The 115,343-nt window shown below is 69.0% G+C and carries 76 protein-coding genes (1 of these 76 running past the window's edge); 45 read left to right on the top strand and 31 right to left on the bottom strand.

Features of this window, described 5'->3' with window-relative positions; genetic code table 11:
* The 9 genes from L324_RS39940 to L324_RS39900 form a co-directional block, all read left to right on the top strand.
* Positions 1–49, top strand: the end of a protein-coding gene (locus tag L324_RS39940; protein ID WP_037321398.1) for a VOC family protein. Its footprint begins 1,076 nt before the window's first position; 49 of the gene's 1,125 nt are visible here — the last part of the coding sequence; its start codon lies beyond the left edge, outside the window; its stop codon occupies positions 47–49.
* Positions 46–981, top strand: a complete 936-nt coding sequence (locus L324_RS39935) for a fumarylacetoacetate hydrolase family protein (RefSeq protein ID WP_037321395.1) — start codon at positions 46–48, stop codon at positions 979–981. Before L324_RS39940 ends, L324_RS39935 begins: the two co-directional genes overlap by 4 nt.
* The gene (locus L324_RS39930; protein WP_037321393.1) at positions 978–2,855 is read left to right on the top strand and encodes an acyl-CoA synthetase; all 1,878 of its coding nucleotides are present in this window, start codon (positions 978–980) and stop codon (positions 2,853–2,855) included. Before L324_RS39935 ends, L324_RS39930 begins: the two co-directional genes overlap by 4 nt.
* Entirely contained in the window at positions 2,852–3,202 is a 351-nt protein-coding gene (locus L324_RS39925) for a DoxX family protein (RefSeq protein ID WP_037321391.1), read from the top strand. Before L324_RS39930 ends, L324_RS39925 begins: the two co-directional genes overlap by 4 nt.
* Positions 3,199–4,668 (top strand): bifunctional 3-(3-hydroxy-phenyl)propionate/3-hydroxycinnamic acid hydroxylase MhpA, encoded by a 1,470-nt coding sequence (gene mhpA, locus L324_RS39920; RefSeq protein ID WP_328286167.1) that lies wholly within the window; start codon positions 3,199–3,201, stop codon positions 4,666–4,668. Before L324_RS39925 ends, mhpA begins: the two co-directional genes overlap by 4 nt.
* Before the next feature lie 12 nt (positions 4,669–4,680).
* On the top strand, positions 4,681–5,865 hold the full coding sequence (locus L324_RS39915; RefSeq protein WP_037321389.1) for a cytochrome P450: 1,185 nt from the start codon (positions 4,681–4,683) through the stop codon (positions 5,863–5,865).
* 13 nt (positions 5,866–5,878) lie between these two features.
* Positions 5,879–6,076 carry a ferredoxin gene (locus L324_RS39910; RefSeq protein WP_037321387.1) on the top strand — a complete coding sequence of 66 codons (198 nt, stop codon included), beginning with the start codon at positions 5,879–5,881 and terminating at the stop codon, positions 6,074–6,076.
* Entirely contained in the window at positions 6,073–7,200 is a 1,128-nt protein-coding gene (locus L324_RS39905) for an NAD(P)/FAD-dependent oxidoreductase (RefSeq protein WP_037321385.1), read from the top strand. The genes L324_RS39910 and L324_RS39905 overlap by 4 nt, the downstream gene beginning before the upstream one ends.
* Positions 7,201–7,345: 145 nt before the next feature.
* Positions 7,346–7,627, top strand: a complete 282-nt coding sequence (locus L324_RS39900; RefSeq protein WP_037321383.1) for a hypothetical protein — start codon at positions 7,346–7,348, stop codon at positions 7,625–7,627.
* Positions 7,628–7,775: 148 nt separating this feature from the next.
* Here the strand turns inward: L324_RS39900 and L324_RS39895 are convergent, their stop codons facing one another.
* Positions 7,776–8,864, bottom strand: coding sequence for a hypothetical protein (locus tag L324_RS39895; RefSeq protein WP_152547147.1), 1,089 nt, complete (start codon positions 8,862–8,864; stop codon positions 7,776–7,778).
* A 189-nt stretch (positions 8,865–9,053) separates the two neighbouring features.
* Here L324_RS39895 and L324_RS39890 point away from each other — a divergent pair, with 189 nt between their 5' ends.
* Together L324_RS39890 and L324_RS39885 are read left to right on the top strand one after the other, a co-directional pair.
* On the top strand, positions 9,054–9,251 hold the full coding sequence (locus L324_RS39890) for a hypothetical protein (RefSeq protein ID WP_037321379.1): 198 nt from the start codon (positions 9,054–9,056) through the stop codon (positions 9,249–9,251).
* Between the two features lie 223 nt (positions 9,252–9,474).
* The gene (locus L324_RS39885) at positions 9,475–9,978 is read left to right on the top strand and encodes a hypothetical protein (protein ID WP_037321377.1); all 504 of its coding nucleotides are present in this window, start codon (positions 9,475–9,477) and stop codon (positions 9,976–9,978) included.
* Positions 9,979–10,297: 319 nt separating this feature from the next.
* Here L324_RS39885 and L324_RS39880 read toward each other — a convergent pair whose 3' ends face one another.
* Positions 10,298–11,029 (bottom strand): DUF2637 domain-containing protein, encoded by a 732-nt coding sequence (locus tag L324_RS39880; protein WP_051174430.1) that lies wholly within the window; start codon positions 11,027–11,029, stop codon positions 10,298–10,300.
* A gap of 380 nt (positions 11,030–11,409) precedes the next feature.
* Here L324_RS39880 and L324_RS43940 point away from each other — a divergent pair, with 380 nt between their 5' ends.
* From L324_RS43940 to L324_RS44185, 3 genes are all read left to right on the top strand, one after another.
* The gene (locus L324_RS43940) at positions 11,410–11,541 is read left to right on the top strand and encodes a hypothetical protein (protein WP_268871977.1); all 132 of its coding nucleotides are present in this window, start codon (positions 11,410–11,412) and stop codon (positions 11,539–11,541) included.
* Positions 11,542–11,799: 258 nt separating this feature from the next.
* A complete protein-coding gene (locus tag L324_RS41980) occupies positions 11,800–12,249 on the top strand; it encodes a hypothetical protein (protein ID WP_081736626.1) in 450 nt (149 codons plus the stop codon).
* A 1,062-nt stretch (positions 12,250–13,311) separates the two neighbouring features.
* Entirely contained in the window at positions 13,312–13,965 is a 654-nt protein-coding gene (locus tag L324_RS44185) for a DUF4279 domain-containing protein (protein WP_081736625.1), read from the top strand.
* Here the strand turns inward: L324_RS44185 and L324_RS39875 are convergent.
* Positions 13,916–14,449, bottom strand: coding sequence for a TetR/AcrR family transcriptional regulator (locus L324_RS39875; protein ID WP_037321375.1), 534 nt, complete (start codon positions 14,447–14,449; stop codon positions 13,916–13,918). The genes L324_RS44185 and L324_RS39875 overlap by 50 nt on opposite strands.
* A 118-nt stretch (positions 14,450–14,567) precedes the next feature.
* Here L324_RS39875 and L324_RS39870 point away from each other — a divergent pair, with 118 nt between their 5' ends.
* Positions 14,568–15,923, top strand: a complete 1,356-nt coding sequence (locus L324_RS39870) for a carotenoid oxygenase family protein (protein WP_037321374.1) — start codon at positions 14,568–14,570, stop codon at positions 15,921–15,923.
* A gap of 459 nt (positions 15,924–16,382) precedes the next feature.
* Complete coding sequence (locus L324_RS39865; protein WP_037321372.1) at positions 16,383–16,838, top strand: SUKH-3 domain-containing protein; 456 nt, start codon at positions 16,383–16,385, stop codon at positions 16,836–16,838.
* A gap of 141 nt (positions 16,839–16,979) precedes the next feature.
* On the opposite strand, the gene L324_RS44180 is transcribed toward L324_RS39865, so the two are convergent.
* From L324_RS44180 to L324_RS39850, 3 genes are all read right to left on the bottom strand, one after another.
* Positions 16,980–17,186 (bottom strand): DUF5984 family protein, encoded by a 207-nt coding sequence (locus L324_RS44180; protein ID WP_499698323.1) that lies wholly within the window; start codon positions 17,184–17,186, stop codon positions 16,980–16,982.
* A 763-nt stretch (positions 17,187–17,949) separates the two neighbouring features.
* On the bottom strand, positions 17,950–18,303 hold the full coding sequence (locus L324_RS39855; RefSeq protein ID WP_037321367.1) for a sporulation protein: 354 nt from the start codon (positions 18,301–18,303) through the stop codon (positions 17,950–17,952).
* Positions 18,300–19,355, bottom strand: a complete 1,056-nt coding sequence (locus L324_RS39850; protein ID WP_063624636.1) for an Acg family FMN-binding oxidoreductase — start codon at positions 19,353–19,355, stop codon at positions 18,300–18,302. Before L324_RS39850 ends, L324_RS39855 begins: the two co-directional genes overlap by 4 nt.
* Before the next feature lie 261 nt (positions 19,356–19,616).
* On the opposite strand from L324_RS39850, the gene ppk2 reads away from it, so the two are divergent.
* Together ppk2 and L324_RS41125 are read left to right on the top strand one after the other, a co-directional pair.
* On the top strand, positions 19,617–20,435 hold the full coding sequence (ppk2, locus tag L324_RS39845; protein WP_037321776.1) for a polyphosphate kinase 2: 819 nt from the start codon (positions 19,617–19,619) through the stop codon (positions 20,433–20,435).
* Positions 20,432–21,565, top strand: a complete 1,134-nt coding sequence (locus L324_RS41125) for a CHAD domain-containing protein (protein WP_051174394.1) — start codon at positions 20,432–20,434, stop codon at positions 21,563–21,565. Before ppk2 ends, L324_RS41125 begins: the two co-directional genes overlap by 4 nt.
* A 77-nt stretch (positions 21,566–21,642) precedes the next feature.
* Here L324_RS41125 and L324_RS39835 read toward each other — a convergent pair whose 3' ends face one another.
* Both L324_RS39835 and L324_RS39830 read right to left on the bottom strand, forming a co-directional pair.
* Positions 21,643–22,293 (bottom strand): LiaF transmembrane domain-containing protein, encoded by a 651-nt coding sequence (locus L324_RS39835; protein WP_037321364.1) that lies wholly within the window; start codon positions 22,291–22,293, stop codon positions 21,643–21,645.
* A complete protein-coding gene (locus tag L324_RS39830) occupies positions 22,290–22,583 on the bottom strand; it encodes a DUF4342 domain-containing protein (protein ID WP_037321361.1) in 294 nt (97 codons plus the stop codon). The genes L324_RS39835 and L324_RS39830 overlap by 4 nt, the downstream gene beginning before the upstream one ends.
* A gap of 134 nt (positions 22,584–22,717) precedes the next feature.
* Between L324_RS39830 and L324_RS39825 the strand changes: the two genes are divergently transcribed.
* Positions 22,718–23,719: a zinc-binding alcohol dehydrogenase family protein gene (locus L324_RS39825; RefSeq protein WP_037321772.1), complete on the top strand. Its 1,002-nt coding sequence runs from the start codon at positions 22,718–22,720 to the stop codon at positions 23,717–23,719.
* A gap of 40 nt (positions 23,720–23,759) precedes the next feature.
* Here the strand turns inward: L324_RS39825 and L324_RS39820 are convergent, their stop codons facing one another.
* Positions 23,760–25,142: an SdrD B-like domain-containing protein gene (locus L324_RS39820; protein WP_037321359.1), complete on the bottom strand. Its 1,383-nt coding sequence runs from the start codon at positions 25,140–25,142 to the stop codon at positions 23,760–23,762.
* Here L324_RS39820 and L324_RS39815 point away from each other — a divergent pair.
* Positions 25,126–25,647, top strand: coding sequence for a hypothetical protein (locus L324_RS39815; RefSeq protein ID WP_037321356.1), 522 nt, complete (start codon positions 25,126–25,128; stop codon positions 25,645–25,647). The genes L324_RS39820 and L324_RS39815 overlap by 17 nt on opposite strands.
* 216 nt (positions 25,648–25,863) lie before the next feature.
* Here L324_RS39815 and L324_RS39810 read toward each other — a convergent pair whose 3' ends face one another.
* From L324_RS39810 to L324_RS39790, 5 genes are all read right to left on the bottom strand, one after another.
* The gene (locus L324_RS39810; protein WP_051174392.1) at positions 25,864–26,289 is read right to left on the bottom strand and encodes a hypothetical protein; all 426 of its coding nucleotides are present in this window, start codon (positions 26,287–26,289) and stop codon (positions 25,864–25,866) included.
* A gap of 183 nt (positions 26,290–26,472) precedes the next feature.
* Entirely contained in the window at positions 26,473–27,420 is a 948-nt protein-coding gene (locus tag L324_RS39805) for a carbamate kinase (protein ID WP_037321350.1), read from the bottom strand.
* A 2-nt stretch (positions 27,421–27,422) separates the two neighbouring features.
* The gene (gene argF / locus L324_RS39800) at positions 27,423–28,424 is read right to left on the bottom strand and encodes an ornithine carbamoyltransferase (RefSeq protein WP_037321348.1); all 1,002 of its coding nucleotides are present in this window, start codon (positions 28,422–28,424) and stop codon (positions 27,423–27,425) included.
* Positions 28,425–28,435: 11 nt separating this feature from the next.
* Positions 28,436–29,656: an arginine deiminase gene (locus L324_RS39795; RefSeq protein WP_037321345.1), complete on the bottom strand. Its 1,221-nt coding sequence runs from the start codon at positions 29,654–29,656 to the stop codon at positions 28,436–28,438.
* Positions 29,653–31,152 carry an APC family permease gene (locus L324_RS39790; RefSeq protein WP_235783789.1) on the bottom strand — a complete coding sequence of 500 codons (1,500 nt, stop codon included), beginning with the start codon at positions 31,150–31,152 and terminating at the stop codon, positions 29,653–29,655. The genes L324_RS39795 and L324_RS39790 overlap by 4 nt, the downstream gene beginning before the upstream one ends.
* A 289-nt stretch (positions 31,153–31,441) precedes the next feature.
* Here L324_RS39790 and L324_RS39785 point away from each other — a divergent pair, with 289 nt between their 5' ends.
* From L324_RS39785 to L324_RS39755, 7 genes are all read left to right on the top strand, one after another.
* On the top strand, positions 31,442–32,041 hold the full coding sequence (locus L324_RS39785) for an Rv1733c family protein (protein WP_051174391.1): 600 nt from the start codon (positions 31,442–31,444) through the stop codon (positions 32,039–32,041).
* 320 nt (positions 32,042–32,361) lie between these two features.
* Positions 32,362–32,679 carry an Hsp20/alpha crystallin family protein gene (locus tag L324_RS39780; protein ID WP_235783788.1) on the top strand — a complete coding sequence of 106 codons (318 nt, stop codon included), beginning with the start codon at positions 32,362–32,364 and terminating at the stop codon, positions 32,677–32,679.
* Between the two features lie 422 nt (positions 32,680–33,101).
* Positions 33,102–33,866 carry a ribosome hibernation promotion factor gene (locus L324_RS39775; protein ID WP_328286166.1) on the top strand — a complete coding sequence of 255 codons (765 nt, stop codon included), beginning with the start codon at positions 33,102–33,104 and terminating at the stop codon, positions 33,864–33,866.
* Positions 33,867–34,841: an ABC transporter ATP-binding protein gene (locus L324_RS39770; RefSeq protein ID WP_081736623.1), complete on the top strand. Its 975-nt coding sequence runs from the start codon at positions 33,867–33,869 to the stop codon at positions 34,839–34,841. It abuts the gene before it with no gap.
* A gap of 10 nt (positions 34,842–34,851) precedes the next feature.
* Entirely contained in the window at positions 34,852–36,006 is a 1,155-nt protein-coding gene (locus L324_RS39765; RefSeq protein WP_037321340.1) for an ABC transporter permease, read from the top strand.
* Positions 36,003–37,160 (top strand): ABC transporter permease, encoded by a 1,158-nt coding sequence (locus L324_RS39760; protein ID WP_037321338.1) that lies wholly within the window; start codon positions 36,003–36,005, stop codon positions 37,158–37,160. The genes L324_RS39765 and L324_RS39760 overlap by 4 nt, the downstream gene beginning before the upstream one ends.
* A gap of 85 nt (positions 37,161–37,245) precedes the next feature.
* Positions 37,246–37,509, top strand: coding sequence for a metal-sensitive transcriptional regulator (locus L324_RS39755; RefSeq protein ID WP_037321335.1), 264 nt, complete (start codon positions 37,246–37,248; stop codon positions 37,507–37,509).
* A gap of 48 nt (positions 37,510–37,557) precedes the next feature.
* Here the strand turns inward: L324_RS39755 and L324_RS43185 are convergent, their stop codons facing one another.
* Positions 37,558–37,719 (bottom strand): DUF8730 family Cys-rich protein, encoded by a 162-nt coding sequence (locus tag L324_RS43185; RefSeq protein WP_162835897.1) that lies wholly within the window; start codon positions 37,717–37,719, stop codon positions 37,558–37,560.
* 253 nt (positions 37,720–37,972) lie between these two features.
* Between L324_RS43185 and L324_RS39750 the strand changes: the two genes are divergently transcribed.
* Genes L324_RS39750 through L324_RS39740 form a run of 3 tightly spaced genes read left to right on the top strand, consistent with a single transcriptional unit; the run spans position 37,973 to position 40,564 of the window.
* Positions 37,973–39,331 (top strand): MBL fold metallo-hydrolase, encoded by a 1,359-nt coding sequence (locus L324_RS39750; RefSeq protein WP_037321332.1) that lies wholly within the window; start codon positions 37,973–37,975, stop codon positions 39,329–39,331.
* 10 nt (positions 39,332–39,341) lie between these two features.
* A complete protein-coding gene (locus tag L324_RS39745) occupies positions 39,342–40,130 on the top strand; it encodes a sulfite exporter TauE/SafE family protein (protein WP_081736622.1) in 789 nt (262 codons plus the stop codon).
* A gap of 38 nt (positions 40,131–40,168) precedes the next feature.
* A complete protein-coding gene (locus L324_RS39740) occupies positions 40,169–40,564 on the top strand; it encodes a DUF302 domain-containing protein (protein ID WP_037321329.1) in 396 nt (131 codons plus the stop codon).
* Positions 40,565–40,732: 168 nt separating this feature from the next.
* Here the strand turns inward: L324_RS39740 and L324_RS39735 are convergent, their stop codons facing one another.
* Positions 40,733–41,593 carry a slipin family protein gene (locus L324_RS39735; RefSeq protein ID WP_037321327.1) on the bottom strand — a complete coding sequence of 287 codons (861 nt, stop codon included), beginning with the start codon at positions 41,591–41,593 and terminating at the stop codon, positions 40,733–40,735.
* A gap of 516 nt (positions 41,594–42,109) precedes the next feature.
* On the opposite strand from L324_RS39735, the gene L324_RS43810 reads away from it, so the two are divergent.
* Positions 42,110–43,255, top strand: coding sequence for a hypothetical protein (locus L324_RS43810; protein WP_235783787.1), 1,146 nt, complete (start codon positions 42,110–42,112; stop codon positions 43,253–43,255).
* 653 nt (positions 43,256–43,908) lie between these two features.
* Here the strand turns inward: L324_RS43810 and L324_RS39720 are convergent.
* From L324_RS39720 to L324_RS39705, 5 genes are all read right to left on the bottom strand, one after another.
* Entirely contained in the window at positions 43,909–44,166 is a 258-nt protein-coding gene (locus L324_RS39720; protein WP_037321323.1) for a hypothetical protein, read from the bottom strand.
* 150 nt (positions 44,167–44,316) lie between these two features.
* A complete protein-coding gene (locus L324_RS43180) occupies positions 44,317–44,475 on the bottom strand; it encodes a hypothetical protein (protein ID WP_037321322.1) in 159 nt (52 codons plus the stop codon).
* Between the two features lie 56 nt (positions 44,476–44,531).
* Positions 44,532–44,690 (bottom strand): DUF6307 family protein, encoded by a 159-nt coding sequence (locus tag L324_RS43175; RefSeq protein ID WP_162835896.1) that lies wholly within the window; start codon positions 44,688–44,690, stop codon positions 44,532–44,534.
* 117 nt (positions 44,691–44,807) lie between these two features.
* A complete protein-coding gene (locus tag L324_RS39710; RefSeq protein ID WP_037321319.1) occupies positions 44,808–46,259 on the bottom strand; it encodes a multicopper oxidase family protein in 1,452 nt (483 codons plus the stop codon).
* Positions 46,256–49,411 carry a heavy metal translocating P-type ATPase gene (locus L324_RS39705; protein WP_161780911.1) on the bottom strand — a complete coding sequence of 1,052 codons (3,156 nt, stop codon included), beginning with the start codon at positions 49,409–49,411 and terminating at the stop codon, positions 46,256–46,258. Before L324_RS39705 ends, L324_RS39710 begins: the two co-directional genes overlap by 4 nt.
* Positions 49,412–49,502: 91 nt before the next feature.
* Here L324_RS39705 and L324_RS42940 point away from each other — a divergent pair, with 91 nt between their 5' ends.
* The 4 genes from L324_RS42940 (at position 49,503) to L324_RS39685 (ending at position 53,993) form a co-directional block, all read left to right on the top strand.
* Entirely contained in the window at positions 49,503–49,748 is a 246-nt protein-coding gene (locus tag L324_RS42940) for a hypothetical protein (protein ID WP_037321315.1), read from the top strand.
* Positions 49,748–52,306 carry a cation-translocating P-type ATPase gene (locus L324_RS39695; RefSeq protein ID WP_037321312.1) on the top strand — a complete coding sequence of 853 codons (2,559 nt, stop codon included), beginning with the start codon at positions 49,748–49,750 and terminating at the stop codon, positions 52,304–52,306. Before L324_RS42940 ends, L324_RS39695 begins: the two co-directional genes overlap by 1 nt.
* A 17-nt stretch (positions 52,307–52,323) precedes the next feature.
* A complete protein-coding gene (locus L324_RS43230) occupies positions 52,324–52,584 on the top strand; it encodes an LLM class flavin-dependent oxidoreductase (protein WP_037321310.1) in 261 nt (86 codons plus the stop codon).
* A 557-nt stretch (positions 52,585–53,141) separates the two neighbouring features.
* Positions 53,142–53,993 (top strand): hypothetical protein, encoded by an 852-nt coding sequence (locus L324_RS39685; RefSeq protein ID WP_037321308.1) that lies wholly within the window; start codon positions 53,142–53,144, stop codon positions 53,991–53,993.
* Positions 53,994–54,043: 50 nt separating this feature from the next.
* Here the strand turns inward: L324_RS39685 and L324_RS39680 are convergent, their stop codons facing one another.
* From L324_RS39680 to ccrA, 6 genes are all read right to left on the bottom strand, one after another.
* A complete protein-coding gene (locus tag L324_RS39680; protein WP_051174390.1) occupies positions 54,044–55,153 on the bottom strand; it encodes a serine hydrolase domain-containing protein in 1,110 nt (369 codons plus the stop codon).
* Between the two features lie 142 nt (positions 55,154–55,295).
* Positions 55,296–55,562 (bottom strand): YkvA family protein, encoded by a 267-nt coding sequence (locus L324_RS39675; protein WP_235783786.1) that lies wholly within the window; start codon positions 55,560–55,562, stop codon positions 55,296–55,298.
* 123 nt (positions 55,563–55,685) lie between these two features.
* Positions 55,686–55,973, bottom strand: coding sequence for a hypothetical protein (locus L324_RS39670; RefSeq protein ID WP_037321302.1), 288 nt, complete (start codon positions 55,971–55,973; stop codon positions 55,686–55,688).
* Positions 55,974–56,049: 76 nt separating this feature from the next.
* On the bottom strand, positions 56,050–57,840 hold the full coding sequence (locus L324_RS39665) for a feruloyl-CoA synthase (protein WP_037321300.1): 1,791 nt from the start codon (positions 57,838–57,840) through the stop codon (positions 56,050–56,052).
* Positions 57,837–59,429, bottom strand: a complete 1,593-nt coding sequence (locus L324_RS39660; protein ID WP_037321297.1) for an HAL/PAL/TAL family ammonia-lyase — start codon at positions 59,427–59,429, stop codon at positions 57,837–57,839. The genes L324_RS39665 and L324_RS39660 overlap by 4 nt, the downstream gene beginning before the upstream one ends.
* Before the next feature lie 34 nt (positions 59,430–59,463).
* Positions 59,464–60,687: a crotonyl-CoA carboxylase/reductase gene (ccrA, locus tag L324_RS39655; RefSeq protein ID WP_037321295.1), complete on the bottom strand. Its 1,224-nt coding sequence runs from the start codon at positions 60,685–60,687 to the stop codon at positions 59,464–59,466.
* Between the two features lie 812 nt (positions 60,688–61,499).
* Between ccrA and L324_RS39650 the strand changes: the two genes are divergently transcribed.
* Positions 61,500–63,749, top strand: coding sequence for a penicillin acylase family protein (locus tag L324_RS39650; RefSeq protein WP_235783785.1), 2,250 nt, complete (start codon positions 61,500–61,502; stop codon positions 63,747–63,749).
* A gap of 77 nt (positions 63,750–63,826) precedes the next feature.
* Here L324_RS39650 and L324_RS39645 read toward each other — a convergent pair whose 3' ends face one another.
* From L324_RS39645 to L324_RS39635, 3 genes are all read right to left on the bottom strand, one after another.
* A complete protein-coding gene (locus tag L324_RS39645) occupies positions 63,827–66,574 on the bottom strand; it encodes a helix-turn-helix transcriptional regulator (RefSeq protein WP_235783784.1) in 2,748 nt (915 codons plus the stop codon).
* A 388-nt stretch (positions 66,575–66,962) separates the two neighbouring features.
* Positions 66,963–68,108, bottom strand: coding sequence for a DUF418 domain-containing protein (locus tag L324_RS39640; protein ID WP_235783783.1), 1,146 nt, complete (start codon positions 68,106–68,108; stop codon positions 66,963–66,965).
* 41 nt (positions 68,109–68,149) lie between these two features.
* On the bottom strand, positions 68,150–68,530 hold the full coding sequence (locus L324_RS39635) for a DUF8711 family protein (protein WP_037321288.1): 381 nt from the start codon (positions 68,528–68,530) through the stop codon (positions 68,150–68,152).
* Between the two features lie 211 nt (positions 68,531–68,741).
* On the opposite strand from L324_RS39635, the gene L324_RS39630 reads away from it, so the two are divergent.
* Together L324_RS39630 and L324_RS39625 are read left to right on the top strand one after the other, a co-directional pair.
* Entirely contained in the window at positions 68,742–69,515 is a 774-nt protein-coding gene (locus L324_RS39630) for an ABC transporter ATP-binding protein (protein ID WP_037321286.1), read from the top strand.
* Positions 69,500–71,056: a hypothetical protein gene (locus L324_RS39625; RefSeq protein WP_152547142.1), complete on the top strand. Its 1,557-nt coding sequence runs from the start codon at positions 69,500–69,502 to the stop codon at positions 71,054–71,056. Before L324_RS39630 ends, L324_RS39625 begins: the two co-directional genes overlap by 16 nt.
* Positions 71,057–71,203: 147 nt before the next feature.
* Here L324_RS39625 and L324_RS39620 read toward each other — a convergent pair whose 3' ends face one another.
* Positions 71,204–72,469 (bottom strand): cytochrome P450, encoded by a 1,266-nt coding sequence (locus L324_RS39620; RefSeq protein WP_037321284.1) that lies wholly within the window; start codon positions 72,467–72,469, stop codon positions 71,204–71,206.
* A 202-nt stretch (positions 72,470–72,671) separates the two neighbouring features.
* On the opposite strand from L324_RS39620, the gene L324_RS39615 reads away from it, so the two are divergent.
* The 7 genes from L324_RS39615 to L324_RS39585 all read left to right on the top strand — a co-directional run.
* The gene (locus L324_RS39615; RefSeq protein ID WP_037321282.1) at positions 72,672–74,177 is read left to right on the top strand and encodes an ArnT family glycosyltransferase; all 1,506 of its coding nucleotides are present in this window, start codon (positions 72,672–72,674) and stop codon (positions 74,175–74,177) included.
* Positions 74,178–74,350: 173 nt separating this feature from the next.
* The gene (locus L324_RS39610) at positions 74,351–75,763 is read left to right on the top strand and encodes a class I adenylate-forming enzyme family protein (RefSeq protein WP_037321280.1); all 1,413 of its coding nucleotides are present in this window, start codon (positions 74,351–74,353) and stop codon (positions 75,761–75,763) included.
* Positions 75,760–76,683: an ACP S-malonyltransferase gene (locus L324_RS39605; protein ID WP_037321278.1), complete on the top strand. Its 924-nt coding sequence runs from the start codon at positions 75,760–75,762 to the stop codon at positions 76,681–76,683. Before L324_RS39610 ends, L324_RS39605 begins: the two co-directional genes overlap by 4 nt.
* Positions 76,684–76,739: 56 nt before the next feature.
* Complete coding sequence (locus L324_RS43805) at positions 76,740–92,048, top strand: type I polyketide synthase (protein WP_235783782.1); 15,309 nt, start codon at positions 76,740–76,742, stop codon at positions 92,046–92,048.
* Positions 92,049–92,109: 61 nt separating this feature from the next.
* Entirely contained in the window at positions 92,110–94,458 is a 2,349-nt protein-coding gene (locus tag L324_RS39595) for a PQQ-dependent sugar dehydrogenase (RefSeq protein ID WP_235783781.1), read from the top strand.
* A 571-nt stretch (positions 94,459–95,029) separates the two neighbouring features.
* Entirely contained in the window at positions 95,030–111,823 is a 16,794-nt protein-coding gene (locus tag L324_RS39590; protein ID WP_051174388.1) for a type I polyketide synthase, read from the top strand.
* A 25-nt stretch (positions 111,824–111,848) separates the two neighbouring features.
* Positions 111,849–115,343 (top strand): type I polyketide synthase (locus tag L324_RS39585; RefSeq protein ID WP_037321742.1); only part of this gene is annotated, 3,495 nt, incomplete at its 3' end.

Here is a 115,343-nt window from a genome sequence, read left to right as displayed (position 1 = left end):
ATTCGACGCCCAGCGCTTCCTGGGCCTGCTGAAAGTGGCCCGCTCATGAGTCTGACCGTCCTGCGAACCGCCGACGCCTGGTACCTCGACACCCCGTCCGGCGCGGCGAAGATCGACACGGCGGCGGAGACCACCGCCGAACTGCTCGGTGACCGCGCGGCGGTCACGGCCGCGGCCGGCTCCGAGGACACCGTGCCGGTCTCCTCGCTCGACCTGGTCTCCCCGGTCACCGCGCCCTGCCGTGTGGTCGCCCAGATGACCAACTTCACCTCGCACGTCACGGACGCCGGGATGGACCCGAAAACGGTGCCCCTGACGTTCTTCCGCAAGGCGTCCGGCTCGATCAGCGGTCCGTTCGACGACGTCGTCAAACCGGCGCACGTGCGGCTGCTCGACTACGAGGTGGAGATCGGGCTGGTCATCGGCCGGGAGATCCCTGTCGGCAGCGAGATCACCGCTCCGCAGGACTGCGTCGCGGGTCTGGTGGTGACCGACGACGTGTCCGCCCGCGACATCCAGCTGCCGCAAACCCAGTTCTACGAAGCCAAGTCCTACCCGACGTTCACCCCGGTCGGGCCCGCCCTCGTGCTCTTGGACGCCGGTGAGTTCGGGCGGTTCGCCGACCTGCGGCTGCGGCTGTCGGTCAACGGCACGGTGCGCCAGAACGCGGTCGTCGGCGCCGACATGATCCACCGCCCGCTCGAGGCCCTGCATGCCTTGGCCCGGTTCCAGCGGCTGGATCCCGGCGATCTGGTGCTCACCGGGACTCCCGCCGGCACCGCGTTGTCCGCACCGCCGAAGGCTGTCGAGAAGCTCGCCGCGCTGCTGCCGCCGGCACTGAAATGGAAGCTGTTCTTCAAGGGCCAGGCGAAGAACTCGAAGTATCTGGCTGACGGCGACGTCGTCGAGGCGTCGATCGCAACCGACGACGGCGCCCTCGACCTGGGCACCCAGCGCACGGTCGTGAGGTGCCAGCGATGACCGGCGCTTCCCTGTGGCCCCGCTACGCGGAGCCCGCCGATCTGGCCGCGATCGAGGCCGTCCCGCTCGCCGAACGAGGCTTGCCGGAGTCGACCTACGCCCTGCTCTCCCGCGCCGCCGGGTGGTGGCCGGATCACCCGGCGACCACCGTGTTGCCCGAGGCGGCGCGGTGGCGAGAACCGGTCCGGCGCACCTTCGCCGAGCTGCTCGCCGACGTCCACCGCTACGCGAACCTGTTGTGGGAGCTGGGAATCCGGCGCGGCGACGCCGTGGCCCTGATGGCCCCCAACTGCGCCGACCTGATCCCGGCGACCCTCGCCGCGCAGCTCGCCGGGATCGCGGCCCCGCTGAACGGCGGCCTGTCCCGCGACCACCTCGGCGAACTGCTCCGCCGGTCCGGCGCGCGCGTGCTGATCACCGCCGGGCCGGAACTCGCCCCGGAAATCTGGGACACCGCTCGGACCCTGGCCGCCGAGCTGGACGTCGTCCTCGTGCTGCGCCCGACCGGCGCGGCCGGCGAACCGGCCGCACTGCCCGCCATCAAAGGGGTGCGTGTCGGCTACCTCGCCGACCTCGCGGCTGGCCACGACGCCACCGACTTCGACGGTGAACCCCCGGTGGCGTCGGACCTGGCCGCGTTGTTCCACACGGGAGGCACTACCGGGGCGCCGAAGCTCGCCGCGCACACGCACGCCAACGAGGTCACCGACGCGTGGATGATCGCGGCCAACTCGCTGCTCGACCCCGGCTCGGCCGTCTTCGCGGCGCTGCCGCTGTTCCACGTCAACGCGCTGGTGGTCACGCTGCTCGCGCCGCTGTTCAAGGGCCAGCACGCGGTGTGGGCCGGCCCGCTCGGCTACCGCGAACCGGCGTTGTACGGGCAGTTCTGGAAGATCGTCGAGCACCACCGGATCGCCGCGATGAGCGCGGTGCCGACCGTGTACGCGGTGCTCGCGCAGTGCCCGGTGGACGCCGACATCGCCAGCCTGCGATTCGCCATGGTCGGCGCTTCGCCGCTGCCCGCGGCGGTGCGGGCGGGCTTCCAGACACACACCGGCGTCACCCTGGTCGAGGGCTACGGGCTCACCGAAGCCACCTGCGCCAGCGCACGCAGCTTTCCCGACGCACCGCGTCCCGGCAGTGTCGGCCAACGCATGCCGTACCAGCGAATGAAGGTCGTCCACCCGGAAACGGGGGAGGAGCTGCCCGGCGGCGAGACCGGGGTGCTGGCCATCGGCGGTCCCACCGTGTTCCCCGGCTATGTCGTAGGACGTGCCGGAAACGCGTACGTCCTGGACGGCCTCGGCAAACTCCGTGACGGCTGGCTGGACACCGGTGACCTGGCCCGGCTGGACGCCGACGGATTCGTGCGGCTGGCCGGCCGGGTCAAAGACCTCATCATCCGCGGCGGCCACAACATCGACCCGGCGATGATCGAGGACGCCCTCCTGAGCCACCCGGACGTGACCGCGGCCGGCGCGGTCGGTCGTCCGGACGAGCATTCCGGAGAGGTCCCCGTCGCGTACGTGACCCTCGTTCCCGGTGCCACCGTCACCGAGGACGAACTGCGGGCGTGGGCCGCCGGCCGCGTGCCCGAGCGGGCCGCCGCACCGAAGGAGGTCACAGTGCTCGACGCGCTGCCGGTGACCGATGTCGGCAAGCCCTACAAGCTCGCGCTGCGTGCCGACGCCAATCGCCGCGCGATCACCGAGGCGCTGGTGGCGTTCGACGGGGCGACCGTCGACGCGGTGATCGAGGACGGAACCGTGGTCGCCACCGTCACCCTTCCGTCCGAAGTGGACGAGTCAAAGGTGGCGGCGACTCTCGCCCGCTACACCGTTTCCACCCGCTTGACCTGCCAAGGAAAATCATGACCGTCCTGATCGTACTGTCCGTCCTCGGGGCGGCCGTCTTCTTCCTTTTCGGTGCGGCCAAGGTGTTCGCGCTCGCGCCCATGCGGGAACGCGCCGCGCATGCCGGGTTCTCCGTCGGCGCCTACCGCGGCATCGGTGCGCTGGAGATCGCCGGCGCCGCCGGACTCCTGTTCGGCTTGGCCGTGCCGGTGCTCGGCATCTTGGCCGCCGTCGGCCTGCTTCTCCTGCTCGCGGGCGCCCTCGTCACCCACGTGCGCAACCACGACCGAAGCCGCGACCTGGTACCGGCGCTGGTCAGCGCGGCGCTCGTCGCCGGCTACCTCGTCGCCCTCGGAGTGTCGCCGTGAAGGTGCCCGTCGTCATCCTCGGGGCAGGCCCGACCGGATTGACCACCGCGGCCCTACTCGGCCGGTACGGCGTCGAGTGCCTGGTGATCGAGCGGTGGGACTCGGTCTACGCGCAGCCTCGCGCGGTGCACCTGGACGACGAGGTCCTCCGCATTCTCGGGCGGCTTGGGCTGGCCGGGGAGTTCGCCGCCATCTCCCGGCCCTGCCACGGGCTGCGGCTGCTCGACCCGGACCTGCGGGTGCTGGCCGAGTTCCGCCGTTCCCCGGGCGCCGGTCGCCACGGTTACCCGGAGGCGAACATGTTCGACCAACCCGATCTGGAGTACCTGCTCCGCACCCACTTGGAGACGATCGGCGCGGTCACCCTGCGCGGCGGTACCGAGGTCACCGGCATCTCACAGGACGAGGCCGGCGCGCGGGTCGCGGTGACCGACCGCGGCACCGGTGCGCGGGAAACGATCCACGCGGACTACGTCCTCGGCTGCGACGGCGCCAACAGCCTCACCCGGACGGCGATCGGCGCGACGATGACCGACCTGAAGTTCGACCAGCGCTGGCTCGTGGCCGACATCGCCACCCCCGCCGACCTCGGCGCCTGGGAAGGGGTGCACCAGGTCTGCGACCCGCGCCGCGCCGCGACCTACATGCGCATCGGGAAAACCCGCTACCGCTGGGAATTCCGGCTGCTGCCGGGGGAGACCGCCGATGACTTCGGCCACCTCGACCGGCTGCACCCGCTGGTCGCGCCGTGGACCGGGGACATCCCGGCCGGCGACCTGGAGATCGTCCGCGTCGCCGAGTACACCTTCCGCGCGCGGGTCGCGGACCGGTGGCGCGACCGCAGAGTGTTCCTGCTCGGTGACGCCGCCCACCTCACCCCGCCGTTCATCGGCCAGGGCATGGGCGCAGGGCTGCGCGATGCCGTCAATTTGGCCTGGAAACTCGCCGGCGTCCTCGACGGGACCCTGCCCCAGAGCACGCTCGACACCTACGAGGCCGAACGCAAGCCGCACGCCCGCGCCATGATCCAGCGAGCCGTGCTGATCGGCAAGGCCATGACCGAAGGCGGCCGGTTCGGCGTCCTCATTCGCCGGGTGGTCGCGCCGCGCCTGAACGGCCGCGTCCTCGACAGCGCGACACCCGCACTGCACCGCTCGGACTTGGTCACGCGGCCTCGCTTCCGGCGGTCCCTGGCGGGACGGCTGTGCCCCAACGCCCTTCTCGACGACGGAACCCGCTTCGACGACGTGGCCGGCGGCCGCTTCGCCGTCGTCACCACGATCACGCCGTCGGAGACCGAGCGAGCCGCCATCCGGAAGTCCGGCGCGGTCCTCGTCACCACCCGGCGGTCCGGACGGCTGCACCGCTGGCTGCGTACCGGCGCGGCCGTCGTCCGCCCGGACGGCACGGTGCTGAGCGCCGGTAACCGCCTCTCCCGGTCCCTGCCGCGGTTCACCGCCCCCTGACAAGGAGCAACGATGCCCCGACGCAACGAAGTGCCGGTGTACCGGCCGGACATCTATTCGCCGCAGGCGATCCTGGACCCGTACCCGCACTACGCGAAGCTGCGTGAACTCGGGCCGGTGGTGTGGCTGCCCCGGCACAGGGCCTACGCGCTGCCCCGCTACGCCGAATGCAAGGCCGTGCTGCTGGACGACAAGACCTTCGTCTCCGGCGACGGCGTGGCCCTGAACCCCATCGCCAACCGGCTCTCCCGGGGCACGACCCTCAACAGCGACGGCGAAGACCACGCCCGCCGCCGGGCCCTGGTCGCCCACCGGCTCACCCCCCGGGCCCTGCGCGCCATGAGGGACGTGGTGGACCGCCAGGCGGCCGAGATCGTCGACGCCGCACTCGCCCGGCGCACCGTCGACGGCGTCGAGGTCGCGGCCGCACTGCCCGCCGCGGTGGTCCCAGATCTCGTCGGGTGGCCGGTGGAGGGGCGGGAGAACCTGCTGCGGTGGGGCGCGGCCACCTTCGACATCCTGGGTCCCTTGAACGGCCAGGCGGTGCGGGCGGTACCGGACAGTCTGGGAATGGCGCGGTTCGCGCACACCGTCGCGAAGCAGCGGAAGGTCCTGCCGGGCAGCATGGGTGACGACCTGCTGCGCGCGGCCGACGCGGGCGAACTCGCCCACGCCGAGTGCCCGGCGCTGATGATCGACTACCTGGCGCCGTCCCTGGACACCACCCTCAGCGCGATCGCGAGCGCCCTGCACCTGTTCGCCACCCACCCCGGCCAGTGGCAGCTCCTCAAGGACGATCCGGGCCTCATCCCCAACGCGGTCAACGAGATCGTCCGCTACGAATCCCCGTTGCGCGCCTTCAGCCGCAAGGTCGCGCGCGACGCCGAGGTGGCGGGCACCGCGCTGTCCGCGGGTTCCCGTGTCCTCGTCCTCTACGCCTCCGCCAACCGTGACGCACTGGAGTGGGACGACCCCGACACCTTCGACATCCGCCGGGACGCCGCCCGCCAGCTCGGCTTCGGCCACGGCACGCACGGCTGCGCCGGGCAAGGCCTCGCCCGCCTGGAAACCCAGGCGATGCTTCGCGCCCTCATCGCCCGCGTCGACCGGATCGAGCCGGCCGGGCCGCCTGAGTGGGCGCGCAACAACATCATCCACCGCCTCGGGCGGCTTCCGCTCGAACTCATCCCGGCCTGAAAGGGGACACCCGGTGAAGATCTCCGCCGACTACGACCGCTGCGAAGGACATGGCCTTTGCACCGAACAGGCCCCCGCGATCTTCGAACTCGACGACGACGCCGAACTCGTCCACCACTTCGAAGGCACTGACATCCCGCCGGAGCAGCTCGCCGCCGCGCGGGCGGCTGTCACCTCATGCCCGGTCGCCGCGTTGCGAGAGCTCTCGTGACACCACCGTGCTCGATCGTCGTCGCCGGCGAGTCCATCGCCGGCATCACCGCGGCGAGGGAGCTCCGAGAACTGGGCCACACGGGTCCGATCACCTTGATCGGCGCAGAAGACCGCGGCGCCTACGCCCGGCCTCCGCTCTCCAAGGCCGTGCTCAAGGACGACAGTTCCGACAGCACGCTCGGCTACCGGCTCGACGGGTTCGACATCGACCTCGTCCGCTCGCCCGCGGTGACCGCCGACGTCGACCGGCGGGTGGTGGCTACCGCGAACGGCCAAGAGATCGGCTACGACGCGCTCATCATCACCACCGGCGCTCGCGCCCGGCGGATCGCCGCTCCCGGGCAACGCGGCGAAACGGTGCTGCGGACCCTGGACGACGCACGCCGGCTGCGCACGCGGCTCGACGCCGCCCGTTCCGCTGTGGTCGTCGGCGCCGGTTTCCTCGGCATGGAGATCGTCAGCGCCTGTGTGGCCCGGGGCATCCCGGTCACCGTGGTCGACGTCGACCCGCCGTTGCGCCGCATCCTCGGCCCGTTCGTGTCCGAGGCGATCACCACGCGGGCCGAAGAACACGGCGTCCGCGTCGTCGTCACTCCAGGACCGGCGACGTTGGCCGGCGATCCGGTCGACGGCGTACGGCTGGCCGACGGCACCGTCCTCACCGCCGACCTGGTTGTCACCTGCTGTGGCGAGGTGCCGAACACGGACTGGCTGGCGGGGACCGGACTGGCTGATTCCCTCGGCGTCGGGATCGACCCGGCCTGCGCCACCGCGGTGCCGGGCGTGTTCGCCGCCGGGGATGTCACGTGCCTCCGCGCCGGCCGTGGCTCGCGCACGCCGTTCTGGTCCACCGCCGTCGCGCAGGGCAAGGCAGCCGCCGCGTCGGCACTGATGCTCGACCCGGCGGGACCGCCGCTGGACGACTACTTCTGGACCGAGATCCTCGGCCTGTCCATCAAGGTCGTGGGCCCGTTGCCGCCACCCGGCGAGCCGGATCTCGTCGAGGGAAGCGTGCCCGGCGGATCGGCGCTGCTGACCTGGCTCCGCGAAAACGGGCAGTGCACCGTCATCGCCTACGGCAAGCGCATTCCAGTGCCGAAGCTGCGTGCGCTGGCCGTCTGACGGGGCACGCCTACGCCCGGTTGCGGCCGACGATGCGCGCAGCTACCCTCTGACCTCGCACCGCTTCACGGCTCATCTGTGTGGACCGGCGACCGGCGCATCGCTCAGCCCGCTGTCCAGCAAGGGACTGGAACGACCAGCGAGCGTGGTGTTCGACTACGACGAAGCCATGTGGGACATGCGCTGCGGCTTCCCGGATCTCAGTCCTGCTGAGTGTCTGGTCAGCACTTTTATCGCTGCCGACGTCGCTGAGCTTCTCCCGTCGGCGACGACGATCATTCTCTGGCCTACACATTCGATTCGGATGTTGCTCGACCAGTTGTCCTGGCGTCGCCCCGGACGCGATGTGACGGTGGTCGAGCTGCACGTGACTCAACCGCTTGACGTTGTGCCTACAGAGATGAACCTGCCCTCAGGCGAAGTCTGACATAGGCCGCGCCACGAAGTAGCCAGGGCAGAAGGATGAGCAGAGGTGGACTTGCGTTCACCGGGAACTGGGGCGGCCGTGCACACGCGGGAGGACGACCGCCTCGAGAGCGCCCATTTCATAATCGCTTCTCTGGAGGGTTGTCTGGCTAGCTGGCGGTCTTCGGTGTGGTCCTGCGGTCGATGGCGTCGCTAAGCAGTGCAAAATCGGAGTCGAGACCCTGCGCGAACCGGGTGAGCGAGGTGATCACACGAGGGATCGCAGGTTGGGTCAGCGTGCTGTCATCCAGCTTGAATCGGTGGATTTGGCCGGCGCCGATCTCCTCGAAGTTGTCCATGGTGCCGTCGGCGTTACGTCGCCGGTCTCGGATGGTGTCGATCAAGCCATACCGAGAGAGCATCCGGTGGGCCTCGAAACCGCGATCAAGGTTGAATGTGTCCTGCCGGGCTGCCTGGGCAAGGAACACGCCGCCTTCCGCATGTCGGTCCGGGAACGCCTGCGCCATCAGGCGCAGCGTGAGGTAGGTGATGATCTCGTTGTCCGACAACGCGTCTAACCAGCCGTTGAGGAAGAATTCGACCGGGATGGTGACGACCAGCCGCCTGGTCTTTCCTCTGCCGGGCTTCGGCCGCGCGTAGTAGGTGGTGCCGTTCCCTGGGGCGTTGTTCGTGCCCTCGTCGAGCAGCGCGAATCGCTCGTAGCGGCCGTGAACACGTTCAGGCTCGATTTCTACCCGGCCGCAGTCGGCGAGGCGATCGAGCGCGCGCTTGATCTGCCTCTCCCGATTGGCCTTCGCGGTGCGGGGGTGGGTGCGCCTCTTCGTCGAGTCGACGGTCGGCAAGGCCGTGAACTCCACCCAGGTCGATAAGAGCGGGTTGTCGTTATAGCTGATGGGGAGACGGGTGCGGGAGTCTTTGGTTTGCGGTGAGCGCACCTGCTGCTCGAACAGTGCGAGCAGAAGCACTTGCAGTGCGGCGCTCTTGGAGGCGCTGACACGCTGAATCCGGGTCATGCCTGGGTGATCCTCGGTGACCCGCAACAGCCGGGACCTGACGGCAATCTGCGACACCGCCTCGGTTCTCGGGGACGGTTGCCAGACTCGCCGGCGCGCGTTCTGGGCGGTTTCGGCCACCCGTGAGTCGAGCAGCTCTTGCAGGCGCGCGATTCGTCTGTCGATCCTGGCCTTGGCAGGTCGGCCGGGGGTGCTACTGGGCGATGCCGGTGTTTCCATGGTCATCCAGAAAATTTTTGACGTGTAGACAGATACCTATTGACTGCGCCCGAGAGTAGCTTAACTATCGACAATGGCTCTACGGCGCAGTCTATCCGTAAAAGGAGGTGAGATGACAGACGGCAGATCTGCGCCGCATCGTGGACGGCGCAGGCGCACGTGCCTGCGAGGCACGAAGCGTGTGAGGACCAGAAAATGTTGATCTTATTGATCGTGTGGGTTGTGTTCGTTATCGCCACAGCCGTGACCTCGGCCGGTGTCGCGCTGTTCCAGTCAGACCGGGACCGGCGCAAGGATGCGCTCCAGGTCCTCCGCACCGTGCTCGGCACCGGCACGGCCCTGGGCGGTGTTGCCGCGGTCCTGATCAAGCTGCATCAGGCTGGCCTTGCATGAGCCAGCTGAGATCCCGTCGGCGACCTGGGCTTTACCCCAACTCTCTGGACTGGGACGACGGCGACGAGTGACTCCCTGATTCGGGACGGGCCAGCGCTTGGGAGTACAAGAAAGAACACGCGCACCGCCCGGATTCAGGCAGGTCGCCTCGATCAGGTGAATCTGAGGCGCAGAGAGCCAGCAGGACGGGTTTCTGTCGGTGCCGCCTGCTCGGATCCGCCTCATGAAGATCACGGGCTTCTCCGTTGTGCTTGCCGCAGTGCGCGCCGTCGCCACCGATTCCCTAGCCGAGCAGGCAGAGCAGATCAGCCAGTCCGCGCGTGAGCAGGGCCTGCAAGTGCTCCAGGTCCGAGTCGACGCCAACATCCTCGTCGAACTCGACCCGAGGGCATTGACCGCTGACCAGGTCGTTGACGCCGCCACTGCCGCGGGCGCACACTTGCTTTACCTGCGCCGGGTTGTGCTGGACCAGGACGCGGTGAACATCGCACAGGACTGCCTGGACGTCGGTATAGCACGGACCCGGGCGAGCAAGGCCCTGTCCCGCTCACCGGCTGGACCGGCCGTGTCGAGGTCGGCTTCGCCACCACGGCGTCCTGCGCCTGTGGGAGATGCCGCGCCGTTGCGCGACGCCATCGGGGAGTTCACGACCCAGCCCAGGCCCCCCTTTCGGTGGACGTGTCACCGGTTCGACCGCCGCAGCCGGCACACCGCAGGTGAGCCCTGAGGTGGGATTTCCGCCCGACCCTCGTCTGTCTTTTGTCAAAGTGGACTGGTGTCAGCCGTATGGTCTCCTGCCCGCATGCCGTCTCCGATTGGGCTCCGTTGCCGAAGTAGAGCTCGACACGGCCCGATACGGCCTGACACTCCGATGGGACGCCAGACCCGTGTTGACCTGCACAGATGGTCAAAATTCGACACTTCCCGGCAGTGGCTGACACGGCGGCGGAGGGGACTTGTAATCCGAGGGAATCCGCAGCTCGTCGAAGTGGTGATCTGCCCGCTGAGCGGTCCTCGGTTCTTTTCGACCCTGCGCCATACGGCCGTCACGCGGAGTTCGAGGAGATCTGGCGTTTTCCTTCGGAGGGCTGGGAGGTGTGAGTGTTCTGGAAAAGTCCTTCGTTGCGCCATTTTCTCAGGATGCGGCGGCCGTAGTTGTGGGTGCCTGCGACCCGGTCGAGGTCGGCGCCGGTCGGTGTGCGTCCTTGTTCTTGCTCGCCTAGGTAGTGCGCCCACATACGTTCTTCTGCGGTCATCTCGCTGGCGGGAGTCGGGCTGGTTGTGGAGTACTTCTGGACTGGGCCGTCGGCGTCGGCGGAGCAAGGTATCGCTGGTTCGGTCAGGTGCTCGGTGGCTGCGGTCCGGTGTCGTTTGAGTGCTCGGTTGAGTAGTTCGACGGCGAGGAGGAGGGCCAGTGGAGGGCAGGCGGCGACGGTGATTCCGAGGATGCTGAGGTCGGGGGTAGAGCCGATGTTGGCGCAGAGCGACAGGGAGATGCCGAAGACGAAGGCGAGCCACGCGGTCCAGCGGCCTCTTGTTCGGTCAGTGTCGGCAGGTTTCCAGAGTTCGACGGTGGCGATCATGAGGAGGCCGTCGACGATGAGGGGCCAGATGGCGGCGGTGGTGTGGTCGGCGCCGAAGTGGAGAGCGAAGTCTCGTCCGTGGCGGTAGGAGGCGTAGGCGGCACCGAGGGCGACGAGGGCGGTGCAGCCACACTGGACCGCTAGGGCCGGGTCACGTCGAAGCCAGGAGGCAGTTGCGCCGTCCGGGTTAATCATGGCGGTCACCGGGCCTTGCGGCGGTGCCGCTGGATCACGGTCGTCGCGGAGATCCGCAGCTCACGGGGCATTTTGGTTCGTGAGGTACCTGTTGGAACCGCGCCGGGGGCACCAACAGGAACATCACAAGCCGATCCGGCGCGCTGCGCCGGAAGGTCTTGTGGATTCATGGCTTCGGTGATCCTTTCCGCTGAGGTGGCGACTTCAGGCAGCTGGTCGGCGGGCATCCCGGATGGGGCAGGGCGTCCAGCAGATCGAGGTCTGTTTCGCGGAGTGGACGTTGCTCGGCTTTGTCGGCTTCGGCGAGTTCCGCGATCGACGCCAACGCCTCGGTCTTGCCTCCTTCCGGTTCTGTAGCTTCCGCGGAGAGCCTTGGTGAAGTGGTCTTCCAGCACACCTTGTTGGGCTTGCGTCAGAAGGGACTTTTGACGCTGAGCGATGTCGTCGAGTTGTCGCTGGAGTCTTTCCCGTTCTCGCAGGCGATCTTGCGTGGCGCGGTCATCCACCTTTGAGAGGTCTTCGGACAGGATCGTGCGGCGGTCCTGTCCGAAGACGCGATCGGCGAAGAATCTGGTCACTGCGTCCAGTGCAAAGAGGTTCGCCCCAGCCAGACCGCCGTTGTGGCGGCTCAGTCGATCAGGTCTTCGAGTACTCGGCCTCTTGACGAGTCGGTGATCACCTGCCAAGCTCGTGTGACAGATGAACAAAAGATGTCACATCGCGTTCTTGCTTATCTTCGAACGAGCTCATTCAACGACAGGACTTCTTTCATGCGACTGACTCGCATCACGGCCGCACTCGCAGCCACCGCGGCAGCCATGCTGCTTTCCGTCACCAATGCCAACGCCACCGCCGTTGCCTGCGGTGGCTCCGTCTCCAGCGGACCCATCGGCGCCAACGGCTGCATCAGCGCCGAAAGGAAAGAGGTAAAACCAGCCCCTCTCCGCGATATCATCGCCCATGTTGTGCTGAGGAACACCAGCCCTCACGCTGTCCAGGTCGAATATGAAGCATTTCTCAACGACGGTTCCGGTGACTGGAAGAAGATCGGCAACGGGCGCAAGCAGGTTCCCGCCCGTAAAACCATTGGCCCCGTCGAAATCGGCAGTCAAACCCGTATCTGTGCTCCCCACAGGGTCGAGATCCGCGTCCACGTCAAGCCCTCGGGAGGCGCCTGGAGCAACTGGACCAACGCTGCGACTTCCCAGTGCCAGACCTGATCGCCGCGGCGCACAGTCGGTGTTCCGCGGCGTGGCGTGGGATGTCCACCAGCGGAGTGACGACTGGAGTGCTCACGGGCAACGCGATAAGTCGGTTCCGATCCACGTCTCACCGCTGTGATCGGGTTAAGACGGGCTGAGTCAGACCTCGTTGCCGAGGTCGATCTCGGGCGCGACCGGAAAGGCGGTCAAGGTGGCCTTGTCCACGCACCCCGGCGTCCGCCGCGCCGACCAACACTGTCCACTCAGGAGGCCGGCCGGGTGATCCCTACTGTCCACAGCGGACGGTCGCTGCTCGGAGAGCTTGTCCTCGTTGTCCTTGGGGCCGGCGCCGACGGCCGGTTTCGATCTCGAAGAATAGCGCCTTGGCCCGGATGCGATCGCCGGACTTTACCTTCTTGAGGATCGGGTGGGCGACGAACAGATGCTGAAGCTCGCGGTCATGTGGAAGCCGCAGGCGGGCGTCAAGGAGTCCATGACGACCCGAACCCTTCGCCGATAAACATGTGCCCTATTTATAGAGGGGTAAGCCAAACGTGGCGTGTCCGGGTGAGCGTGGCACCACACTCGCGTGCTCAGGGCCGGAACTCACGTGCTTGACGCCGGAACTCGCGTGCTTGAAGCCGCGACACCGAGTGCCTGATCCAGGCACGCGAGTTACGCCTCTGAGCACGCGAGTCACGTGTCCGAGCACGCGAGTTACGCCTTCACCCTGCCCGTCACCCCGGCGAACAGACCGCCCACAACCCCGACACGTTCGCCTTGTCCGCTCTAGCGGCGGCGCCGCCAGCGGTTATGCGACTTTGCCGGGGCCCGACTTTCAAGGCAGGGAAGGAGGCCTTCACGGACCTCCAGCCCCCAGTCCTCAACGGGGTGTTGCGAAAGCCACTTTCGCAACCTTCAACGTTGCGAAAGTGGCTTTCGCAACACGGAGCCAGCCCACAGGGCCCGCTACGTTTGCCTTACCTCTCAAAATAACTCACGGTCGGATTATGGGCTACGACATCGAACGTCCGCTCATGCCGAGGACAGCGTGCTTGGCCCGCGGGTATATGCCTCGCGGTGCGGCGTCTGCTGCGTGATGATGCGCCGGTGCGGACAGGTGCGACGTTTCAGCTCTCAGATGATCATGGTGGAAGCGCTTCGTTCGTAACTGGACTACTTGGTCTGAAGCCACCCCATGCATTCGAGGTCGGGGATCAAGTAGGGCGTCGTTCTGGAGTCATCCGTCGGGTGTCGCTGTGGCTGCTGTCGTCGGACTTGCCGCTGGGTGGCGAACTTGCCGATCATCTTCACTGGCTTCTCGACCGGCTTGAGTCAAAGGCCGACACGTTGTGGCAGCTGGCAAATTACTCGTCGATTTCCGTGCACACCCGACCCGACCGGCGCGCAACCGCTGTCGGCGTGGCTTCGCCATGGCCGAAGGACTCGCAGCGCGGCCAAGCTATTGCGTGCGCCGCACCTGCCGGTGGACCAGGTCGCGACCTGGGGCGAGTGGGGTGTCGCCAAGCCTTCATCCGAAGTTCTTCGCCCGCGTCGCAGAGATGGTGCCCCGACGGGCCAGGCGAGACGATGTACGTGGGTGACCACCGGGACAACGACGTAGCGATCACGGCTGGACACGAGCGATGGTCCAAACCGGATCGGCACTCGGCGTGGGAACGGGTCATTCCGGCGAGGTGGGGTCACCGGCGAGGGCCTTCAGTCCGCGAATGACCGTTTCGGCGCTGGGAGCCCGCTCGGGGGCGACGAGGTGCTGCATCATCACGCCGGCGATGAGGGCGAACTGGACTGCGCCGGCCGCGTCGGCGTCCGTGCGGGACAGGCGTTCGCCGAAGACCTTCCGGGCTTCGTCCTGGGCATCCGCGAGCCGTTCGCGGATGTCCGGGACCCGGATGGCCTGGGTCGCGCTTTCGAGGACGGCGGTCCACAGGTCGCGCTGCTCGGTGAAGGAGTCGATGAGGCCTGTCCAGGTGGCGGTCAGCGACGTTCCGGCCGGTTCACGGAGCCGCTCGACCGCCTCGGTCGAGAGTTCGATCATGGCCTCGTTCATGAGGGCCTCTTTGGAGCCGAAGTGGTACCCGATGGAGCCGAGGTTCGCACCTGAGGCGGCGGTGATGTCGCGCGCGGTGGTGTGCGCGTAGCCGCGTTCGACCAGGCAGCGCTTGGCTCCGTCGAGGAGGTCCTCTCGTTGTCCCATGCGCCGATCCTAGCGGGTACTGTGACAAGCGTCTTATACAAGCGTCTTATACAAATGTACAAGACGCCTGTATGGTCGTGAAACCGGAACGAGCCGGCCTCGCACAAAGGGAACGACGATGAACCCCAACCGCTACGTCCTCGGCAACTTCGCCCCGGTCGCCGAGGAGATCACTGCCTTCGACCTGCCCATCACCGGGAAAATCCCGGACGACCTCAATGGCCGTTACCTGCGCATCGGCCCGAACCCGCTTGGTCTGGAAGACGCGGCGGCGCACATTTGGACCCTCGGGGAAGGCATGGTCCACGGCGTGCGTCTGCGGGACGGTCGCGCCGAGTGGTACCGCAACCGCTGGGTCCGGTCGGCTTCCGTGTCCGACCGGCTCGGCGAACCCCGCCGCGGACAGGTCGCCGACGAGCGCCTGGACTTCGCGCCGAACGTCCAGGTCGCGGACCACGGTGGCCGCCTCTACGCGCTCATCGAGGGAGGTCTGGCCCCGTACGAGCTGACCGACGAACTCGACACCGTCGGACCCGCCTCCCTCGGTGCCACGGCACAGGGTTTCTCGGCCAACGCGCACAGCAAGTACGACCACGCGACCGGCGAACTGCACTCGCTGGCCTTCCGTTACGGCGCGGATTTCGTGCAGCACATCGTGATCGGTCCCGACGGGCACAACCGGAGCGTCACCGACATCAAAGCGCCCACCCTGCCGTACATGCACGACTTCGCGCTCACCGAGCATTACGTGGTGCTCTACGAGTCCCCGATGGTCTTCGCGCCCGAGCGCCTGACGACCGGGGTGCCGTTCCGCTGGGACGGGGACCTGCCGTCACGGCTGGGTCTGCTGCCGAGAGCGGGCGGGACGGTGCGCTGGTTCGAGACCGAGCCCGTCATGGTCGGCCACACCCTGAACGCCTTCGAGGACAACGGAAAGGTGGTGGTGGACGTGGTCGTGCATCCCCGGCCGGTGGACTTCGCCGACGTCGGCGCCTCCAAGCCCGTGCTGGAACGCTGGACCGCCGACCTCGCGCTCGACCGGGTCGCGCGAACGCTGCTACACGAACGCCCGCAGGACTTCCCTCGTCTGAACGGCCGTTTCAGCGGCAAGTCCTACCGCTTCGGCTACTCGGCGGCGGCCGAGCTCTACGCCACACCGAGCACCACTGAACCGGACCGTCCTGACGAAGGCTTCAGCAGCGCTCTCCTCAAACACGACCTCCTGACCGGTACCACCGAAACCCACGAGTTCGGCCGTGACGCGAGCGCGGGCGAGACAGTGTTCGTCCCGGCGGACGGGGCAGACGCGGAAGATGACGGCTACAACCTGGTTTACGTCCACAACCCCGATCGGGGTGCGGCGGACCTGGTGATACTGGCCGCTCAAGACTTCGCGGGCGAACCCCTCGCCAGGGTCCATCTGCCCGCACGCGTCCCACTGGGGTTGCACGGCAGCTGGATTCCCGTCGCGTGATTCGGTCACCGAATGTGAGAGATATCTGCCACCAGGGCTCACTCTCGTCCCGTCAAGGACGGTCTGTCGTCCGTGCTGTCGCCATCTGGAGGCGTCGATGCGCGCGAGAAGGCCGGGGTTCCACCGATGGCAGCGGACGCTCTGCTCTCCGATGCTCCGGCCGAATGGTGGCCCAGGCGTCTGCGCGGCGGCGGGCACCAACCCTCAGCCTGCCGCGGGAGTCCTGGACGAGGTCGAGAAGAGAGGCGACGGATACGGCAGGTGCGGCCTCATCGCGTGCACCTCGGATGCGAAGCTGGAGGGACAGGGGAGGGAGGGACGTGGTGCGGAGGCTGCTGCGATCATGGGCAGGTCTCTGGGCAACGAGAAGTACCTGTGGGGAATGGATCCGTCTGACATTTGCAAGGCTGTTGTGGCCCATTACGGCGTCCGGTTCCGCACGTACGATTGGAGAAATCCGTGAACGACTGGCCGACTGGGCTGCAGGACGAGCTTCTGCGAGTCGGATGGAGCCCGGAACGCCGCGTGGACACCTCGGGGTGGCGGAGCATCTTCGAGCCGCGCGGGCTCGAGATGTTCCCAGCGGCGGAGGACTTCCTGTCCCGGTTCGGCGGGCTCTCGTTCGAGAAACGTCCGAACGGGATCGATTCCTGGTGCTTTCAGTTCGAGCTGGATCCCAGGCTATGTGCCGGTGAGGAGGATCTGTTCCTCGACTGGGGGAGAACGATGGGAAAGGCATGGTTTCCTCTGGGGGAGTACGACAACAGCAGGTTCTTCCTCGCCATCGACGAGGACGCGGTGATCTACACCGCCGTCAACTGGATCGCCCGGTTCGGCCGAGGGGTCCGAGGGCTCGCCGCGATCGTGTTCGGTGCGTTGCCGGAGCCCCTCGGGATCGACGCCGTCGAGGACTGACGCAGCAGCGGTCGAGTGGGCGGATTATCACCACGCTCACTCGGCCGCATCGTCGGCTGGCTCGCACGGGATGCCGGCGTGGCCGATTCCGGGCCGAGCACGCTGTTACTGAGACAGTCCCTCGGCGGCACAGGACGGCGGCTACTGAGTTCGAGTCGAGAAGATGCGCGCTGCGCCTTCGCGAACGGCTGTCCAGTCCGTCGCGGGTACGTGCCGCATGGCGGCGGCCAGAGATCCTGAACGCCGCTGGTGTTCGTGGCGGAGCTGAGCGATGTCGAGCCGGACGTCTGGAAGCCCCGAACACGATGACTCGTAATCGTCGCGTTGTCGCTCGCGAACGTCACTCATAAGCCTCGTGCCCAGCGTCGTATCGCCGCGTGAGCGTCATCGTGCGGGATGGCGGCTGTCCCGGCGGCGGGTTCGAGGGGACCGCGGTCCGCAGTGGAGGGCCAGAGTTGCAGGAGGAAGTTCTCCGTGCGGTGGATCGTGTCGTGGGGGTTGGCGTAGAAGATCGCGTCAACCTGGTCGCCGCCCCAGCGGTACACGCGGACCTGGTAGGTCCCGGGGCTGCTCAGGCGGAGGAGGTCTGTTTCGGTGCTGGGGGCGGAGAATCCTCTGGCGCCGATTTCGTGGTGGTCGAAGGTTGTTTCGACGGTCGAGGTGTCGCTGTGCGGTGGCCCGCCGCGGGCTGGTTCTCGGGGCCATGCCTCGAGTCGCACAGCGGCCGCGGTTGTCCATTCGCTGGCCGGTTGGAGGATGATCAGGTCAGGGAGTGTGGCCGCCCAGCCGGAGCCTGCCGGTGGGAGGTACGGGGACGGTTCTGTTCCCCGCGCCTCGATCACGAGCCGGCTGTGGTCGACGCCGGTGTGTCCTTCCACGAACGCGGTCGGCGCCGGTGGTCCTTCGGGTGGCCAGTCAGCACGTCCAGACGTAGAACTCATCCAGTGCACCGTACAAGACACGATCGCGGTCGGTCTCGGGATCGTCGCGCAGGCGGTCTTCTTCAACACCGCCTGGTCAGAACTCTCTCGTCGGCAGTGTCCTCGGCGTCGTGACCAACGACGCTCGCCTGCACGCCGGTGTCGCGTGCTCGCCGCCACCGACACTGCTGTCAAGAAATCTCCGGCTCGGTGTCCCGCTTGAGCTTCGCGAAACGCGTGGCCGCGAACAGTGCCGCCACCGCGATCATGCCGAACGTGGTCAAGAGCCGGTTCACGTCGATGGCGGGTTCCCAGCGCAGCTTGCCGTCTTTGATGACGTACGCGCCCACCGGCTTGGCCGACAGGCCGAACCCGCCACCCTCGCCCGAGTGGCCGCTTTCGTCCCGGCTGTCGGCGCCGGCGCCGCCGGTGCCGACAGTGGCGGCCACGATCACCGTGACGCCGTCGACATGGTGCGGCTCGCCGTAGACCATCTTCGTTTCGAGACCGTTCTTGGCCTTCTTCAGCAGTTCGTCGACGTTCACGATGTGCTCCCAGGGTTGACGGTGCGGCCGGCGCCGCCGGCCGGGTATCGGCTTTCGCGCTGCTGCACCGGAATCGGCAGGCCGATCCCGTAATGGCCCAGAGGCCGCAGTACTTCCGCGATCGGGCGTCGAGGGGTGGCGGGGAGCGGGGGAGTGCCCTCGGGCAGGTGGCCGATTCGCACGACGAGCTGAGGCTCGGCTCCCTCCGCGACGACGCAGTCGCGGATCAGCCCACGGGTGCTTGGCAGCTCCAGCGGCTCCGTGACCAGGCAGGAGGCGAGGTTCAGCCGGGTCGCGGTCAGAACTACGGCGCTGGCGGCTTCGCCCGCTCGTAGCCTGTCGAGCGAAGTGTCCTCCACGGTCGCCAGTACGGTCAGTGCGGCGCCGTCCTGGGCCTCGGTGTCGGTGAGCAGGGCGTCGGAGAAGTCCCGTACCAGCGGTGCCGCAGTGGCCAGGACCGCGTTTCGTGCGGGTACGCCGTCCGCGGCGTACCGCCGCCCGCTCCAGGACGCGAGTTCGATTCCGTACCCCGGGTCGGCCCGGTGCAGGCCTTGCGCCTCCACCGCGGCGGCCGTCAGTGCCGAACGCCGTGGAGCGTCGGTCACGAAGCGCAACATCGCGTCGTGATCTGTCGCGCTTCTTACGAGGCGGTTCTGCTCCCAGGCCGCCAACGGCCGGGTGGCATACCGACGGCGATCCGACCGGCGTCGAGATATCGCCGTGGCCAGCGCGATGTCCTCTTCACGTGGCTCATGCGGAACCAGGTCGATCCGGGCCAGCACGTCGGGCTCGGGTAGCCGGTCGATATGGGTGGCCCAACCGAGTGCCGCGGCCGCGACCGTGAAGTGATGGAGCACGCATCCGCAGCTGATGAGCAGATCGCGGCCCTCGGGGTCGGCCTGCCACAGCCTCCGGTTCGTGTCCGCGCGCAGTTCGATCGTGCGGCCGCTGAACCGCCAGTCCCAAGGTTGGCTGTTGTGCACCGAAGGGGCGCGTACGGCCAATGCGACAGCAGCCTTCACCGTGTACGTGTCGGGCGGGTCGTGGTCCATCGCTCTCCCTCTCGGATCGGACTGTTCCCATGGTCGCCGTCTCCGGAGCGCGAGCACAGGGGCGAACGACCCGCTGGGCGTGACGGAGCCGAGGGCCCTTCGACCCTTCCGCGCGCGCGGGCGCCGAGACGCGGACGGCTACAGTCCATAGTGGAGTGTCAAGACAGGGTCGGATGACTCTGGTCGCGGATGACCAAAGACCTCTTCCTCGTCGACGTACGGCCGAATCCGGATGTCGCCTTGATTCGTACCGTTGAGGCCATGGCAGGCAAGGGCAAGGCGCGGATCCCGCGTGTGGTGTACGAACGGGAACTGCTGCGGTTGCAGGCCGAGCTGGTCAAGCTTCAGGAGTGGGTGCGACACGAGGGCGCCCGGCTGGTGGTGGTGTTCGAGGGCAGGGACGCGGCGGGGAAGGGCAGTACGATCAAGCGGGTCACCGAACACCTGAACCCGCGCGTCGTGCGGATCGCGGCTCTGCCGAGGCCTACCGATCGTGAACGGACGCAGTGGTACTTCCAGCGCTACATCGAGTACCTGCCCGCGGCCGGTGAGATCGTGCTGTTCGACCGCAGCTGGTACAACCGTGCCGGGGTCGAGCGGGTGATGGGGTTCTGCACTCCCGAAGAACACAGGCGCTTCCTTCAGCAGTGCCCCATTTTCGAGCGGTTGCTGGTCGACGACGGCATCCTCCTGCGCAAGTACTGGTTCTCGGTCAGCCGGGACGAACAGGAGCGCCGGTTCCGAAGCCGGATCGACGATCCGATGCGCCGCTGGAAACTCTCCGAGATGGACCTGCGGTCGGTGACGCAATGGGAGGACTACTCGCGGGCGAAAGACGACATGTTCGTACATACCGACACCGCCGATTCTCCTTGGTATGTGGTCGAAAGCGAGGAAAAGCGGCGCGGACGGCTCAACATGATCGCGCATCTTCTTTCGAGCGTGCCTTATCACGACGTCGTCCATGAGGCGGTTTCACTCCCTTCGCGTCCGGAATCGAGCGGCTACTGCCGCCCCGATCGGCTGTTGCAGACCTATGTCCCGGACCACGCGGCGACCTTGAAGGAGACGAGTCCATGAGTGCGCCCATCGCGACCGCGCCCGGTGCCGTGTACTTCGACACGGCTTCTCTGCGCCTGCTCAGAAATGATCTGACACTGAGTGCCGACAATGGATCTTGGTGCCTCGAAACACCCGACGGCGCGATCCGCTTCGCCGGTTCGGACTTGGCCGTCCCACCGACCCTTTACCGGCTGCTTCGGGCGTATACCCGTGATGACGACCTGGTGGCCGTCGCGCGCGTCGGTGACGGCGGGAGGGCGGGGCTTCACAAGGCGCTCGATCACCGGATCGCGCGCTCGCCTCGACCTCCCGACGACTCCGCACGAGGAGTGGTCCTCCGCTATGTGCGTGCGCAGATCGCGGCCCTCGCCGCGGCGGATCTGGCGGTCCGGCAGGACAAGCCGGACGCGGTACATCGGATGCGGGTGGCGACCCGGCGGCTGCGTGGCGTTTTCTCCGCCTACGCCCGGGTGCTGGGCGGACGGAGACTTCTCAAGGCGATGGGTGCCGAATTGCGCTGGCTCGGCGGGGAACTCGGCCCGGCGCGGGATATCGAGGTCCAGTGGGCACGTTCACGGCCCTGGGCCGGAGAGCGGACGAACGCCTCCTTCGCCGTCCTCTCGGAGCAGGCGCGCGAGCGGGTTCGGTGCGCGCTCGACGGCCGTCGGTATCTCCAGTTGCTCACCGCCCTGGACGTTCTCGAGGTGGTGCTGAGTGAGAAGCCCCGGCGGCTCTGGCCCGCGGCGGCGCGGCGACCCGCCAAGGAAGTACTTCCTCGCCTGGCTCGTGCGGTGGCCGGGAAGGTCGACGCTCGCGTGTCCGCGGTCGCCGCGCTACCACCCGGCCCGGAACGTGACCGCGCTGTACACGACGTGCGGAAAGCGGCCAAGCGGCTGCGGTACGCGCTGGAGGCCGGCGCCGGGGCGCTGCCGGTCGAGGCCAAGCCCGCACTGCGTGCTTTCCAGAACCTTCTCGGAGAATTCCAAGACGCTGTTGTCGCCCGTGGGCTCTTGAGTTCCTTGGAGGTCGCGGACGGTACCTTGACGGCGGTACGGACACGGGAGACGGCCAACGCCGATCGGTGTGTGGCCGGGCTGCCGAGGGCCTGGCGCGATCTCCGCCGTGCTCTTCGTCCTTTGTGGACTTAGCGCGCGCCGGCGCGCGCCACGGCTGGTGCGGTACCGGCGTGCCATCCGGGTCACGACGGTACCGCGCGGCTATTTCGTCATTTCTCCGGTGTGTTCGTGACCTCGACGCCGCCGAAGATCGCGGTCGCGTTCACGGCGAGCACAGGAGCGTCCGCCGGGAGATCACCGGTGCCGTCGGTCTTGTCCTCCAGGCCGCCCATGAACGGCAGACCGCCGAGCGAGACCCGCCAGCCCCGCGGTACCAGCACTTTGACGCCGCCGAACAAGGCAAAGGCGTCCACCGTCGCGCCCTCGTCGATCCGCGCTTGACGAAGATCGAGCGTCGAGCCACCGAAGATCGCCGAGACGTCGGTGTGCCGCAGGTGGCGGGACTGTTCCCTGGTGGTCGCTCCGCCGAACATCACGAGCGGTGTCCTGGTGCTGTGCTCCCGGCTCAGGCCGGCGAGCACGGCGAATCCCGCCACCGCCAGCAGGGTCGGCCACCACAGGCCGCCTTCAGCCAGCTCAAGGGTGCCCGCGAGCAGGATGAGCCCGATCACCGTCACGGCGGCCGGTCCGACCGACATCCGTCGCTGGGACAGCATGGCGACGATGCCGAGGCCGACCAGGGAGACAGGCCACCACGCGCTGAGCAGGCCGCCGGTTTCGAGGACACCGGTCGCGTCGAGGATTCCCGACACGCCCAAGACCACCAGGACCAGCCCGACCCAGAATCGAACGGGTTTCACGACGGCTTCTCCTCCGGCGCGTCGTCGCCCCGGCGTTCGACCGTGATGGACCAGGGGCCCGCGAGCGCGGTGATCGCCCCGGCCGCGGTCACGACCGGTGCGAGGACCGCGGCGACGATGCCGGCGCTCAAGGGGACATCGAGCACTACGCGGGCCTGGGTGTCCTTGACGACGATCCGCCGGACGTTGCCCTCGTGGACGAGCTGTTGCACTTTCTCGGTGAACACTTCACGTGGCTCCTTCGGCGCGGCGGATTCGGTCGCTTGCCGATCTTCGTTCTGCACAGTCATGGTTTCCTCTCCCTTCCGCTTCCACGGTGAAGCTTCGGCTCGCCGGGCGGCAGTGACCTTCGGTCCTTCCCGCGGGCCGAAAGGCGGATGATCCTGAACGGAGGACTTTCCGACCGAGGAGGCCGTTCGTGAAGATGCGTGCGTGGCGGGTCGTCCGGCCGGGGCCGGTGGCCTCGAACCCGCTCGACTGGGCGGAGGTGCCGGTCCCGCGACCGGCCGCCGGTGAGGTGCTGGTCGAAGTGCTGGTGTGCGGGGTGTGCCGGACCGATCTGCATGTCACCGAGGGAGACCTGCCGGTGCATCGGGCCGGGGTGACGCCGGGGCACGAGGTCGTGGGCGAGGTGGCCGCCGTCGGGGCGGGCGTTTCGGGCTTGGCCGTGGGTGACCGGGTGGGGATCGCGTGGTTACGGGAGACCTGTGGCCGGTGCCGGTACTGCCTTCGTGGCCGGGAGAATCTGTGCCCGGCGTCGCGGTACACCGGCTGGGACGAGGACGGGGGGTACGCCGAGTTCGCGGTCGTACCGGCCGCTTACGCCCTGCCGCTGCCGGAGGGGTACACCGACGACGAGCTCGCACCGTTGCTGTGCGCCGGTTTGATCGGCTACCACGCGCTGAAACGGGCGGAGGTACCGGAAGGCGGCCGCCTGGGGATCTACGGGTTCGGTGGAAGCGCGCATCTGACCGCTCAGGTGGCGATCGCGCGTGGCGCCACCGTGCATGTGATGACCCGTAGCGAGGAAGCCAGGAAGCTGGCTCTGGAACTCGGAGCTGCCTCGGCCGTGGCGGCGGCCGAAGCGCCGCCGGAGCCACTGGACTCGGCGATCCTGTTCGCGCCTGCCGGGGACTTGGTCCCGCCCGCTCTCGAAGCCCTCGAGCGGGGCGGGACCTTGGCCATCGCCGGGATCCATCTCTCCGACATCCCGTCCCTGGACTATCAGCGGCATCTTTTCCAGGAGCGCCAGGTGCGCAGTGTCACGGCGAACACCCGCGCCGAGGCGCGGGAGTTCCTGGCCTTCGCGGGCGAGCACCACCTCGAGGTGAGCACGGTGCGGTATCCGCTGGACCGCGCCGATCGGGCGCTCACGGATCTGGCGGCGGACCGGGTCAACGGCGCGGCCGTGCTGCGGGTGAGCTGACGGCGCCCGTTCCCGCGGGATCGGGCGCCGCCGTGGGCCCTTACCGGAATCGCCGGCGGTGCACGCCGAGCACGAGCGTCGCGCCCACCATCATCGTGACCGTGCCACCCAGCGCGAGCCAGGCGACCTCGACCCCTGTCGTGGCTAAACCGGGCGTGTGCGAAGCGGAGGGCCGGGGCGCCGCAGGAACCACCGCGCCAGGTACGAGCACCTGCCGGCTCGTGGGCGGCGGCACAGGATCCGGATCGGGCTGGTAGGGGCCGGGAACAACGAAGTAGAGATGGCGATAGGGATTGTCGCCGGGCCCGTTTTCCCCGTCGCGGACGACGAACTCAGGGTCGGAGTACACCATCGTCCACGCTCCCACGATCCCGAAGTCGTACAGATCAGCCGGTACATTCCGGAATGTGAAGCCGCCGTCGCCGTTGGTCACCGATCGAGCCACGACCGCTCCGGTGACCTGGTTCCGCAGGTAGACCTTCACCCCGGGGAGCGGATCGCTGTAGGGGAGGCCGAGCTGCGGTTTCCACAGGAAACGCCCCAGGTAGCCGTCCACCCGCGGGGCCATGCCGCCGGGGATCCTCGCCGTCGCACCGATGGACGGTCCTCCGTTGAGGAACGGCGGCGCACCGAAGGCACACGTGACGCGCAGGTGGCCTACGGCGGCGGCCTCGTCCGTGATCCGGACCGTCATGACGTGCACCCGCTTGGCTTTGGCCGGGACGGTCACACCCGGCCCGCCGGGAGCCAGATCCCCGGTCGCGAGCTCGCCCGGACCGGAGAGCCGGCAACCGGCGGTCACGTTCTTGATCACCGCCGTGCCCTTGTTGGCCAGTGTCACGGTCAGGCGCGCGACGTCGTTCTTTCGGTATGTCTCCCGGGTGAACGTCATCGACACGGAAAGCCATTTGGCGGCCGAAGCCGTGCCGCGGACCACCACGTCGGGGTCGTCGACACCGTCCACTTCGACGTTCGGCCCCACCAGATACCACTCGGCGCTCTCGAGCGATGTCCAGTAGCGGCCCGCCGGCAGATCCTGGAAGACGAAACGTCCCCGGGCGTCGGTGGTCGTGGTCCGGCCGACGTTCGGTGTGCCACCAGAGGTGTACACCTTGACCCCGGCCAGCGCCTCACCGGGATCCATCGTCCCGTTTCCGTCGCGGTCGCCGTAGACCGTTCCGCGGTAGCTGCCACTGAGGTGCGTGACCGGGACGGAAGCGGTGACCGTGTTGTCCGCCGGGTCGGCGTCCTGTTCGTCGCCGGGCAGAGCGGCTGTGACCGTGAGGGTCACCGGGCCGGATGTGGTGGTCACGTACCCGTCCGCGGTCCCGACCACGGTCTGCCCCGGTTCGATCGGCACACCGGGCGGGGTGAGCGGCGTCCACCAGGTGGTGGACAGATTGCCGGTGGAACTCACGATCACCCGGCTCGCGGACGCCTTCCCACTGTTGGTGACCCTGGCGTGCACCGTGATCAGCTCAGTGGAGAGGTACGAGGGTTCGTCGAACCACACCGTCAATCGCAGGTCCGGAAGGTCAGGCACGGCGGGCCGCGGGGCCGTCGTCGTCGGGGCGCTGGACCGGGTGCTCGACGATGTGGGGATCGTCGGTTTCGCCGTGGTCGGCCGGGACGTGGTCGACGTGGTCTTCGACGGAACCGGCGCGGGTCGCGACGACGTCGGCGTGATCTTCACGGGGGCCGTCGGGGAGGTCTTCGCAGGGGAGGCCGGTGCGGGGGCCGCGGCCTCTGTACTCCGGGCGGTCACCGGCGTGGCCGGAGCCGTTTCACTCGCGAATGCCGGCCCCGCCGACGCGGCGAGGCAGAGCGTGATCGACGCCGATACGGCCGCCATGGATCGGGATCTTCGTGACATGTCAGGACTTCTCGATTCGTCTGGGGTCGTGCTCGCGCACGGTCAGGCGGCATGAATCAGGAAGCTGCGAGGCTGTGTGTTATCGAGAGGTAAGGCACACATGGCTGGGTGGTGCGCCCTGGGCCTGGTGGCCTTTTCGTGGCCTGGGGTGTCCTGAAGCCCCCTTTCGGACGTGGAGCGTCTCGAAGGTTCCCTTCAGAACGGGATCCGGGCCCGTGTTTCGGAGCCGGTGTCCCCAATGCGGCATTGGAGACACATTTGCCCCTACCCCTCAATTCGACACGGCACGTGGCTCTGGCGCCGAAAGGCCCGGGTACACGAAGCCATCGTCATGCGCCGCGGCGAGGCTCGCGCGGCATGCGCGAATCAGCTGCCGGGTCGCCCGGGTCGGCGCAGCGCGCCCACAGCCTGGACAGGAGAAGGTGACGTCTCCGGCAAGTTCGTCGACCGCGACGGAGAGTGCGAGAGAGCAGGAGCGGCACCAGCGGTGGCCGGTCACGATGATGATGTGGAGCGGCGACGACACGCATTGGTGCAGCCAGCGGCGATGGGTCCGGCAGGTGATCCGCTCCAGAGGATCGCGGTCTTGCTCTTCTTCGAGGTCTTCCCGTGACAAGGTGATCGCGAGCCGGTGATCTTTCAGATCCGCGTAGCGAGCGAGGAGAGGCTGTTCCTGCTGGTTGTTCGTGGCCGACATGGGAGGGTCCTCGCTTCCGATCCGCGGGTTGCTGCCTGTACTCCCATCGTGCGCGGTTCGCGGGAGGGACAGGAGAGGCGGACGCCCCGGGGCGGAGCGGCCCTTCGGTCCGCCTGGATCCCTTCGATCGCGGGCCGAAGGTCCCGCTGCGCGGATCCCGGCGCGTCACGACACCCACCGGCTTCACGCCCTCGGCGACGAACTGCCGTCGCACGTCTTTCCGGCGGGTGTGATGACGGTGCCTTCTGTGCCCCGCAACATCGCGGCGGGTGAGTCGAGGGCGCCGATGGCGGCGGTGTTGCCGGTGAGTTCGACGAAGCGGCAGGCGGCGTCGACCTTCGGGCCCATCGAACCGGCCGGGAAATCGCGGGACCGCAGCTGTGCCGGTGTGGTGTGGTGGATCGGAGTGGCGTGCGCGGTGCCGTAGTCGTCGATCACGGCGGGCACGTCGGTGAGCAGCAGCAGCGCGTCGGCGTCCAGGGCTTCGGCGAGCAGGGCGGCGGTCTGGTCCTTGTCGACGACGGCTTCGACCCCGCGCAGCCGTCCGGTGTGTTCGTCCCGGACCACGGGGACACCGCCCCCGCCGGCACAGACCACGATCGTTCCCGCCTCGACGAGCGCGCGGATCACCGGAGTCTCCACCACGCGCTGTGGCCGGGGCGATGGCACGACCCTGCGCCAGGACGAGCCGTCCCGGCGGACGGTCCAGCCACGTTCGGCGGCCAGCGCGGCGGACCGCTCCGCGGTGTAGACCGGGCCGACGAACTTGGTGGGATCGGCGAACGCGGGATCGGCGACGGAGACGAGCGTCTGCGTCATGAGCGTGGCGACCTGCTTGCCGGGCACGACGTTCCGCAGCGCCTGACCGAGCAGGTAGCCGATCATGCCCTGGGTCTGCGCACCGAGGACGTCGAGTGGGTACGGCCGCGTCAGGGCGGGGTCCGCCGCGCTTTCCAGGGCCAGCATGCCGACCTGGGGGCCGTTTCCGTGGGTCAGCACGACTTCGTGCTCGGTGGCGAGATCCGCGATGGCCTCGGCGGCGGCGAGCACGTTGACCTGCTGGAGGTCGGCGTCCGGCCGTTCACCGCGGCGCAGCAGGGCGTTGCCGCCCAGGGCGACGAGAATCCGCACGGTCAGCTCCCCAGGGTGGCGACCAGGATCGCCTTGATGGTGTGCATCCGGTTCTCCGCCTGCTCGAACACCAGCGACGCCGGGGATTCGAAGACGTCGTCGGTGACCTCGACGCCGTCCAGCCCGAATTCCTCGAACGCTTCGGCGCCGACCTCGGTGTCGCGGTCGTGCAGGGCGGGCAGGCAGTGCAGAAACCGGACATCGGGGTTGCCGGTGGCGCTGAGCGTCTTCGCCGTGACCTGGTACGGCGCCAGCAGCGCGACCCGCTCGTGCCAGGTGCCGGCGGGTTCGCCCATGGATACCCAGACATCGGTGTAGACGAAGTCCGCGCCCGTCACGGCCTCCTCGACGTCGTCGGTGACGGTGACGCGGGCACCGCTGGTGACACCTTCGGCCAGACAGGCCGTCAGGTACTCCTCGTCCGGCCAGAGCGCGCGGGGCCCGGCCAGCCGGACGTCCATGCCGAGTTTGGCGCCCATCGCGAGCAGGGATCGGGCGACGTTGTTGCGGGTGTCGCCGAGGTAGCAGAAAGCTATCTCCGGCAAGGGCTTCGTGCTGTGCTCGCGCATGGTGAACACGTCGCACAGTGATTGCGTGGGGTGACTCGTCGCGGTGAGTCCATTGTAGACGGGCACGCCGGAGTGCCGGGCCAGCTCTTCGACGGTGGCCTGCTCATGGCCGCGGTATTCGATCCCGTCGTACATGCGGCCGAGCACGCGAGCGGTGTCACGGGCGGATTCCTTGTGCCCGAGGTGGGCGTCCTGCGGGCCGAGGTAGGTCGTGGTCGCTCCTTCCTCGGCGGCGGCGACCTCGAACGCGCATCGGGTACGGGTGGAGGCCTTCTCGAAGATGAGCGCCAGATGTTTGCCCACCAACCGGTTCTGCGCGATCCCGGCGTAGGCCGCGGACTTGAGCTGGGCGGCGAGATCGAGCAGGAAGAGGAGTTCTTCCTTGGTGAAGTCGAGTTCGGTGAGGTAGCTGCGGTTGCGCAGGTTGAAGGCCATTTCGGCTCCGTTCAGCTCGGGTCGCGGTCGATCGGGCAGGTCATGCAGCGCGGGCCGCCACGGCCGCGTCCCAGTTCGCTTCCGGCGATGGTGACGACTTCGATGCCGTGCTTGCGCAGCATGGTGTTGGTGGCGACGTTGCGTTCGTAGCCGAGGACGACCCCGGGGGCGACGGCAAGGTAGTTCGTACCGTCGTCCCATTGCTCCCGCTCGGCGGCCCGGATGTCTTCGTCGGTGCTGAGAAGCGTGATCTCGGGGACTTCCAGGACTTCGGCGAGGGTGTGCCAGAGGTTCTCGTCGGCGTGCACGTTCAGGGTGGCGGGCTCATCTCCCGCGGTGATGGTCCAGCTGCGCGCGTCGTGGTCGAAGTAGGGGTAGACGACGAAGGTGGCACGGTCGACCATGCTCATCACCGTGTCGAGATGCATCGTGGCGTGGGAGTGCGGAAGCTCGACGGCGACGACGGTGTGCGCTTGTCCGGTCGAGAACAACGCCTTGGCGAGGATCTCCACGGCCATCGGGGTGGTGCGCTCTCCCATTCCGATGAGGACGGCGCCCTCGCCGAGGACGTGCACGTCACCGCCTTCGATCGTGGCCGGCTGGTGATCGACGTCGTCGTCACCGTAGTAGGTGTGGAACCCGGCTCCGGCGAACATCGGATGGTGGCGATAGATGGCCCGGGTGTGCAGGGATTCGCGTCGCCGGGCGGGCTTCGCCATCGGGTTGATCGAGACACCGCCGTACACCCAGCAGGAATCGTCACGCTGGAACAGATGATTGGGCAACGGCGGCAGGACGAAGTCGTCGGCGGCGAGGGTGTCCCACCGGAGACTCCGCGCCCGTAGCGGCCGGAGGTCGGCCTTGAGGACGCCGCCCACCAGGTACTCGGCCAGGTTCTCCCCGTCGAGGTCGTCGAACAAGGCTCGCAGCGGCGCGACCAGCGCCGGCCCGAGGATTTCGGGAGTGCACACCCGGTCCAGCACGAACTTCCGGCCTTCGGGCAGCGCGAGCGTTTCCGCCAGCAACCGACCGTAGTAGTGCACGCGGACGCCCTTGTCCCGCAAGGCTTCGGCGAACGCGTCGTGCTCCTGCTTCGCCTGCTTGGCCCAGAGAACGTCGTCGAAGAGCAGTTCGCCGATGTTGCGCGGGGTCAACCTGGTCAGCTCGAGGCCGGGACGGTGCACGATGGCCTGCCGCAACCGGCCGACCTCCGAATGAACGGCGAAAGTCATGACTGCTCCCGCGGTTCGAACGGCGCCGGGGTAGCGTTCTCGGCGCTCGCGCCGTTCTTCCCGTCGGGAGAGAGGAAATAGGGACTGTCCGCGGGATAGCGGATGGGGGAGACGGGCGTCTCGCCGTATTCCTTGCGCTGGGATTTCATCCAGACATAGACGGGGATGCCGAGGAAGAACGCGAACACGCCGTAGTACACCGCCTGGTATCCGCTGCCCGCCAGCGCCCAGAAGCTGAAGAGCAGCGCGAAGGCGGTCACGACCAGATCGCGGATCAGATGCGGCCAGTTCAGCGCGCGGCCCTGGACGATGAGCCAGTAGAGATGCGCCGCGGCGGAGTACAGGTAAGGGATCACCGCGGTGAAGACACCCAGCAGCACCACGTTGGTGAACACGGATTGGAAGTTCCAGTAACCGAAAGCGGTGAGCACCGATGCCAGCACGGTGGCGGCCACGATGCCGAAGACCGGGATCTCCTTCTTGCTCAGCTTGGCGAACTGGGTCGGGAACAGCCGGTCACGGGCGGCGGCCATCGGCATCTCGGCGCAGATCAACGTCCAGCCGTTCAGGCAGCCGAGCCCGGAGACGATCGCCACCACGGCCATGGCCTGCCCGGCCCAGCTCGCCCCGAAGATGGCGGTGGCCGAAGCGGAGAACGGCGCCGTCGAGTCGACCAGCGCCCCCTGCCCCACGGTGCCGAACACCGTGACGGTCCCCAGTACGTAGACGACGGCGCAGACCAGCGTGCCGAGCACGGTCGCCCTGGACACGTTCCGGCTCGGGTCGCGGACCCGTCCGGCGGCGACCGAGGCCGTCTCCAGTCCCAGGTAGCTGAACAGCGCGATCGCGGCCGCCGCGGAGATGGCGCCCACCCAGGACAACCCACTCGGGTTGAACGAACCGAGATTGTCGGCCTTGATGAAGAACAACCCGATGGTCGCCATGAACACCAGCGGCACGAACTTGAGGACCGTGGTGACGATCTGGAACCACGCGAGGTTCCGGACGCCGGAGATGTTGATCGCGGCGGGCAGCCACAGGCCGACCAACGCGATGGCGACCGACCACCACGGGTTGTGCTCCTTGTTGACGAACACTTCCACGTAGCCGACCCAGGCGACCGCGATACCGGCGTTGCCCACCCAGGCGGTCAGCCAGTAGGCCCAGGCGGTGACGAAGCCGCCGAAGTCACCGAAGGCGTCCCGTGCGTACAAGTACGGCCCGCCCGAGCCCGGCACGCGTTTGTTGAGCCAGCCGAACACCAGCCCCAGAGCCAAGGCGCCGATGGTGACCAAGCCGAAGGCCAGGAGACTCGAAAGGCCGTACGGGGCCAAGGACGAGGGAAGGGCGAACACCCCCGTTCCGATGATCGAACCGACCACCAGCGCCGTCGCCGTCGGCAGACCGAACCGGTTCGAGAACTCCTTGCCGCTCGTCGAGCCCGCGGCGCCTGGCGCGGCTCCGTCCGGATGTCCTGGTTGTTCCTGCTCCGCCATCAGTCTTTCCGATCTTCCGCTCGTAGGGCTCACTCGCCGGGGCAAGGTGGAGAGGAGGGGCGACACAGGTGCGTTCCCTTCGGCAAAGGATCTACGTACGGCGCGGCGGTGCCATGGGGCTTAGGTCCGTGGTCGATGGGCCGAAGGGCCGGATCGGGCGGCAGCGTGCCGAAGGTCCCCGTCCGCCGGGGTCCGCAGCCACTCCCGTGTGCTCCTTGAGGGAGAGAAGCTCCGAAGACAGGCCGTCGACATCTGTGTCTCGGTACGACCCCTGATCGAGGAGAACATCATGCGAGCACAGCCGGGTATCTTCACGGCGGTTCGGCGACGGCTTCACGTCGGCCGGAACCCGCTCGCCCGTCTGTCGGACCGGCTGGAGGCGGCACTGGTGATCGGTGTCGTCTTGGTCGCCTTGCTGGCCATTCCGTTCGCGGTGGCGATGGGGTCCGAGGCTTACGACGCCGGATTGCGGCGAGCGGGCGAGGAGACCGCGGATCGTCATGAGGCGACGGCGGTGCTGGTGGCCGACGCCCCGCCCGCACAGGTCCGGTTCGACGGAGTGCCCGTCGAAGAGACGGTGAAGGTGCGCGCTCGCTGGACCGCGCCCGGCGGGCCCGTCCGCGAGGACGTCGTCACCGTGGACCCCGGGTCGGGCACCGGCGACGAAATACCGATCTGGCTCGACGGCAAAGGGAACGCGGTCGGCGCGCCCGTGACGACCGCGGACGTGGCCGGCCTGGGTGCCGGCGCCGGCGCCGCCTTCTGGATCGTGTGCGTGATGCTGCTTACGGGCTTCTTTCTCGCGGGTCGTCCGATACTGGGTCGTCTGCGGGGTGCCGCGTGGGAGCGGGAATGGCGGCGAGTGTCCGAAAACCGGACCGCGGCCTGAAGGGAATGACGTCGTCATCCGGGAGTGGCACCACCCGGCCGGTGACAGGTTCGTCCGCACCTTGCTGTCGGTGTGTCCGGAAGGGCCGGAGAGAACGGGACACTCACCACGCCGTGCTCCGCGGCGTCCGAGTCTTTGGTCCCGTCCTCTCAGGCCCTACGTCCGCTTCGGCGCCGTGCGGGGGAGCGTTTCCTGAACTGGTGAGTTTTCACCGCGACGAAGGGAAGATGATGACCTCACTCGTGCCCAGTCCCCGCCTGGCACTACCGAGCATCGCCGCGTGGCTGGAGAATCCCTGGCCGTTCACGGAGCATAATCCGATGCGCATCGAGGAATCCGCGGAGGAAGACAAGTACGTCGTGCGAGCCGAGCTCCCCGGGTTCGATCCGGAAAAGAACATCTCCGTCACCGCGCACAACGGTGTGCTCACCATCCACGCCGAACGAGAGGCGAAAGCCGTCGAGGACGGCCGGAGCGAGTTCTACTACGGCCAGTTCAGCCGCACCGTCTCACTGCCGGCGGGCGCGGAAACCTCGAAGATCACCGCGAAGTACGCCGACGGGATCCTTGAAGTCTGTGTTCCGCACAAGGACAAGCCGCGGGACAAGCAGGTGAAGATCCAGGTCGGCAAGGTCTGAGCGGCTGGTGATGAAAACGCCCTCCCCCGGGTTCCACGCGGGAAGGGCGTTTTCCTTGTGGGCTGGAGGTCCTGGCAAGCCGGGACCGACGTCCCTCGTCGTCCAGGAGCGGCCGGGGAATGCTGATGGACACACGAACACGACCGGAGGCTGACGATGGACACTTCGTCACCGTTCTTCCAAGCCTGGCGGACCGTTCGTCCCGGGCACAATTCCTTGGCGAGGCCGGTGGACCGGCTCGATGCGTGACGCACCGGGCCCCTTTCGCCGGAGGCGACCTGCCAGGCCACAAGGTCTCTCCCATCGACGTCCTTGGTCCCTTGGTGAGGCAGGCGTCATCGGTGTCCGATGAAGAGGTGGAAATCTTGGGAAGGGCTGAACGAATGCGGACGACCGGGAGCACGGTGAAGCCGGAAGTGCGAGTGACGGTTCGCGGAGACATCCCGCCGGCGCTCGCCGATCGTGCCGGAAAGAAGGTGACGCGTCTCTTCGGGGCCGCCCACCGGCCGGTGCTCGCCGCGTCGGTGCGATTGAGCAGGCACGGAAATCCCGCGATGGACCGCCCGGTGATCGCGCAAGCGACCCTCGATGTGAACGGAAGACCGGTTCGCGCGCAGGTGGCCGCGCCGACCGCCGAAGAGGCGATCGATCTGCTGGACGCGAAACTGCGTCGTCAACTGGAGCGGAGCGCACTGCACTGGGAGGCCCGGCGCGGAAGGCGCCCGAGCGCGGAGCCCGGTGAATGGCGGCACGATTCGGTGCCGTCCCGGCCGGATGCGTGGTACCCCCGGCCCGTGGCCGAGCGGGAGATCATCCGGCACAAGTCCTATTCGCTGGCTTCCTCCACTGTGGACGAAGCGTCCGTCGAGATGCATCTTCTGGACTACGAATTCCATCTGTTCACCGAATCCGGGACGGGGCAGGACAGCGTGCTCTACCACGCGGGACCGACCATGCACCGGCTCGCGCAGCCGACACCGCCGGGGCCACATCAGCTCGCTCCGTTCAAGCTCGCGCTGACCATCAGCGGGCAGCCCGCGCCGCTCTTGTCCACGACCGAAGCGGTGGATCGCCTCGGCTTGCTCGGTTTGCCGTTCCTCTTCTTCCTCGACGCCGAACGCGGCCGGGGGAGCGTGCTCTATCACCGCTACGACGGCCACTACGGCCTCATCACCCCGGCGGTCTAGATGAGCGGCAGATCGCTGACCGAGCCGCCGCCCGTACTCGCCGAGGTTCTGGCGGTCTCGGGGCTGACCAAGCGTTTCGGCGACCGGATCGCCGTCGACGACGTCAGTTTCGCGATAGCGCCTGGGGAAACGTACGGGTTACTCGGACCGAATGGGGCCGGGAAGACGACGACGATCCGGTTGGTGTGCGGTCTGCTCCGGCCGGACGCGGGAAGTATCGCCATCGCGGGTCTGCCCGGTGGCGGCGCGATGATCGACGCCAGGGCACAGGTCGGCTATGTCCCGCAGGACGTCGCTCTGTACCCGGATCTCAGTGCGCGAGAGAACCTCCGCTTCTTCGGGAAGCTGTACCGGCTGCGCGGAAAGGCGCTGGAACGGCGGGTGGATGAAGTACTCGAACTGATCGGGCTGTCCGAGCGGGCGAAGGAGAAGGTCGAAGCGTACTCCGGCGGGATGCGCCGCAGGCTCAACATCGGTGCCGGCCTGATGCACCGGCCGATGCTGCTGGTGCTCGACGAGCCGACGGTCGGCGTCGACCCGCAGAGCAGGCACGCGATCATGGAGAACGTCCGATCGCTCGGCGCCTCGGGCATGGCCGTGCTCTACACCACGCACTACATGGAGGAGGCGGAGCGGCTGTGCGACCGGGTCGGCATCGTCGACCACGGACGTCTGATCGCCGAAGGTACCCGCAGGGAACTGATCGACCGGCTCGGCGAGCACGACCGGATCAACCTGGCCGCGGACGGTGATCTGACCTCGCTCGCGAAGCTCTGCCGCGATATGCCTGGAGTCGAACGGGCCGGCGTCACCGGGGACGAACTGCAGTTGATCGTCCGTGACGGCAGGCATCTGCTGCCAGGCGTCCTGGACACGGTCGAGCGGGCCGGAGCGAGTGTGCGCTCGGTCGAAGTGACCGAGCCGGACCTCGAAGCGGTGTTCCTGCACCTCACCGGCACCGCACTGCGGGATTGAGGAGCCGGTGATGAACGTGGCATTCATCGTGGCCGGAAAGGACTTGCGGCAGCGGTTGCGTGACCGGTCCGCGTGGATACTCGGGTTCCTGGCGCCTGTGGCGGTCGCCATGCTGGTCAGTTTCGCGTTCCGCGGTGCGGAGACCTTTCACACCGATGTCGCCGTCATCAACGAAGACGGTGGTGCGCTGGCGGCGGCGTTCACCGCTCACCTGGCCGGCCCTGAACTGGAATCGGTACTGAGTATCGTCGAGGTGAAGGGAACGGCCGAGGCACGGGCACTTCTCGACGAGGGTGATCTCGGGGCGGCCTTCGTCCTGCCGAGCGGTTTCTCGGCTGCCGCCACCGGCGGCGAGGTCGGCCCGATCACCGTACTGTCCAGTGTGGACTCGCCACTGGCCGGTTCGGTCGCGAGGTCGGTCGCCGGATCGTTCGTGGCGCAGCTGAACGCCGACCGCCTTTCGGTCGCGGTGGCTCTCGCCGCCGGAGCACCGCCGGAAGGCCTGCCGGAGGTCGCGGCCGGGCTGCGTCTGCCGGAGCGGGTCGTCCCCAAGGCCGCCGGCACCGAGAAGCTCACCGGTGTGGGTTATTACGGGCCGGCGATGGGGATCTTCTTCATGTTCTTCGCGATCGGGTTCGGCGCCAAGGGTTACTTCGAGGAACGCAGGAACGGGACTCTCGACAGGATCGGCGTCGCGCCGGTCCGGCCTCGTTCGGTCCTGGTCGGCAAAGCGCTGGCGACGTTCGTCTACGGTGCCGCGAGCCTGTCGTCGGTCGCGGTCGTGACCAGTCTGTTCTTCGGCGTGGATTGGGGTCCGCCACTCGCCGTCGCCGCGGTCATCGCGGCGCTGGCACTGACGCTGGTCTGCCTGACGGCCTTCGTCATCGCCATCGCGGGAAGCGACCGCCAAGCCGACGGTATCGCCTCGATCATCATCTTCGGGCTGGTGCTGCTCGGCGGGAACTTCGTCCTGATCGGCGGCGCACCGGAGTTCATGCGTCGCTTGGCACTCCTCACCCCGAACGGCTGGGCGTTACGTGCCTTCACCGATCTCGCCGGCGGCGCCGACTGGACCAGCGTCGTCCTGCCGGTGATGGCGATCCTCGCGTTCTGTGGAGTCGTCTCGGTCGCGACCGTGGTGTTGTACCGGAGGAAATCGCGATGAACATCCTGACGATCGCGGCGGTGTCGCTACGGCGAATGGTGGGAGACCGGATCGCGCTGTTCTTCATGGTGCTACTGCCGGTGGTCGTGATCTTGGTGATCGGGACGGTCATGCAAGGCCAGTCCGGGTTCAGGATCGGGCTGGTGGCCGGGGAAGGGCGGCTGGCCGGCGAACTGACGCAGAGTCTCGACCGGGCCGACGCGCTGGTGATCAGCCGGTTCGGTGGCCAGGCCGAGGCAACGGATGCCCTGCGCCGTAACGAGATCGACGCCGTCCTGCTCGTTCCCGCCAACCTGGACGGCATCTTGACAGGCGGTGGATCGGTCGAGTTCCCGTTACTGGTCACCAGTTCGGCCGGATCCGGCCAGGTTGCGTGGTCCGCTGTGGCATCGGTGATCGCCGACCACGCGTCGGTCGCGCAGGCCGCCGGATTCGCCGCACGGCAGACCGGACAGTCCTTCGAAGCCCTGCTCCCGATGGCCCGGTCGCTCGACACCACGACACCCCAGGTGCTGGTCCGCTCGGAAGTGGTCGGCAGTGCGGGTGAGGTCCTGCCGCCAGGGTTCAGCTACAGCGCGCCGACGATGCTGGTGTTCTTCGTCTTCATCAACGCGATGGCCCTGGGCGCGGCCTTGATCCAGACCCGGGATCTGGGCGTCCACGCACGGATGATGGCCGGACCGATCCGTTCACGCGATGTCGTACTCGGCGAAACGCTCTGCTATCTCGTGCTGGCCCTGCTCCAGTCGGCACTGATCATCGGCGTCGGTTCCCTGCTCTTCGGCGTGAGCTGGGGCGATCCGTTCGCGGCCGCGGCACTGACGATCACTTGGGCGCTGGTCGGTGCCGGGGCGGGGATGTTGAGCGGGACCGTCTTCCGGACCCCCGAGCAGGCGTCGGCCATCGGGCCCGCGGTCGGGATCGGGGCAGGCATGCTCGGTGGCTGTACCTGGCCGCTGGAGATCGTGCCACCCGCGGTCAGGATCATGGGACACGCCACCCCGCACGCCTGGGCCGTCGACGCCTGGACGGCGATCCTTTCCCGGGGTAGTGGCCTGTCCGGCATCCTGGGGCCCTTGGCGATTCTCGTCGCGTTCGCCTCTCTGTTCCTCGGTGTGGCCGTTCTGCGGATGAGGCGATCTCTGTTCGCCTAGCACGGTGCGGAGCGGCCTGAAGTGATGACAGGTGCGAGCCGGAGCTTCTGGCCCGGTACCCTGGGGGGTACCAGAGGAGGTCGGTGTGGAGCTGAACGAAGACGTGGTCGCGGATGTGCGCAAGCGGCTGCGGCGGGCGCAGGGCCAGGTCGGTGGCCTGATCCAGATGATCGATGACGGCCGGGACTGCCGGGACGTCATCATTCAGCTCGCCGCCGTGTCGCGGGCACTCGACCGGGCCGGGTTCCGGCTGATCGCCAGCGGGCTGGAACAGTGCCTGTCCGATGACTCCGAGCAGGGCGCCGCGGATCGTGAACAGCTCGAGAAGCTGTTCCTCACCCTGGCCTGACGCTCCAGGCGGCAGGACGGAGGGAAGTTCCGCCTGCCCTTTCCGTACTCAGCGGCGGCCGAACAGGCGCCGGGACTTCCGCTCGGGCCGTTCGGCGGAACAGGAGCAGCGCTGGGCGGCGGGTACGTCGCCCAGTACCTGCTCGACGTGGTCGCCGCAGCCGCGGTAGGTCGGCTTCCCGCACTTCGGACAGACGATCTTCTGGCACATCTGGGTTCCTCACCAGGGTCAAGGCCACTTCTTGTGTTCAGTATACCCCCAGGGGTACCAGTCGAGCCAGGCGTCCCGGTGGTCACGCGTACAAGGGACCAAGAGCACTGGATATTCGCGTTCTGGCGCTGAGATGCTGGTTCAGGCCAAGGAAGTGCCGGTTTTCCACTATGCCCCCCGGGGTATCAAGAGATCGCCGGTCCGGTTGCGGTATCCTGGATTCTAATACCCCTGGGGGTATGAAAGGAGGATCATGATCGAGATCATCGCCATCGACACGCCGACCTTGGGCGACCGCAGTTACCTTGTCGGTGATGGCGAGGTGGCGTTCGTGGTCGACCCGCAGCGCGATATCGATCGCGTCCTGGACCTGGCCCGAGCGCGCGGGCTGCGGATCACGGACGTATTCGAAACCCATATCCACAACGACTACGTGACCGGTGGACTCGCGCTGGCTCGCGCCACGGGTGCGGCTTATCACGTGAACGCCGCCGATCCGGTTTCCTTCGAACGCGCGCCTGTCGGGGACGGTGACGTGGTCGAGGTCGGGCCCTCCCTGCGCGTGCGCGCACTCGCGACACCAGGGCATACGTTCACGCATCTGTCCTATGTCCTGGAAGCACCGGATCGGGTCCCGGCCGTGTTCACGGGCGGTTCCCTGCTGTACGGCTCGACCGGCCGTCCCGACCTGCTCGGCCCCGACCACACCGGCGAGCTGGTGAAGCGCCAGTACGCGTCGGCGCATCGGCTGGCCGAGGTACTGCCGGACGACGCCGAGATCTACCCCACGCACGGATTCGGCAGCTTCTGCTCCGCCACCCAGTCGGCGGCCGACCGGTCGACGATCGGCCGGGAGAAGCGGGTCAACCCGGTGCTGAGCCAGGACGAACAGGCCTACGTCGACGAACTGCTCGCCGGTCTGGACGCCTATCCGGCCTACTATGCGCACATGGGCCCGGCGAACAGCGCGGGCCCTGACGCCCCAGACCTCACCGCGCCCGCGAAGGCCGAACCCGGCGAGCTGCGTTCGCGCATCGAAGCGGGGGAGTGGGTGGTGGACCTGCGTTCACGGACCGCGTTCGCGGCGGGTCATCTGGTCGGGAGCCTCAACTTCGGCATAGACGGCAGTTTCGCCACCTACCTGGGCTGGCTCATCCCGTGGGGCACCCCGCTGTCCCTGCTCGGAGAGACCCCCGAACAGGTCGCCGAAGCGCAGCGTGAACTGCTCCGGATCGGCGTCGACCGCGTCGAAACCGCGGCGACGGGCACTCCCGCGGAATGGTCGGGCGGTGCGTCACTGGGCACGTTTCCCCGGGCGCGCTTCGAAGAGCTGGCCTTGGTCCGCCACCACCGGCCGGTGACCGTTCTCGACGTCCGGCGCGATCTGGAATGGGCCCGCAGCCACATCGACGGCGCCCTGCACGTCCCCCTGCACGAGCTGCTGGGCCGCGTGGGCGAGGTGCCTGCCGGTGAAGTCTGGGTGCATTGTCAGGCGGGCTACCGTGCCTCGATCGCGGCTTCGGTGCTCGCGGCGGCCGGGCGCCGGGTCGTCGCGGTGGACGACGAGTTCGATCGGGCGGCGCGGGCCGGACTGCCCATGGCCGTCGGCTGAGGCCGGCGCCATGACGATGCTGCCGGCCGTGGCGTTCGGCCTCGTCATCGGCGCCGCACTGGGCATGCTCGGTGCGGGCGGCTCCATTTTGGCGATCCCGGCGCTGGTCTATGGGGTCGGGTTGCCGCTCAGTGCGGCGATCCCGACGTCGCTGCTGGTCGTGGCGGTGTCAGCGGCCGGTGGTCTGGTGGCCAGATGGCGGGCGAGGGTGATTCGCTGGCCCGTCGCGCTCGTCTTCGCCGCGGCGAGTGTGCCGGCCGCGTTCGCCGGTACCGCACTCGGAAAGCTGCTGCCGGACAGATGGGTGCTGGTCGCGTTCGCCGTCCTGATGGCGGTGGTGGCGGTACGGATGCTCACGGCCACCAGCGAGCCGGAAGGTGCCTGCCGCGTCGGCGAGGGCGAGGTGAACTGGCGCAGGTGCCTGCCCAAGGCGCTGTGCGCCGGTGCCGTCGTGGGCGTGCTGACCGGTCTGTTCGGTGTCGGCGGCGGATTCGTCATCGTGCCCGCGCTGACCATGCTGCTGGGACTCACCGCGCCGGAAGCGGTCGCGACCTCGCTGGTGGTCATCGTGCTCACCTCGCTGGGCGGGCTGGCCGCACACGCGACCACGGTGCCGGACCTCGCCGTCGCGCTGTCCTTCGCCGGAGCGGCCCTCCTGGCTTCGCTGGTGGCCGGTCGGTTCGGAAGCCGGCTGCCGGAGCGGATCGTCCGGCGCGCGTTCGCCTCTCTGGTTCTGACGGTCGCGGCCGGAGTCGCGACCGCGGCGGTATTCGCACCCGCCGCACTGCACGGCGGATGAGATACCGGCTGTCACCGGGAAAGAAAGGAATGCTCACCATGAGGTACGACCTGAGTGTCACCCTGGAACTGCCGTACGAGAAGGCCATCGCCGACGTGCGCGCGGCGCTGAAGAAGCAGGGCTTCGGGGTGCTGACCGAGATCGATGTCAAGGCGACCATGCGCGAGAAGCTCGACGCCGACATGGAGCCTTACGTGATCCTCGGCGCGTGCAATCCGGCGCTGGCCCACCGCGCGTTGGAGGTGGATCGCATGATCGGTCTGCTGTTGCCCTGCAATGTCGTCGTCCGCGCCGTCGGTGCCGAGCGCACGCTGGTCCAGGCGCTCGATCCGCGGGTGATGATCGACGTGCCCGAACGCGAGGAACTCCGCCCCGTCGCCGACGAGGCGGGCAAACGCATCCGTGCGGCGCTCGAAACCCTGACCACGCCCTGAGGTGAGCGGACGGAGCGCGGACGTGAACCGCATTGGTGTCGAAGGCGCCGGTAAGACGGACTGCCTGCTGCCACGGCACCGGCCGGGGTTTGGTCCTGGGGGGAGCGGTCGGATCAGGTCAGGTGGGTGCCGGCGAAAGATGAGGTCTCCGGCACCCGGACCGGACGGTCAGGCGGACGCCGGGACCGGTCCACCGTTGGCCGGTGCTTCCTGCGCCGGAACCGTGATGACCGGCTCCACCGGTGACGGGACCGAAGCGTTCGCCGCCGCCGCTTCGCGGGACAGGAACGAGCCCAGTTCGCCGATGGTGCTCATCAACGGTGCGGGGAACACGACGGTGGTGTTCTTGTCCACCCCGATCTCGACCAGGCTCTGCAGATTGCGCAGCTGGAGCGCCAGCGGGTGCTCCATCATCGTGTCCGACGCCGCGCCCAGCGCCGCGGCGGCCTGTGCCTCACCCTCGGCGTTGATGATCTTGGCTCGCTTCTCCCGCTCGGCCTCGGCCTGCTTCGCCATCGCCCGCTTCATCGATTCCGGGAGCTGGATGTCCTTCAGCTCGACCAGGGTCACTTCCACACCCCAGTCGAGCGTGGTCACGTCCAGGATCTGGCGGATGTCCCGGTTGATGGCGTCGGTTTCGGACAGGGTCTCGTCCAGCGTGTGCTGTCCGACCACCTTCCGCAGGGTCGTCTGGGCGATCTGATCGATCGCCGCGTAGACGTTCTCGATCGCGACGACCGACTTCACCGCATCCACGACACGGAAGTAGGCGACCGCGGACACGTCGACACTGACGTTGTCCCGGGTGATGATGCCCTGCGACTGGATCGGCATCGTGACGATGCGCAGCGACACCCTTCGCAGCACGTCGATCACCGGGATGATCAGCCGCAGACCCGGTTCCCGCACCCCGACGACCCGGCCCAGCCGGAACAAAACACCCTTCTCGTACTGCTTCACGATTCTGATCGACAAACCCGCCACCAGCAGCACAGCGGCGGCGATGGCGGCAATGGTCCAGCTACCCATGACGATTCTCCGTTCGACGGTAGAGCATGACCCCAGCCAAGTCCTCGGACATCGCCTCGCCTACAGCCGGAAGTCAGCCCGGGCCGGGACCTTCGGGCCACACGATCGCCTCCCGAGGGCTCGCCGCTCCGCACCGCCAGGGACCACCTGGATCACGAAGCCCATCGGACAGACTGACAGGACACGGCTTAGGTCCCCGGCCGAGCGGACCTAAGCCTCTGACTCCGGCGTGATCACAGCCGGAGCATCGGAGGCAGTGGAGGAACCGTGGTGACAGTCGAGGAAAGAACCCGTCGTCCTGCGGCCGGGGCCCGTCGCGCCGCCCGTTCGACTTCACGGGAGCTTCCTGCGTCTGACCGCTGACGGGGCGTGTTCTGCTGGTCATCGGTGTCCCCGGATCGGTTATCGGAGCACTGGCCCAGCCGGTGACCGTCGTGCGTGCGGGAATCCGTTCCCGCGACTGGGAAAACCGGTCATGGCTGCTGAATTTCCGTTCCTCGCAGAGAAAGGTGAGTCATGACAGACTCCGAGACGATCTCCCCCGACCGCGTGTCCGAGCGTGAAGACGGGGGCCTGCTGATCGACCGTTTCCTGCCCCGGTTCGACGTGACGCTGATCGAACATGTCGTCGTCGACGCCGCCGTCGCGGAGACCTGGCAGGCGGTCCGGGATCTGGACCTGACGCGGGTCCACACGCCATTGATGGACGTGGCCATGTCCGCCCGGGGAATTCCGGCCGGCCTGGCCCGGTGGCTCGGAAGGGCCAAGCCCGCGGAGCCGCTCACCGAACTGAAGCTGGACAGCCCTGGATTGCCGGGATGGCTGTCGCTCGGGAGGACCGACGGGCAGGAGATCGTGCTCGGCGCGATCGGCCGGTTCTGGCGACCCGACATTCAGTGGTACGACGTGACCGGGATGAGTCCCGACGAGTTCGCCGTATTCGCCGAACCGGGCTGGGGACGGATCGCGGCCGGGTTCTCGCTGCGTCCCTACGGCAATGCCCGCACCCTGGTCTCCTACGAGGCGCGCACCGCCACCGACGACCTCGCTTCCGCGCGCCGGTTCGCGCGCTACTGGTGGCTCGTCCGGCCTTTCGTGCGCATTGTCATGCGGGCGACGCTGGGCGTGATCCGCCAGGACGCCGAATCCCTGTGCGACGGTCATACGGTCGAGACGACGATGGCGAGCCCGATACGGCGATGGGAACGGTGGCTCTACCGCGGCGGCCGGCCTCATCGCGTGGCCCGCGCGCTGAACCACGGTGCGGCCCTCGCCTACGCGGCCGGCGTGCTGCCCCGCCGGGCGGTGACGCTGCAGGTCCCCGGACGTCATTCGGGCCGACTCGTCTCGGTGCCCTTGGTGGTGGCCGACCACGAAGGCGAGCGCTACCTCGTGGCGATGCTCGGGCCGGGCACCCAGTGGGTTCGCAACGTTCACGCGGCAGACGGTCATGTCGTACTGCGACACGGGCGCTCCGAACACGTTCACCTCGAGGAGGTGTCACCGGAACTGCGCGCACCGGTGCTGCGCCGTTATCTCGCCTGTGCTCCGGGTGCCCGGCCCCACATTCCGGTCGACCGCCATGCGCCGATCGAGGACTTCGCCGACGTCGCGGCCGGCATCCCGGTCTTCCGCGTGGTGAGCGAGCAGGCGTCCCGATAGCGGCGCCGAAGGGTCCTGGTCACCGGGGCCACGGCCACTCCCGTGTGCCCCTTCAGCGCAACACGCCGGAAGGCGACGGAAGCGAGGAAGGCCATGAGGAATGCGATGTGAGTCCTGCTGGCCGAGGCCGTGATCGGCGATTCCGACGCGCTCGCGAAAGCGCTGTACGAAACAGGCTGCCGTCATCCGGAAAGTGTCTCTTGTGGACAGTGACGCGTTGGATCTCTTCGGCACGTCATGTTCGTCCTGCCCTCGATGACCCGAATCGTCACTCAAGACCTCAGGCCCAAGTCGGACGAAAGCCCACGCCGGGCATCTCACGGCATCGGGGTGGCCCTGGTGCCGGTCGGCGCGCCAAAGGGCGGCGTGCCAAAGGGCGGCGTGCCGTTCATCGTTCGCTGTACAGGCGTTGCTGATCCGGCCGTGGGAGCGTTGTCCCGGCATCGAAGCATTTCCCTGCCTACGCCCCGTCGTCCCGGGATCGATCCTTCCGAATCGGAACCTCGATCAGCTCGAGGTGTTCGTGCCGGTCGAACGATACTGGCGCTCGACTCGTGACGTGCTCGCCCGAATGTGCGGCGGCATACCAGTGCGCCTCCGTCGTCCCTTCGTTTCGCGAATGGCGGCAGGGCCCCGGACCAGGTGAGGCTTGCTCACCTGATGGGGCCCCGTGCGGAATCCTCGTCGAGCAGATCGGTCGGCTCGGGCTCGAGAATGTCGCCGGCGCGGTGCCGGGCGGCCAGGTCGTCGACCTCACAGGTCACGCCGTCCAGCTCGCACCACCGCTCCGCCACGGCCGTCGCCTCTTCATCGGACTCGCAGAGTTCGCGTCGCAGCAGTCTGCCGTCCTGATAGATACGGACCTCGACGGTGCGGCCGTCTTCCGAGTCGTCACGCCATAGTTCGGTCATACCTGCACCGTGTCGCATCGCGGCCACGGGGTGGTAGTGACCTACGGCCCCAGGACGAAGGTCGTTTGCCGCCTCGGCCGACTTCCGACGGTCGGCAACCGAGGGGCTTGTGGACCACCGGGCACCTGGTCGCCGCAGCGGCCGGACGGTTCAGCGATGGAGGGCCTTGCGGCGCACGAATCCGATGACAGCGGTGCCGACGAAGAGCACGATGCCGACGATCGCCAGCCAGAAGAGACCTTCAAAGGCGAATCCGATGACGGCGACGATCAGCCAGAGGACCAGGAGAACGATGACCAGGATCAGCATGGTCGACCTTCCGGAAGAGTTGTTTTCATGGAGTTCTCAAAACGATTGTGGTTGGGTCAACGAACTTTCTCGGGAATCTCCTCGAGGGCGCGCAGCAGCCGAATGGCGAGTACGTGACAGTCTTCGGCCGACAAAGCGGAATTTTCTTTCAGCACATTCTCCACGAGCTTCACTCGCTGGTCGTATCGCGATACATAGGTCGGGTTGGTGGTCATTGCTCGCCCCTGTCGGCAGTTGAGCCTCCTTGACAGAACGATGTTCTCTCAGCCGCGGGGGGAGAAGGAAGGGCGGAAGGCACTCTTTTCACCAGACCAACGACTCTGAAGGCGAGGTCAAGCCTCGTAGCCGAGGATGGTCGCCATACCGGTTTCGTGGTGGTAGGTGTTGTGGCAGTGGATCATCCATTGGCCGGGGTTGTCCGCGGCGAGATCGCAGGTGGCGATTCGGCCGGGGAGCACGATGACGGTGTCCTTGCGGGGGCCGGTGTCGCCCAGTTGGAAGGTGTGGCCGTGGATGTGCAGGGGGTGCCACATCATCGTCCGATTGCGAATGGTGAGCCGGACGCGTTGGTCCTCGCGGATCAGCAGGCGCTGTGCGTGGTCGAACGGCAGGCCGTTGATTCCCCAGTCGTAGCTCATCATGCCGCCGGTCAGGTCGAGCCGGTGTTCCACGTCGGGTGCCTTGGCGGGCAGCCGCACGTGTTCGACCGGCGTGAGCCTGTCGTAGGGAAGGAGCTCGCCATCCAGTTCCGCCGGGAGGATCGAGGCCGGTGGCGGAGTTCCGACGGCGGTGCGCACCAGGGCCAGTGCGGTGGCGCCCTTGCCCTCGGCGAGCGCGATGAGCGGGAAGATCCCGTCGCCGAGGGTGACGGTGACGTCGTAGCGTTCGCCCATGCCGATGACCAGGGTGTCGGTGTCGACGGGCCGGACCGCGAAGCCGTCGGTGTGGGTGACCCGCATGCGGTGCGAGCCGAGGGCGATACGAAAGGCCGTGTCGGAGGCCGCGTTGATGAATCGGATACGTGCGCGCTGCCGGGGCCGCGCGGTGAACGTGACCGGGGCGGCCGGGACTCGGCCGTTGATCAAGTAGTACGGGTAGCGGACGTCGCCGCCCAGTGTTGTGCCGCCACCCATTCCGTGCCTCGATCCCATGCCGCCCGCGCCTTGGCGCAGCCGGGTGAGGACCTCGTCGGGAGTGGTGCCGGTGCCGTCGATCCAGTCGTCGAGAACGACGGTCCAGTCGTGGTCGTAGCCGCCGGGGTCGGCTGGGTCTTCGACGATGACGGGTGCGTAGAGGCCGCGGTCGAGCTGGGTGCCGGAATGGGGATGCAACCAGTGGGTACCGGGGGTGTCGGCGATGAACCGGTAGGAGAACGAGTCACCGGGTGCGACGGGGTCCTGGGTGAGTGGAGGTGCGCCGTCCATGTCGTTGCGCAGCGCCAGGCCATGCCAATGGATGGTGGTGTCGGCGGGCAGCCGGTTGGCCAGCTCGGCCTGGATGACGTCGCCGGCGCGGACGCGGATCTCCTTGCCGGGCACGGAACCGTCGTAGGTCCAGGTGGTCACCTGCGGACCGCCGAGGTCGACCTGGGCCGCCTGAGCGGTGAACCGGAAATCGTGGGTCCGGCCGGTGGTCCGGCGCCGCGCTTCCACCTCTCCGATCCGGGGGCTGGTGGGCAGGATCAAGGGCGCTCTGATTTCCCCAGGCGTGCACGCGGTGAGCAGCCCGGTTCCGGCCAGCGCCAGCCCGGCACGGACGAAGGTGCGGCGGTCGATGGTGCTCATCGTGAGGTAGGCACCGCCTCGGGCGGCGGTACCGCGTGATGTCGGCGCAGCCGGTTGGCGTTGCCGACGACCGACAGGGAGGACAGGGCCATCGCCGCGGCGGCGATCATCGGCGACAGCCGCAACCCGAGCAGCGGGTAGAGCACTCCCGCCGCGACGGGCACACCGATGGCGTTGTAGACCAGTGCGAAGAACAGGTTCTGCCGGATGTTGCGCATGGTGGCGCGGGACAGGCGGATCGCGGTGACCACTCCGGCGAGTGACCCGGAGATGAGGGTGATGTCGGCGGCTTCGATGGCGATGTCGGTTCCGGTGCCGATGGCCAGTCCGACGTCTGCCTTGGCCAGTGCCGGGGCGTCGTTGATGCCGTCGCCGACCATGCCTACCCGGCGCCCTTCCGCTTGCAGGCGGCGGATTTCGTCGGCCTTGTGCTCGGGCAGGACTTCGGCGAGCACGCGGGTGATGCCGACCTGGCTGGCGATCGCGGCGGCTGTACGGGCGTTGTCCCCGGTGATCATGACGACCTCGACGCCGAGCCGGTGCAGTGCGGTGATCGCGGCGGCGGAGTCGTCCTTGACGGTGTCGGCCACCGCCAGCACCCCGGCGGACCGGCCATCGACCGCGGCCAGGATCGGGGTCTTGCCCTCAGCGGCCAGCCGCACGCTGATCGGATCGAGCCGGCTGGTGTCGATCCCGGCGTCGGTCAGCAGGCGCGCGGTGCCGACGAGCACGTCGTGCCCGGCAACGACGGCTCGCACGCCTTTGCCGGTGACCGAGTCGAACCCGGTGGCTGACGGCACGGTGAGACCGCGGTCGCGGGCTCCGGCGACGATGGCCGTGGCCAGCGGGTGTTCGCTGTCGGCTTCGGTGGCGGCCACCGACGCGAGCAATGCGGATCCGGACAGCGTGCCGGTGACCTCGACATCGGTGAGGGCGGGCTTGCCGGCGGTGATGGTGCCAGTCTTGTCCAGCACGATCGTGTCGAGCTTGTGTGCGGTCTCGAGCGCCTCGGCGGACCGGATCAGGATGCCCGCGCGGGCACCCTTCCCGGTTCCGACCATGATCGACAGCGGGGTCGCCAAGCCGAGCGCGCACGGACAGGCGATGATCAGCACGGCGACCGCGGACACCAGGGCGAGCGTCAGCGCGGGCGGTGGGCCGATGACGAACCAGACGGCGAAGGCGGCGATGGCGATCGCGATCACGGTCGGGACGAAGTAGGCGGAGGTCGCGTCGGCCAGGCGCTGGATCGGCGCTTTGGACGCCTGTGCCTGCTGCACCATCTCGATGATCCGGGCCAGCATGGTGTCGGAGCCGACTTTGGCCGCGCGCACGCGCAGGGAACCGGTGGTGTTGAGCGTGGCGCCGATGACCGTGTCGCCGGCGCGTTTGGTGACCGGCATGGGCTCCCCGGTCACCATCGACTCGTCCACAGCGGACTGTCCTGACAGGACAGATGAGTCGACCGGGATCTTCTCTCCCGGACGGATCAGGAGTTCATCGCCGACTTCGACCTCGTCGATCGGGATTTCGGCTTCGGTCCCGTCGCGCAGGACGCGGGCGGTGCGGGCTTGCAGGCCGAGCAGGGCGCGGATGGCTTCGCCGGTGCCTGCTTTGGCGCGTGCTTCGAACAGCCGGCCGAGCATGATCAGGGTGAGGATCACGCCGACGGCTTCGAAATACACCTCGCGCAGGTCGCTGGGCAGCAGGCCGGGGGCGAGCGTGACCAGCAGGCTGTACCCGTAGGCCGCGACGGTGCCGAGAGTGATGAGGCTGTTCATGTCCGCGCCGCGGTGGACCAGGGTCAGCCATCCGGTGCGGTGGATCGGCCACCCGGTATAGAACATCACCGGCGTGATCAACGCGAGCTGGACCCAGTGGTCCAGGAGCACGGCAGGCACCCGGTCCGCGCCGAACAGCGACTGGGCCATCACCGCGAACAACACCGGCAGGGTGAGCACCGCACCGACAAGGACCCGGCGGGTCAAGCCGGTGACCTCGGCGCGCCGTTCCTCGGCTTGGGCGGCCTCGGCGTCGACGGCTGACGGTGCGCCTGCTGCTGCTGCCGTCCGTGCGGGTGATTCCTGGAGATCCCCGTCCGGCTGAGCGGGCTCGGTGCCCGGTTCGACGATGAGCGTGCCGTGGATCATGTTCATACCGCAGGCGAAGCCGAATGAGCCGGACCGTGCCGGGGTGAGGCGGACGGTCGTGCTCTGGAACGCGGGCAGCGCCGCGCCGATGTGGAGGTCGGGGAACACGATCCGCGAGGTGCAGTCGCCGCTTTCCCGCCGGTCGAACACCAGCTCCACCGGCACACCCTGGCGGACTTGGATCACGTCCGGGCGGTAGCCACCGCGCACGGTGATCCGGACCCGCTGCACTCCGCCTGCCAGGCGCGCGGTCCGCGCCCGCCGCGGTCCGAAGAAGAACCAGCCCAGCGAGGCGATGGCAGCCACGGCCGCAACGACGACCGCGATGTCGGAGACGGTCATGAGGGACTCCTTGTGAAGTCGGCTGTCGTCCCGGCCGACTCTCCGCGCGGGTACTCCGCGGAGGTAGGGACCTTGCGACCTCGCGGACGAGGCGGAAGTCCCTGGCCGCGGCGGGCGGGTGAGGTGACCGTGGTGGTGGCCGGAGCGCTGAACCGGGTACTGATCTCGGGCAGGTGCGGTGTCACGGCGGCGGACACCTATCGCGAACGGCTTCCCCGGCCGGTGTTTCGCCGTTCGCAACCGGCCGGCCGCCTGGTCGTCTCCGGCGTCGCACACCAGCTGATACCCGCCGATTCCCTTGATCGTCACGGCGCCGCCGTTGCCGATCGTCTCGACCGCCGCCGTCCCGGTGATGGCCGCGCAGGACAGCTCCGGTCCGCGGGCCGGACAGGCGATGGGTTCGGCGTCATACGGAAGCTCGTCGACGATTGTCGCCCGCGGGCCGCGTCCGGAGCAGATGACGAAGGGATACCGGTAGCGCCGGTCGGCCGGGTCGAACAGTTCCTCCAGGCAGGCGGCGCAGGTGGCCAGATCCGGTGAAACGACGCGGGCCCCTGCCGTGGTCCAGCGGATACCTGCGTCGGGGAACTGGTCGCCTCCCGGCCGTTCGATCGTTTCGCTGTCCGGTCCGTCGCTCCAGTGCCGAAGGCCCCGTCGCACCGTGACCTCCGGCCGCAGCCTCGGTTTCGGCCGCCGCATATCGTCGGCAGGGGCGATTTCCGAATGCCTGGGGAACTGGAGGAGCGAATTCATGGCCACATCCGGGAGCCCTCTGATCGCCGCGATGACCGCGGCCGCGGCGCGGGCACGGCTGCTGGTCGCGGTTCCGCCGACCGGTGAGATCACCAGGTTGTTCACCGAGCCGGCCGCCAAGTCGTCGTCTGTGTGGACGGCAGCCCGTTCAGCGGGCATGAGGGACATCGCCGGTCTGTTCACGGGCGAAGACGCACTGCCCTCTCCCGGTGAATCGGTGCGTGAGACCGGACGAGCCGGGTGATGGAGTTGACCACTGTCGATCGTGAGAATGTCGCGCACTACGGGCTTCCCGTTCCCGAAGTGCTGCTGTTGGCCGAAACCGACGCCGTTGCCGGGCTTTCGCGTGAGGTATGGCGACAGCGGCAGGCGGACGTCGGACTCAACGAACTGCCACACCGACGGGGCCGGAACTGGGCGGTGCGACTGCTCGGACAGCTGCACCATCCGCTGATCTACGTTCTCCTCGCGGCGGCATCCGTCACCGCGGTACTCGGCGAAGCCGTCGACGCCACCGTGGTTTTCGGTGTGGTCATGGTAAACGCGATCATCGGGTTCCTCCAGGAAGCGCGCGCGGAACGGGCGCTGGACGCGCTGGTGGCGATGGTGCGGACCGAGACCACCGTAGTCCGGGACGGTGTCACCGAACGGGTGCCCTCGATGGAGCTGGTACCGGGCGACGTCGTCCTGATCGAGCCGGGCGATCAGGTCGGTGCGGATCTCCGTCTGGTGGCCACCGGCGAACTGCGGATCGACGAGTCGGTACTGACCGGCGAGTCCGTACCGTCGGCGAAGAATTCGCTCGTGTTGCCACCGGATACCGCGCTGGCCGATCGCACCAACATGGCGTACTCGGGCACCTTGGTGACCTCGGGGACAGGGCGCGGGGTCGTGGTCGCGACCGGTGCGGGCACCGAGATCGGCCAGGTGCATCGCCTGGTCGGGACGACGGTTTCGGTCCAGACGCCGTTGACCCGCAAGCTCGCCAGGTTCAGCCGCTTGCTGACGATCGTGATCCTCGGTCTCGCGCTGTTCGGCATCGCGGTCGGGTTGCTGCGCGGCCAGCCGCCCGCGCAGATGGTGACCGCCGCCGTGGCCCTCGCGGTCGGGGCCATTCCCGAGGGTCTTCCGGCCGCGGTCACCGTGACGCTCGCGATCGGGGTGGCGCGGATGGCGCGCAGGCACGCGATCATCCGGCGGCTCCCCGCCGTGGAAACCCTGGGCAGCACGACGGTGATCTGCACCGACAAAACCGGGACGCTGACCGCCAACGCGATGACCGTCCGCGAGCTTGTGGTGGAGGGGCGCGGATACGCGGTCTCCGGCATCGGCTACGCGCCGGATGGCGCGGTCGTGCCCGCGCCGGATGCGGCGGCGCGAGAATGCCTGCTCGCCGCTTTGGCGTGCAACGACGCCCGGATCGCGGAAGAGGACGGTCGATGGCGGCCGATCGGGGATCCGACCGAGGCGGCATTGGTGGTCGCTGCCCGCAAGGCCGGACTGGACGCGGGAGACGTGCCGGAACGCGTCGAAGTCCTGCCCTTCAGCTCCGAACGCCGGTTCATGGCGACGAAGCATGCCAACGGGGTCGTCTATGTGAAGGGGGCCGTCGAGCGATTGCTCGGGTTGGCCGGTGCCGGTCACTGTGCCGAGGCCGAAGCCATGGCGGCCGAAGGGCTCCGGGTACTGGCGATCGGGCGCGCGGTCGATGTCGAACTGTCCGAAGAGGGCTTGCGTGGCAACGTCGTCGTACTCGGCCTGGTCGGTATGCGCGATCCGCCTCGTCCGGAGGCGATCGAAGCGGTTCGTGCCTGCCAGGAGGCGGGCATCGAGGTCACCATGATCACCGGTGACCATCCGGCGACCGCACAGGCGATCGCGGGGGAGTTCGGCATCGCTTCGGTCCACGCGAGGGTGTCGCCAGAGGAGAAACTCCGTCTGGTCAAGGAGATCCAGCAGCGCGGCGAGGTCGTGGCCATGACCGGCGACGGCGTGAACGACGCTCCGGCGCTCCGCCGCGCGGACATAGGTGTGGCCATGGGACGCGGCGGCACCGAGGTCGCGAAGCAAGCGGCCGACATGGTGCTCGCCGATGACAACTTCGCCTCCATCCGGGCCGCGGTGGAGGAAGGCAGGGCCGTCTTCGACAACCTGCGCAAGTTCATCATCTGGACGTTGCCCACGAACATGGCCGAAGGGCTGGTGATCCTCACCGCGATCCTGCTCGGCACCGCGCTGCCGATCCTGCCGGTGCAGATCCTGTGGATCAACATGACCACCGCGGTCGCGCTGGGCCTCACCCTGGCATTCGAGCCGCGTGAGCCGGGGGTGATGAGGCGCCCGCCTCTGCCGCCTTCGCTGCCGCTGCTGACCAGCGCTCTGGCCGGTCGCACGGTGTTCGTCTCGGCGATCCTGCTCGCGTGTTCGTTCGGCGCGTTCCAGTGGCAGGTCGCCGCCGGTGCGTCGCTGGACCTGGCGAGAACGGTCGCGATGAACGTGTTCGTCGGCGGCGAGATCGCCTACCTGATCAACTGCCGGTCGCTGGAAAATCTCCGGCCGCGTGTCGGATTTCTGCGCAACCGCTGGCTCCCCGCAGGTATCGCGCTGACCGCCGGGTTGCAGCTCGTACTGACCTACGTGCCGTTCATGAACACTCTGTTCCATACCGCGCCGATGCCATGGCACACCTGGATTCCGATTCCCGCGCTGGCCGCACTCACCTATGGCCTGGTCGAACTCGACAAGGCACGGCAGCGGCGCCGGAGCCGGCCGCAACATCCCGGCCGAGGCACCCAGCCCTGATCACACCCCTGAGCACGATGAGGTTCGCGATCAGCTACAGCACGCCCTACTTCGGCGTCGACCCCGACAAGAAACCCCATGGCGCGACACATCTGCCGGTCCACATCGGCGGTTCGAGCCGGGCCGTCGCCCGCCGTTCCGGGCAACGCGGCGACGGCTACTTCCCCGGGGGTGCGCTCACCCCGGACGAACGCCGCCTCCAGATCGAACTAGCCCGCCCGACCGCGACCGACGCCGGCCGGAGCGCGGACGCGCTGGAGTACACCCGATGGGGCTGAGCGCCACCGCCACCGAACCCGATCGGCAACGCGACCGGATGTCCGCGTTCGCGCCGCGATTCGCCCTCACGTCGGCGATCGCATGAGGACGCTCGGGACCGACCCCGGCACCGGGGAGCAGTCCGCTGGACGAACCATCTCCCGATGATCGTTCGAGTGAAGCCGAAGAACACCTCGCGTGGCACGTCAAAGCGGCACGTTACTGAGGTCTTCCGGCAGACAGGGCCGGAAGATACTGAGAGGTAAGGCAAACGTGGCGTGATCGACTCGATGCCGTGAAGGTCCCCTTGCCTACCCTCAAGGTAGCGAAGGAGGCCTTCACTACTTGGCGACCTACGTGAGGCTCCCTCGCGAGATGCACGTTCCTGAACGGGGTCGTGAGTGGCAAAGAGCGTTCTAACGCTCTTTGCCACTCACGACCACCTCGCGAAACCACACAAACGACCCAAGTCGGACACTTGTCTTCAGACGCGGGACGAGGCGCCCCGGGGCCATCTGTCGCGCGGCGAGCGGACCTGCGGGGGAGTGGGGCTGACCACGGCTGACAGACTGCGGGGATGATCGTCGGATACGTCCTCGCGCTGCTGGCGGCGCTGGCCTCGGGTGCCGGCTCGGTGCTGGAGTCGATCGGTGTCCGTCGCGCGGGCGCCTATGGCGGCAGCGCGCTGGACCTGGTGCACCTGCGGCGCCAGTGGATCTACTTCCTGGGCATCGGCGTCGACCTGATCGGCTTCACCGCGGCGGCGGCCGCGTTGCATCGGCTGCCGCTGTTCCTGGTCCAGTCGGTGCTGGCGTTCAGCGTCGGCGTGACCGCCATGATCTCGGCGTTCATGGGCACGCGCCTGGCGGCGCCGGGCTGGGTCGCGCTGGGAGTCGGGGCGATCGGGCTGATCTTGCTGGGCCTGTCGGCGCAGCCAGGGCCGGCCAAGGTGCTCCCGTCGGCCTGGCGCTGGGTCCTGCCCGCGATGGCGCTGGTCGTCGGGGCGATCGCGTGGTACGTCAGGCGGTTCGACCGACCGTGGGCCGCGCAGGTGCTCGGCTTCGCGACAGGCGTCGGCTTCAGTGTGGTCGGTATTTCGGCGCGCACTCTGGACGTCTCGTCGTCGGGCTGGGGGTTACTGGTGGAACCGGCCGTGTGGGCGATGATCCTCAACGGCCTGGCCGCGGCGGTCGCGTTCGCCCTGGCCCTGCAGAAGGGCGGCGCGACGGCGGTCAACGCGATCATGTTCACCACGAACACGGCGTTGTCCTCGGTCATCGGCCTGGTCTTCCTCGACGACAGGGTTCGCGACGGCTTCGGCGCCTTCACCGTCGTGGGCCTGCTCCTGGCCATGTCGGGCGCGATCGTCACCGCCCACTTCGCCACGCAGGCCAAGGAACCCGTCCGGGCCGCCTTGGCGGCTTCGTAGCCGGGAGAGGTGCCCGTGCTTTCGCCCGGGGAGAGCACGGGCACCTCTCGTCAGCAGAAGACTTCGGTGAGTAACTTGCGGAACGCGTCGTTGGCGTCGCCGCCCGTCGGCGCGCTGGTGACCGAGAGCTCCAGCCGCTTGGTGGTGTCGGGCGTGGTCAGCAGCTGCGAGGAGTAGCCGGGGATGCCCCCGCCGTGGCCCCAGACCTTGCTCCCGCACGGCAGGGTCTGCACCTGCAGGCCAAGGCCGTACTCGGGGCTGACCGCGGTGGTCCTGGTGATCTCCTGCTGTTGCGCGGGCTTGAGCAGCCTGCCGCTCGCCAGCGCGACGCCGAACGTGTCCAGGTCACGGGTCGTGGAGATCATCTCGCCCGCGGCCCACGCGACCGACGGGTTGATGCGGGTGATGTCGTTCGGCTTGCCCGCCACGGTCACGTAGCCGTGGGCGTGTGGCCCCCTGATGTCGACGTCGTCGCCGGGAAGTTCGGTGTCACCGAGGCGCAGCGGCTTCAGGATCCGCTGCTCGACGGCCTTTTCGTACGGCCGGCCGGTCAGCTTCTCCACCAGCAGACCCGCGACCACGTAGTTGGTGTTGGAGTAGTTCCACCGGGTGCCGGGGTCGAAGTCGAGCGGCTTGTCGGTGGAGACCTTGAGCAACTCCTCGGGCGTCCAGTGCTTGTAGCGGATCGGCTCGAACTCGTCCGGGCTGAGCGGCAGCGCGTCGGTGTAGTTGTAGAGGCCGCTGGTGTGCTGCAGGATCTGCCGCACGGTGATGCGGCCGTCGATCAGGCCGGGCAGATAGCGGACGACCGGCGCGTCCAGGGCGACCTTGCCTTCGCCCGAGAGTTGCAGCAGCACCGTCGACACGAAGGTCTTGGTGATGCTGCCGATGCGGAACCGGCCGTTCTCCGGCACCGGGCGGTTCGAACCCAGTTCCGCCTTGCCGGAGCGCGCGGTGAACCGCTGACGACCGTCGGTCACCCTGGCCTGCACGCCGAGGGCGGCGCCGCTCGCGGTCAGCTGGTCCAGCGCCTCCTGCACGACGTCTCGGTCGGCGCTGGTGTCGGCGAGCGCGGTGCCCGTGGTGGCGATCAGACCGGCCACGGTGAGCGCGGCCACGAGCTGGATCTTCTTCAAAGGACGTGAAAATCTTCGGTACATGATGAGGTGGATCTCCCCTCGGATTCCGGATTTCCCCAGCCGACGCTAGCCTCCGGTGATCACCGGGCGCCGTAACGGAAAAACACAACCACTCGAACAGAGCAGTACACCCGGCGATCGCACCCGATTCGGTTCGCGGTCCTCAGTCCAAGCGGCGGTCGTCGCGTGTCTTCTTGTTGAGCGATTTGCCGACATAGATCAATCCGCCGGTCAGGACCACGATATCGTCGAAGTAGATCGGGTCCGGCAAGAGATCGAACGGAAAAACCGTATAGACCAGAGAAAGCCAATAGGCGATCTTGGTGGGCACCGGCGTGTCCGGTCGATGGACCTGACGGTGTTTCCGGACCAGCTTGATCACGAGGAAAAGTGCGGCCAGGACGAGGACGACGAGCACCACGATGGCCACGACGCCGAGTGTCGCCGGAAGGGAGTCCACGGATCTCCTCTCGTCACAAGGTCGCGGCAGCACGATGGTAGCCGTGTCAGGGCGGTAGCTCGACAGCGATGTCCTCCAGTGCCGACCGGTTCGTCATCGAGCCCCAAGGGCCGGAGAGATCACACCGAAGTGGCCGGACGGGGCGGCGGCGGCTGTTAGGGTCCGGGCCATGCGGGTGTGGTGGTGTGGCCTGATCATGAGCGCGAGCGTGCTGCTCGGCGCGTGCGCCGGGGGCGGGCCGGGCGTGGGCCAGGTGGTCCCCGCGACGACCACGAAGGCCCCGAAGACGGTGCCGACAGGCCCCGTGAAGACGACGACGTCGCCGCCGGGAACCCCGGTGACCACCACGACCCAGGCGACGCCGGGGACGACGCGGACCACGACGACTCATCGGTCCACGACGACCGCGAAGCGCCCGACGACTCCGTACCGGGCCCCTACTACCCGCAGACGCTAGTCAGGTCGAAGCCGGCAGTTCGGAGGCCGGGCGGACGACGGAGGGATCAAGTGGCTCCTGGTACAGCGAAGCGATCAGAGCCGCTCTCCGGGTGACGACGGCGCGCTGGTTGATGTAGCCCTTGTCGGTGATTTCACCGTGATCGAGACTGGGCGGTTCGGTGACCAGCAACAGACGTTCGATCCGGGACGCCGAACCGGCGCCCCGATTCAGCTCGGCCAGCTTGCGCGCCAGGTGCAGCCGCACGTCCGGATCTTCCTTGTGGCGGCCGGGTCGAAGCCAGCACAACGCCGAGACGGACGATCGGTCCGCTCCCACCACCACCGCGTCGGCCAGGATTTCGGTCGTGGCGAGCAAGGTCTCCCTGAGACGTCCGGGCGCGACCCACGTTCCGCTGGACAGCTTGAAATCCTCGGCGATACGGCCGTCGAACATCAAGCCCTGGCGAGGGTCGTCGTCGACGACGAACCGGACTGCGTCACCGCTGCGATAGTAGCCCTCGTCGTCGAACATGCTGTCGTTCTTCATGCCTACATAGCCCGCGGTCACCGAAGGGCTGAGCACTCTGATTTCCTGACGGGCACCGTGGGGCACGAGCTTGACCGAGACCCCGGGCAGCGGCACACCGATGCCGTCGCGGACCGAGCCGTAGGTCGAAGTCGCGGCCGGTCCCGTTTCGGTCGCTCCCCATGACGAGACAACCGGGATATCGCGTCCGGTCGCCTTTTTCGCGAGCCGGTGAAGCCGGTTTCGGAGGCCGCTGTCGAGCGCGGCTCCGGCATAGAGGATCAGCTCGGCCGCACTGAAAACCTGAGACGCGAGTTCGTGGTCCTGCTCGAGCCGATCGACGAGCATGGCGTAACCGGCCGGGACGTTGACACAAACGGTGGGAGGCGCGGATCGCAGCGCTTCAAGAGTGCGGTCGAACAGATCCGGCGTCGGCTTTCCGTTGTCGATGTAGAGACTTCCGCCGTTGCGCAGCGCGAGATGCAGGTTGTGGTTACCGCCGAATGTGTGGCTCCACGGCAACCAATCGGTCAGCACCGGTGGGGTCCTTGTCACGAAGGGCCAGATCTGCCGGAGCATCTGCTGGTTGGCGGCCAGCATGGCGTGCGTGTTGAGCACGCCCTTGGGGACATCGGTGGACCCCGAGGTGAAAAGGATCTTGGCGACGTCGTCACCGGTCACCGACTGGAACGCCTGATCGACATCGGTGGTCACGGTCGTCCGCAGCAGGTCGTCGAGTGACTCGTGGCGTGGCCCTCGCGCGTTGCGGGCCACCAGTTCGCGACAGGCCGGGCCGCGGACGGCGGTCACGGCGTCGAGCGCGGGGCCGAACAGCTCACCATCGTCGGCGAACACCATGCCGGGCCGCACGAGTTCGGTGATCGCCCGCAGGCGAAGGTGGGTGTCCGATCGCACCGAGTACGCCACGCTCACCGGAACGATCGGTGCTCCGATGGTGTAGCACGCCAAGGTGAGCAGAAGATGGTCGATCGTGTTCCCGGACAGGACGAGCAAGGGGCTCGCCCGTCCGAGACCACGATCGAGCAACGCCTGGGCCAGCGCGTCGACCCGGGTTCTCGCCTCACCATATGTGACGGGAAACCAGTCACCGGACGGAGTACGTTCGGCCGCCAGGACTTGGTGAGGCGTCTTGCGTGCCCAACTGCGGAGCGGATCGGCGAGCGAGCGCGGGTAGGCTCCGAGCGGCTCGGTGGAACGAAGGATTCGTACGCCGTCCGCTCGGTCTTCGCACGTGATCACCGGCTCTGCGAAGACTTCTTTCATGGCATGGGGTCGATGATCAGTTCGCCGGATTTGATGAGGGCGGTGACCCGCTCGATGTCCTCGTCGAGTGCGCGGTCACGGTCGAGAAACGGGGACACCGCGCGAATCTGGTGGTAGACGGCGAGCGTCGGGCCGCTGAGGTAGTCGAGCCCGCGGAGGTCGGCGGCCTGGCACAGCGCGATCAGCTGGATCGCGGCGATCTGCTGCACGAGTTCGACGACGGATCGCGCGTCACGGGCCGCGATGGTGCTCATGCTGACCTTGTCCTGGTTGTGCGCTTCGGTCGACCGGGAGAACGACGTCGCCGGCATCGTCCACTTGAGAGCCTCCGCCGCCAGCGCGGACGCGGTGATCTGCATTCCCTTGAACCCGTGGAAAAGGCCGGCTTCGAAATTGTCGTGGGCGAGCCGCGGGATCAGGTTCGGGGTCAGCCCGTTGTTGAACTTCTCGTCGACGATCAGCTCGAGCTGGCGGTCCAGGAGGTCGCCGACGCTGGCCACGGCCGTCTTCACCGAGTCCATCGCCTGGCTGACATGGCCACCGTAGAAGTTCCCGCCATTGTGGACGGTGCCGGAAGCCGTGTCGAACAGGGGATTGTCGTTGGACGAGTTGACCTCGACGGTGAGCCACTTGCGTACCCAGCCGATCGTGTCCCGCGCCACCCCGATGACATGCGGGGCGCAGCGGATCGAATACCGGTCCTGGATCGGTTGTTCGAGTTCGCGGAAGTTCACATCGGGATGGATCGTGGGTTCGTCGATCGGCGTCACGGAGGAGAGCAATCGCCGGATGGCGCGTGCGCTGGTCAGCATCCCGTCATGCGGCTTCTGCAGAAACAGGAACTCCGCGAAGTGGCCGGGATTCCCGGCGAGTACCTGACTCGCCATCGCGGTGCAGCACTCCGCGACCTCGGCGACTCGCTCGGCGTCGTGCATGGCGAGAGCGGCGTACGCCGAAGAGAAGGACGTTCCGTTCACCAGCGCGAGACCTTCCTTGGCCTCCAGGGTGAGCGGCTGGATCCCGCACTCCCGCAGCGCGTCCGCCGCTTGCTTGAGGACACCTCGATGGGACACGGTGCCCTGTCCGGTGATCATGGCGGCCAGATAGCTCAGCGGGACCAGGTCGCCGCTGGCGCCCACCGAGCCACGCTCGGGAATACGCGGCAGGATCTCCGCGTTGAGGCAGTCCACAATGGTCTGGATGAGTTCCGGGCGCACCCCGGACGCTCCCCGGGCGAGACAGTTGGCCCGGACGACCATGGTCGCCCTGGCGACTTCCGGGGTGGCGTACGGACCCACGCCGGTGGACAGGAAGCGGATCAGATTGTCCTGCAGCTGGGCGGTCTTGTGCTTCGAGACCTGGCGGGTGTTGCTGTCGCCGAATCCGGCGGTCACGCCGTAGATCGGCAGTCCGGACGTGACGAGCTCGTGCTTGAGGGCGTTGGATGCTTCGATGCGCCGCCGCGAATCCGCGGAAAGCGCGAACACCTGCGTACCAGGAGATCGTGCGGCGAGTACGAGCTCGTCGATCGTCAGTTCGCGACCGTCGATGGAGATCTCGTCAAGTTGGTGCGAGGTGGTCAAAGACATGGGCCGGGCTCCTCCTAGTGCAATCCTGCGAGTGTTACTCGGTCGCGTTGATGAGGGCGGCCGCGTTGCCGGGAGGCAGCTCGTTGGAGTGCATCCGCTGATGCACCTGCCCCAGCTCGTGGAATCCCACCGTCGTCGACAGACACGGGTCCAGGCGGTTCGCCCCCACCAGTTCGGTCACCGCGCGGCACTGTTTGGCGTTGGCGAAATGCGATCCCTGCAGCCGCTTCTGGCGCATCCACAGGAACCGCAGGTCGATGTCCGCGTGGTACCCGGTGGTGGCGCCGCAGATCACGATCATGCCGCCGTTGTCGCCGACGTAGACCGAAGTGGGCAGCGTGTCCTTACCCGAATGTTCGAAGACGATACGCGGGTTACGGCCCTCGCCGACGATGCTCCACAGGGTGGAACGGAACCTTTTGACCTCACTCATCCATGCTTTCGTCGCGGCGGTGTCCGCCGCGTCCGGGATCGGGCCCCAGTGAGTGAAATCATTGCGATTGATCACGCCGGCGGCGCCGAGTGCCTTGCAGTAATCCGCCCTGGATTCCGTGGATACCACCGCGACCGGTATACCCCCGAAAAGGCGGACGATCTGAATGGCCATCGAACCGAGTCCGCCCGCGCCACCCCAGATGAGGACCACGTCGCCCGGCTGGACCGTATGCGGCTGCCAGCCGCAGAGCTGCCGGTACGCCGTCGCCCCGGAGACCATGAAGCACGCCGCCTCCGCCCACGAAAGCTGAACAGGCTTCGGATGGCACTGGTATTCGTCGACCAGGGTGAATTGCGCGAACGAACCATAGTTCGATTCGTAGCCCCAGGCCTTCTGGGTCACCGAGGTGATCGGGTCGACACCCATCCGGATGTCCGCCGCACGCTCGTCCCATTGGCAGCCGGACAGGACGACCTCGTCGCCGACCTTGACCTGGCGGACACCGTCGCCGACCGCCCACACGATACCGGCCGCGTCCGAGCCGCCGATGTGGAAGTCTTCCGGCGCACCGTGCCGCTGCCGCATCGCGATGACGTCCAGCGGCTTGCCGAGTGCGGCCCACACGTTGTTGTAGTTGATCCCCGCGGCCATCACGTAGACGAGAACCTGACCGTATCCGGGCCGCGGAGTCGGCAATACCTCGTGCTGGAACGCCTGGTCCGGCTGGCCGTAGCGGTTTTGGCGGATTACCTGTGCATGCATCTGATCCGGGACATAACCCACGGGAGGGAGTTCCCCGATATCGTAGAGATTTTTTCCCATTGAGGCACTTTCCTGCGATCGTGAAGAGAGAATTCAACGGCAATACACTCGATCAGTGGCCTTTGTGCAAGTAGCCCCCAAGGTCAACCATTCGCCGTGTTGATCGCTTCGCGCCGTATCCCGGTATTCCGCGCGTGATCGGGTCGGCCGGGTGGGTGCCGAACATGCCGCCGTCGAGCAGGAATCCAGCCATGGTGCTGAGCCTCCGTGTTCGTCCGGCAGTGGGGTTTCGCGGAGAAATGACTCTCGGAAAGTCGCGGGCATGGTGCCGGAAAGAAGGTTCCCGCGTCGGTGCGTCCGGGTTTCCCAGGATGTCCGTCGCGCGAGGGGACCGTCAACCCCTAGCGGTGCCCCTAAGGCACCCAGTACCGCGGCCGGGTACCAGCGGGAACACTGGTTGTCAGCGGCGAATCGAGTGTTTCGCGACGAATAGGGGTCAGTTGGTGGCGGCTAGGGGCTGCTTTCCCGCCGAGGCCATCAGTAGCGTGCGGACGACAAATAATCATCGTGCCGCCGTGGGCGAAGAAGGCTCGGATGTTCGTGTGTTTTCCGTGACACGTTCGGCGATCCCGCGGTGCGACGGCTCGAATCACCCAGTGTGCCGGACCGGACGGCGGATGGTGGTGACGAGGGGCGATACCGTCCCGGCCGGGACCATCCGTGCCCGGGACGGGGTGAACCAGGGGGAGAGTGCGATGCGTTGGCGGCTGTGTCTTCTTGGGACGGTCTTCCTTGTCGGCGTGGCGGGGATGCCTCCCGTCACGGCCGACGCGACGACCCGTTGGCCGTCGCTCACACAGCAGGTGCGCGGCGTGACCGAACCGGTGGATCTGCTGGTCGACAAGTGGGGCGTGCCGCACATCTACGCGCGGAACACCCCGGATGTGTTCCTGGCGCAGGGTTTCGGTGCGGCCCGCGATCGAATCTTCCAGATGGACCTGTGGCGGCGCAAGGGTTTGGGCCTGCTCTCCGAAGTGCTCGGTGATTCGTTCGCGGAACAGGACAGGGCCGCCCGGCTGTTCCTCTACCGCAAGGACATGACGCAGGAGTGGGCCGCATACGGTCCGGAGGGCAAGCTCGCCGCGACGCGGTTCGCCGACGGCGTCAACGCCTATGTGGACTTCCTGGCCGCCAATCCCGCCGCGCTGCCCGAGGAGTTCCGGAAACTGGGATACGCCCCGGCTCGCTGGAGCGCCGAGGACGTGGTGCGGATCCGCGCGCACGGGCTCAGCCAGAACCTCAAGAGCGAGGTGGCGCGCGCGAAGATCGCCTGTGCCGGCGGGATCGAGGCCGACCGGTACCGGGTTCGGCTCGAACCCGCGCACAGCCCGGCGGTTCCGGCCGGGCTCGACCCGTGCGCGCTGCCCGACGACGTGACGCGGGTGTTCACCCTCGCTACCGGCGGCCTGGACTTCAGCGCTGGTGCGAACGTGGCCGACCCGCTCGTCGAGGCACCGGAGGGCAGCAACGCCTGGGTGGTCGGCACGAACCGGAGCAGCACCGGACGACCGCTGCTGGCTTCGGACCCGCACCGCGCCTTGCCGGCGCCCGCGACCCGCTACGTGTCACACCTGAACGCGCCAGGGCTCGACGTGATCGGCGCCGGTGAACCCTTCGCGCCCGGGATCTCGCTGGGGCACAACGAGGTCTCCGGGTTCAGCCTGACGATCTCGGCGATGGACCAGGAAGATCTCTACGTCTACGAACTCGATCCCGCCGATCCGAGCCGCTACCGCCATGGCGGCGGCTGGGAGAAGTTCACCACTGTCACCGAACGGATTCCGTTGCGTGACGGGGGTACCAAGGAGGTCGTGCTCCAGTTCACCCGGCACGGTCCGGTGATCAAGACGGACACCGCCGGAAACCGTGCCTACGCCGTGCGTGCCGCCTGGCTGGAGCCGGGCATGTCACCCTATTACGGCAGCCTGAAGCACCTGCGCGCCAAGAACTTCGGCGAGTTCAAGCAGTCGGTGGACAGCTGGGGCGCACCCGGGCTCAACCACGTGTACGCGAACACGTCCGGGGAGATCGGCATGGCCGTCGGCGGACTCGCGCCGCGGCGGACCGGGTACGACGGACTCCTCCCGGTGCCGGGGGACGGGCGATACGACTGGAACGGCTTCATACCCGCCTCGGAACTGCCACGCGTCCACAATCCCGCGAACGGGCTCGTCGTCACCGCCAACGAGTACAACGGGACGACGCCGGGCGTGGGCTACGAATGGAGCAATCCCGCGCGGTACCAACGGATCAACGAGGTGCTCGGGTCGAAGCCGCGAAGCACGCCGTCCGACTCCGCGACGCTCCAGAACGACCAGCTCTCCCTCCAGGCGCGGCGGCTCGTCACGCTGCTGCAGCCGTTGAGCAGTACCGATCCTGCGGTGGCCGAAGCGTTGTCGTTGCTGAAGAGCTGGAACGGGGTGCTGGACGCGGGGAGCGCACCCGCGTTGCTGTTCGAGGTGTGGTTCATGTGGCACCTCGGGCCGAACTTCCTGTTCTCGGTGCTGCCTCCGGCGGTGGCAGGCGCGATCTTCCTGCCGGACCAGGCGGTATTGATGGACGCCATGGAGAACCCGGACCGGTACTTCGGTGCCGGTGGCGCCGCCGCCAGGGACCAGCTGCTGCTGAGGACCCTCGGTACCGCGCTGGCGGACGCCAAGCGGCGCGGCGGCGCGGATCCGGCCCAGTGGCGATGGGGCGGGCTGCACCAGGTGACCTTCGCGCATCCGCTGGCACCCAAGGTCGACCAGGCGACGGCCGCCCGGTGGAACGCGGGGCCGGTGCCGATCGGCGGGTCGTGGCATACGGTGAACTCGTCGGTCTACAGCCCGGTCGATTACCAGGGCCTGGCCGGACCCTCGTTCCGGATGGTGCTCGACGTGGGGAACTGGGACGCCGCGCAGATGATCAACGCGCCCGGGCAATCCGGTGACCCGAATTCGCCGGGCTACGAAGCGATGACCGAGAAATGGCGCACCGGAAAATACGTCCCGCTCGTCTACAGCCGCGAGGCGGTGGAGCGGAACACCGTCCTGAGCATCCGGCTGGTGCCGAAGCCCTGACGATCCCGCCCCCACAAGAAGGCAGCCCCGCACTACGGCAAAGTGCGGGGCTGCCTGCTTTGTGGTGAGAAGAGCCGTCAGGCGATACCCGCCAGCTCGGTGGGCAGGTCGGTGCGGCGGCTGACCTTGAGCTTGCGGTACGTCTTGGTCAGATGCTGCTCGACCGTGCTCACGGTGACGCACAGCTTCCGGCTGATCTCCTGGTTGCTGTGGCCGAGCGCGGCCAGCACCGCCACCCGCCGTTCCGCCGTGCTCAGCGGCTCCAGCGGGTTGAACTCGTCCGCGACCTCGGCCGAGCCCGGCAGCGGTTTGCTGTGCACGATCAGCCTGCTGTGGAGCACGTTGGCGTGCGCGACCTTCGAGAGCTGGATCGCCCGCCTGGCGAACATCCTGGCCCGGTTCGTCTCGCCAAGCACCTGACCGGCCTGGCTGAGATCGGCGAGGGTGTAGGCCAGTTCGTAGGGGTCACCACAGTGCTGCAGCAGGTCCACGGCCTCCTGCAGCAGCGGGACCCGCTTGCGGAGGTTGTCGGTGGAGGCCAGCACCCGCAGCGCGACCGCCCTGATCCGCGGCCCCCGGCTGCCGGGCAGCTCCAGCTCCTCGGTGACGAGACGCTGAGCCACATCGCCGCGGCCGAGGCGGACGTACACCCTGGCCGCGTCGCTGCGCCACTGGGTGAGCGCGGGGAAGTCCAGACCCCATCGCCCTGCCCGGTCGCCTGCCATCTGGAAGTCGTCCAGCGCGGCGTGCAGCCGGTCGGTCGCCAGGTGGTAGTGCCCGCGAGCCTGCAGGTACTGCAGCCAGAACCGGGTCTGGTGTGTCGTGCGCGGCATCATATGCGTGAGCTGCTCGGCCGCTTCGTCGAATTTGCCCATCATGGTGTTGGCCAGCACCAGATGCGCTCGCGGCGAGCCGATCGCCACCCCCCAGCCCTGCGGCGGCATGATCTCCAGTGCCTTGAGGGCGTGGGCACGCGCTTCGGACGGGTTGCCCAGCTGGAGCGCGATCGCCGCGCGCAGATCGGTGAGGATCGCCCGCCAGGTGGTCGCGTTGCGGTTCTCCGCCTCGGCGAGCAACTCCTTGCACCACTCCGTGGCACGGTTGGGGCACTGCGCGTACAACAGCGTCTGCAGCGCCGACAACGCGCACTCGATGGGCATGTCGCTCATCCGCCAGCCCTGCAGCACCTGCTCCGCGTCGTGCACGCTGTCCGAGGTCGTGCCGTTCTTCAGCACGGTGAACAGGGTGCTGCCGGCGGTCTCGCCCCGATCCGCGAAGGTCGGGTCGACGGTGTCCTCCACCAGCCGCGGATGGAAGAACCGCAGCCACTGCACGGTCATCCGGTAGTCGGCGGCCAGTGCGGGGCCGGCGTCGGCGATCGTCTCCCGGAGACCGGCCAGTACTTCTTTGGCTTCGTCGGCGAAACCGTGCCAGGCCAGCCAGCGGGCCAACGGCGGCGCGTGCTCCCGTGCCAGCAGTCCGTGCCGAAGGTCGGCCGTGAGCCGGCTGAGGTGCTGACCGGCCGCGGCCGGATCCACCAGCCACTGCACGCCCGCCAGCCGTACGGTCAGCTCCGCACGTTGCCGCTCGTCGGCACAGGTGCGCCGCGCCAGGTCCAGATAGGACACGGCGGCGGGGAGATTCGCCTGGGCGACCGCCTGTTCCGCGGTGTCCCGCAGGAAGGTGGTGGCCCACGTCTCGCCGGACTCTCCCGAAGCGGCGATGTAGGCCGCGACCTCGCCCGCCTCGGCCCCCTCGTCGTGCAGCAGCTTGGCCGTGCGCAGGTACAGGGCCGTGTGCTCCTGGCGATCGAGGTCGGCCAGCACCGCGTTCCTGGCCGCCGGGTCACGGAACCGGCCGTCCACGGTCAGCCCGCCGCCGTCCACAAGGGAGAGGAGGTCGGCGACGTGGGACGGGTACATGTCCGTCACCTTGGCCACGTTGGCGGTCGTCGCGAGTTCGTCGAGTACGGCCACCGCCCGCAGCACGCGAGCGGCGTCGGGATCGGCGCGGTGACAGTAGGACAGCACCGCCTGCCGGTAGTTCTCGCCGGTGACCGGGACCGGCGGTGCGGTCTGGGCCTCTCCGGCCGTCGCGGTGGCGGCCAGCCAGTCCTCCGCCAGTGCGCACACCAGCATCGGATTGCCGCCGGTCAGTTCCGCGCAGGCGGTGACGAAGGATTCTGCGGGAACGCCGTCGAGCCGTTCGGCCAGCAGTTCGCCGACGCCGGTGGCGGACAGAGACTGGAGCCGGACATGCCGCGAATGCGGCTGGCGCATGACCTCGGTCCGGAGCCGTGCCGAGCCCTCGCCGGTTCGTTCCGCGAGGACCATCAGGACCCTGGCGGACCGGATCCGCCGCTGGAGATGAAGCAGGGTGTCGGTGGACGACTGGTCCGCGAAGTGCGCGTCGTCCACGGTGATCACTACTGGCCGTTCTTTGGCCATTTCGAGCACGAGCGCGCAGATCTCCTGCGCGAGCAACAGGGTCGTCTGATCGAAGGCCGGCGGGTCCTGGTCGGGCTGCCTGCTGGTGGGCATGCCGGCGGAAAGCAGGTACTCCGCTTTCGCCGCGACGGCCTCGGGCACTGCCGAGTTGCGGAACAGCTGTCCGACGACACCCATTCGAAGCGTCTGCTCCACCGTCGAGGCCGTCGCGCTGAGGACCAGCGCGCCGGATTTGATCGCCTGATCGTTGAGCCGTTCCAGCAGCTCGGTCTTACCGCTGGCCACGCCACCGGAGACGAGACAGGCTCGACCCCGGCCGCCGTTTTCGAACACTTTGTTCAGCTGGTCAGAAAAGACATCTCTTTCTGCGATGGACATAGTTAACCCCCCATAGGGCTTTTGTGACATCACCGTTCCATTGACTCAGCGCCAATTCCCCAGAATCCACGTGTGAGTGAAGTTACCGTACCACCTGATCGGGTGTAACGGTGACAGTTCCCACCGGGACCGATCGCAGGGTAGCGGTGAGCGGAGCGCTGCTTCTTCAGGTGAGTTCACCTGAATGGAGCTGCGGGAACGGCGTTTATGGGGAAGGGCGAGTAGGGGGTCCTATGCGAATAGGGGTTGAGTGGGGTCGTTCTTTCCGGATGCGGGCATGCTGGTACCGCCACTCGTCCCGACTCTAGTCGGTTGGTTAGTGGCCAACTGGCCCGCGGCTCACGCCGCAGCCAAGGATTAACGAGGCTTTTACCTCCTCAGGGTGAGATCAGGCGGCCACCTTCGGGGTCCGCGCCCCGGCGGACGCCGGGGACCAGGAGCCATAGGTGACCGCGCGTAGCAGCCATTCGACCGGGCCGTAACGGAACAGCCGCAGCCACAGCCTGCTCACCACCAGCTGGGCCACGAACACCCCGAGGGTCAGCAGCAGTACGGTGCCCGGCCGCAGCTTGCCGATCAGTCCGGCGCCGAGGCCGGTGAAGATCAGGGCGCAGACGAGCGACTGGGTGAGGTAGTTCGTCAGGGCCATCCGGCCGCCCGCGGCCAGGAAACCGGTGGGTATCCGGAGGCGCGGCGACTGAAAGACCCGCAGGGCCGTGGCCACATAAGCAGCGGTCAGAAGGGGTGCGGTGGCATAACCGACCGCGGTGGCCAGCGTGTCGTGGGTACCGCCGAAGCTGGCGAAGATCAGTGCTCCGGAGAGTCCGATCGGCAGGCCGACCCACTGCAGCAACCGCAGTACCTGCCCGTGCGCGCCGGGGTCCGCCAGCGCCCGGTGCTTGCCCAGCGCCAATCCGATCAGGAACGACGCGAGGGCGAGCGGGCCCTGCACGGCGAGTGTGCCGAGGCTCCACGGCAGTGTCTTGAGGTGTTCGGACAGCACCTGGCCGGCGCTCCCGCGCAGTGCTTCGGTGGATCGGGCGCCCTCGATGAGCGCCGACGCCGGGTCCGTGGCGATCGCCCCGGATAGGCCGACCAGCACCATCGCGACCGTGGTGGCGACGGTCAGCAGACCCGCGATCGCCATCGCTGTCCGTGGGCGGATGTTACGGACAGCGAGCAAAATCAGACCGAGAACGGCGTATGTCGCCAATATGTCACCGGGGAACAGCAGCACGGCGTGCGCGATGCCGAGGACGAACAGGGCCGCGAGCCGCCTGAGGAAGGCGGGCTTGAAGGGGCTACCCCTACGTTCGGCCGAATCCATCTGCAGCGTGAAGCTGTATCCGAAAAGGAAGGAGAAAAGCAGATAGAACTTCATCGTGAACAAAAAGAAGATTGTCCACTCGACCGCGTCGTCCAGCCAGGAATCGAATGTCGGGTCCGCGATTCCGGTGAAGGCGAAACCGGAGGAGAACAAGGCCATGTTCACGGCGAGAATGCCCAGCAGGGCGAACCCGCGGAGCGCGTCCACGTGTATCAGGCGGGTGCCTGAGCCAGTCGCGCCACCGGTGTTCATGAGATGCACACCTGTTTGAGCTTGTCGATGTTGCGGACGGTGTCACGGACCCAGTTGGCGAACGTCTCGACCGTCTCGCGCTTGTTCCTCTGGGACTTGGCGTACTGGTCGGCCAGTCCGCCGACGGCCCCGCCGACCTCCTTGTCGGAGACCTTCCCGGCCAGATCGCGCAGCCGGTCCGCCCGGCTCTGGAGCTCGTCGGCGTCCCGCTCGCGGTTCTTGTAGTCCGGCACCATGGCGGCCAGGTTGAGCGCCTGCACGCACGCCTTCGCCTTGCCGGTCGTGGCCTGGGCCTGGTCGGTCTCTTTGCAACCGGTTGCCAGGACAAGCAACGTGACCAGCAGTAACGAGCACTTCCGAGCCATTCGCGCGGTCATCTGCACCCTCCGCCGCAGCCGGAAAAACGGACATAATGATCTGATTGCACCGATGCTATTGATCTCCGCATCTCCTGACGATCGGCGTAGAGAGGGATATCCGCCTCATCAAAAGGGAGGAGGCGACTGACGAGCCTGGTACCGATTGACGAGGGTGTGCGGCGGCGGGCTGTGCTCCAATCGAGCGGTGCGAGAAGCGACAACGGCCCCCGTGACGACCGATGACGCCTCGGCCCCGCTGGAGATCTCCGGGCTGCGGAAAGTGTTCGGTGACAAGGTCGCGGTCGACTCGGCCGAGCTCACCGTCCGCCGCGGCTCGTTCTTCGGCCTGGTCGGGCCGAACGGCGCCGGGAAGACCACCACCCTGTCCATGGCCGTGGGCCTGTTGCGACCGGACGCCGGCTCGGTGCGGATCTTCGGCGTGGACGTGTGGCGTGAGCCCGCCAAGGCCAAGGCGCTGATCGGGGTGCTGCCGGACGGCCTGTCCGTGCCCGAGCGGCTCACCGGCCGTGAGCTGCTGGTCTACAGCGGTCTCCTGCGTGGCCTTGACCGGGAGACCGCCAACTCGCGGGCCGCCGAGCTGCTGCAGGTGATGGGGCTGGCCGAGGCGGAGCGGACGCTGATCGTGGACTACTCCGCGGGTATGCGGAAGAAGATCGGCCTGGCCAACGCGTTGCTGCACGCCCCGAAGCTGCTGGTGCTCGACGAGCCGTTCGAGGCGGTGGACCCGGTGTCGGCGGCCACCATCCGGGTCATCCTCAACCGGTTCGTCGCCGCGGGCGGCGCGGTGGTGCTGTCCAGTCACGTGATGGCGCTGGTGGAGCTGATGTGCGACCACGTCGGCGTGATGTCGGACGGCAAGGTGGTCGCGGCCGGGCCGGTGGACGAGGTACGGGGCGGCGAACAGGGTCTCGAGCAGGCGTTCGTCGCGCTGGTCGGCGGGCACACCGAAGGGGCGGAGGGGCTCGCGTGGCTGTCGTCCTGATCCGGATGCGCCTGCGGGTACTGGCGCATTCCTTCCGGCCGGAGCAGGCGATCACCAGCATCGCCAAACTGCTGCTCGGCCTGCTCGGCGCCGCGCTCACCATCGGGCTGGCGGCGGTCGGCCTCGACACCGACGAGATCACCGCGGACCTGCTCGGCCTGGCGTTCCTGGCCTGGTTCGTCGGCTGGATCATCGTGCCGCTGCTTTCCGGCGGCGGGGACGAGACCCTGCGCCCGGAGCATTTCGTGCTGTTCCCGATGACCTCCCGGCAGCTGGCGACCGGACTGCTCGGGGTCGCCTTCGTCGGCGGCGGAGCGCTGGTCACCCTCCTCGCGGGGGTCGCGCTGGTGGTGTTCGGCGCCGGTCTCGGGGCCGCCGCGACGCTGGTCGCCATTCCGGCACTGCTGCTGCAGACGGCGTTCTTCGTCCTCGCCTCCCGGGTGGTCCTCGCCGCCCTCGGTGCCGCGCTGCGATCACGCCGGGGGCGGGATCTGGCGCTGCTGCTGGTCGCGGCACTCTGCGTGTGCGGCTTCCTGTTGCGGTACCCGATCCAGTCACTCGGCCCGGAGATCGTGCGCGGGAACGCGCCGGGGTTCTCCACGCTGCTGCACCTGCTGCCGTCGGGCTGGGGGATGGCGGCGGTCGAGGCGGCGGCACGGGCCGACTGGCCGATCGCGCTCGGCGCGTTGCTCGGACTCGCGGTGCTGATCGCGCTGCTTCTGCTCGCGTGGGCGCCGCTGATCGAGCGCCGGATCACGGCCAGGGCCGCGACCGGCCGCAGCCGCCGGGCCGGATCCGACGGGCTGCTGGTCCGGGTCCTGCCGGCGACCCCGCTGGGCGGCGTCGTCCAGAAGGAACTGCTCACCTGGGGCCGCGACGCGCGTCGCCGGGCGGTGCTGGTCACCTCGCTGGCCGCGCTCCCGGGCGCGGTGGTGCCGGCGTTGAGCGGCGCCGAGCTGTTGCTGCCGTTCGCCGGACTGTTCGTACTGGGCCTCGCCTGCGCGGAGACTTCGAACCTCTACGGGCTCGACGGTGGCGGTATGTGGCACACCCTGGTGGCGCCCGATTCCGCGCGGGCCGACGTCCGTGGCCGTCAGCTGGCGTGGGCGCTCGTGGTGGCGCCGTTCTGTATCGCGCTCACCGTGGGCTTCACCGTCTTCAGTGGACTGGACTGGGCTTGGCCGTGGGTGCTCGCGCTCCTGCCCGCGGGCATCGGTGGCTGCGCGGGCTCGGTGGTGCTGCTCTCGGTGATCGCCGCGTACCCGGTGCCGCAGAACTCCGACAGCAACCCGTTCACCTCGGGCACCAACCCGCACTACCTCCAGCTGAGCCTCGTCCCGCTGCTGCTCACCGCGATCGGACCGTCGACCGCGTTGCTGATCCTGGGCCTGGCCGAGGACAGCGCCGTGCTCAGCTGGCTGGCCGTGCCTGTCGGGGTGGGTGTGGGTGTGCTGATGTGGTGGCAGTGCGGTCGTCAGGCGTACCTACGGTTCGAGCGCCGCGGTCCGGAGCTGTTCAAGGTGGTGCGCCAGGGGGTGTGAAGGAGTCCTTCACACCTTGCCCACCATCGAGGTCAGGGTCCCGGCAAAGTCGGTATCGGAACCCGGCGCACCCGCGAGCGTGGAGGATTTGGGACGTTGAACGTCCCAAATCCTCCACACTCGAACCCTCTCACCCTGCGTGACGCCTCACGACCCGCTCAGCGGCAGGGTCCGCAGGCCGCGGATCACCAACGACCGGCGTACTTTCGGCTCACCCGCCAGCTTCAGCTTCGGCATCCGGGCGGCGAGGGCCTGGAACGCCACCTCTCCCTCCAGCCGGGCCAGCGGCGCGCCGATGCAGTAGTGGATGCCGCTGGAGAAGGACAGGTGGTCCGGGCCGTCCGTGCGGTTGAGGTCGAATCGGTCCGGTTCGGTGTAGACCTCGGGATCGCGATTCGCCGCGCCGATCAGCAGCACCACCTGGGTGTCCGCGGGAATGACCTTGCCGTTCAGCTCGACGTCCTCGTGCGGCAACCGTTGTGACTGCTGCACCGGCGACTCGTAGCGCAGTGTCTCTTCGACGGCTTTCGCCGCCAGGTCCGGGTTTTCGCGCAGTTGGTCCCACTGGTCGGGGTGCCGCAGCAGCGCGAGCGTGCCGTTGCCGATCAGGTTCGCCGTGGTCTCGGAACCCGCGATGGCCAGCAGGCCGAAGATGTTGACCAGTTCCTCGGCGGTCAGCTTCTCCTCGGCCCTCGCCTGAACGAGACTGGTGGTCAGATCGTCGCGGGGCTCGGCCCGCCGCTGGTCGATCAGCTCGCCGAAAAGGACCGTGAGTTCCTGGATGGAAATACGCAGCTGCTTGGCGAACTTCACCGAGCTGACGCCGTCGAGCGTCGCGCCGATCACCGCGCCATGGCGCAGGAAGTCCGTCCAGCGTTCTTCGCCGATGCCGAGCAACTGGCCGATCACGACCAGCGGCAGCCGGGTGGCGAACCCGGACATCAGGTCGAAGGTCTCCTCGCGCTCCAGCTCGTCGAGCAGCTCCTCGCAGGCGCGTTCGACGGCGGGCCGGAACCGCTCGATCGTGCGCGGGCCGAACGAGGGCGCGACCAGGCGGCGCAGTCTGCCGTGGTCCGGCGGGTCCAGCTCCAGGAAGGACACATCCAGCTTCGGCGCGTCCTTGAGTCCACCGTTCATCAGTTTTCCATCGGTGGTACGGATTCCGAAGCGTTTGTCGCGGAGGATCGAGTCGATCAGCGGATGGCTGGCGGTGAGCCACGGCCCGAGTTTGCTGCGGTGCAGCGGCCCGAGCTCCCGGACCCGCTGATGCACCGGGTATGGATTCTCTTGGCCGCGCAACAGATCCGCGAACGGATCGCCGAGCACCCCGCTGAGCCGGACCAGCGCCTTGGCGGCGAGCAGGGTCGTGCCCAGCCGGAAATCACCGACGCGGCTCTGGGTGGCGGTCACCATGGAAAGTCCTCTCCGCGAAACGGGAACAACCAGTGACCGCAATCGTTCCACGGAAGTCTTCCCCGCCGTGCCGGGACGAACCCCTAGCCATCCCCTACGCGGCCCCAGAACACTTTCCCGCGGTAGAGGAAGGAGCGCGCCCGACAGTACGGTCGGGCGAAGTCGCCCGGGAACCCCGGGGCCAGCGCGGTGGGGGATCTCAGTGGAGCAGAGCGTTTCGGCGATCTCGACGGCGGACGAGGTCCAGGATGTCGACGCGGATCGCCGACCGGTGTTCGCCCGGGCACCGGTCGCGATCGTGGTCGCCGTCGTGGGACTGGCGCTGTTGGTCACCAGCGGCTCCTACGGCTACCACCGGGACGAACTTTACTTCCTCGCCGCGGGCGCGCATCCGGACTGGGGTTACGTCGACCAGCCGCCGCTGGTGCCGCTCCTCGCCTGGGCCCTCGACCAGATCTCGGGCGGTTCGCTGGTCGTGCTGCGGTTGCCGGCGATCCTGCTGGCGGTGCTGGGCGTGTTCGTCACCGCGATGATCGCGCGCGAGTTCGGCGGCGCGCGACGGGCGCAGGTGATCGCCGCGGCGGCCTACGGCGCGGCGCCGATCACGCTGCTGGCCGGGCACTGGCTGGCGACCAACTCGGTGGACATGTTCTTCTGGGCGCTGGCCACCCTGTTGCTGGTGCGCTGGGTGCGCACCAGGGACGATCGGCTGCTGCTCCTGCTCGGGATCGCCGCCGGGGTGGCGTTGCAGGCCAAGTACCTGATCGTGTTCTTCCTGGTGTTCGCGGTGGCGGCGGTCGCGCTCGCCGGACCGCGGGAACTGCTGCGCCGTCCGATGCTCTGGGCGGGTGCCGCGATCGCGGGCGTCTGCGCGCTGCCGACCGTGCTTTGGCAGGCGGCGAACGGCTGGCCGCAGATCGAGATGAGCGAAGCGATCGCGCAGAGCGCCGAAGCCACCGGCGGCCGGGTCGGCTACCTGCCGACGCTGCTTTCGCTGGCCGGGCTGCCCGCGTTGCTGCTCCTGTTCGGCGCGGGACGGCTGTTGTGGTCGGATCGGCTGCGGCAATGGCGGTTCCTCGGCTTCACCGTCGTCGCCCTGCTGGTGGTGTTCATCGCGATCAACGGCCGCGCCGACTACCTGGCCGGGGTCTTCCCGTTGTTGCTGGCCGCGGGCGCCGCCGGGCTCGGACCGTCACCGCGTACCCGGTGGGTGCCGTGGGTGGCCTGGCCGGTGCTGCCGGTTTCGGCCGCGCTGGCCGCCGCGTTGATGCTCCCGATCTATCCGGTCGCCTCCTTGGCGAGTTCCCCTCAGGGGCCCGCCGAATCGGCGCAGACCGTGGGATGGCCGGAATTCGCGGGCGCCGTCGAGCGGACGCGGCGGACGATGCCGCCCGGCACGGTCGTGCTCACCGCGGACTACGCCCAGGCCGGTGCCCTGTACAAGTTCGCGCCGGAGCTCGCCGTCTACAGCGCGCACCGTGGCTACGCGTACTTCGGTGTACCGCCGGAGAACACGACGTCGGTGTTGTTCGCCGGGTCCGATCCCGGCGAACTGGGGAAGTACTTCGGCTCGGTGCGACCGGCGGGCACCACCGGGAACGCTTACAACGGACTGAAGAACCTGGCGCTGGACATTCCGCTGTGGATCTGCGACAGACCGCTGGACAGCTGGCCGCGGCTCTGGGAGCGCATGCGCCATATCGCCTGAACCGGCCGGTCCCGGTCGCGGGACAGGGGTTGGGGCGGGGTGCGGGGTGAAGGGGGCGATAGGGGTATCCCTTCCCGAACAACGGTTTTAGGCTCGCTTCGGCGGTACTTGCGTTGGTTCGCCCATGATGCCGGGTAGTTCCGGCGATTTCCGTCCCGGTGTGGAGGAATACCATGACTGCGAGAATTTTCGCCCCGGACTCGGTGCGTACTTTTTCCGAACTCGAACGCGAAGTGGTCGGCGTCGCCGAGGCGCTGCGGCAGCGGGGTGCTGGGCCCGGCGTCCGCGTCATGCTCAAGGCAGGCAACTCCGCCGGGTACGTGAGCACACTGTTCGCCCTGATGCACGTCGGCGCCTCGATCGTGCTGGTGGACCAGCAGGAACGCCCGGAGGAGACGCGCCGGATCGCGCGGCGCGCCAGCGTGAAACTGATCATCGCCGACGACGACGCGCCGCTGGCCGACGTCGACGACACGTCGTTCATCTACGAGCTGATGATCGACGCGCCGGGCTTCGCCCCCGCGTATCCCCGAGTGTCCTTTGAGGACTGGTGCGAGCTGCCTGACAGCCTGCTGATGTGGTCATCGGGCTCCACCGGCGAACCCAAGGGCATCGTCAAGAACGGTGGGCGATTCCTGCGTAACCTGCGGCGCAACGCCGACCAGGTGGGCCACACCGAACAGGACGTCCTGCTGCCGCTGCTGCCGTTCTCGCACCAGTACGGCCTTTCCATGGTGGGCATCGCGTGGCTGGCCCGGTGCTCGCTGGTGATCGCGCCCTACCGCCGCCCGGACCGGGCGATGCTCATGGCGGGGCAGTGCGGAGCCACCGTCGTCGACGCCACCCCGGCCACCTACCGGAGCATGCTCAACATCCTCCGCAAACGCCCGCAGGTCAAAGACCAGCTGCGCACGGTGCGGATGTTCTGCAGTGGTGCCGCGCCACTGGACGGGCCGCTGGTGGACGCCTACGTCGAGGAGTTCGGACTGCCGCTGCTGGACAGTTACGGCAGCACGGAAGCGGGTAACGTCGCCTTCGCCACCTCGGAGAACGCTGTCGGCTGCGGACGCGCGATGCCGGGACTGACGGTGGAAGCGGTGGACGACGAGGACCGGCCGGTGGCCGCCGGCGAGGTCGGCGAGCTGATCATCCACACCCCGGACATCCTGACCGGCTACCTCGCCGAAGACGGCACTGTCGCCCCTGTCGACCAGGAGACCTACCGCAGTGGCGACTTCGGTTACCTGGACCCGGACGGCAACGTCTTCGTCCTCGGCCGCAAGTTCGCCGTGCACCGCAACGGCTTCACGCTGTATCCGGAGATCATCGAGCGCAAGTTGAGCGCCGCGGGCTGCTCGGCGAAGCTGATCGCCCTGCCGGACGAGCAGCGGGGCGCGCGCCTGACGCTCTTCGTCGAGGACGAACAACTGCGGGAACCCGCGCACTGGCGCCCGCTGGTCGACGACGTGCTGGCGGAGTCCGAACGGCCGAACCGGATCCGCGTGATCGAGCGATTCCCGTTGAACCGCAACGGAAAACCGGACCGCGGCCAGCTCACCGAACTCGCCACCGGGGCCGGGGAATGACCGCGGCGGAAACAGCGTACTTCTTTCCCGGCCTGGACGGGTTCAAGCTGGCCGAGATCGGCAAGTTCCTCGTGCTCAGCCCGTTCGCGCGCGAGCGGCTCGCGGTCGCCGACGAGGTACTCGGCTACTCGGTCATCCGCACGCTGCGCGACTCCGACGACTACGCGTCCCCCGCGGCTCGCGCCGCCACTCTGGTGAACGCGCTTTCCCTGGCGGACTGGGCGAAAGAGAACCTGGGCGAGCCCGGCTTCTGCGTCGGCATGAGCTTCGGCGAGCTGATCGCCGCGGCGTACGCGGAATGCCTGCCGTTCGCCGACGCCGTCCGGATCGCCGCCGGGGTGGGGGAATGCGAACTCGACTACTTCCGCACCGCGCACCAGGATCTCGTCACCCAGGTGGTGACCAGGGTGGCCGCCGAACGGATGGACGAGCTACTGGCGGATCTGTCCGATCGCGGGGTCTGGTACGACCTGTCCGGGCACGTGGACGACGGCCACTACCTGATCACCATGGCGGAGAAGCATCTGGAGGAGTTCACCGCCGGGGTCGGCCGGGCCGGTGGGTACTCGTTGTACGCCATGCGCCCGGCCGCGCACTGCAGTGCGTTCGGGCCGCTTCGCGACCGGATCGAGGCGGAGGTGCTGCGCGGCACCGTGTTCGCCGACCCGGCCGTGCCCGTGGTGTCCGATGTGGACGGTTCGGTCCTGCGGACCGGCCGTGCGGTACGGGAACTGGTGCTCAGCGGCTTCCTGCGCCCGCTGGAGTGGCGGTCGACGGCCGTCGCGCTGGCCGGGCTCGGCGTGCGCAGGCTGTGTGTGGTGGGGCTGGACCGGATGTGGTTCCGGCTCGCGGTCACCAAGAAGAACTTCATCGTGGAACAGGTGAACCAGGCCACGGTGCTGCGGCACCGGCGGGGCTGACCGCGGCGCGGTGCCGGTTCGCTCGGACAACAGGTTGAGATGGGGAGTCGTTGGCCATGGCCAGTGCGGATGATGTCACTGAGAACTCCGTCCGGACGGCCGCGTTGCGCGACCGCTTGACGGCCGCGTCCGCCGCGGAGCGCGCCCGGACGCTGCTCCGGCTGGTCCGCGACCAGGTCGCGGACGTGCTGGCGCATGTCCGGCCGGAGACGGTCGGCCCGCGAACGGTCCTGCCGGACCTCGGCTTCGACTCCCTCGCCGCGGTGGCCCTGCACCGCGGGCTGGTCGAGGCGACCGGGCTCGACCTCCCGGTGACGATGGCCTTCGACCAGCCGACGGTGTCGGCGCTGGTCGATTTCCTCGAGGGTGAACTGCTGGGCCGCGCCACGCCGGGAGCGGACAGCGCGCGGACGGTCCACGACGACGGCGAACCGATCGCCATCGTCGCGATGGGGTGCCGTTTCCCCGGCGGCGCCGAGACCCCGGACCGGTTCTGGGAGTTGATCGCCGAAGGTGCGGACAGCACCGCCGGATTCCCCGAGGACCGCGGCTGGGACCTCGCGGCCCTGTTCGGCCAGGACGACGGTAACCGTGCCGTGAGCACCACTCGCCGGGGCGGGTTCCTCGCTCACGCCGATCGGTTCGATCCGGCGTTCTTCGGCATCAGCCCGCGTGAGGCGCTGGCCATGGACCCGCAGCAGCGCCTGCTGCTGGAAACGTCATGGGAGACCTTCGAACAGGCCGGGCTCACCCCGGATTCGCTGCGCGGGAGCCGGACCGGCGTCTTCGTCGGCGCCGAGAACCACGAATACGGCCCGCGTACGGCCCAGGCGCAGGACGGGCTCGAGGGCTACCTCGTCACCGGGACCGCGGCGAGCGTGGTCTCGGGCCGGATCGCCTACACGTACGGCTTCGAGGGTCCGGCGATCACCGTGGACACCGCGTGTTCGTCGTCGCTGGTCGCTCTGCACCTCGCCGTGGCCGCACTGCGCCGCGGCGAATGCGATCTGGCGCTCGCCGGCGGGGTCGCGGTCATGTCCGGCCCGGCTTCGTTCGTCGCCTTCAGCCGCCAGCAGGGTTTGGCCGCCGACGGCCGCTGCAAGCCGTTCGCGGCCGCCGCCGACGGGACCGGCTGGGGCGAGGGCGCCGGTCTGGTGCTGGTCGAGCGGCTGTCCGACGCGAAGCGCAACGGACACCGCGTGCTGGCGCTCGTCCGCGGCTCCGCGGTGAACTCCGACGGCGCGAGCAACGGCCTCACCGCGCCGAACGGACCCTCCCAGCAGCGGGTCATCCGCGAGGCGCTGGCGTCGGCCGGGCTCGAGCCCGCCGAGGTGGACGTCGTGGAGGCACACGGAACCGGGACGAAACTGGGCGACCCGATCGAGGCGCAGGCCCTGCTCGCCACCTACGGCCAGGACCGGCCGGGCGACCGCCCGCTCCTGCTCGGCTCGGTCAAGTCGAATATCGGGCACACCCAGGCCGCCGCCGGTATCGCCGGGGTGATCAAGATGGTGCAGGCGATGAGCCGCGGCGTCGTGCCGCCGACCCTGCACGTCGACGAGCCGACCCCGTTCGTGAACTGGGCCGCGGGCGCCGTGCGGCTGGTCACCGAGACCACACCGTGGCCGGAACTGGACCGCCCGCGCCGGGCGGCGGTGTCCTCGTTCGGGATGAGCGGGACCAACGCGCACACCATTCTCGAACTGCCCGAGCCCGAGCCGATGCCCGAGTCCGAGTCCGAAAAGGACACTCATCACCGGGTGCCCTGGGTGCTGTCGGCGCGGTCGGAAGCCGGGCTCCTCGCACAGGCCGCCAGGCTCAAGGACTTCGTGGCGGAACTCGAATCGCCTGGCGTGGCCGAGATCGGTACCGCGCTGGCCACCACCAGGACGGCGTTCGAACACCGCGCGGTGGTGACCGGCTCGGTGCTCGACGAGCTGCTCGCCGGGGTGTCCGGCCTGGCCGAGGGTTCGGTGCCCGCGGGCACCGTGCGCGCGACCGTGGCGGAGAACGCCGACAAGGTCGTGTTCGTCTTCCCCGGCCAGGGCTCCCAGTGGGCGGGCATGGCGGTGGACCTGCTGGAAAGCTCGCCGGTGTTCGCCAAGCGGCTGCGTGAGTGCGCGGCCGCGCTGGAGCAGTTCGTCGACTGGTCGCTGCTCGACGCGCTGGGCGCGGACGCGCAGGACCCGTTCTGGACGCGGGTCGACGTGGTGCAGCCGGTGCTGTGGGCGGTCATGGTGTCCCTGGCCGAACTGTGGCGGTCCGCCGGGGTGGAACCGGCCGCGGTGATCGGCCATTCACAGGGCGAGATCGCCGCCGCCTGTGTCGCGGGGGCCCTGAGCCTCGACGACGCCGCGTGGGTGGTGGCCCTGCGCAGCAAGGCGATCGCGGCGAGCCTCGCCGGTCGTGGCGGCATGCTGTCCCTGGCCGCGCCGGTGGCCGACGTCGAGCGTCGCCTCGTCGGCTGGGGTGACCGGTTGTCGGTGGCCGCCGTCAACGGGCCGAGCGCCACGGTGGTCTCCGGTGACCCCGAGACACTGGAGGAGCTGCAGGCAGCCTGCACGGCGGACGGTATCCGCGCCCGGCTGGTGCCGGTGGACTACGCCTCGCATTCCGCGCACGTGACCGAACTCGAGACGCATCTGCTCGACGTGCTCGCCCCGATCGACCCGCGCACCCCGCGTATCCCGTTCTATTCCACTGTGGACCAGTCCTGGCTGGAATCCCCCGTCGTCGACGGCGGCTACTGGTACCGGAATCTGCGCCAGACCGTGCGGTTCGCCGAGTCCGTGCGCGCGGTGCTGGACGCGGGGCATGGCGCGTTCATCGAGATCAGCGCGCATCCGGTGCTCACCGCCGCGATCGGCGAAACGATCGAGGCCGCCGGTGCCGACGCGGCCGCGCTCGGCACACTCCGCCGCGACGACGGCGGGCAGGATCGCGTGCTGGCCTCGCTCGCCGAAGCCCATGTCCGCGGCGTCACGGTGGACTGGAGCGGCTACTTCGCCGGAGCGACCCCGTCACCGTTGCCGACCTACGCCTTCCAACGCGAGCGGTTCTGGCTCGACGCCGGGGAAAGCGGGCCCGCGGACCTCGCCGCGTACGGCCTGGGCCCGGCCGGGCACCCCATGCTCGGCGCGCTGGTCGGGGTGGCGGGCGACGACGCGCAGCTGTTCACCGCGAGCCTTTCGGTCGCCGCCCTGCCCTGGCTGGCCGACCACGCCGTGGCCGGGAAAATCCTGGTGCCGAGCACCGCGTTCGTGGAACTCGCGCTGCACGCGGGCAGCCGTCTCGGCGCGGAAGTACTGGAGGAACTCACCCTCGAGGCGCCGTTGATCGTGCCGGAGCGGGACGCGGTGGAACTCCAGCTGACCGTGGGAAGCCCCGATGGCGACGGCCGCCGGACACTGGTGGTGCACGCCCGGCCCGCCGGGGGAGAACTGCTGGACACGCCTTGGACGCGGCATGCCGCCGGCGTGCTGGGACAGGCTTCGAACGGCGAAGGGCAGCGGTTCGCCTGGCCGCCGTCCGGCGCGGAGCAGCTTCCGCTCGACGGTCTGTACGACCGGTTCGCCGCCCAGGACTGCGTCTACGGTCCGGCTTTCCAAGGACTGCGGGGTGCTTGGCTCGCCGGGGACGAGGTCTTCGCCGAAGCCGTGCTGCCCGAAGCGGAGGACTCTGCCGGGTTCGGGCTGCATCCGGTGCTGCTGGACGCGGTGCTTCAGGCGACCGAACTGGCCTGGCCGGTCACCGGCCCGGCCCGGCTGCCGTTCGCCTGGTCCGGGGTCACGCTGCACGCCGTGGGCGCGACGAACGTGCGTGCCAGGATCACCCGGGCCGGCGCGGAGTCGGTGCGGGTCGAGGTCACGGACGGCACCGGCGCCCCGGTCGTCTCGGTGGACTCGCTGGTGACCCGGCCGGTGGCACTGGAGCGCGAAGGTCATCTGCCGCCGGATTCGTTGTTCCGGCTCGACTGGACAACCAGGCCGCTCACTACCGGGGAGACCCCGGAACACGAGATCGCCGATCTGTCCGACGATTCGGCGCAGGTGCACGAAACCGCCGCCGCCGCGCTTGCCTCCGTACAGCGGTGGCTGGCGGACGAGAGCCGGGGTGCGGCGAAGCTGGTGGTGGTCACCCGGGGCGCGACCGACGGCACGAACCCCGCGCAGGCCGCCGTCTGGGGTCTGGTCCGCTCGGCGGAGGTGGAACACCCCGGCAGGTTCGTACTGGTCGACCTCGACGGTGAACCGGACTCCGCCGCCAAGCTGCCCGTGGTGATCGCGTCCGGGGAGCCCGAGGCCGCCATCCGGCGGGGAACGGTGCTGCTGCCCAAGCTGATCAGGGTGCCCGTGCCGGCCGCGCGACGGCTCGACGACGGCGGGACGGTGCTCGTCGTCGGCGGCACCGCCGGGCTGGGCGCGCTGCTCGCCCGGCATCTGGTGACCGCGCACGGGATCCGGAAGCTCGTGCTGACGAGCCGCCGCGGGACCGGGACGCCGGGCGCCGAGGAGCTGCGGGCCGAACTGGTGGCCGCCGGCGCGGAGGTCACCGTCACCGCTTGCGACGTCGCCGACCGGGAGGCGGCGGCCGCGCTGCTCGACGGTATCGCGGACTTGACGGCGGTGGTGCACACCGCGGCCGTGCTCGACGACGGCCTCGTCGAGGACCTCACCCCGGACCGCCTGTCCGCGGTGCTCCGGCCCAAAGTGGACGGTGCGCGCAACCTGCATGAGCTGACCGCCGACACCGGGCTGGCGGCGTTCGTGCTCTTTTCTTCCGTGGCCGGGACTTTCGGTGGCGCCGGGGTGGCCGCTTACGCCGCCGCGAACTCCTTCCTCGACGCGCTCGCGCAGGCCCGCGTCGCCGGGGGCTCGCCCGCGGTGTCGCTGGCCTGGGGTGTCTGGGGCGGTGGCGTCGGGATGACGGCACGACTGTCCGAAGTAGATCTTCGACGGCTGACCGCGGAAGGACAGGCGCCGCTGACCCCGGCGCAGGGGCTCGCGTTGTTCGACGTGGCCGTCGGCGGGGAAAACCCCGTCCTGCTGCCCATGTCGCTCGATCGCGCGACTCTGCGCGCCCAGCCGGACACGCTTCCCGCCCTGCTGCGGGGCCTCGTGCGCGGACCTCGGCGCGTGGCCGCGGTCGCCGCCTCGGCCGACGGCTCACTGGTGGGCAAGCTGGCCGGGCTGCCGCCCGCGGACCGTGACCGGATGCTGCTGGAGCTGGTCCGGGCGCAGGCGTCGGCGGTGCTCGGGCACAGCGGTACGGACGCGGTGGGCGACCGGAAGGCCTTCCGTGAACTGGGTTTCGACTCGGTGAGCGCGGTGGAGCTGCGGAACCGCCTGAACTCCGCGACCGGACTGCGGCTGCCAGCGACCCTGGTCTTCGACTTCCCGTCGCCGCTGAGCCTGGCCACCCACATTCGCCGGTTGCTGCTCGGCGAGTCCGAGACCCCGGCCGCGGCGACGACCGCGGTGACGGCGGACGAGCCGATCGCCATCGTCTCGATGAGCTGCCGGTTCCCCGGTGGCGTCAGCACGCCGGAACAGTTCTGGGACATGCTCGCCGCCGGCGGCGAGGGGATCGGCGACTTCCCCCAGGACCGCGGGTGGGACCTGGCCGGGCTGTACTCGCCGGACCGGGACCGGACCGGTACCAGCTACACCAGCCGTGGCGGGTTCCTCTACGACGCGGCCGAGTTCGATCCGGGCTTTTTCGGGATTTCGCCGCGTGAGGCGTTGGCGATGGATCCGCAGCAGCGGTTGTTGCTGGAGACCTCGTGGGAGGCGTTCGAACGAGCCGGGATCGACCCCCTGTCCCTGGCGGGCAGTGCTTCCGGTGTCTTCGTCGGTATGTCCTATCAGGACTACGCCTCCCGGCTGAACCGCATCCCCGAAGAGGTCGAGGCGTATACGGGCAACGGCACGTCGCTGAGTGTGGCGTCGGGTCGGGTGGCGTATGCGTTGGGGTTGGAGGGTCCGGCGGTGACGATTGATACGGCGTGTTCGTCGTCGTTGGTGGCGTTGCATTTGGCGTTGCAGTCGTTGCGTCGGGGTGAGTGTGGTTTGGCGTTGGCTGGTGGTGTGGTGGTGATGGCGTCGCCGGATATGTTTGTGGAGTTTTCTCGTCAGCGTGGGTTGGCGGTGGATGGTCGGTGTAAGGCGTTTTCGGCGGATGCTGATGGTTTTGGGTCTGCTGAGGGTGTTGGTGTGGTGGTGTTGGAGCGTTTGTCGGATGCTCGGCGTAATGGTCACCGGGTTTTGGCGGTGGTGCGTGGTTCTGCGGTGAATCAGGATGGTGCGTCGAATGGGTTGACGGCGCCGAATGGTCCTTCGCAGCAGCGGGTGATTCGTGCGGCGTTGGCGGATGCGGGTCTTTCGGCGTCTGATGTGGATGCGGTGGAGGCGCATGGTACGGGTACGACGTTGGGTGATCCGATCGAGGCGCAGGCGTTGCAGGCGACGTATGGGCAGGATCGGGACAGGCCGTTGTGGTTGGGTTCGGTGAAGTCGAACCTGGGGCATACACAGGCCACGGCCGGTGTCGCCGGGGTGATGAAGATGGTGCTCGCCATGCGACACGGCGTGCTGCCGAAGACCTTGCACGTCACCGAGCCGAACGAGCGGATCGACTGGGACTCCGGCGCGGTCGAGCTGCTGACCGAGGCAAGGGACTGGCCGGACACCGGCAGGCCGCGGCGGGCGGGAGTGTCCGCGTTCGGGATCAGTGGGACCAACGCCCACGTCATTCTCGAGCAGGCGCCGGAGACCGTTCCCGCGCCCACCGTGCCGGTTTCCGTGCGGCCATGGGTGATCTCGGGTAAAACGCCGGAGGCGGTGGAAGCGTTCGCCGGTCGGCTCGCCGGGTATGCCGGTGACGCCGCGGGTGTGGCGGCGGGGCTCGCTGGTCGTTCGGTGTTCGAGCATCGAGCGGTGCTGGTGGGTGAGGATCAGGCCGACTTGGCGGCTGCATTGGCGTCCGGCGGATTGCCTGCTGGTGTGGTGCGGGGTTCTGGTTCCGGTGTCGAGCGTGTGGTCTTTGTGTTCCCTGGTCAGGGTTCGCAGTGGCTGGGTATGGCGTCGGCTCTGTTGGATGAGAGTCCGGTTTTCGCGGCGCGGATGGCGGAATGCGCGGAGGCTTTGCGGTCCTTTGTGGACTGGTCGTTGTTTGACGTGTTGGTCGACGAGGTCGCGCTGAGTCGGGTTGATGTTGTTCAGCCGGTGTTGTGGTCGGTGATGGTGTCGCTGGCTGAGGTGTGGCGTTCGCTCGGTGTGGTTCCGTCGGCGGTGGTGGGGCATTCTCAGGGTGAGATCGCGGCTGCGGTGGTGGCTGGCGGGTTGAGCCTGGAGGATGGGGCTCGGGTGGTGGCTTTGCGGAGTCAGGCCATCGCCGCGGAGCTGGCTGGTCTGGGCGGGATGCTGTCGGTGGCCGCGCCGGTAACCGAGGTTGGCGAGGGCGTGTCGATCGCCGCGGTGAACGGCCCGAACGCCGTAGTGCTCTCCGGTGACCCCGACGCACTCGCGAAGGCGAAGGCCCGCTATGAGGCCGAGGGTGTCCGGGCTCGGTTGGTGGCAGTGGATTACGCGTCCCACTCCGCTCACGTCGAGCGGATCGAGACGCAACTTGCGGAGTTGCTCGCACCGGTATCCCCGCAGACGGGTGAGGTTCCGTTCTATTCCACTGTGGACTCTCGATGGCTGGACACCGCGGAACTGACGGGTGGCTACTGGTATCGGAATCTGCGCCAGACGGTGCGGTTCGCGGACGCGGTGGAGACGCTGGCTGCCGAGGGGCAGCAGATGTTCGTCGAGGTCAGCGCTCATCCGGTGTTGACGATGGCGATCGAGGACACCGTCGACGTCCCCGTGGTCGGCACACTACGCCGTGACGAGGGCGGTCTGGCGCGGTTCCTGCTCTCGGCGGGCGAGGCGTTCTGCCGCGGCGCGGACGTCGACTGGCGGGGCTTGCTCGGCAAGGCCGGGACCGTTCCCGAGGACCTGCCCACGTATCCTTTCCAGCACGAGCGCTTCTGGCTCACCGATGCCCAGCCGGATCTCGCGGTCGCGGCCGAGTCCACTGTGGATGCTCGCTTCTGGGACGCGGTCGGCCAGGAGGATCTCGCCGGTCTCGCGAGGACCCTCGGTACGTCCGAAGACCAGCAAGCCGCGTTGCAAGCCGTACTTCCCACCCTCACGTCCTGGTACCGCGGGCACCAGGAGCAGGCCGAAAAGGACAGCAAGCGGTACGGCGTTTCCTGGCAGCCGCTCGATCCGCCCGGCGTCCCGAAACTCGACGGCACGTGGGTCGTGCTCTCTTCGATCGCGGACAGCGGGCACCCGTGGGTCCGCGGCTCACTCGACGCGATCACCCGGGCCGGTGCGGCGGTGCGGCACCTCGAACTCGACGAGCAGGACACCGACCGTGCGATGCTCGCCGGGAAACTCCGGACGGCGCTCGAAGACGGGGTCGAGCCCGCAGGTGTCCTTTCCCTGCTCACGTTCGACGAAAACGGGCACAGCGTCCACCGTGCGGCACCGCTCGGGCTGGCGCTCACCGTCGCGCTGGTCCAAGCGCTCGGTGACGCCGGCGTGCGGGCGCTGCTGTGGTGCGCCAGTGACGGCGCGGTGTCCGTGACCCCGGCCGAGGCGCCGCGGAATCCGGCGCAGGCCCAGGTGTGGGGGTTCGGCCGGGTCGTCGGCCTGGAACACCCCGAACGCTGGGGCGGACTCGTGGACCTGCCCGCCGACGTGACGGACGGCGCCCTCGCCGGACTCGCGAGTGCGCTCGGCAACGCCGCGGAGGAGGACCAGCTCGCCGTCCGTGCCACCGGCGTCCTCGTCCGCCGTCTGCTGCGCACCCCGGCCGGGGACGTACCGGTCCGGACCTGGCGACCGGAGGGCACCGTCCTGGTGACCGGGGGAACGGGCGCGCTGGGGGCGCACGTCGTCCGCTGGCTCGCGCGCAACGGAGCCGAACATGTGCTCGTCACCAGCCGCCGCGGCCCCGACGCCCCCGGTGCCGCGGAGCTCCGCGACGAGCTGGCGGAGCTGGGGTGCCGGGTGACGATCGTGGCCTGCGACGTCGCCGATCGTGCTTCGCTCGCCGAGGTACTCACCGAACACCCGGTCAGTGCGGTGTTCCATGTGGCGGCGGTGCTCGACGACAGCCTGATCGACTCGCTCACCACCGCGCAGATCGACCGGGTCACCCAGGTCAAGGTCGGCGGCACCCGCAACCTCCACGAGCTGACCAAGGACCGCGACCTCTCCGCGTTCGTACTGTTCTCGTCGTTCGCCGGCACCACCGGCGGGCCGGGTCAGGGCAATTACGCGCCCGGCAACGCCTTTCTGGACGCCTTCGCGCAGCAACGCCGGGCGCATGGCCGCACCGCGACCGCCGTCGCCTGGGGACCGTGGGCAGGCGGCGGTATGGCCGAGGGCGACGGCGGGGAACTGTCCCGGCGGCACGGGCTCAAGGATGTCAGCCCCGAGCTGTCGCTGGCCATCCTCCAGCAGGCACTCGACCACGACGAAACCTTCCTGACCGTCGCGGACATCGACTGGGAACGGTTCTTCCTCGCCTTCACCTCGTCGCGGGCGCGGCCGTTCCTGCACGGGGTGGACGACGTGCGGCGGATGCTCGCCTCCGGTGCGGGCGGGGACATGGTCGGCGCGGGCACGGCGAAGAACGCGGCCCCCGCGTCGGCCTCCGAACTCGGCGCACGGCTGGCGAACCAGCCGGCCGCCGACCAGGACCGCGAGCTGATGCGGCTCGTCCGCGAGCAGATCGCCACCGTGCTCGGACATGCCGACGCCGAACGTATCGAGGCCAAGAAGGCCTTCCGTGAACTGGGCTTCGACTCGGTGACCGCGGTCGAGCTGCGGAACCGGCTGAACGTGATCACCGGACTCCGGCTGCCCGCCACGCTGATCTTCGACTTCCCGTCACCGGCGGCGCTGGTCGCGCATTTGCGCAAGGAGGTGCTCGGCGAGGCGGAAAGTGCCGCCCCGGTCACGGCCGTCCCCGTGGCCGCCACGGACGAACCGGTGGCCATCGTGGCGATGAGCTGCCGTTACCCGGGCGACGTGGAGACCCCGGAAGACCTGTGGCGAATGCTCGCCACCGGCGGCGAAGGCATCACGGACTTCCCGGCCGACCGCGGCTGGGACGTCGAGGCGCTCTACGACCCGGACCCGGCGGCCGAGGGCAAGACCTACACCCGCCGAGGCGGCTTCCTGCACCGGGCGGGCGAGTTCGATCCGGGGTTCTTCGGTATTTCGCCGCGTGAGGCGTTGGCGATGGATCCGCAGCAGCGGTTGTTGCTGGAGACCTCGTGGGAGGCCTTCGAACGAGCGGGCATCGACCCCCTGTCCCTCGCGGGCAGTGCGTCGGGAGTCTTCTTCGGAATGTCCTATCAGGACTATGCCGATCAGCTGAACCAGGCGCCTGACAGCGTTTACGTCGGAGTCGGCAACACCGCGAGTGTGGCGTCGGGTCGGGTGGCGTATGCGTTGGGGTTGGAGGGTCCGGCGGTGACGATTGATACGGCGTGTTCTTCGTCGTTGGTGGCGTTGCATTTGGCGTTGCAGTCGTTGCGTCGGGGTGAGTGTGGTTTGGCGTTGGCTGGTGGTGTGGTGGTGATGGCGTCGCCGGATATGTTTGTGGAGTTTTCACGTCAGCGTGGGTTGGCGGTGGATGGTCGGTGTAAGGCGTTTTCGGCGGATGCTGATGGTTTTGGGTCTGCTGAGGGTGTTGGTGTTGTGGTGTTGGAGCGTCTGTCGGACGCTCGGCGTAATGGTCATCGGGTTCTGGCGGTGGTGCGTGGTTCTGCGGTGAATCAGGATGGTGCGTCGAATGGTTTGACGGCGCCGAATGGTCCTTCGCAGCAGCGGGTGATTCGTGCGGCGCTGGCCAACGCGGGGCTCTCACCGTCTGATGTGGACGCTGTGGAGGCGCACGGTACGGGTACGACGTTGGGTGATCCGATCGAGGCGCAGGCGTTGTTGGCGACGTACGGCCAAGAACGCGACCGGCCACTGTGGCTCGGTTCGGTGAAGTCGAACCTGGGACACACGCAGGCGGCCGCGGGGGTCGCGGGCGTGATGAAGATGGTCATGGCCATGCAACACGGACTGATCCCGGCGACGCTGCACGTGACCGAGCCTTCTCCGCATGTGGACTGGTCTTCCGGCGAGGTGCGGCTGGCGACGGACTCCGTCGAGTGGCCCGAAACCGGCAGGCCGCGACGGGCGGGCGTGTCCGCGTTCGGGATCAGCGGGACCAACGCCCACGTCATCCTGGAAGAAGCACCACCCGTCGAAGCCGAGGTTTCCGCGGCCCCGCCCGTGCTGCCGTGGGTCATGACGGGCAAGACCCCGGAAGCACTCACCGCGCTGGCCGCCCGGGTGGCCGAATACGGCCTCGACCGCAATCCGGCCGACGTCGCCGCCGGGCTCGCGGGTCGTTCGGTGTTCGGGCATCGTGCGGTGCTCGTCGGTGAGGATCAGGCTGGTTTGGCTGCCGCGTTGGCCGCGGGTGAGCAGCCTGCTGGTGTGGTGCGGGGTTCTGGTTCGGGTGTCGAGCGTGTGGTGTTCGTGTTCCCTGGTCAGGGTTCGCAGTGGCTGGGTATGGCGTCGGCGCTGTTGAAGGAGAGCCCGGTTTTCGCGGCGCGCATGGAGGAATGCGACAGTTCTTTGCGGTCCTTTGTGGACTGGTCTCTGTTGGATGTGCTGGGCGACGAGGCCGCGCTGAGTCGGGTTGATGTTGTTCAGCCGGTGTTGTGGTCGGTGATGGTGTCGCTGGCTGAGGTGTGGCGTTCGCTCGGTGTGGTTCCGTCGGCGGTGGTGGGGCATTCTCAGGGTGAGATCGCGGCTGCGGTGGTGGCTGGTGGCTTGAGCCTGGAGGATGGGGCTCGGGTGGTGGCGTTGCGGAGTCAGGCCATCGCCGCGGAGCTGGCTGGTCTGGGCGGGATGTTGTCGGTGGCCGCGCCGGTGACCGAGGTTGGCGAGGGTGTGTCGATCGCCGCGGTGAACGGCCCTAACGCCGTGGTGCTCTCCGGCGACCCCGAGGCGTTGGCCGCGGCGAAGGCCCGCTATGAGGCCGACGGTGTGCGGGCCCGGTTGGTGGCGGTGGATTACGCGTCCCATTCCGCTCACGTCGAGCGGATCGAGACGCAGCTGGCTGAGCTGCTGGCGCCGGTGTCCCCGCGGACGGGTGAGGTTCCTTTCTATTCCACTGTGGACTCCCGGTGGCTGGACACCACGGAGTTGACGGGTGGTTACTGGTATCGGAATCTGCGCCAGACGGTGCGGTTCGCGGACGCGGTGGAGATGCTGGCTGCCGAGGGGCAGCAGATGTTCGTGGAGGTCAGCGCTCATCCGGTGTTGACGATGGCGATCGAGGACACCGTCGATGTTCCGGTGGTGGGCACGCTGCGTCGCGACGAGGGCGGCCTGGAGCGGTTCCTGCTTTCGGCGGGGGAGGCGTTCTGTCAGGGCGCGGATGTCGACTGGCGGGGCTTGCTCGGCAAGGCCGGGACCGTTCCTGAAGACCTGCCCACTTATCCGTTCCAGCACGAGCGTTACTGGCCGGATGGCGTTAACAGCAACGGAAACGTCGTGTCCGCCGGACTCGGCGCCACCGACCATCCGCTGCTCGGTGCGGCGGTCGAACTCGCGGACGGTGAGGGGCTCCTCTTCACCGGCCGGGTGTCCGTGCACAGCCACCCCTGGCTGGCAGAGCACGCCGTCGCAGGCACGATCCTGTTCCCTGGCACCGCATATCTCGAACTGGCCATCCATGCCGGTGACCAGATCGGCTGCGGCCACCTCGAAGAACTGGCCATGGAGACCCCGCTGGTCCTGCCTCGCAGCGGCGGCGTGCAACTGCAGCTGGTCGTGGCCGAGCCGGGCGAGGGCGGTCGCCGCGGCATCGAGTTCTACTCCAGGCTCGACGACGGCGAGTGGACCCGGAACGCAGCCGGGGTGCTCAGCCCGGCCGCACCGGCGGCCACCGAGGACCTGACGGCCTGGCCTCCGCCGGGCGCGGAAGCGGTCGACGTCGCCGGGTTCTACGCCGGGCTGGCCGACCAGGGTTACGAGTACGGACCGGCGTTCCAGGGCCTGCGGGCCGCTTGGCGCCGGGGCGACGAGGTGTTCGCCGAGGTCGCCCTGCCCGAGGCACACCGGTTCACCGCGGACCGGTACGGCCTGCATCCCGCCCTGCTGGACGCGGCGATGCAGGCCACCGAACTCGGCGGCTTCGACGAGGACGGGGAGACCCGCCTCCCGCTGCTGTGGACCGGCGTCACCCTGCACGCCACCGGCGCCGCCGCACTGCGCGTCCGGGTCGCGCCCGCCGGTCCCGACGCCGTGGCCGTCGACGTGGCCGACCTCGCCGGGGCTCCGGTGGCGTCGATCGCTTCGCTGGTGGCGCGCCCCGTTTCGGCGGAACAACTCGCCGCGGCCAGGTCCGCCGGCCGGGACGCGCTCTACCGGCTGGACTGGACGCCCCTGCCGGTGGAACCACGGACCGGCGAGCGGCCGGTACTGGTGGGCGGGGACCACCTCGGCCTCGGTGCCGCCGGACTCGAACCGGTCGAGTACGCGGATCTTCCGGTGCTCGCGAAGGAACTCGCCGAAATCCCGCCGGTCGTCCTCGCCACCTGCCCTCCGGCCACCGAGGACGAGCTGACCACCGCGATCGGGGCGGCGACCGGCCGGGTGCTCGGGTTGGCGCAGGACTGGCTGGCCGACGAGCGGTTCGCCGACGCGAAACTGGTGCTGGTGGTCCGCGACGCGACGGCACAGTCCGCGATCACCGGTCTGATCCGGTCCGCGACCGCGGAGAACCCAGGCAGGCTGGTACTGGCGCACGTCGACGACGACCCGGCCTCCCTGCGGGCGCTGCCCGGCGCTCTGGCCACCGGGGAACCGGAGTTCGCCGTGCGCGCGGGACAGGTGCTCGTCCCGCGGCTGGCCCGGGCCGGGCAGCCCACCGGGGAACCGGTGACGCTCGACGCGGACGGCACGGTACTGATCACCGGCGGTACCGGCACCCTCGGCCGTCTCCTCGCCCGGCATCTCGTTTCCCGGCACGGCGTCCGCCACTTGCTGCTCGTCAGCAGGCAAGGTCCAGACGCCGAAGGCGCCGACGCACTGGTCGCGGACCTCGCCGAACTCGGCGCCGAAGCGACGGTCGCCGCATGCGACGTGTCCGAACGGGAGGAGATCCGAGCCCTGCTGGGAACGATCCCGGCCGACCGGCCGCTGACCGCGGTGGTGCACACCGCCGCGGTACTGGACGACGGCGTGTTCGGCTCGTTCACCCCGCAACGGGTGGACAAGACCTTGCGCCCCAAGGCTTACGCCGCGATCCACCTGCACGAGCTCACGAAGGATCTCGACCTCGGCGCGTTCGTGCTCTTCTCCTCCGGCGCCGGTGTCTACGGCAGCCCCGGACAGGCGAACTACGCGGCCGCGAACTCGGTGCTGGACGCACTCGCCGAGCAGCGCCGGGCAGCCGGGCTCCCCGCGATCTCGCTGGACTGGGGACTGTGGGCGAGCACCAGCAACCTCACCGGCACGCTGGGCGCGGCGGATCTGAGCCGCATCGCCAGGGAAGGCGGCCTCGCGATCTCCGACGAGGACGGGTTGGCGCTGTTCGACGAAGCGCTGCGGCACAACTCGCCGGTGCTGATGCCGTCCCCGATGGACACCGCGGTGTTGCGGGCCCAGGCCAAGGCGGGCACGCTGCCGCCGTTGCTGAGCGGACTGGTGCAGGCGCCGGCCCGTCGCGGCGCGGCGGGTACCGCCGCCACCGCGAGCGGGGACGACCGCGAACAGGCCGCGTTGCTCGGCAGACTGGCCGGGCTGGACCACGACGGCCGGGCCGCGCTGTTGCTGGACCTGGTGTGCGGGCACGCGGCCACCGTGCTCGGGCATCAGAGCGCGGCCGCGGTGGATCCGCAGCGGGGCTTCCTGGAGATGGGCTTCGACTCACTCACCGGGATCGAGCTGCGCAACCGGCTCAACGCGGCGGTCGGGCAGCGGCTGCCGGCCACGTTGATCTTCGACTACCCGGCGCCGGAAGCGGTGGCCGGTCTGCTCGCGGAGAATTTGGCGGCCACCAGTCCGTCTACTGTGGACACTCCGCCGCTGCTGGGCAGGCTCGACAGCCTGGACGCGGAGCTGGCCGCGCTCACGCTGGACGAGCGGTCGCGCGCCCAGCTGGTCGAGCGGCTCACCGCGCTGGCCGCCCGGTACGGCGGTGGCACGACGGCGGACGGCGGACTCACCGAGAAGATCGACGCCGCCTCCGACGACGAGATCTTCGACTTCATCGACAACGAACTGAAGGCGTGATCGGTCGAGAGACCCGATCACTGCCGGAGTTCGGCAACCGAACAGATCGAGGCTGAATGTGATGCGAAAGATGACACGACGGCGGTTACGGCCCTCGGCGCTGCTGGTCGCGGCGCTGCTCGGGACCACGCTGGTCTCCGGCGTCGGCGGCCAGGCCGCCCAGGCGGCGCCGCCGGTCCCGGCACGCCAGCCGGACGAATCGGTACTGCGCCCGGCCGAGGCCCGGCACGAACCCACGAGCGCCCTGCCGCCGGGTTTCGCCCAGCAGACCGTGGTTTCGGGGCTCACCGAGCCGACCGCGGTGGCGTTCGCGCCCGACGGCAAGACCTTCATCGCGGAGAAATCGGGGATCATCCGGGTCCGGGACTCCGTCGACGCCACCACCGGCAAGGTCTTCGCCGATCTGCGGACCGAGGTGTTCGACGGCTGGGACCGCGGCCTGATCGGGCTGGCCGTGCACCCGAAGTTCCCGCAACAGCCCTACGTCTACGCGCTCTACACCTACGACGCGCCGCCGGGGGAGACCGCGCCGAAGTGGAACGACAAGTGTCCGTCGCCGCCGGGGTACACCGAGGACGGCTGTGTCGTCACCAACCGCATCGTCAAGCTGACCATGGGCGCCGACGGGATCGCCGGCGCGCCGGAGACGCTCGTCAGCGGCTGGTGCCAGCAGTACCCCAGCCACACCGCGGACACGCTCGCCTTCGGTCCCGACGGCCTGCTTTACGCCAGCGCCGGTGAAGGCGCCAGCTTCAACTTCGTCGACTACGGCCAGCAGAAGAACCCCTGTGCCGACCCGCCGGGCGGCGCGGGCACCAATCTGACCATCCCGGACGCCCGTGGCGGTTCGCTGCGCTCGCAGTCACCGCGCCGCCCCGGGGGCGAGCCGATGGTGCTCAACGGCACCGTGATCCGTGTCGACCCGCTGACCGGCCAGGGCGTGCCCGGCAACCCGTACGCGTCGAGCACCGACGAGAACGCGCGCCGGATCGTGGCCTACGGCATGCGCAACCCGTTCCGGTTCACCCTGCGCCCGCAGACCGGTGAGGTCTGGCTCGGCGACGTCGGCGAGACCCTGGCGGACGAGATCAACCGGTTCACCCCGGACCCGGCGAAGGCCCCCAACATGGGCTGGCCCTGCTTCGAGGGCAAGGACCCGCATCCCGGGTGGAAGGCCGCCGGGCTGAAGCTGTGCGAGTCCCTCTACGCGGAGGGCGGCGATCACAAGCCGGTTCTGCAGTACGCCGGTGGTGCCAAGGTTTCGCCGGACGACACCTGCCCCAACACCAGTGGTGCCTCGTTGTCGGGGTTCGCTTTCGCCGACGGCCAGACCCTGCCGGAGCCCTACCGGAACTCGCTGTTCTTCAGCGACAGCACCCGCGGCTGCATCTGGGTGATGGGCAAGGACGCGCAGGGCGCGCCGGACCCGGCCAAGGTGACCACCTTCGCCAGCGGTCTCGGGGTGCCGGTGCAGCTGACGTTCGGACCCGGCGGCGGCCTGTACTACGTCTCGGTCGACACCGGCGAGCTGCGCCGGATCACCTACGACAACGACCCGAACGTCGCGCCGAAGGCCGTGATCAAGGCCAAGCCGACCGCCGGGCGGTCCCCGCTGTTCGTGCGGTTCGACGGCCGCGGCTCCACCGACCCCGAAGGCGCGCGCCTCCGGTACGAATGGGACCTGGACGGCGACGGGCAGTTCGACGACGCGAGGGGGCCGGTGACGAGCTGGGTGTACCTGAAGAAGCAGTTCGTGCGCCCGGCGCTGAAGGTCACCGACCCCGGCGGCAAGAGTTCGACGGCCAAGGTCGACGTGGTGGTGGACAACGCCCCGCCGCCCGAGCCGGTCCCGGTGATCACCACGCCCGCTCCCACGCTCACCTGGCAGGTCGGCCAGCGGATCTCCTTCTCCGGTGGGGCTTCCGACGCCCAGGACGGTGCGTTGCCCGCCTCCGCGCTGGACTGGAAGCTGACCATGCGGCACTGCGCCGGGGACGGCCACTGCCACAGTCACGACATCGAGACGTTCCCGGGCACGGCGTCGGGTGAGTTCGCCGCGCCCGACCACCCCTACCCGTCGCACCTCGAGCTGACGCTCAGCGCCACCGACTCCGACGGCAATGTCAGCACCAAGACCATCGAGCTGCAGCCGCAGACCGTGGACGTCACGTTCAAATCCGATCCGCCGGGTATCGGGGTCACCGTCGGCAACTACGGCGTGGTGACGGACTCGACGGTGAAGGTCATCGTCGGCACCGCGCTCTCGGTCAGCGCCGCGGGCAAGATCGAGATCCCGCCGTACGAGCTGGTGTTCGACAAGTGGGGCGACGGCGCCGGGGCCAGCCGCATCATCAAGGCGCCCGAGCAACCGGCGACCTACACCGTGTATTACCGGGTCTGTCCCTGTTGACGTCGTGAGTGGTAAGTGTCGTTCTAACGACACTTACCACTCACGACCAGCCCGAGGCGGGGCCTGCGGCTTTGCTCGCGGTGAAGTACATGATGGCCCCCTTCCTTGCGCCTGGCGCAAGGAAGGGGGCCATCATGTACTTCGGAAGGTGTGAAGGTCGAGTTTCCTCGGCTGAGCCGAGGGATGGGGGCCTTCACGCGCTACCGCTGTGACTGGTGGTGTCACTGAGCCTGGTGGCGATGGTTTGAGCTGGCCGTGAGGGACTCCTTGAGGGGCCCTGAGTCCCTCAAGGAGTCCCTCACGACCAGCCCGAGGCGGGACCTGCCATGCCTTTCCGGTGTGGTGGGCCCCGCTTCGGTGTGCCCGCGTTTCGCCTGCTCCAGACGTTGACCTAGGGGCGGTTAGGGGTTGTCGGTCCTTCTTCGGCGCAAATATTCTCAGCGGGAATTCTGGGGAAACGTGCGTGTACGGGCAATTCTTTGTTTCGCGGATTCCCGCGGACGCGGTCAGGCCGCGAGGTTTTCGCGCGGGCCGCGCGCGTGGGGAGTTCGTCGTGAAGAGGTGGCGTTGAGTGAGCAATGAGCAGAAGCTTCGGGACTACCTCAAACGCGTGACCGCGGACCTGGCGCAAACGCGCCAGCGGCTGCAGTCGGCAGAGGCGGCCGAGAGCGAACCGATCGCGATCGTGGGCATCGGCTGCCGGTTCCCCGGCGAGGTGCGCTCCGCCGAGGACCTCTGGGAGCTGGTCCGCGCCGGTGGCGACGCGATCGGCCCGTTCCCCGCCGATCGCGGCTGGGATCTCGAGGCGCTCTACGACCCGGACCCCGACCGGCCGGGCGCCAGTTACGTCCGCGAAGGCGGGTTCTTGCCCGACGTCGCCGATTTCGATGCCGGCTTCTTCGGTATCTCGCCGCGTGAGGCGCTCGCGATGGACCCCCAGCAGCGGCTGCTGCTCGAGGTTTCCTGGGAAGTGCTCGAAAACGCCGGGATCGTGCCCGCGTCGCTGCGCGGCAGCCGGACCGGGGTGTTCTCCGGCGTCGCCTACTTCGACTACCTGAGCCGGTTCGCCGGCGCCGAGCTTCCGGCCGACCTCGAGGGTTACGTCGGCAACGGCAACGTCGGCAGCATGGCTTCCGGCCGGATCGCCTACACCCTCGGCCTCGAAGGCCCCACCCTGACCGTGGACACCGCGTGCTCCTCGTCGCTGGTCACCCTGCACCTGGCGGTCCGTGCGCTGCGGGCGGGCGAATGTGATCTGGCGCTGGCGGGCGGGGTCACCGTCATGCCGAGCCCGGCCACGTTCCAGGACTTCAGCCGTCAGCGCGGGCTCGCAGCCGACGCGCGCTGCAAGGCCTTCGGTGAAGGCGCCGACGGCACCAGCATGAGTGAAGGCGTCGGCATGTTCCTGGTGGAACGGCTCTCCGACGCCAGGCGCAACGGGCACACCGTGCTCGCCCTGGTCCGCGGCACCGCGGTCAACTCCGACGGCGCCAGCAGCGGGCTCACCGCTCCCAACGGGCCTTCCCAGCAGCGGGTCATCCGCGCCGCGCTCGACAGCGCCGGTCTCAAACCGTCCGATGTGGACGCCGTCGAGGCACACGGCACCGGCACTTCGCTCGGGGACCCGATCGAGGCGCAGGCGCTGATCGCGGCGTACGGGCAGGATCGGGCGACACCGCTGTGGCTGGGCTCGGTGAAGTCCAACATCGGGCACACGCAGGCCGCCGCCGGGGCCGCGGGCGTGATCAAGATGATCATGGCCATGCGGCACAGTGTGCTGCCGAAGACACTGCATGTCGACGCGCCGACGTCCCAAGTGGACTGGACGGCGGGCGCGGTCTCGGTGCTGACCGAAGCCCGGCCCTGGCCGGAGACCGGGCAGCCCCGCCGCGCCGGTGTCTCGTCGTTCGGCATGAGCGGGACCAATGCCCACGTCGTGCTCGAACAGGCGCCGTCGGACGAACCCGCGGAGCTTCCGCCGAACGTCCCGGCGGTGGTTCCGTGGGTGCTTTCGGCCAAGACGCCGGAGGCGCTGCGAGGCCAGGCCGCAGTGCTGAAGCAGGCCGTGGGCTCGTCGGCGGACATCGCTGACGTGGCGTACTCGCTGGCGACCACCCGGTCGTCGCTGGAACACCGAGCGGTCGTACTGGGCGAGAACGGCGACGACCTCCTCGCCGCGCTGACGGCTCTGGCCGACGGAACTATGTCACCGGACGTGGTGACCGGTGTCGCGACGCGCGGTAAGACCGCGTTTTTGTTCGCTGGTCAGGGTTCTCAGCGGCTTGGTATGGGTGCTGAGTTGTATGCGGAGTTCCCTGTTTTCGCTGAGGCTTTTGATGCGGCGTGCGAGTTTCTGCCGCCGCTAGGGGATCTCGGGCGTACGGAGTTCGCGCAACCGGCACTGTTCGCGTTGGAAGTCGCGCTTTATCGACTTGTTGAGTCGTGGGGTGTGCGGCCGGACTTCCTGCTGGGCCACTCGATCGGTGAGATCGCGGCTGCGCATGTCGCTGGTGTGTTCTCGCTGGAGGACGCGGGCAAGCTGGTGTCGGCTCGTGGTCGTTTGATGCAGGCGTTGCCCGCCGGTGGCGTGATGGTTGCGATCGAGGCGACCGAGGACGAGTTCACGCCCACGGCCGAGTTCGGGATCGCGGCGTTGAATGGCCCGAATTCGGTGGTGATTTCGGGTGTCGAGACGGTTGTCGTCCGGATCGCGGAAGAGTTCGCGGCTAAGGGTCGTAAGACGAAGCGTCTTGAGGTGAGTCATGCGTTCCATTCGCCGTTGATGGAGCCGATGCTCGCCGAGTTCGCCCAGGTTCTCGACGGGATCACCTTTGTCGCACCGCAGATCCCGGTGGTGTCCACTGTGTCCGGTGGGCTCACCGCGGACTTGGCGTCGCCGCAGTACTGGCTCGATCACGTGCGCCAGGCAGTGCGTTTCGCCGACGGCGTGGAAACCCTTGCCACTCAGGGCGTGACCCGGTTCGTCGAACTCGGACCCGACGGTGTCCTGACGGCGATGGCCCAGGGCTGCCTTCCGGAGACCGAAGCCCTTCTCGTGCCGTTCCTGCGGGCCGACCGGCCCGAGGTCCGCAGCGCGGCCGGGGCGCTGGCCACCCTGCACACCCGCGGCGTCCCGGTGAACTGGACCGCGCTGGTCAGCGGGCGCCGGATCGGGCTGCCCACCTATGCCTTCCAACGTGACCGGTACTGGTTCGACGCCCCGCCCGCCACCGGGCGATCCGCCGCGACCGGGCTCGGGCTCGCCGCCACCGAGCACCCGCTGCTCGGTGCCGTGATCGAACTCGCCGCCGGTGAGGAGACCGTCCTCACCGGACGCCTGTCCCTCGCCACCCACCCGTGGCTCGCCGGGCACGCGGTGCACGGGCGGATTCTGGTGCCCGGCACCGCGTTCGTGGAACTCGCCGTCCAGGCGGGCGATCGCGCGGGCTGCGACCAGGTCGACGAGCTGATCATCGAGGCACCGCTCTACCTGCCGGAAACCGGCGGCATCCGGCTGCAGGTGTCGATCGGCGGCCGGGACGAGCGCGGACGCCGTGAACTCGGCCTGTACTCCCAGCCCGAGGACGATCCGGACGCCGCATGGACCCGCCACGCGGCGGGCTTCCTCAGCTCTGGCCCCCGGCGGTCTTCGGACGCCCTCGCCACCTGGCCGCCGGCGGACGCCGAACCGGTCGAGCTCGGCGACTTCTACGCGGACGCCGCGCACCAGGGATTCGCCTACGAACCCCCGTTCCAGGGGCTGCGGGCCGTCTGGCGGCTCGGCGACGACGTGTTCGCCGAGGTCGAACTGCCGTCCGAAGCCAAGGCGGACGCGGACCGGTTCGCGGTCCATCCGGCCTTGCTGGACGCCGCGCTGCACGCGCTCGCGTTCGGGGACCTGATCCCCGGTGGCACCGCGGGCAAACTCCCCTTCGCCTGGACCGATGTCGTGGTCCACGCGGTGGCCGCCACTTCGCTGCGGGTCCGGCTGAGCCCGGCCGGGGCCGACGCCGTGGCCGTGCTGGTCGCGGACGGAGCCGGTGAACCGGTCGCCGAGATCGGCTCGCTCACCCTGCGCCCGCTCGCCGCGGACACCCCGGCCGACACCCATCGCGACAGTCTGTTCCGGCTGGACTGGCAGCCGGTTCCCGCCGGGGACGCGCAGCCGTCCCTCGCCGTGTTCGGCGACGACTTCACCGGTTTCGCGGAACTGGCGACGCGGGACGAGCCGCCCGGCCACGCGGTGGTTCCGTTCACCGCGACGACGGCGGACCTCGCCGGGCAGGTCGGCCGGGTGCTGCGGCTGGTCCAGGACTGGCTCGCCGAGGAGGCATTGGCGGACACCCGGTTCGTCCTGCTGACCCGTAACGCGGTGACCACCGGCGAGGACTCCGCGCCGGAGCCCGCCGCCGCGGCCGTCTGGGGACTGCTGCGGTCGGTCCGCGAAGAGAACCCGGGCCGGGTCGTGCAGATCGACACGGACGACGGCCACGCGTCCGTCGTGGCCGCGTTGTCCTCCGGCGAACCCGAGGTGGCGGTCCGCGAAGGGAAGTTGTTCGGTGCGAGGCTGGTCAGGACCGAGCCGGTGGCCGCGCCGCCGCCGGGTCCGTGGCGGCTGGAGAGCCGCCGGAAGACCACCCTGGCCGAACTCGCGCTGCTGCCGTGCCCCGAGGCCGCCGCGCCACTGGCGCCGGGCGAGGTCCGGGTCTCGGTCCGCGCGGCCGGCCTGAACTTCCGTGACGTGCTCAACGCGCTCGGCATGTACCCCGGTGACGCCGGGCTCATCGGCGTCGAAGGTGCCGGGGTGATCACCGAACTCGGCTCGGAGGTCACCGGGCTCGCGGTCGGCGACCGGGTGCTCGGGTTGCTGCCCGGCGGTTTCGGTCCGCTCGCGGTCACCGACGCCCGCACGGTCGTGCGTATGCCGGAGCACTGGAGCTTCACCGAAGCGGCTTCGGTCCCGGTCGTGTTCCTCACCGCCTTCTACGCGCTGCGGGACCTCGCCGGCCTGCGCGCGGGGGAGTCGCTGCTGGTGCACGCGGCGGCGGGCGGCGTCGGCATGGCCGCCGTCCAGCTGGCGCGGCACTGGGGCATCGAGGTCTTCGGCACCGCGAGCGCCGCCAAGCAACCGGTTCTGCGGGAGCTCGGCCTAGACGACGACCATCTCGCCTCCTCCAGGGACCTCGAGTTCGCGGACAAGTTCCTCGCGACCACCGGCGGCCGCGGGGTGGACGTCGTGCTGAACGCGCTCGCCAACGAGTTCGTCGACGCGTCGCTGCGCCTGCAGCCGCGCGGTGGCCGGTTCCTGGAGATGGGCAAGACCGACATCCGCGAACCTGACGCGGTCGCCGCCGCCCACGAAGGCGTGCGCTACCAGGCATTCGACCTCGGCGACGCCGGTCCGCGGCGGATCGGCGAGATGCTCGGCGAAGTGCTGGCCCTGTTCGACGAGGGCGCGCTCGACTTCCTCCCGATCCGAACCTGGGACGTCCGCCGGGGCGCGGAGGCGTTCCGGTTCGTTTCCCAGGCCAAGCACATCGGCAAGGTGGTGCTCACCGTGCCGCGCCCGCTCGACGAGCAGGGCACCGTCCTGATCACCGGTGGCACCGGCACCCTCGGCGGGCTGGTCGCCCGGCACCTGGTCACCGAGCACGGCGTGCGGCATCTCGTGCTGGCCAGCCGGACCGGCCGCGCCCCCGCGCTGGAGGCCGAGCTGACCGGACTCGGCGCGCAAGTCCGGATCGCGGCGTGCGACGTCGCGGACGCCGACCAGCTGGGTGCATTGCTGGCGGAGATCCCGGCCGGGCACCCGCTCACCGCCGTGGTCCACGCGGCGGGGGTGCTCGACGACGGGACAATCCCGACGCTCGACGACGACCGGCTCGCCGGAGTACTGCGGCCCAAGGCGGACGCGGCCCTCGTGCTCGACCGGCTGACCCGGCACCTCGACCTCGCCGAGTTCGTGCTCTTCTCCTCCGGTGCCGGGGTTTTCGGCAGCCCGGGGCAGGGCGTCTACGCGGCGGCCAACGCCTGTCTCGACGCGCTGGCCGAGCAGCGCCGCGCCGACGGCCTGCCCGCGGCCGCACTGGCGTGGGGGCTGTGGGCGGAAGCCAGCGGGATGACCGCGGGACTCGGGGAAACCGACCGCGCCCGGCTGGAACGCGGTGGCAGCACGGCTTTGTCGAGCGAGCAGGGGCTCGCGTTGTTCGACGTCGGCCGCGGCGGTCCCCACGCGACGCTCGTGCCCGCACCCCTCGATCCGGCCGAACTCCGTGCCGAGGCCCGCGCGGGCACGCTCCCGGTGTTGCTGCGCGGCCTGGTGTCCGCCGGTTTCCGGCGAACCGCTTCGGCCGCGACGACCGCACAAGGCGGTGAACTCGCCAGGCGGCTGGCCGGACTGTCCGAAGTGGACCGTGAACAGGCGCTGGTCGACCTGGTCCGCGCCGAGGCCGCGGTGGTGCTCGCCCACCGTTCGGCCGACAGCGTCGACCCCGGCCGCGCCTTCAAGGAACTCGGCTTCGACTCGCTGACCGCGATCGAACTGCGCAACCGGCTCAGCGCCGCCACCGGGCTGAAGCTCCCGGCGACCCTGGTCTTCGACTATCCGGCGCCGATCGTGCTCGGCCGGTTCCTCGGCGAGGAGCTGCGTGGCGGCGCCGCGGGCACCGCCACCCCGGCCCGCGCCACCACCGGGGTGACCGACGAACCGATCGCCATCGTCGGCATGGCCTGCCGCCTGCCGGGCGGCATCGACGGCCCGGACGGGCTGTGGCGGCTGCTCGAGGACGGCACCGACGCGATCGGCCCCATGCCGTCCGACCGCGGCTGGGACATCGACCGGCTCTACGACGCAGACCCGGACAAGGCCGGGACGATGTACACCGTCGACGGCGGCTTCGTGACCGGCGCCGCCGACTTCGACCCCGCGTTCTTCGGGATTTCCCCGCGTGAAGCGCTCGCGATGGACCCGCAGCAGCGGCTCTTGCTGGAAACCTCGTGGGAGGCGCTGGAAAGGGCGGGTATCGATCCGCTGTCCTTGCGCGGCTCCGCCACCGGGGTGTTCGCGGGCGCGGGCGGCTCCGACTACGCGAACGTGCTGAAGAACGCGCCCGCGGAAACGGAGATGCACGTCCTCACCGGTACGGCGGGCGCGGTGGTCTCGGGCCGGATCGCCTACGTCCTGGGGCTGGAAGGCCCCGCGGTCACCGTCGACACCGCTTGCTCCTCCTCGCTGGTCGCGTTGCACCTGGCGACCCAGTCCCTCCGGCAGGGCGAATGCGATCTCGCGCTGGCCGGGGGTGTCACGGTGATGGCCACCCCGGCGACGTTCGTCGAATTCAGCCGCCAGCGCGGTCTCGCCGCCGACGGCCGGTGCAAGCCCTTCGCCGAGGGCGCGGACGGCACGGGCTGGGGCGAGGGCGCCGGAGTGCTGCTGGTGGAACGGTTGTCGGACGCCCGGCGGCTCGGCCACCCCGTCCTGGCGGTGGTGCGCGGCAGCGCGGTGAACTCCGATGGCGCGTCGAACGGCTTGACGGCGCCGAACGGTCCTTCGCAGCAGCGGGTCATCCGGGCGGCGCTGGCGAGCGCCGGTCTTTCACCGTCCGATGTGGACGCTGTCGAGGCGCACGGCACGGGAACCGCGCTGGGCGACCCGATCGAGGCACAGGCGCTGCTGGCGACCTACGGCCAGGACCGGGACGAACCGTTGTGGCTGGGGTCGGTGAAGTCGAACCTGGGACACACCCAGGCCGCGGCCGGGGTCGCGGGCGTGATCAAGATGGTGCTGGCGATGCGGCACGGTGTACTGCCGAAGTCGTTGCACGTGGACTCGCCGTCGTCGCAGGTGGACTGGTCGGCCGGCGCGGTGGAACTGCTCACCGAGGCCAGGCCCTGGCCGTCGGCCGGACGTCCGCGACGAGCGGGGGTCTCTTCGTTCGGCATCAGCGGGACCAACGCGCACACCATCATCGAGCAGGCGCCCGCCGGGGCTCCGGTCCGCCCGTCCGCCGCGCCGTCGGTACTGCCTATGGTGCTCTCGGCGAAGAACGGTGCGGCGTTGCGGGCTCAGGCGGCGCGACTGCACTCCTTTGTGGACTCTTCGGCGGACTCGGCCGATGTGGCGTTCTCGCTGGCGACCACCCGGGCCGCGCTGGAGCACCGCGCGGTCGTGCTCGGCGAGGACAAGGACGAACTGCTGCGGTCGCTGACCGCGCTGGCCGACGGCGAATCCTCGGCCACCGTCGTGACCGGGACGCCCGTGCGGGGCAAGCTCGCGTTCCTGTTCAGCGGTCAGGGCTCCCAGCGCGTGGCCATGGGACGGGAGCTGTACGCGGAGTTCCCGGTGTTCGCCGAGGCGTACGACGCCGCCTGCGCCCACCTGCCTTCGGGGTTGCGTGAGGTCGTGGCCGGTGACGCCGAAGCGCTGAACCGGACGGAGTTCTCCCAGCCCGCCCTTTTCGCGATCGAGGTCGCCCTCTACCGGCTGGCCGAGTCCTGGGGGATCCGGGCCGACTTCCTGCTGGGGCATTCGATCGGCGAGGTCGCGGCGGCCCATGTGGCCGGCGTGTTCTCCCTGGCCGACGCGGGCAAACTGATCACCGCCCGCGGACGGCTGATGCAGGCGCTGCCCGCCGGCGGGGCGATGGTGGCGGTGGAGGCGACCGAGGACGAGTTCGAACCGGACGGCGAATTCGGGGTCGCCGCGGTGAACGGTCCCGATTCGGTGGTCCTCTCGGGCGCCGAGGACGTGGTGAGCCGGATCGCGGCGGAGTTCGCGGCCAAGGGCCGCAAGACGAAGCGGCTCGCGGTCAGCCACGCGTTCCATTCGCCGTTGATGGAGCCCATGCTCGCCGGGTTCGCCGAAGTACTCGACACCCTGACCTACCACGAACCGGCGATTCCGCTGGTGTCCACCGTGTCGGGGACCGTGGCCACCGGACTCGCTTCACCCGGATACTGGCTCGAACACGTCCGCGCCGCGGTGCGGTTCGCCGACGGGGTGGGGGAACTGGCCACGCAGGGCGTGACCACCTTCGTCGAACTGGGCCCCGACGGGGTGCTGAGCGGGCTCGCCCAGCGGGCCCTTCCCGACGCGGAAAGCCTGTTCGCGCCGGTGCTGCGCGCGGACCGGCCCGAGGTGCGTTCGGCGCTGAGCACGGTGAGCGAGCTGCACACCCGCGGGATCGCGGTGGACTGGACCGCCCTGCTCACCGGCAACCGGGTCGAGCTGCCCACCTACGCCTTCCAGCACGAACACTTCTGGCCGAAGGGGATGGGCGGGAACGGCGACCTCACGGCCGCCGGGCTCGGCAGCGCCGACCACCCGCTGCTCGGCGCGGAAGTGGAGGTCGCGGACGGCGAACTGGTCCTCACCGGCCGCCTCGCGCTGGCCACCCACGGCTGGCTGGCCGACCACGTGGTCAACGACCGGGTGCTCCTGCCGGGGACCGCGTTCGTCGAACTGGCCCTGCAGGCCGGGAAACGGACCGGATACGACCGGCTCGCCGAGCTCACGCTGTCCGCGCCGCTCGTCCTGCCGGAGACCGGCGGGGTACGGCTCCAGGTGGTCCTGCGCCCGGCCGACGAAGCGGCGGGCCGGGAGATCGCGATCTTCTCGCGTCGCGACTCCGACGGGGAGGAGTGGACTCAGCACGCCGTCGGCACGCTGGTCGCCGAGCCGCCGGCCGCGCAGCCGGGCGCGCTGACCGCCTGGCCGCCGCCCGGCGCGGTACCGGTGGAACTCGGTGATTTCTACGAAAGCTTCGGCGAGGGCTTCCGCTACGGCCCGGCCTTCCGAGGCCTGCGTGCCGTGTGGACTCTCGGCGACGACGTCTACACCGAGGTCGAATTGCCGTCGGAAGAGCACTCCGAGGCGGCCAGGTGTGGTCTGCACCCCGCGCTGCTCGACGCCGCGTTGCACGGAATCGGGTTCGGCGGATTCGTCTCCGACGGGGGCGCCGGTTTCCTGCCGTTCGTATGGAGCGACGTGGCGCTGTACGCCACTGCGGCCACGACCGTGCGGGTGAAGCTCAGCCCGGCCGGGCCGGACGCGGTGTCGGTGCTGGTCGCCGACGTCGAAGGGGCACCGGTCGCCGAGGTCGGTTCGCTGGCCCTGCGTGCGGTGACCGCGGATTCGGTACGGGACTCGGCGATCCCGGCGGACACCCTGTGGACGGTCGACTGGGTCGCGCTCCCGGCCGGACCCGTCGTGGACACCGAGGTGACCGTGCTCGCGGAACTCTCGGAGTTGACCGGCGAAGTACCCGCGATCGTGGTCGTCGACTGTGCCGCTGTCGGCGCGGCCGCGGGTGACCTGACTTCGTCAACCCTCGCCCTCGTCCAAGAGTGGTTGCGAGACAAGGCTTTCGAGGACTCGCTGCTGGTGGTCCGCACGCGAGGAGCGGTCGCGACGAGCGCGGGCGAGGACGTCCGCGACCTCGCCGCAGCCGCGGTCCACGGCCTGCTGCGCAGTGTTCAGTCCGAGCACCCCGGCCGCGTGCTCGTGGTGGACGTCGACGACGACCCGAGGTCCCTCGGACTGGCACTGTCCCTCACCGGCGAGCCGGAGATCGCGGTACGGGGCGGCGAGCTTTTCGTGCCCCGACTCGCCCGCGTTTCCCGGACCGCCGAGCTGGCGGTGCCCGCGGACGGGCCTTGGCGGCTCGACAGCGTCGGCAAGGGCACGCTCGGGAACCTCAGCCTGCTGCCTTGGCCCGCCGCGCGGGAACCGTTGGGAGAGCTGGACGTCCGCGTCGCCATGCGGGCCGCGGGGGTGAACTTCCGTGACGTGCTGAACGCGCTGGGCATGTATCCCGGCGACGCCGGGCTGATGGGCATGGAAGGCGCCGGGGTGGTGCTGGAGGTCGGTGCGAAGGTCACCGGGCTGGCTCCGGGCGATCGCGTGCTCGGCCTGATCTCGGCGTCCTTCGGTCCGGAGGCGGTGGCCGACTCCCGGATGCTGGCCAGGATCCCGGCCGGATGGTCCTTTGTGGACGCCGCCTCGGTGCCACTGGTCTTTCTCACGGCGTTCTACGCTTTGCGCGATCTGGCCGACGTCAGGTCGGGCGAGGCGGCGTTGATCCACGCCGCCGCGGGCGGGGTGGGCATGGCCGCGGTGCAGCTGGCCCGGCACTGGGGGCTGGAAGTTTTCGCGACGGCGAGTGCGGCCAAGTGGGACGCTGTTCGTGCGCTCGGTGTGGCTGACGATCATCTGGCATCCTCGCGGGATACGGGTTTTGAGGCGAAGTTCCTTGCCGCGTCCGAGGGGCGTGGTGTGGATGTGGTGCTCGATGCGTTGGCGGGTGAGTTCGTTGATGCGTCGCTGCGGTTGTTGCCGCGTGGTGGCTGGTTCGTGGAGATGGGCAAGACCGACGTTCGTGAGCCGGAGCAGGTCGCGGTCGAGTTTCCTGGTGTCGCCTATCGGGCGTTCGATCTGATCGAGGCCGGTCCGGCGCGGATCGGTGAGATGCTGGCCGAGTTGGTGGCCTTGTTCGAGGCCGGTGTGCTCTCGCCGTTGCCGTCCCGGGTGTGGGATGTACGGCAGGCGCCGGAGGCGTTCCGGTTCATGTCGCAGGCGAAGCATGTGGGCAAGGTCGTGCTCAGCGTGCCGCAACCGCTTGATCCCATGAGGACGGTGCTGATCACCGGTGGCACCGGGAATCTGGGTGCGTTGGTGGCGAGGCATCTGGTCGGTCAGGGTGCGCGGAAGTTGTTGCTGGTCAGCCGTCGTGGTGCGGCGGCTCCCGGTGCGGACGCGTTGGTCGCTGAGCTGACCGGGTTGGGCGCTGAGGTGTCGGTGGCCGCGTGTGATGTGGCTGATCGGGACGCGCTGGCCGACATTCTGTCCACTGTGGACCTGACGGCGGTCGTGCATACCGCCGGGGTGCTGGACGACGGCGTGGTGGAGTCACTGACTCCTGACCGTGTCGCCGGAGTGCTGCGTCCGAAGGCGGATGCCGCGTGGAACCTGCACGAGTTGACGAAAACCCACGATCTCGCCGAATTCGTGGTGTTCTCCTCGGCCTCAGGAGTCTTCGGCAACGCCGGACAAGCGAACTACTCGGCGGCGAATGTCTTCTTGGACGCTCTGGCGGCTCACCGCCGCGCCGAGGGTTTGCCCGGACTTTCGCTGGCGTGGGGTTTGTGGGACCAGGAAGACGGCGGCATGGGGGCGACCCTCGGCGCCACCGACCGCGCCCGCACCGCCCGCTCCGGGAGCGCCGCGATACGTCCGGACCAGGGGCTGGCCCTGTTCGACGCCGCCCGTGCGCGGGCCGCGTCGCTGCTGGTCCCCGCACCGCTCGACCCGGCCTCCCTGCGGGACACGGCCGTACCGGCACTGCTTCGGGGACTCGCCCGGCCGTCCGCGCGGCGCGCGGCCTCCGGCAAGGTGGGCGAAGGCGGTTCCCTGGCGCGCGAGCTTTCCGGGCTGTCCCAGGCGGAGCAGGACAAACAGCTCACCGACCTGGTGCGGGCCAACGCGGCGATCGTGCTCGGCTACGCCTCGGCGGACCGTATCGAACCGCTGCAGGCGTTCAAGGACCTCGGTTTCGATTCGCTGACCTCGGTCGAACTGCGCAACCGGCTGGCTTCCGCGATCGGCGCGAAACTACCTGCCACGCTGATCTTCGACTACCCCAGCCCGGCGGCGCTCGGGACCTATCTGCGCACCGAACTGCTCGGCGCCGAACCCGCCCCCGACGCCGCACCGGTGCGGCGGAAGGCGGTCACGGACGACCCGATCGTCATCGTCGGCATGGCCTGCCGCTTCCCCGGCGGGGCGAACTCTCCGGAGGAGTTCTGGGAGCTGCTGCTCCAGGGCCGCGACGCGATTTCGGAGTTCCCGGCCGACCGCGGCTGGGACGCCAAGGCGCTGTACCACCCGGACCCCGCCCACGAGGGCACCACCTACACCGTCGAGGGCGGGTTCCTGCACGACGCCACGGAGTTCGACCCTGGCTTCTTCGGCATCTCGCCCCGCGAGGCGCTCGCGATGGATCCCCAGCAGCGGTTGCTGCTGGAGACCGCGTGGGAGGCCTTCGAACGCGCCGGGCTGGACGCCACCGGTCTGCGCGGCACCGCCACCGGCGTCTTCGCCGGGACGATGGGCCAGGACTACGCCAGTGTCCTGCGGAACGCCCCGGCGGAGACCGAGGCACACGCGCTGACCGGCAACGCGGCGTCCATCGTGTCCGGTCGCATCGCCTACACCCTCGGGCTGGAAGGGCCCGCCGTCACCGTGGACACCGCCTGCTCGTCCTCGCTGGTGGCCTTGCACCTGGCCATGCAGTCGCTCCGCACGGGCGAATGCGACCTGGCACTGGCCGGTGGCGTGACCGTGATGGCCACCCCCGCCGCCTTCATCGACTTCAGCCGCCAACGCGGGCTGGCCGAGAACGGACGCTGCAAGCCGTTCTCGGCCGACGCCGACGGCACGAGCTGGGGCGAAGGCGCAGGCATGCTGGTCGTCGAGCGGCTCTCCGACGCCAGGCGGCACGGACATCCCGTACTCGCGATCGTGCGGGGCAGCGCGGTCAACTCCGACGGCGCGTCCAACGGACTGACCGCGCCCAACGGTCCCTCGCAGCAGCGGGTGATCAAGGCGGCGCTGGCCGGGGCCGGCCTCGAACCGTCCGATGTGGACGTTGTGGAGGCACACGGCACGGGGACCTCGCTGGGCGACCCGATCGAGGCACAGGCGTTGCTGGCGACCTACGGGCAGGACCGCGAGCGGCCGCTGTGGCTGGGTTCGGTCAAGTCGAACCTCGGGCACACGCAGGCCGCGGCGGGTGTCGCGGGCATCATCAAGATGGTCATGGCGATGCGGCACGGTGTACTGCCGAAGACCTTGCACGTGGACCAGGCGTCACCGCATGTGGACTGGTCGTCCGGCGCGGTGGAACTGCTCACCGAAGCCCAGCCGTGGCACCGGAACGGGACCCCGCGCCGGGCGGCGGTCTCCTCGTTCGGGATCAGCGGGACCAACGCGCACACCGTCCTCGAAGAGGCACCGGAAGCACCGCCCGCCGCGGTGACGCCCGCCCGGCCGCTGGTGCCGTGGGTGCTCTCCGCCAAGTCGGCGCCCGCGCTGCGGACACAGGCGAGCAGGCTCCGAGACCGTGTCCTCACCGGCACGGCCCCGAACCCGGTCGACCTCGGCTGGTCGCTCGCCGCTTCCCGCGCCGCTCACGAACACCGCGCGGTGGTACTCGTCGAGGACCTCGCGAGCGCGGGCGCCGGACTCGGCGCGGTGGCGGCGGGGGAGGCACCCGCGGGCGTGGTGGAAGGTATCGCGAACACCGGCAAGGTGGCCTTCCTCTTCACCGGCCAGGGCGCCCAGCGCCAGGGAATGGGCATGGGGCTGTACCGCGAGTTCCCGGTGTTCACCGAAGCCTTCGACGCCGTCTGCGCGGAACTCGATCCGAAGCTCGGCCGGTCACTCCGGTCGGTGCTCGAAGACGAACCGGAGCTGCTCGACCAGACCCGCTTCACCCAGGCCGCGCTGTTCGCGCTCGAAGTCGCGTTGTTCCGGCTGGTCGAATCCTGGGGCGTCCGCCCGGACTTCCTGCTGGGGCACTCCATCGGCGAGATCGCCGCCGCGCACGTCGCAGGCGTGTTCTCGCTCGCGGACGCCGCCGCTCTCGTGGCGGCTCGCGGATCGCTCATGCAGGCACTGCCCTCCGGCGGCGCGATGATGGCGGTCGAGGCAACCGAGGACGAAGTACTGGTGCAGCTGAAAGCCGTACCGGACACGGTGGACGTCGCCGCGGTCAACGGGCCGCGGTCGGTGGTGATCGCCGGCGCCGAAGCCGCGGTGCTCTCGGTGGCGGACCGCTTCACCGAACAGGGCCGCCGGACCAAGCGGCTGGCCGTCAGCCACGCGTTCCACTCGACGCTGATGGAGCCGATGCTCGCGGAGTTCGCCGAGGTCCTCGGCGGCCTGACCTTCGCCGAGCCGCGGATCCCGATCGTCTCGAACGTGACCGGCGAGATCGCCACGGGACTTTCCGAGCCCGCGTACTGGACCGCGCATGTCCGCCAGGCCGTCCGGTTCGCCGACGGGGTCGGTTTCCTCACCGGTGCCGGGGTGACCACGTGGCTCGAACTCGGGCCGGACGGTGTGTTGTCCGCGATGGCCCGTGAGTGCCTGCCGGAGCAGGGGATTGAGGCCGCCTTCGCCTCGGTGCTGCGCGGAGAGCGTGACGAAGCGCGTGCGGCGCTCGGTGCGCTGGGAAAGGTGTGGGCGAGCGGCGGGAAGGTCGACTGGGCCGCGTACTTCGGCCCGGCCAACCGGGTCGACTTGCCGACCTACGCCTTCCAGCGGCAGCGGTACTGGCTCGACGCCCCGGCCACCACCCCGGTGGAACAGTCGTCCGAAGTGGACAGCCGGTTCTGGGCGGCGGTCGACCGCCAAGACCTCGGTTCCCTGGCGGAGGATCTCGCCCTCGACGTCGACCAGCCGCTCAGCGCGGTGCTCCCGGCGATGGCGGCGTGGCGACGGCAGCAGCGCGATGAGTCCGTTGTGGACGGACTGCGGTATCGCGTGGACTGGCAACGGCTTCCCGAACGGCGGACCGGCGGTGTCGCCGGTCCCTGGTTGCTGCTGGTACCCGCCGAGGGCCATCCGGCCGCCGAGGTGCTGAGCCGGGCACTCGGCGCCGAGATCCGGACCCTTCCGCTGCCGTCGGACCCCGGCCACCGGGAGAACGGGTACACCGGCGTCGCCGCCTTGCTGCCCGCGGGCCCAAGCTCGGCGACGGACGCCCTCGCCCTGATCCAGGCGCTCGGCACGGCCGGGATCGACGCGCCGCTGTGGCTGCTCACCCAGGGAGCGGTCGCCACCGGTGGCGGTGACCGGCTCACCGACCCCGGGCAGGCACAGGCATGGGGCCTCGGCCGCGTCGCCGGGCTCGAATTCCCCGACCGATGGGGCGGCCTCGTCGACCTGCCCGCCGACTGTGACGACCGTGCCGCCGAGCGGGTACTGAACGTGCTCGCCGGGGACGAGGATCAGGTGGCCGTGCGGTCCACCGGGACGTTCGCCCGGCGGCTCGTCCGGTCCGCGAAACCGGCGGGAGCCGGGGCTTGGCGGCCGTCGGGCACGGTGCTGGTCACCGGCGGTACCGGCGCGCTGGGCGCGCGGGTGGCTCGCTGGGCGGCGCGCAACGGCGCCGGCCATCTGGTGCTGACCAGCAGGCGGGGCGTCGAGGCACCCGGTGCCGGGGACCTCGCCGCGGAACTGCGCGGACTCGGTGCCGAGGTCACGGTCGCCGCCTGCGACGTCGCGGACCGAGACGCCGTCGCCGCCCTGCTCGAAAGCCTGCCCGCCGGGCCGGTCTCGGTGGTGCACGCGGCCGGGGTGTCCCGTTCGGCTCCGCTGGACGAGACCTCGGCGGCCGAGTTCGCCGAAGTGCTCGACGGCAAGGTCTCCGGTGCGGTCCACCTGCACGAACTCACCCGCGACCGGGAGATCGACGCGTTCGTCGTGTTCTCCTCCATCGCCGGGGTCTGGGGCAGCGCCGGGCAAAGCGGCTACTCGGCCGCCAATGCCGCGCTCGACGCGTTGATCGAGCAGCGCCGCGCCGACGGGCTGCCGGGGACGGCGGTCGCCTGGGGTCCGTGGGCCGAAGGCGGCATGGCCGACGGCGAGGGCGGCGAACAGCTGCGGCGGCTCGGACTGGCGGGGCTGGCGCCCGAGCGGGCGCTTCTCGCGCTGGCCGGGGCGGTCGGCGCCGGCGACGTCGCGGTGACCATCGCCGACGTGGACTGGGCTCGATTCCTGCCCGTGTTCACCTCCGCCCGGCCCGCCCGGCTGTTCGACACGCTGCCGGAGGCCGCCACCGGACCGGCCGCGGCCGCGGAACCGGGGCGGCGGGACGAGCTGGCCGGGATGAGCCCGGCCGAACTCCGGCGCACCCTGCTCGACCTGGTCTGCGCCGAGACCGCCGCGGTGCTCCAGCTGCCGGGCGGCGGCGACATCGGTCCCGCTCGCCCGTTCCGCGACCTCGGGCTGGACTCGGTCACCGCGGTGGAGCTGCGGGATCGGCTCGCTTCGGCGGCCGGGGTCCCGTTGCCCGCCAGCGTCGTGTTCGACCACCCGAGCCCGGACGCGCTCGTCGCGCATCTGGCCGCGGAGATAGCCGGGGACGGTGACGAGTCCGGCGAGTCCGATGAGGACGGTCAGCTTCGCCGCGCGCTGGCGCTGATCTCGCCCGCCGCGCTGCGGGAGGCCGGGCTCACCGGCACGCTGCTGCGGCTGGCCGGACTGGCTGCCCCGGATTCCCCGGACCAGTCCGGGGACGGAGATCTCCTCGACACGATGGATCTCGACAACCTGGTGAAGATCGCGCTCGACGGCAATTCCTGATTGACACGGCCAGATGGGGATGATGATGGGTACGCCTTCCGAAAAAGTCGTCGATGCGCTGAGGGCGTCGCTCAAGGAGACCGGCAGGCTGCGCGAACAGAACCAGCGCCTGCTGGACGCCGCGCGTGAGCCGATCGCCATCGTGGGCATGGCCTGCCGGTACCCCGGCGGGGTCGCTTCGCCGGAAGACCTCTGGCGGCTGCTCGCCGACGGGACCGACGCGGTCGGCGGTTTCCCTGCCGACCGCGGCTGGAAGCTGGCCGAGCTGTACCACCCGGATCCGGACCACGCGGGCACCAGTTACGCCCGCGAAGGCGCGTTCGTCCACGACGCCGGGCAGTTCGACCCCGGACTGTTCGGCATTTCCCCGCGTGAGGCGCTGGCGATGGACCCGCAGCAGCGGCTGCTGCTGGAGACCTCGTGGGAGGCCTTCGAACGAGCGGGCATCGCTCTGCCCGCGGTGAAGGGCACCCGGACCGGTGTGTTCGCCGGTACCAACAACCAGGACTACGTCTCGTTGCTCGAGAACGGCCCGGACGAGCTGGAAGGTTTCCTCGGCACCGGGAACGCGGCCGCGGTGCTGTCCGGCCGGGTGGCCTACACCTTCGGGCTGGAAGGTCCGGCGGTCACCGTCGACACGGCCTGCTCGTCGTCGCTGGTGGCGCTGCACCTCGCGGTGCAGGCGCTGCGCAACGGCGAGTGCGACCTGGCGCTGGCCGCCGGAGTCACCATCATGTCCACTCCGGCGGCGTTCCTGGACTTCAGCCGTCAGCGTGGCCTCGCGGTGGACGGCCGGTGCAAGCCCTTCGCCGACTCCGCCGACGGCACCGGCTGGGGCGAGGGCGCCGGTGTGCTGCTGGTGGAGCGGCTGTCGGACGCCCGGCGCGCGGGACACCAGGTCCTGGCTGTGGTGCGGGGATCGGCGGTGAACCAGGACGGTGCTTCCAACGGACTGACCGCGCCGAACGGACCTTCGCAGCGCCGGGTGATCCGGGCGGCGCTGGCCAACGCCGCGCTCACCGCGTCCGAAGTGGACGTTGTGGAGGCGCACGGCACGGGGACCTCGCTGGGTGACCCGATTGAGGCGCAAGCGCTGCTGGCGACGTATGGGCAGGATCGTGAGCGGCCGTTGTGGCTGGGCGCGGTGAAGTCCAACATCGGTCACACGCAGGCCGCCGCCGGGGTGGCGGGCGTGATCAAGATGGTCATGGCGATGCGGCACGGTGTGCTGCCCAAGTCGCTGCACGTGGACACGCCTTCGTCCCGGGTGGACTGGACGGCCGGTGCGGTGGAGCTGCTCACGGAGGCCACGCCCTGGCCGGAAACCGGGCGCCCGCGACGGGCGGGGGTCTCGTCCTTCGGCTTCAGCGGCACCAACGCGCACGCGGTACTGGAACAGGCCCCGGCGGACGACGCCGTGCGGGTCGAGCCCACCGCGCCGTCGGTGGTGCCTTTCGTGCTGTCCGGCAAGACCCCGGCCGCCCTGCGGGCACAGGCCGACCGGCTCCTGTCCGTTGTGGACAGTGGGGTGGACCCTGTCGACGTGGCCTTCTCGCTGGTGACCACCCGAACGGCGCTGGAGCATCGCGCCGTGGTCCTCGGGGACGACCTGGCGGCCGGGTTGACGGCGCTGGCAGCGGGAACTTCGACGTCTTCCGTGGTCACCGGGGCGGTTTCCCGTGGCCGTTCGGCGTTTTTGTTCGCTGGTCAGGGTTCTCAGCGGGTTGGTATGGGTGCTGAGTTGTATGCGGAGTTCCCTGTTTTTGCTGAGGCGTTTGATGCGGCGTGTGAGTTTTTGCCGCCGTTGGGTGATCTTGGTCGGACGGAGTTCGCGCAGCCTGCGTTGTTCGCTCTTGAGGTTGCGTTGTATCGGCTTGTCGAGTCGTGGGGCGTTCGGCCGGACTTCCTGTTGGGGCATTCGATCGGTGAGATCGCGGCTGCGCATGTTGCCGGGGTGTTCTCGTTGGAGGACGCGGGCAGGTTGGTGTCCGCTCGTGGTCGTTTGATGCAGGCGTTGCCGGCCGGTGGGGTGATGGTCGCGATCGAGGCGACCGAAGACGAATTCGTGCCCACGCCTGAATTCGGGATCGCGGCGGTGAATGGCCCGAATTCGGTGGTGATTTCGGGCGCGGAGTCGGTGGTTACCCGGATTGCGGAGGAGTTCGCGGCCAAGGGCCGTAAGACGAAGCGTCTTGAGGTGAGTCATGCGTTCCATTCGCCGTTGATGGAGCCGATGCTCACGGAGTTCGCGCAGGTTCTCGACGGCATCACCTTTGCCGCGCCGCGGATCCCGGTGGTGTCCACGGTGTCCGGTGGTCTCGCCGCAGACCTGACGTCGCCGCAGTACTGGCTCGATCACGTTCGCCAAGCAGTGCGGTTCGCCGACGGCGTGGAAACCCTTGCCGCACAAGGCGTGACCTCCTTCCTCGAACTGGGCCCCGATGGAGTGCTGAGCGGGCTGGCGCAAGGCTGCCTGCCGGAGTCGGACGCCCTGTTCGCGCCGATCCTGCGGGCCGACCGCCCCGAGGTCCGCACCGCGATCACCGCGCTGGGCGCGCTCCACACCCGGGGCACCGAGGTGGACTGGACCGCGCTGGTCACCGGGAACCGCGTCGAGCTGCCCACCTACGCCTTCCAGCACGAGCGGTACTGGTTCGATCCGGCCGACGCCGTCGAAACCGGCGCCGGTGCCGACCCGATCGACGCGGAGTTCTGGGCAGCCGTCGAACGGGACGACGTCGAATCGATCGCCACCACGTTCTCCGTCGACGCCGACCAGCCACTGCGCGCCGCACTGCCCGCACTGGCGGCGTGGCGGCACCGTCGGCGGCAGGAAGCCGAGGCGGACTCCTGGGCCTACGAGATCGACTGGCGGCCGCTGACTTCCACGGGCACCGCCGATCCCGACGGCCGCTGGCTCGTGGTGTTGCCCGAGTCGCACCAGGACACGCGGCTGCTGGCGGCCTTCGGCGACCGCGCCGAGGTGCTGGTCCTCACCGGCACCCCGGACCGCGCGGAGCTGGCCGCCCGCCTCGCGGATCTGGCCGGGTTCACCGGCGTACTGTCCAGAGTGGACGGTGCGGGCACTTTGGTGCTCCTGCAGGCACTCGGGGACGCCGGGCTCGAAGCGCCGCTCTGGGCGGCGACCCGGCAGGCGGTGTCCGTCGAACGGGCCGACCGGGTTGCCCGGCCGGAAGAAGCTCAGCTCTGGGGCCTCGGCCGGGTGGCCGCGCTGGAACACCCCGACCGCTGGGGCGGGCTGCTCGATCTGCCCGCCGAAGACGACGAACAGACGCTGCGGCACACACTGGCCGTCCTGGGCGGCACGGAGGACCAGCTCGCGATCCGGCCGTCGGGCGTGTTCGCCCGCAGGCTGGTCAGAGCCGCCGCGACCACGGGAACCGATCGGTCGTGGCAGCCTCGGGGCACCGTCCTGATCACCGGCGGCACGGGCGCGCTCGGCGCTCAGGTGGCCCGCTGGGCCGCGGCCGCCGGAGCCGACCGGCTCGTGCTCGCCGGC

This window comes from Amycolatopsis orientalis DSM 40040 = KCTC 9412, from assembly GCF_000478275.1.
Classification (GTDB): Bacteria; Actinomycetota; Actinomycetes; order Mycobacteriales; family Pseudonocardiaceae; genus Amycolatopsis; species Amycolatopsis orientalis.
The sequence above is the reverse complement of the archived record's forward strand: the minus strand, read 5'-3'. Positions and strand labels throughout refer to the sequence as shown.

Bases quoted from the DNA above. Each gene is read 5' to 3' on its own strand.
- argF (WP_037321348.1), bottom strand. From the start codon at position 28,424: ATGGCCTTCAACCTGCGCAACCGCAGCTACCTCACCGAACTCGACTTC.
- L324_RS39810 (WP_051174392.1), bottom strand. From the start codon at position 26,289: ATGTCGGCCACGAACAACCAGCAGGAACAGCCTCTCCTCGCTCGCTAC.
- L324_RS43230 (WP_037321310.1), top strand. From the start codon at position 52,324: ATGAGGTTCGCGATCAGCTACAGCACGCCCTACTTCGGCGTCGACCCC.
- L324_RS39915 (WP_037321389.1), top strand. From the start codon at position 4,681: ATGCCCCGACGCAACGAAGTGCCGGTGTACCGGCCGGACATCTATTCG.
- L324_RS43805 (WP_235783782.1), top strand. From the start codon at position 76,740: ATGGCCAGTGCGGATGATGTCACTGAGAACTCCGTCCGGACGGCCGCG.
- L324_RS39785 (WP_051174391.1), top strand. From the start codon at position 31,442: ATGCGAGCACAGCCGGGTATCTTCACGGCGGTTCGGCGACGGCTTCAC.
- L324_RS39750 (WP_037321332.1), top strand. From the start codon at position 37,973: ATGATCGAGATCATCGCCATCGACACGCCGACCTTGGGCGACCGCAGT.
- L324_RS39735 (WP_037321327.1), bottom strand. From the start codon at position 41,593: ATGGGTAGCTGGACCATTGCCGCCATCGCCGCCGCTGTGCTGCTGGTG.
- L324_RS39930 (WP_037321393.1), top strand. From the start codon at position 978: ATGACCGGCGCTTCCCTGTGGCCCCGCTACGCGGAGCCCGCCGATCTG.
- L324_RS39875 (WP_037321375.1), bottom strand. From the start codon at position 14,449: ATGGGACAACGAGAGGACCTCCTCGACGGAGCCAAGCGCTGCCTGGTC.
- L324_RS39740 (WP_037321329.1), top strand. From the start codon at position 40,169: ATGAGGTACGACCTGAGTGTCACCCTGGAACTGCCGTACGAGAAGGCC.
- L324_RS39660 (WP_037321297.1), bottom strand. From the start codon at position 59,429: ATGTCTTTGACCACCTCGCACCAACTTGACGAGATCTCCATCGACGGT.
- L324_RS41980 (WP_081736626.1), top strand. From the start codon at position 11,800: ATGCGACTGACTCGCATCACGGCCGCACTCGCAGCCACCGCGGCAGCC.
- L324_RS39825 (WP_037321772.1), top strand. From the start codon at position 22,718: ATGCGTGCGTGGCGGGTCGTCCGGCCGGGGCCGGTGGCCTCGAACCCG.
- L324_RS39635 (WP_037321288.1), bottom strand. From the start codon at position 68,530: ATGACCGCGCGAATGGCTCGGAAGTGCTCGTTACTGCTGGTCACGTTG.
- L324_RS44180 (WP_499698323.1), bottom strand. From the start codon at position 17,186: ATGAGTGACGTTCGCGAGCGACAACGCGACGATTACGAGTCATCGTGT.
- L324_RS39620 (WP_037321284.1), bottom strand. From the start codon at position 72,469: ATGGTGACCGCCACCCAGAGCCGCGTCGGTGATTTCCGGCTGGGCACG.
- L324_RS39605 (WP_037321278.1), top strand. From the start codon at position 75,760: ATGACCGCGGCGGAAACAGCGTACTTCTTTCCCGGCCTGGACGGGTTC.
- L324_RS39610 (WP_037321280.1), top strand. From the start codon at position 74,351: ATGACTGCGAGAATTTTCGCCCCGGACTCGGTGCGTACTTTTTCCGAA.
- L324_RS39680 (WP_051174390.1), bottom strand. From the start codon at position 55,153: ATGTACCGAAGATTTTCACGTCCTTTGAAGAAGATCCAGCTCGTGGCC.
- L324_RS39745 (WP_081736622.1), top strand. From the start codon at position 39,342: ATGACGATGCTGCCGGCCGTGGCGTTCGGCCTCGTCATCGGCGCCGCA.
- L324_RS43175 (WP_162835896.1), bottom strand. From the start codon at position 44,690: ATGACCACCAACCCGACCTATGTATCGCGATACGACCAGCGAGTGAAG.
- L324_RS39770 (WP_081736623.1), top strand. From the start codon at position 33,867: ATGAGCGGCAGATCGCTGACCGAGCCGCCGCCCGTACTCGCCGAGGTT.
- L324_RS39695 (WP_037321312.1), top strand. From the start codon at position 49,748: ATGGAGTTGACCACTGTCGATCGTGAGAATGTCGCGCACTACGGGCTT.
- L324_RS39880 (WP_051174430.1), bottom strand. From the start codon at position 11,029: ATGATTAACCCGGACGGCGCAACTGCCTCCTGGCTTCGACGTGACCCG.
- L324_RS39870 (WP_037321374.1), top strand. From the start codon at position 14,568: ATGAACCCCAACCGCTACGTCCTCGGCAACTTCGCCCCGGTCGCCGAG.
- L324_RS43810 (WP_235783787.1), top strand. From the start codon at position 42,110: ATGACAGACTCCGAGACGATCTCCCCCGACCGCGTGTCCGAGCGTGAA.
- L324_RS39595 (WP_235783781.1), top strand. From the start codon at position 92,110: ATGCGAAAGATGACACGACGGCGGTTACGGCCCTCGGCGCTGCTGGTC.
- L324_RS39895 (WP_152547147.1), bottom strand. From the start codon at position 8,864: ATGACCATGGAAACACCGGCATCGCCCAGTAGCACCCCCGGCCGACCT.
- L324_RS39765 (WP_037321340.1), top strand. From the start codon at position 34,852: ATGAACGTGGCATTCATCGTGGCCGGAAAGGACTTGCGGCAGCGGTTG.
- L324_RS39645 (WP_235783784.1), bottom strand. From the start codon at position 66,574: ATGTCCATCGCAGAAAGAGATGTCTTTTCTGACCAGCTGAACAAAGTG.
- L324_RS39885 (WP_037321377.1), top strand. From the start codon at position 9,475: ATGAAGATCACGGGCTTCTCCGTTGTGCTTGCCGCAGTGCGCGCCGTC.
- L324_RS39720 (WP_037321323.1), bottom strand. From the start codon at position 44,166: ATGACCGAACTATGGCGTGACGACTCGGAAGACGGCCGCACCGTCGAG.
- ccrA (WP_037321295.1), bottom strand. From the start codon at position 60,687: ATGGGAAAAAATCTCTACGATATCGGGGAACTCCCTCCCGTGGGTTAT.
- ppk2 (WP_037321776.1), top strand. From the start codon at position 19,617: ATGGCAGGCAAGGGCAAGGCGCGGATCCCGCGTGTGGTGTACGAACGG.
- L324_RS39685 (WP_037321308.1), top strand. From the start codon at position 53,142: ATGATCGTCGGATACGTCCTCGCGCTGCTGGCGGCGCTGGCCTCGGGT.
- L324_RS39760 (WP_037321338.1), top strand. From the start codon at position 36,003: ATGAACATCCTGACGATCGCGGCGGTGTCGCTACGGCGAATGGTGGGA.
- L324_RS39890 (WP_037321379.1), top strand. From the start codon at position 9,054: ATGTTGATCTTATTGATCGTGTGGGTTGTGTTCGTTATCGCCACAGCC.
- L324_RS39790 (WP_235783789.1), bottom strand. From the start codon at position 31,152: ATGGCGGAGCAGGAACAACCAGGACATCCGGACGGAGCCGCGCCAGGC.
- L324_RS43185 (WP_162835897.1), bottom strand. From the start codon at position 37,719: ATGTGCCAGAAGATCGTCTGTCCGAAGTGCGGGAAGCCGACCTACCGC.
- L324_RS39665 (WP_037321300.1), bottom strand. From the start codon at position 57,840: ATGAAAGAAGTCTTCGCAGAGCCGGTGATCACGTGCGAAGACCGAGCG.
- L324_RS39795 (WP_037321345.1), bottom strand. From the start codon at position 29,656: ATGACTTTCGCCGTTCATTCGGAGGTCGGCCGGTTGCGGCAGGCCATC.
- L324_RS39780 (WP_235783788.1), top strand. From the start codon at position 32,362: ATGCGCATCGAGGAATCCGCGGAGGAAGACAAGTACGTCGTGCGAGCC.
- L324_RS39830 (WP_037321361.1), bottom strand. From the start codon at position 22,583: ATGACTGTGCAGAACGAAGATCGGCAAGCGACCGAATCCGCCGCGCCG.
- L324_RS39925 (WP_037321391.1), top strand. From the start codon at position 2,852: ATGACCGTCCTGATCGTACTGTCCGTCCTCGGGGCGGCCGTCTTCTTC.
- L324_RS39850 (WP_063624636.1), bottom strand. From the start codon at position 19,355: ATGGACCACGACCCGCCCGACACGTACACGGTGAAGGCTGCTGTCGCA.
- L324_RS39935 (WP_037321395.1), top strand. From the start codon at position 46: ATGAGTCTGACCGTCCTGCGAACCGCCGACGCCTGGTACCTCGACACC.
- L324_RS41125 (WP_051174394.1), top strand. From the start codon at position 20,432: ATGAGTGCGCCCATCGCGACCGCGCCCGGTGCCGTGTACTTCGACACG.
- L324_RS43180 (WP_037321322.1), bottom strand. From the start codon at position 44,475: ATGCTGATCCTGGTCATCGTTCTCCTGGTCCTCTGGCTGATCGTCGCC.
- L324_RS39710 (WP_037321319.1), bottom strand. From the start codon at position 46,259: ATGAGCACCATCGACCGCCGCACCTTCGTCCGTGCCGGGCTGGCGCTG.
- L324_RS42940 (WP_037321315.1), top strand. From the start codon at position 49,503: ATGGCCACATCCGGGAGCCCTCTGATCGCCGCGATGACCGCGGCCGCG.